The 115,343-nt window shown below is 47.3% G+C and carries 92 protein-coding genes, 1 tRNA gene and 2 pseudogenes (1 of these 95 only partly in view); 34 read left to right on the top strand and 61 right to left on the bottom strand.

Annotated features, from left to right (window positions below; translation table 11 throughout):
• The first annotated feature begins 360 nt into the window (after window positions 1-360).
• Together M988_RS02525 and M988_RS02520 are read left to right on the top strand one after the other, a co-directional pair.
• Entirely contained in the window at window positions 361-1,065 is a 705-nt protein-coding gene (locus M988_RS02525; protein ID WP_004097365.1) for an MgtC/SapB family protein, read from the top strand.
• A 100-nt stretch (window positions 1,066-1,165) separates the two neighbouring features.
• Window positions 1,166-2,053: a pirin family protein gene (locus M988_RS02520; protein WP_061059526.1), complete on the top strand. Its 888-nt coding sequence runs from the start codon at window positions 1,166-1,168 to the stop codon at window positions 2,051-2,053.
• Window positions 2,054-2,083: 30 nt separating this feature from the next.
• Here the strand turns inward: M988_RS02520 and M988_RS02515 are convergent, their stop codons facing one another.
• A complete protein-coding gene (locus M988_RS02515; RefSeq protein ID WP_064572733.1) occupies window positions 2,084-3,643 on the bottom strand; it encodes a methyl-accepting chemotaxis protein in 1,560 nt (519 codons plus the stop codon).
• A 301-nt stretch (window positions 3,644-3,944) separates the two neighbouring features.
• Here M988_RS02515 and M988_RS02510 point away from each other — a divergent pair, with 301 nt between their 5' ends.
• Window positions 3,945-5,444, top strand: a complete 1,500-nt coding sequence (locus tag M988_RS02510; RefSeq protein WP_064572731.1) for an aldehyde dehydrogenase family protein — start codon at window positions 3,945-3,947, stop codon at window positions 5,442-5,444.
• A gap of 76 nt (window positions 5,445-5,520) precedes the next feature.
• Here M988_RS02510 and tynA read toward each other — a convergent pair whose 3' ends face one another.
• The 8 genes from tynA to caiT form a co-directional block, all read right to left on the bottom strand.
• Window positions 5,521-7,788 (bottom strand): primary-amine oxidase, encoded by a 2,268-nt coding sequence (gene tynA / locus M988_RS02505; protein ID WP_423749965.1) that lies wholly within the window; start codon window positions 7,786-7,788, stop codon window positions 5,521-5,523.
• Window positions 7,789-8,212: 424 nt separating this feature from the next.
• Entirely contained in the window at window positions 8,213-9,124 is a 912-nt protein-coding gene (feaR, locus tag M988_RS02500) for a transcriptional regulator FeaR (RefSeq protein WP_061059523.1), read from the bottom strand.
• Between the two features lie 139 nt (window positions 9,125-9,263).
• On the bottom strand, window positions 9,264-10,364 hold the full coding sequence (locus M988_RS02495) for a DUF1615 domain-containing protein (protein WP_008815274.1): 1,101 nt from the start codon (window positions 10,362-10,364) through the stop codon (window positions 9,264-9,266).
• A gap of 448 nt (window positions 10,365-10,812) precedes the next feature.
• On the bottom strand, window positions 10,813-11,598 hold the full coding sequence (gene caiD / locus M988_RS02490) for a crotonobetainyl-CoA hydratase (protein WP_008815275.1): 786 nt from the start codon (window positions 11,596-11,598) through the stop codon (window positions 10,813-10,815).
• A 14-nt stretch (window positions 11,599-11,612) separates the two neighbouring features.
• Complete coding sequence (gene caiC, locus M988_RS02485) at window positions 11,613-13,199, bottom strand: crotonobetaine/carnitine-CoA ligase (RefSeq protein WP_064572727.1); 1,587 nt, start codon at window positions 13,197-13,199, stop codon at window positions 11,613-11,615.
• A gap of 28 nt (window positions 13,200-13,227) precedes the next feature.
• Entirely contained in the window at window positions 13,228-14,433 is a 1,206-nt protein-coding gene (caiB, locus tag M988_RS02480; protein WP_156518150.1) for an L-carnitine CoA-transferase, read from the bottom strand.
• Window positions 14,434-14,559: 126 nt separating this feature from the next.
• Window positions 14,560-15,702 carry a crotonobetainyl-CoA dehydrogenase gene (gene caiA / locus M988_RS02475; RefSeq protein WP_008815278.1) on the bottom strand — a complete coding sequence of 381 codons (1,143 nt, stop codon included), beginning with the start codon at window positions 15,700-15,702 and terminating at the stop codon, window positions 14,560-14,562.
• Window positions 15,703-15,753: 51 nt separating this feature from the next.
• On the bottom strand, window positions 15,754-17,277 hold the full coding sequence (gene caiT, locus M988_RS02470) for an L-carnitine/gamma-butyrobetaine antiporter (RefSeq protein WP_008815279.1): 1,524 nt from the start codon (window positions 17,275-17,277) through the stop codon (window positions 15,754-15,756).
• 709 nt (window positions 17,278-17,986) lie between these two features.
• Between caiT and M988_RS02465 the strand changes: the two genes are divergently transcribed.
• From M988_RS02465 to M988_RS02445, 5 genes are all read left to right on the top strand, one after another.
• Window positions 17,987-18,760 (top strand): electron transfer flavoprotein, encoded by a 774-nt coding sequence (locus M988_RS02465; RefSeq protein WP_064572722.1) that lies wholly within the window; start codon window positions 17,987-17,989, stop codon window positions 18,758-18,760.
• Between the two features lie 11 nt (window positions 18,761-18,771).
• Entirely contained in the window at window positions 18,772-19,719 is a 948-nt protein-coding gene (locus M988_RS02460; RefSeq protein ID WP_064572717.1) for an FAD-binding protein, read from the top strand.
• Between the two features lie 61 nt (window positions 19,720-19,780).
• Complete coding sequence (gene fixC / locus M988_RS02455) at window positions 19,781-21,073, top strand: FAD-dependent oxidoreductase FixC (protein ID WP_008815282.1); 1,293 nt, start codon at window positions 19,781-19,783, stop codon at window positions 21,071-21,073.
• The gene (locus M988_RS02450) at window positions 21,070-21,357 is read left to right on the top strand and encodes a ferredoxin family protein (protein ID WP_008815283.1); all 288 of its coding nucleotides are present in this window, start codon (window positions 21,070-21,072) and stop codon (window positions 21,355-21,357) included. Before fixC ends, M988_RS02450 begins: the two co-directional genes overlap by 4 nt.
• Before the next feature lie 109 nt (window positions 21,358-21,466).
• Window positions 21,467-22,783 (top strand): MFS transporter, encoded by a 1,317-nt coding sequence (locus M988_RS02445; protein WP_064572759.1) that lies wholly within the window; start codon window positions 21,467-21,469, stop codon window positions 22,781-22,783.
• A 65-nt stretch (window positions 22,784-22,848) separates the two neighbouring features.
• Here M988_RS02445 and aes read toward each other — a convergent pair whose 3' ends face one another.
• A complete protein-coding gene (gene aes, locus M988_RS02440) occupies window positions 22,849-23,823 on the bottom strand; it encodes an acetyl esterase (RefSeq protein WP_064572715.1) in 975 nt (324 codons plus the stop codon).
• 462 nt (window positions 23,824-24,285) lie between these two features.
• Here aes and caiF point away from each other — a divergent pair, with 462 nt between their 5' ends.
• On the top strand, window positions 24,286-24,690 hold the full coding sequence (gene caiF / locus M988_RS02435; protein ID WP_008815286.1) for a carnitine metabolism transcriptional regulator CaiF: 405 nt from the start codon (window positions 24,286-24,288) through the stop codon (window positions 24,688-24,690).
• A 145-nt stretch (window positions 24,691-24,835) separates the two neighbouring features.
• Here the strand turns inward: caiF and M988_RS02430 are convergent, their stop codons facing one another.
• From M988_RS02430 to M988_RS02420, 3 genes are all read right to left on the bottom strand, one after another.
• A complete protein-coding gene (locus M988_RS02430; protein WP_039184742.1) occupies window positions 24,836-25,957 on the bottom strand; it encodes a ribosomal protein uL16 3-hydroxylase in 1,122 nt (373 codons plus the stop codon).
• Between the two features lie 177 nt (window positions 25,958-26,134).
• Complete coding sequence (gene gss, locus M988_RS02425) at window positions 26,135-28,012, bottom strand: bifunctional glutathionylspermidine amidase/synthase (RefSeq protein WP_064572713.1); 1,878 nt, start codon at window positions 28,010-28,012, stop codon at window positions 26,135-26,137.
• Window positions 28,013-28,273: 261 nt separating this feature from the next.
• Window positions 28,274-29,194 (bottom strand): alpha/beta hydrolase, encoded by a 921-nt coding sequence (locus M988_RS02420; protein WP_064572711.1) that lies wholly within the window; start codon window positions 29,192-29,194, stop codon window positions 28,274-28,276.
• 47 nt (window positions 29,195-29,241) lie between these two features.
• Between M988_RS02420 and M988_RS23310 the strand changes: the two are divergent.
• Window positions 29,242-29,475: pseudogene (locus tag M988_RS23310) on the top strand (MipA/OmpV family protein); the annotation flags it as partial.
• Window positions 29,476-29,560: 85 nt separating this feature from the next.
• Here the strand turns inward: M988_RS23310 and torD are convergent.
• Genes torD through torC form a run of 3 tightly spaced genes read right to left on the bottom strand, consistent with a single transcriptional unit; the run spans window position 29,561 to window position 33,880 of the window.
• Window positions 29,561-30,202: a molecular chaperone TorD gene (gene torD, locus M988_RS02415; protein WP_064572709.1), complete on the bottom strand. Its 642-nt coding sequence runs from the start codon at window positions 30,200-30,202 to the stop codon at window positions 29,561-29,563.
• Window positions 30,189-32,699 (bottom strand): trimethylamine-N-oxide reductase TorA, encoded by a 2,511-nt coding sequence (torA, locus tag M988_RS02410; RefSeq protein ID WP_064572705.1) that lies wholly within the window; start codon window positions 32,697-32,699, stop codon window positions 30,189-30,191. The genes torD and torA overlap by 14 nt, the downstream gene beginning before the upstream one ends.
• 47 nt (window positions 32,700-32,746) lie before the next feature.
• Window positions 32,747-33,880: a pentaheme c-type cytochrome TorC gene (gene torC / locus M988_RS02405; protein WP_064572704.1), complete on the bottom strand. Its 1,134-nt coding sequence runs from the start codon at window positions 33,878-33,880 to the stop codon at window positions 32,747-32,749.
• A 190-nt stretch (window positions 33,881-34,070) separates the two neighbouring features.
• Between torC and pdxR the strand changes: the two genes are divergently transcribed.
• Window positions 34,071-35,546 (top strand): MocR-like pyridoxine biosynthesis transcription factor PdxR, encoded by a 1,476-nt coding sequence (gene pdxR, locus M988_RS02400; protein WP_064572699.1) that lies wholly within the window; start codon window positions 34,071-34,073, stop codon window positions 35,544-35,546.
• 725 nt (window positions 35,547-36,271) lie between these two features.
• Here pdxR and M988_RS02395 read toward each other — a convergent pair.
• From M988_RS02395 to M988_RS02340, 12 genes are all read right to left on the bottom strand, one after another.
• Window positions 36,272-36,547, bottom strand: a complete 276-nt coding sequence (locus M988_RS02395; protein WP_049617298.1) for a type II toxin-antitoxin system RelE/ParE family toxin — start codon at window positions 36,545-36,547, stop codon at window positions 36,272-36,274.
• Window positions 36,548-36,550: 3 nt separating this feature from the next.
• Entirely contained in the window at window positions 36,551-36,799 is a 249-nt protein-coding gene (locus M988_RS02390) for a CopG family ribbon-helix-helix protein (protein ID WP_064572698.1), read from the bottom strand.
• Window positions 36,800-36,895: 96 nt separating this feature from the next.
• Window positions 36,896-37,729 (bottom strand): DUF4942 domain-containing protein, encoded by an 834-nt coding sequence (locus tag M988_RS02385; RefSeq protein ID WP_064572695.1) that lies wholly within the window; start codon window positions 37,727-37,729, stop codon window positions 36,896-36,898.
• 113 nt (window positions 37,730-37,842) lie between these two features.
• Window positions 37,843-38,163 (bottom strand): TA system toxin CbtA family protein, encoded by a 321-nt coding sequence (locus M988_RS02380; protein ID WP_064572692.1) that lies wholly within the window; start codon window positions 38,161-38,163, stop codon window positions 37,843-37,845.
• A gap of 36 nt (window positions 38,164-38,199) precedes the next feature.
• Window positions 38,200-38,523, bottom strand: a complete 324-nt coding sequence (locus M988_RS02375; protein ID WP_064572690.1) for a type IV toxin-antitoxin system YeeU family antitoxin — start codon at window positions 38,521-38,523, stop codon at window positions 38,200-38,202.
• Between the two features lie 12 nt (window positions 38,524-38,535).
• On the bottom strand, window positions 38,536-39,006 hold the full coding sequence (radC, locus tag M988_RS02370; RefSeq protein WP_057068553.1) for a RadC family protein: 471 nt from the start codon (window positions 39,004-39,006) through the stop codon (window positions 38,536-38,538).
• 71 nt (window positions 39,007-39,077) lie between these two features.
• Window positions 39,078-39,899 carry a DUF932 domain-containing protein gene (locus M988_RS02365; RefSeq protein ID WP_064572686.1) on the bottom strand — a complete coding sequence of 274 codons (822 nt, stop codon included), beginning with the start codon at window positions 39,897-39,899 and terminating at the stop codon, window positions 39,078-39,080.
• 95 nt (window positions 39,900-39,994) lie between these two features.
• Window positions 39,995-40,462: a hypothetical protein gene (locus M988_RS02360; protein ID WP_211271665.1), complete on the bottom strand. Its 468-nt coding sequence runs from the start codon at window positions 40,460-40,462 to the stop codon at window positions 39,995-39,997.
• Window positions 40,463-40,506: 44 nt separating this feature from the next.
• Complete coding sequence (locus M988_RS02355; protein ID WP_064572684.1) at window positions 40,507-40,923, bottom strand: hypothetical protein; 417 nt, start codon at window positions 40,921-40,923, stop codon at window positions 40,507-40,509.
• A gap of 107 nt (window positions 40,924-41,030) precedes the next feature.
• Window positions 41,031-41,720: a helix-turn-helix transcriptional regulator gene (locus tag M988_RS02350; protein ID WP_064572682.1), complete on the bottom strand. Its 690-nt coding sequence runs from the start codon at window positions 41,718-41,720 to the stop codon at window positions 41,031-41,033.
• A gap of 211 nt (window positions 41,721-41,931) precedes the next feature.
• Entirely contained in the window at window positions 41,932-42,807 is an 876-nt protein-coding gene (locus M988_RS02345; protein WP_064572680.1) for a GTPase family protein, read from the bottom strand.
• 125 nt (window positions 42,808-42,932) lie between these two features.
• Window positions 42,933-43,883, bottom strand: a complete 951-nt coding sequence (locus M988_RS02340; RefSeq protein ID WP_064572678.1) for a hypothetical protein — start codon at window positions 43,881-43,883, stop codon at window positions 42,933-42,935.
• Window positions 43,884-44,530: 647 nt separating this feature from the next.
• On the opposite strand from M988_RS02340, the gene M988_RS02335 reads away from it, so the two are divergent.
• The 3 genes from M988_RS02335 to M988_RS02325 all read left to right on the top strand — a co-directional run bounded on the left by M988_RS02335 (window position 44,531) and on the right by M988_RS02325 (window position 46,475).
• A complete protein-coding gene (locus tag M988_RS02335; protein ID WP_033853003.1) occupies window positions 44,531-44,737 on the top strand; it encodes a helix-turn-helix transcriptional regulator in 207 nt (68 codons plus the stop codon).
• Window positions 44,738-44,833: 96 nt separating this feature from the next.
• The gene (locus M988_RS02330; RefSeq protein WP_064572675.1) at window positions 44,834-45,430 is read left to right on the top strand and encodes a hypothetical protein; all 597 of its coding nucleotides are present in this window, start codon (window positions 44,834-44,836) and stop codon (window positions 45,428-45,430) included.
• A 388-nt stretch (window positions 45,431-45,818) separates the two neighbouring features.
• Window positions 45,819-46,475 carry an inovirus Gp2 family protein gene (locus tag M988_RS02325; protein WP_080990571.1) on the top strand — a complete coding sequence of 219 codons (657 nt, stop codon included), beginning with the start codon at window positions 45,819-45,821 and terminating at the stop codon, window positions 46,473-46,475.
• 456 nt (window positions 46,476-46,931) lie between these two features.
• Here the strand turns inward: M988_RS02325 and M988_RS02320 are convergent, their stop codons facing one another.
• Together M988_RS02320 and M988_RS02315 are read right to left on the bottom strand one after the other, a co-directional pair.
• The gene (locus M988_RS02320) at window positions 46,932-47,240 is read right to left on the bottom strand and encodes a hypothetical protein (protein ID WP_049617288.1); all 309 of its coding nucleotides are present in this window, start codon (window positions 47,238-47,240) and stop codon (window positions 46,932-46,934) included.
• 76 nt (window positions 47,241-47,316) lie between these two features.
• Window positions 47,317-48,294 carry a toll/interleukin-1 receptor domain-containing protein gene (locus M988_RS02315; protein WP_064572673.1) on the bottom strand — a complete coding sequence of 326 codons (978 nt, stop codon included), beginning with the start codon at window positions 48,292-48,294 and terminating at the stop codon, window positions 47,317-47,319.
• Window positions 48,295-48,509: 215 nt separating this feature from the next.
• Between M988_RS02315 and M988_RS02310 the strand changes: the two genes are divergently transcribed.
• The 6 genes and pseudogenes from M988_RS02310 to M988_RS23230 all read left to right on the top strand — a co-directional run.
• Window positions 48,510-50,216 (top strand): class I SAM-dependent DNA methyltransferase, encoded by a 1,707-nt coding sequence (locus M988_RS02310; protein WP_064572672.1) that lies wholly within the window; start codon window positions 48,510-48,512, stop codon window positions 50,214-50,216.
• Window positions 50,206-51,540, top strand: a complete 1,335-nt coding sequence (locus M988_RS02305) for a restriction endonuclease subunit S (protein WP_064572671.1) — start codon at window positions 50,206-50,208, stop codon at window positions 51,538-51,540. Before M988_RS02310 ends, M988_RS02305 begins: the two co-directional genes overlap by 11 nt.
• A complete protein-coding gene (locus M988_RS02300) occupies window positions 51,533-52,729 on the top strand; it encodes a DUF4268 domain-containing protein (protein WP_064572670.1) in 1,197 nt (398 codons plus the stop codon). The genes M988_RS02305 and M988_RS02300 overlap by 8 nt, the downstream gene beginning before the upstream one ends.
• Window positions 52,730-52,744: 15 nt before the next feature.
• On the top strand, window positions 52,745-55,879 hold the full coding sequence (locus M988_RS02295; RefSeq protein ID WP_064572669.1) for a type I restriction endonuclease subunit R: 3,135 nt from the start codon (window positions 52,745-52,747) through the stop codon (window positions 55,877-55,879).
• Between the two features lie 45 nt (window positions 55,880-55,924).
• Window positions 55,925-58,381 (top strand): nuclease-related domain-containing DEAD/DEAH box helicase, encoded by a 2,457-nt coding sequence (locus M988_RS02290; RefSeq protein ID WP_064572668.1) that lies wholly within the window; start codon window positions 55,925-55,927, stop codon window positions 58,379-58,381.
• 50 nt (window positions 58,382-58,431) lie between these two features.
• Window positions 58,432-58,518: pseudogene (locus tag M988_RS23230) on the top strand (hypothetical protein); the annotation flags it as partial.
• 464 nt (window positions 58,519-58,982) lie between these two features.
• Here the strand turns inward: M988_RS23230 and M988_RS02285 are convergent.
• From M988_RS02285 to M988_RS02260, 6 genes are all read right to left on the bottom strand, one after another.
• On the bottom strand, window positions 58,983-60,731 hold the full coding sequence (locus M988_RS02285; RefSeq protein ID WP_064572667.1) for an ATP-binding protein: 1,749 nt from the start codon (window positions 60,729-60,731) through the stop codon (window positions 58,983-58,985).
• Entirely contained in the window at window positions 60,728-61,765 is a 1,038-nt protein-coding gene (locus tag M988_RS02280; protein ID WP_064572666.1) for an SIR2 family protein, read from the bottom strand. Before M988_RS02280 ends, M988_RS02285 begins: the two co-directional genes overlap by 4 nt.
• Window positions 61,766-61,946: 181 nt before the next feature.
• Entirely contained in the window at window positions 61,947-62,711 is a 765-nt protein-coding gene (locus tag M988_RS02275) for a hypothetical protein (RefSeq protein ID WP_156518149.1), read from the bottom strand.
• A gap of 115 nt (window positions 62,712-62,826) precedes the next feature.
• Window positions 62,827-63,702, bottom strand: a complete 876-nt coding sequence (locus M988_RS02270; protein WP_064572660.1) for a phosphorothioated DNA-binding restriction endonuclease — start codon at window positions 63,700-63,702, stop codon at window positions 62,827-62,829.
• 215 nt (window positions 63,703-63,917) lie between these two features.
• Window positions 63,918-65,183 carry a tyrosine-type recombinase/integrase gene (locus tag M988_RS02265; RefSeq protein ID WP_064572658.1) on the bottom strand — a complete coding sequence of 422 codons (1,266 nt, stop codon included), beginning with the start codon at window positions 65,181-65,183 and terminating at the stop codon, window positions 63,918-63,920.
• A gap of 186 nt (window positions 65,184-65,369) precedes the next feature.
• Window positions 65,370-65,454 (bottom strand) — tRNA-Leu (locus tag M988_RS02260).
• Window positions 65,455-65,777: 323 nt separating this feature from the next.
• Here M988_RS02260 and M988_RS02255 point away from each other — a divergent pair.
• A complete protein-coding gene (locus M988_RS02255; protein WP_064572653.1) occupies window positions 65,778-66,185 on the top strand; it encodes a DUF4440 domain-containing protein in 408 nt (135 codons plus the stop codon).
• 55 nt (window positions 66,186-66,240) lie between these two features.
• Here the strand turns inward: M988_RS02255 and M988_RS02250 are convergent, their stop codons facing one another.
• Window positions 66,241-67,161, bottom strand: coding sequence for a L,D-transpeptidase family protein (locus M988_RS02250; RefSeq protein WP_008815344.1), 921 nt, complete (start codon window positions 67,159-67,161; stop codon window positions 66,241-66,243).
• 326 nt (window positions 67,162-67,487) lie between these two features.
• Here M988_RS02250 and ampH point away from each other — a divergent pair, with 326 nt between their 5' ends.
• Window positions 67,488-68,639: a D-alanyl-D-alanine-carboxypeptidase/endopeptidase AmpH gene (ampH, locus tag M988_RS02245; protein ID WP_064572651.1), complete on the top strand. Its 1,152-nt coding sequence runs from the start codon at window positions 67,488-67,490 to the stop codon at window positions 68,637-68,639.
• A gap of 75 nt (window positions 68,640-68,714) precedes the next feature.
• Here ampH and lptG read toward each other — a convergent pair whose 3' ends face one another.
• Both lptG and lptF read right to left on the bottom strand, forming a co-directional pair.
• Complete coding sequence (lptG, locus tag M988_RS02240) at window positions 68,715-69,785, bottom strand: LPS export ABC transporter permease LptG (protein ID WP_004097246.1); 1,071 nt, start codon at window positions 69,783-69,785, stop codon at window positions 68,715-68,717.
• On the bottom strand, window positions 69,785-70,885 hold the full coding sequence (gene lptF, locus M988_RS02235) for an LPS export ABC transporter permease LptF (RefSeq protein WP_008815346.1): 1,101 nt from the start codon (window positions 70,883-70,885) through the stop codon (window positions 69,785-69,787). The genes lptG and lptF overlap by 1 nt, the downstream gene beginning before the upstream one ends.
• A gap of 675 nt (window positions 70,886-71,560) precedes the next feature.
• Here lptF and pepA point away from each other — a divergent pair.
• The 3 genes from pepA (at window position 71,561) to M988_RS02220 (ending at window position 76,534) form a co-directional block, all read left to right on the top strand.
• Complete coding sequence (gene pepA, locus M988_RS02230; RefSeq protein WP_004097244.1) at window positions 71,561-73,072, top strand: leucyl aminopeptidase; 1,512 nt, start codon at window positions 71,561-71,563, stop codon at window positions 73,070-73,072.
• Between the two features lie 128 nt (window positions 73,073-73,200).
• Window positions 73,201-73,650 (top strand): DNA polymerase III subunit chi, encoded by a 450-nt coding sequence (locus M988_RS02225; protein WP_004097243.1) that lies wholly within the window; start codon window positions 73,201-73,203, stop codon window positions 73,648-73,650.
• A gap of 28 nt (window positions 73,651-73,678) precedes the next feature.
• On the top strand, window positions 73,679-76,534 hold the full coding sequence (locus M988_RS02220; protein WP_039184703.1) for a valine--tRNA ligase: 2,856 nt from the start codon (window positions 73,679-73,681) through the stop codon (window positions 76,532-76,534).
• A gap of 88 nt (window positions 76,535-76,622) precedes the next feature.
• Here M988_RS02220 and M988_RS02215 read toward each other — a convergent pair whose 3' ends face one another.
• The 6 genes from M988_RS02215 to atoS all read right to left on the bottom strand — a co-directional run bounded on the left by M988_RS02215 (window position 76,623) and on the right by atoS (window position 83,969).
• Window positions 76,623-77,801 (bottom strand): acetyl-CoA C-acetyltransferase, encoded by a 1,179-nt coding sequence (locus tag M988_RS02215; RefSeq protein WP_004097240.1) that lies wholly within the window; start codon window positions 77,799-77,801, stop codon window positions 76,623-76,625.
• An 11-nt stretch (window positions 77,802-77,812) separates the two neighbouring features.
• Window positions 77,813-79,135 (bottom strand): TIGR00366 family protein, encoded by a 1,323-nt coding sequence (locus M988_RS02210; protein ID WP_008815349.1) that lies wholly within the window; start codon window positions 79,133-79,135, stop codon window positions 77,813-77,815.
• Window positions 79,132-79,797, bottom strand: coding sequence for a 3-oxoacid CoA-transferase subunit B (locus M988_RS02205; protein WP_039184697.1), 666 nt, complete (start codon window positions 79,795-79,797; stop codon window positions 79,132-79,134). The genes M988_RS02210 and M988_RS02205 overlap by 4 nt, the downstream gene beginning before the upstream one ends.
• A complete protein-coding gene (atoD, locus tag M988_RS02200) occupies window positions 79,794-80,459 on the bottom strand; it encodes an acetate CoA-transferase subunit alpha (protein WP_008815351.1) in 666 nt (221 codons plus the stop codon). Before atoD ends, M988_RS02205 begins: the two co-directional genes overlap by 4 nt.
• A 268-nt stretch (window positions 80,460-80,727) precedes the next feature.
• Entirely contained in the window at window positions 80,728-82,122 is a 1,395-nt protein-coding gene (atoC, locus tag M988_RS02195; RefSeq protein ID WP_064572650.1) for an acetoacetate metabolism transcriptional regulator AtoC, read from the bottom strand.
• Window positions 82,119-83,969, bottom strand: coding sequence for a two-component system sensor histidine kinase AtoS (atoS, locus tag M988_RS02190; RefSeq protein WP_223283568.1), 1,851 nt, complete (start codon window positions 83,967-83,969; stop codon window positions 82,119-82,121). Before atoS ends, atoC begins: the two co-directional genes overlap by 4 nt.
• 511 nt (window positions 83,970-84,480) lie before the next feature.
• On the opposite strand from atoS, the gene M988_RS02185 reads away from it, so the two are divergent.
• Window positions 84,481-84,984, top strand: a complete 504-nt coding sequence (locus M988_RS02185) for a GNAT family N-acetyltransferase (protein WP_008815354.1) — start codon at window positions 84,481-84,483, stop codon at window positions 84,982-84,984.
• Between the two features lie 38 nt (window positions 84,985-85,022).
• On the opposite strand, the gene M988_RS02180 is transcribed toward M988_RS02185, so the two are convergent.
• The 4 genes from M988_RS02180 to dokD are packed head-to-tail and all read right to left on the bottom strand — an operon-like array spanning window position 85,023 to window position 90,447.
• Window positions 85,023-86,420, bottom strand: a complete 1,398-nt coding sequence (locus tag M988_RS02180; protein WP_064572647.1) for an amino acid permease — start codon at window positions 86,418-86,420, stop codon at window positions 85,023-85,025.
• A 46-nt stretch (window positions 86,421-86,466) separates the two neighbouring features.
• A complete protein-coding gene (locus M988_RS02175) occupies window positions 86,467-87,570 on the bottom strand; it encodes an alanine/ornithine racemase family PLP-dependent enzyme (RefSeq protein WP_064572645.1) in 1,104 nt (367 codons plus the stop codon).
• Window position 87,571: 1 nt separating this feature from the next.
• The gene (locus M988_RS02170; RefSeq protein WP_008815357.1) at window positions 87,572-88,993 is read right to left on the bottom strand and encodes an APC family permease; all 1,422 of its coding nucleotides are present in this window, start codon (window positions 88,991-88,993) and stop codon (window positions 87,572-87,574) included.
• Between the two features lie 56 nt (window positions 88,994-89,049).
• Window positions 89,050-90,447 (bottom strand): ornithine/lysine decarboxylase DokD, encoded by a 1,398-nt coding sequence (dokD, locus tag M988_RS02165; RefSeq protein ID WP_008815358.1) that lies wholly within the window; start codon window positions 90,445-90,447, stop codon window positions 89,050-89,052.
• Between the two features lie 193 nt (window positions 90,448-90,640).
• Here dokD and M988_RS02160 point away from each other — a divergent pair, with 193 nt between their 5' ends.
• Entirely contained in the window at window positions 90,641-92,086 is a 1,446-nt protein-coding gene (locus tag M988_RS02160) for a sigma-54 interaction domain-containing protein (protein WP_064572643.1), read from the top strand.
• Between the two features lie 93 nt (window positions 92,087-92,179).
• On the opposite strand, the gene M988_RS02155 is transcribed toward M988_RS02160, so the two are convergent.
• Window positions 92,180-93,808: an ABC transporter substrate-binding protein gene (locus M988_RS02155; protein WP_064572642.1), complete on the bottom strand. Its 1,629-nt coding sequence runs from the start codon at window positions 93,806-93,808 to the stop codon at window positions 92,180-92,182.
• 242 nt (window positions 93,809-94,050) lie between these two features.
• The gene (rraB, locus tag M988_RS02150; protein ID WP_064572641.1) at window positions 94,051-94,482 is read right to left on the bottom strand and encodes a ribonuclease E inhibitor RraB; all 432 of its coding nucleotides are present in this window, start codon (window positions 94,480-94,482) and stop codon (window positions 94,051-94,053) included.
• 167 nt (window positions 94,483-94,649) lie between these two features.
• On the opposite strand from rraB, the gene argF reads away from it, so the two are divergent.
• Window positions 94,650-95,666: an ornithine carbamoyltransferase gene (gene argF / locus M988_RS02145; protein WP_071603086.1), complete on the top strand. Its 1,017-nt coding sequence runs from the start codon at window positions 94,650-94,652 to the stop codon at window positions 95,664-95,666.
• A 61-nt stretch (window positions 95,667-95,727) separates the two neighbouring features.
• On the opposite strand, the gene M988_RS02140 is transcribed toward argF, so the two are convergent.
• The gene (locus tag M988_RS02140) at window positions 95,728-96,651 is read right to left on the bottom strand and encodes a carbamate kinase (protein ID WP_064572636.1); all 924 of its coding nucleotides are present in this window, start codon (window positions 96,649-96,651) and stop codon (window positions 95,728-95,730) included.
• Window positions 96,652-97,086: 435 nt separating this feature from the next.
• Here M988_RS02140 and M988_RS02135 point away from each other — a divergent pair, with 435 nt between their 5' ends.
• The 5 genes from M988_RS02135 (at window position 97,087) to allS (ending at window position 103,106) form a co-directional block, all read left to right on the top strand.
• Window positions 97,087-98,310: an MFS transporter gene (locus tag M988_RS02135; protein ID WP_061059500.1), complete on the top strand. Its 1,224-nt coding sequence runs from the start codon at window positions 97,087-97,089 to the stop codon at window positions 98,308-98,310.
• Window positions 98,311-98,325: 15 nt separating this feature from the next.
• A complete protein-coding gene (gene fdrA / locus M988_RS02130; protein WP_064572634.1) occupies window positions 98,326-99,993 on the top strand; it encodes an acyl-CoA synthetase FdrA in 1,668 nt (555 codons plus the stop codon).
• Between the two features lie 10 nt (window positions 99,994-100,003).
• Window positions 100,004-101,266, top strand: a complete 1,263-nt coding sequence (locus tag M988_RS02125) for a YlbE family protein (RefSeq protein WP_061059498.1) — start codon at window positions 100,004-100,006, stop codon at window positions 101,264-101,266.
• A gap of 84 nt (window positions 101,267-101,350) precedes the next feature.
• Entirely contained in the window at window positions 101,351-102,184 is an 834-nt protein-coding gene (locus tag M988_RS02120; RefSeq protein WP_064572633.1) for an oxamate carbamoyltransferase subunit AllH family protein, read from the top strand.
• Window positions 102,177-103,106: an HTH-type transcriptional activator AllS gene (gene allS / locus M988_RS02115; protein ID WP_061059496.1), complete on the top strand. Its 930-nt coding sequence runs from the start codon at window positions 102,177-102,179 to the stop codon at window positions 103,104-103,106. The genes M988_RS02120 and allS overlap by 8 nt, the downstream gene beginning before the upstream one ends.
• 72 nt (window positions 103,107-103,178) lie before the next feature.
• Here the strand turns inward: allS and M988_RS02110 are convergent, their stop codons facing one another.
• From M988_RS02110 to M988_RS02095, 4 genes are all read right to left on the bottom strand, one after another.
• Window positions 103,179-103,646, bottom strand: coding sequence for a NanQ anomerase/TabA/YiaL family protein (locus M988_RS02110; RefSeq protein WP_061059495.1), 468 nt, complete (start codon window positions 103,644-103,646; stop codon window positions 103,179-103,181).
• Window positions 103,647-103,796: 150 nt separating this feature from the next.
• Window positions 103,797-105,446 carry an alpha,alpha-phosphotrehalase gene (treC, locus tag M988_RS02105; protein WP_064572629.1) on the bottom strand — a complete coding sequence of 550 codons (1,650 nt, stop codon included), beginning with the start codon at window positions 105,444-105,446 and terminating at the stop codon, window positions 103,797-103,799.
• A 57-nt stretch (window positions 105,447-105,503) separates the two neighbouring features.
• Window positions 105,504-106,919: a PTS trehalose transporter subunit IIBC gene (gene treB, locus M988_RS02100; RefSeq protein WP_004097204.1), complete on the bottom strand. Its 1,416-nt coding sequence runs from the start codon at window positions 106,917-106,919 to the stop codon at window positions 105,504-105,506.
• Window positions 106,920-107,145: 226 nt separating this feature from the next.
• Window positions 107,146-108,330 (bottom strand): MFS transporter, encoded by a 1,185-nt coding sequence (locus tag M988_RS02095; protein ID WP_064572628.1) that lies wholly within the window; start codon window positions 108,328-108,330, stop codon window positions 107,146-107,148.
• A 136-nt stretch (window positions 108,331-108,466) separates the two neighbouring features.
• Between M988_RS02095 and M988_RS02090 the strand changes: the two genes are divergently transcribed.
• On the top strand, window positions 108,467-109,177 hold the full coding sequence (locus M988_RS02090; RefSeq protein ID WP_064572626.1) for a MurR/RpiR family transcriptional regulator: 711 nt from the start codon (window positions 108,467-108,469) through the stop codon (window positions 109,175-109,177).
• Window positions 109,178-109,209: 32 nt separating this feature from the next.
• On the opposite strand, the gene M988_RS02085 is transcribed toward M988_RS02090, so the two are convergent.
• The 5 genes from M988_RS02085 to glpA form a co-directional block, all read right to left on the bottom strand.
• Window positions 109,210-110,589 carry a family 4 glycosyl hydrolase gene (locus tag M988_RS02085; RefSeq protein ID WP_064572621.1) on the bottom strand — a complete coding sequence of 460 codons (1,380 nt, stop codon included), beginning with the start codon at window positions 110,587-110,589 and terminating at the stop codon, window positions 109,210-109,212.
• Between the two features lie 13 nt (window positions 110,590-110,602).
• Window positions 110,603-112,174 carry a PTS transporter subunit EIIC gene (locus M988_RS02080; protein ID WP_020303508.1) on the bottom strand — a complete coding sequence of 524 codons (1,572 nt, stop codon included), beginning with the start codon at window positions 112,172-112,174 and terminating at the stop codon, window positions 110,603-110,605.
• Between the two features lie 594 nt (window positions 112,175-112,768).
• The gene (glpC, locus tag M988_RS02075; protein ID WP_008815368.1) at window positions 112,769-113,968 is read right to left on the bottom strand and encodes an anaerobic glycerol-3-phosphate dehydrogenase subunit GlpC; all 1,200 of its coding nucleotides are present in this window, start codon (window positions 113,966-113,968) and stop codon (window positions 112,769-112,771) included.
• Complete coding sequence (gene glpB / locus M988_RS02070; protein WP_008815369.1) at window positions 113,965-115,236, bottom strand: glycerol-3-phosphate dehydrogenase subunit GlpB; 1,272 nt, start codon at window positions 115,234-115,236, stop codon at window positions 113,965-113,967. Before glpB ends, glpC begins: the two co-directional genes overlap by 4 nt.
• Window positions 115,226-115,343 carry the final stretch of an anaerobic glycerol-3-phosphate dehydrogenase subunit A gene (gene glpA / locus M988_RS02065; RefSeq protein ID WP_064572619.1) on the bottom strand. Its footprint extends 1,538 nt past the window's final position, so 118 of the gene's 1,656 nt are visible here — the last part of the coding sequence; its start codon lies off the right edge, out of view — the gene reads right to left on this strand; its stop codon occupies window positions 115,226-115,228. The genes glpB and glpA overlap by 11 nt, the downstream gene beginning before the upstream one ends.

The following is a 115,343-nucleotide window of genomic DNA, read 5'->3' as shown; positions in this document are numbered from 1 at the left end:
CGTGTTCCTCTCAACTAATCGCATGATGTGATAATGTCCACCTCACATCCTGCATAGACAAAGGATGTGGTGTTATTTTTCTCTTAGAGTCTTCTCCGTAGAACATCACCGCAGCTTCATTGTTCAGGCTTACGCTTGCGTGCGTATCATGCCTCGTTGAATTAACACGCCTCAAAAAAACGTGTGGCCATTAATCAGATTTAATTCTGATGGGGCTCTACATCTTATTTTCTGCTTATTCGCAACGGCGATAGTGTTATTCATTCGCACCTGCTGCGAGTCGAGTTAAAACTCACTCCACCAGCAAAATAAAATTATTTCCGTTACTAACAAGCAGAGCTAAATTCTGAGGCTTTTAACATGAACTTCACTCTGCATTATGAAACATTCACTATTTTGCTGGTCGCTTTTTTATTAGGAGCCATTATTGGCTACGAGCGCCAGTATCGTCAGCGCACCGCGGGACTGCGTACCAATACGCTGGTTGCTACTAGCGCCGCCATTTTCGTGCATCTGGCAATGAGCATTGATGGCGCCGGTGGGGCCGTCCGCGTGATTTCCTACGTCGTCTCCGGCGTTGGTTTTCTGGGTGCCGGTACGATTATGAAAGAGGGGTTAAACATCCGCGGTCTTAATACCGCAGCAACCTTGTGGGGATCTGCCGCCGTCGGAGCCTGTGCAGGAGCGGGAATGATTGCCGATGCCTGCATGGCAACATTTTTTGTTGTGGCATCCAATACCCTGCTGCGCCCTATGGTCAATATGATCAACCGCCAGCCGCTTACCGATGAACACGGTGATGCAACCTATGAAATCTGCGTTATCGCCTTAGAAAACGATCAACGAGAAGCCCTCTCTCTGGTCAAGAAAACGCTAAAAGCCGAGAACTGCTTTATGTCACATTTGGACGTCGAGCCCTTCGGTGACGACGATGTCGAAATCACCGTTTCGCTGATCCCAGCCTCTGTTTCTGCCGACGATCTGGATAATCTGGTCAATGTGTTGCTGGATGAGCGTTTAATTAAACAGGCCTATTACAGCCGAATTGGCGGTAGCTCTAGCTAGATTATTTAATCAGATAACGCGCCACTGCAACTCGTCATCAAGTGGTATAGGATGAGATAGCTGTTACCCTATACCCTACTGATGATTTAAGAGGACGATTATGGATAGTAGTTTCAATTCTACGTCGCTTCAGCGCATCACGTCCCGCATCAAAGACGTGGGTGGAATCCCCGTATCACGAGCCATTCCAGTGAAAGAACGCCGCTTGATTGGCGCATGGTGCTTTCTCGATCACGCGGGTCCATCGGTGCTAAAAAATAGCACCGGCGGCTTTCGAGTCGCGCCACATCCTCACACCTGTTTGCAGACGTTCACTTGGATGCTGGAAGGTGAAGTACTGCATCGCGATAGCCTTGGCTACGAGCAAATCATTCGCCCCGGACAGGTCAATCTCATGACCGCAGGTCACGGCATCGCCCATACAGAAGAGTCAGTGCCAGGGTTCACTCGCCTGCACGCGGCTCAGCTATGGATTGCGTTACCCGAAGCGGTAAAAGATATGCCGCCGCGTTTTGACCATTATCCAACGTTACCCGTTTGGGACGCCGACGGTATCCGCCACACGCTGCTGGCCGGCGATTATGCGAGCTTTCATGCCCCTACGCTCTGTTTCTCTGAGCTGCTGGGCGTCGATCTTTATACTCCTGATGGTTCAAATACCCAGCTAAAACTCCAGCCTGATTTTGAGTACGGTCTGTTTGTATTGGAGGGCGAAATCAATATTGAAGGGGAACGTTTTGGTGAAAATGAACTGGCCTATATAGGCACGCAACATACGCGGCTAAATGTCACTCTTGCGCCTAAAACTCGCTTGCTATTCCTCGGAGGTGAACCATTGGGTGAGCAGGTATTAATGTGGTGGAATTTTGTTGGCCGTAGCAAAGAAGAATTACGTCAGTCAATTGCCGAATGGAATCAGGACACCGGACGTTTTGGCACCGTACAAGGCTTTGACGGCGAACGTACATTGTCACCTGAAATGCCGTAATGACCTCCCCTTTTAGGGGAGGTCGTCAACTTAGGTGCTGACCCTAAACGCCGCCATCGACATCATGAGCTGCTGCGACTGAGTCTCCAAAGAACGCGTGGCCGCAGCGGCCTCTTCTACCAATGCCGCATTTTGCTGAGCAACTTCATCCATCTGGGTGACAGCCAGATTTACCTGTTCGATCCCTCGGCTCTGTTCCTTAGAGGCACCAGAAATCTCTTTCATCAATCCGGTCACACGCATCACTTCACCAGAGATCTCATCCATGGTTTCACCAGCCTGATATGCCATTTTTGCACCTTCGCTGACGCGCGTTTGCGAGGTGGAAATGAGTGAGCGGATCTCTTTGGCCGCCTGACCACTGCGCTGTGCCAGATTGCGAACTTCACTGGCGACCACCGCAAAACCACGCCCCTGTTCGCCTGCGCGGGCAGCCTCAACCGCAGCATTCAACGCAAGAATATTCGTCTGAAAGGCAATGCCGTCGATGACTTCAAGAATATCGGCAATACGCCCCGAGCTCTCGGCGATCTCATCCATTTTTTCCATTACGTAACATACGGCTTCACTACCACGGTCTGCGGTGTCGGATACTTTACGTGCCAGCTGATGCGCCTGTTCTGCGTTATCCGCATTGAGCTTCACCGTTGCGGTAAGCTGTTCCATGCTAGCCGCGGTTTGTTCTAGCGATGCCGCTGACTCTTCCGTACGCTGCGACAAATTAAGATTACCCGCAGCCAATTCACGGCTACCTATATCAATTTGCTCGCTGGTCTCACGCACTTCACTCACAGACTTACGCAGCGACTGCTGCATGGTTTCAATCGCCTGTGTTAAACGGTTGAGCTCTTTGCTACTGGCTGGAAGCAAAGGCTGAGTTAAATCACCCGCCGCCACGACTTCTAGATGACCTATCGTCGCGTCCAAGGGTTTGAGCAGCATAAGGCGCAACACTAACCACGACGTCACCACCATCACCAGCGTGAGCAGTGCAACAACCAGAATCAGCAACCGCATCCGGCTTTCGCTAGTTTCTGAATCCTGCAGCCTTTGTTCCACTGCGCCCTGCGCATAAGTATTAAATTCGTTGATTGCGTGACTAAAACCGATACTCAGCGGCGTAAGCTTATTTTCCAATACTTCGTAATACTCATCGGTATATTGCTTATTCAGTGCCGCTAACATAGGTTCTATACCTTGCTTGATGTAGGACTGATAGGTGCTCAACACCCGTTGATCCAAATCGGTATTACGCTCAGTCTGCCTGCTGATCTCGGCGAAGCGCTGCATCTGCTGCTGCGAATCTTTTATATTCTGTACGATCTTACGGCTTAACGCCGCGCCTTCATCCAGCAATCCAATCTCTATCTTGCGCACGGCTAAGGACGCATTCGCACGAGCAATCAGCGTTTGTGTATTACTGCCATTCAAACTATTGAGCTCGGTGCCTTGTATCTGATTAAGCTCCACCAGCGCCGCACGATCTCTGTGGATCGTTATCAGTCCCAATGCGCTAACCACCAATAAAAGTAACGTAATCAACAACAACAAAACCAATAAACCCGTTCGCAACGAAATGTTCTTCAACACAGGGAGGATTCCTTGTCGGTAAGTCGTTCAATGATAAGAGTAGGGGTGGACGAATTATCGGCAATCAGTGGCAATACTTTAGGCAAGTGCGTGCCCTGCATGCGGTGAAGGAATGCGACGCTTTGATCGTGAAAGTTAAAATGGATTTATTGTTCTCGCTGTCATATCCCACCAAGCAAATGTCAGGCACAGCAAAAAGAGATGACTATCCTTGTTATAGACTCATGAGGTCATGACTGGGTTGTCGCTCAGCGATCAGACCCATCTCTCACCAAACTCCTTTTGACCGACGGGAGGGCTTATGCCCGATAATAAAGTAGCCATACTGGACAGCGTTTCGCGTTTCCTTGACCGTCAGCACGGACTCTATATCAATGGAAAGTGGCAAGAATCTACCGCCGATGAACGTTTAGCCATTTATAACCCTGCGGACGGAGCACAAATATCGTCCTCCGCCGATGCCAACGCTGAAGACGTCTCCCGCGCGGTCACCTCCGCTCATCAGGCCTTTCATTCTGGCGTTTGGGCTCAACGTTTACCCGCAGAGCGTGAACGTATTTTGCTGCGTTACGCCGATTTAGTCGAACAGCATGCCGAAGAGCTCGCCCAGCTCGAAACGCTGGAGCAAGGTAAATCCATCAATATTTCCCGCGCTTTTGAGGTCGGTTGTACTCTGAACTGGATGCGCTATACCGCAGGGCTAACAACTAAAATTACCGGTCAAACGATGGATGTCTCTATCCCTATGCCTGCCGGAGCGAAATACATGGCCTACACTCGCAAAGAGCCTATTGGCGTCGTTGCTGGTATTGTGCCGTGGAATTTTCCACTGATGATAGGTATCTGGAAAGTGATGCCTGCGCTGGCTGCAGGCTGCTCTATCGTGATTAAACCCTCTGAGACCACCCCGCTCACGCTGCTACGCATGGCTGAGCTAGCCAGCGAAGCCGGTATTCCTGATGGCGTATTTAATATCGTCACCGGCAAAGGTTCTGTATGCGGTAAAGCGTTGACGGAACACCCATTAGTCGCGAAGGTCAGTTTTACCGGCTCTACACCGGTTGGCAAAGGTATTGCCCGCGCCGCAGCCGATCGACTAACCCGCGTCACTCTAGAATTAGGCGGAAAAAACCCGGCTATCGTGCTGAAAGACGCGGATCAACAGCAGGTGATTGAGGGACTGATGGCGGGGAGCTTCCTCAATCAAGGACAGGTTTGCGCCGCCAGTTCTCGAATCTACATTGAAGAACCCATTTTCGACTCACTGGTTGCGGGTTTTGAACAAGCGGTAAAATCACTCTCCGTTGGCCCAGGAATGGATGCATTAACGCAGATCAATCCGCTAGTTTCACGTCAACATCGCGATAAGGTCGCCTCTTACCTGCAAGATGCCAAAGCCAAAAACGCCGAGCTAATCAGTGGCGCGGCTGGGCCAGACACACAAGGATTCTATATTCCACCGACGCTGGTGATTAATCCAGATGCTGCGCTAAATCTGGCGCGTGAAGAGGTTTTCGGCCCAGTAGTTAATCTTATTCGTGTCAAAAACGCCGAAGAGGCTCTGCATCAGGCCAACGACACCGACTACGGACTCACTGCCAGCCTATGGACCACCAGCCTGCAAACGGCCATGGCTTATACCCCGCGAATTCAGGCCGGTACTGTGTGGGTCAACAGCCATACTCTGATCGACGCAAACATGCCTTTTGGCGGCGTAAAACAGTCAGGAACCGGACGTGATTTTGGCACTGATTGGCTAGATGCCTATACCGAAACCAAAACGGTATGTGTTAGATATTGAGTTCTGCTGATACGTTTATCTTCGAAAGACAAAAAGGGGTTGCTAGATGCAACCCCTTAATTTTTGCGTTACTGACTTATTCCTTTTTTCCGCTCAAATCCAGCGTCGGAGTTTCGCTAAAGAAGTTCCACGGTTTCAGCAGAGCATGTACCCATTCGGTTGGCATAATGGGCCACTCTTCCGCACGGGCAACGTGCGTGGTACCCGTTGTGAGCCACACGACGTTATCGGTGTTTTCAATTGACTGATTATCAGAGGAATATTGCCCTAGCCCCGTGTCGTGAATAGAACGGTTCGGATACTTACCTTCCGGATAACGTTCATCCGCGTTGTAGCGCGTCACCCAAAGCTGTTTATCCATAAAGCTCAAACGATGGTAAATCCACTCATCTTTACCGAAGTTAGCGCCTTTAGCGATGGGATGAGTTCCTCCCGCATAAGGGATCAACTGGTAAGAAACAGGGTTTCCCATTTTGTTGGTTATGTTGGTATTGCTTAACAAACGGATGGTTGAAGGATCAAATTTCTGCGCCGCGTCTTTTTCGCTTTTCACATCGACCTGATCCACCTGCATGGTACTGGTACGCGGGCCGCTGCGATCGTTCGGTTTCACATCTGGATTGAGCTCAACCAAGCTGTTGTTCTCGCCATCAATGTCCATATCCAAGCGGAAGTTATAGATATGCTGATGCGTTGTGCCCACGATATTATGATCGATAAGCGTGCCATATTTGGTGTCATCTTTAGCGGTTGGATCCTGCATAGTGCGCGCTTTTACGCCCTTCACCGCTTCGATCCCCGTTGCCCCAGCATCAATGCCAATAGTGCCGTTCTGGTGGAATACCCAGTCAAAAATATAGTCGTAGTTACCCACCGTACTAATCCAACGTACCACCAGTTCACGGCGCTCAGCGCTGACGTTGGGTTGCCCCATCTCCTGATGCTTGTATTCTGGCCCCGCATAGCGTTCGAATATTGCCATTGCCCGCGGAATGGTCATCGGTTTACCGGTGTAATCAGCGATAGTTTGATCGATTAACACCGCGTTTGATGGCGCATCTTTGCCACGCGCAATCGGTGAGGTCAGAGTTCCCATACCATAATCGCCAGAGTCCAAATAGGCTTTGAAATACCAGCCAATATCCGGATCGCCATAAGGGACGATCATGCCTCCTAACGATCCCTCATACATGATCTTCCGTTTTTTACCCTGATCGTTGTAAGTCACGGTCGAAATGATCGGCCCAACGCGTGAATTCAAGCCAACGTGGAAATCCCAATTCTGCCAATGAATCGTGTTGCCGGTAATGGTGTAGTTTTTCCCTTCTGGCTCAACGATTTCTAGCGGCTTGATCTCTGGTGCTTTGCGATCGCGTCCATCAAACGGACGCGGCGCCATCGGCACGGGGATCACTGGCCCCTCTTCAATCTTAATGATCTTCTTCTGCTCAAGATCGACCACCGCGACCAGATTTTCAATCGGGTGAGCCCAGTAATTGCCATCGCCAACATCTAAATAGCTAACGACTTTCAACAAGCGCTGATCCTGCGTTAGGCCATCTTTGCCATCAAAATACCCCACGGTTAACGGCGTAGTGATCACCTTACTCGGGTCGTTAATCCCACGTTTTTTCAGCACTGCGGCAAAATCGGTGCTAGCGTTAATCACTGACTGAACGGTGGAGAAATCATCCAGCAGTACCATACCCTGCGCATCTTTTATGGGCGTCCACGACACCACTTTTTTATCTTTCAGATCGATAACGCTCTCCACCACGTGCTTACCATCCAACACGGTCACGTTCGCCTGACGCGGTTGCTCCACGGTTTTACCCGCTAACACAAACTGCCAAACTTCGTCTTTGGGTGGCTCGCGCAGTGAAATCTCAGTAAATCGGAAATTATCTCGATAGTTATCGGATGCTTTAATCACATCGACTGCAGTTTTAATTTCATTAGCGCTGAGAGGATTCAGTGGATGGGCGCGTTTTTCAATCGCGAAGGTTTGATCTAAACCAGACTGAAAAACCTCATTAATAAAGTCTTCCGACATATATGCCACTTTGTTGCGGAACACTATCGGCACCGCCAGTTTCAATGGTTTGCCGTTAACAATAGCTTCGTTGGTGTCTGGCTTGACCTTGATATAAGCACCGTCTTTGGAGAGGATAAACATACGTGCGTAGTCATCCCAATGTACGTCAGCACCAAATTCCTCTAATGTTTTTTCCATCGGAACCATATGGGCTGCGGCACCGTGAGCCTGTGCGGTCGTTTGCCAGCCAGCAGAGGTCAACACCCCTAATGCCAGCGCAATCGCAACCGGCAGTCGTTTCTTAGTCATCGTTTTTTTATGCAGTGCTGTTTTTGAAAACACGGTTTTGCGAAACATTATTTATTACCTCACCACTAGAAATTGGCATTCATGTCAGTGAATCAGTGCGCGGGATAATCTCGACCTGGTATAGCTGCATGCTTACGAAAGTCAGTTCCTCAATATCCCCGTCATACTTCTCGCTGTATTTCGTTGGCTGTACTCACACAGCTAATTCACCGATGTGTTGCCTCTGTACAACTCGAATTATCTTGGGGACAGGTTTTTGTTAGGGGCTTTAATATGTCTTATTGTTGGTCTGCCGCCACGCTCTGCTACGGTTTAATGAGTCAGTATCGGCTGACCCAGCTCAAACATAGCAATTCGTTGGAGGGATTAATTTGTTGTGTATGCCATCAGCTTTGCCACTGATGACAAACTCACAGAGATGAGACTAACGATACTGTTTGCGGTATTCGCCTGGCGTGACACCAAAGCGCATTTTGAAAGCGGTGGAGAAATGGCTGTGATCGGCAAAACCCCACGAATAGCCAATGTCCGACAATTTTTGTCTCACGGGCGCACTGCGTAACGCGTTAGCACACAGGTCTAGACGGCGATTTTTAATATACTGCGCCACCACCAGTCCTTTACGCGCAAACATGCGGTAGAGGCTACGCACCGAAACTCCCACCTCACTGGCAATCCACTCTGGGCGTAACGATTCGGACTGAATATGTTTATCAATAAAAGAGAGCGTGCGATGGAAAACTTTATCCTGCGGCGCATCATCATCACGGGCGATCAGCGCTGGACGCAATAGCGTAGCCACGGCATCTAAAACCGCTTCGCTCTCCTGCTGATCTAGCGTGCTATTACGCATACTTTCTTGCACCAACTGCTGGCTAAGCCGCACCATCGGCGCACCAGCCGCCAAGCGTTGTGCACAGCGGAGATCGGCAAACTGCAAATTACGTTCTAGGTAGCCGCGTGGCAGCAGTAGTGATATCTGGCTAGAGGTCTCACTGAAGGTAAAAGTGCTAGGTTTTGCAGCATCGATGAGCGTGATGTCTCCGGCGGAAAGTAGCGCTCGTTGCCCTTCCTGCTCCATTTCAGAATGGCCGCTGAGCTGAAATACCGTGTAAAAATAGGAGCCATCGCTCTGAGCGATTTCCTGCGGCGTGCGATACAGCTTGGTTTGCGCAATATCCACGACGCTCAGACGTAATGCTCCTGAGCGAAACTCTTGCACCGAGCCACTAAACCCTTCCCCCAACGTTTTTGCCGCAAAGCGTCCACAGGCCTGATTAATTTGGGCAAGCCAGACTTCGAAATCAGCGTCTTTAAGCTGGGAGGATGTGGTCATCGTCTTCTACCTCACACGAATAACGTGTTGCAATGCAGCGGAGGAAAGCACGTCCAGTAGCAGACGCCCGCCAACGATAACAAGTGATTAACACTTGAGCAACAAGAGACGTAGTAAGATGCGAAGCACCCCGCAATTATTAACGTGCTTTAGCCATGCACTTCTGCCAGCGGCCATCGACACGTTTAGCAAACCACGCCGTTGTCAGTTGGCGTGTTATTTTTGGGCTTTCAAGCGTAATCCCAGGCAATATTTCACGTGGCAGCTTTTTACCACCTGATTTTTCGGCTAACGCATACACCTGTTTATACAGCGACGTTTTTTCAAAATCGATGCTATCGCCTTTTTCTAGCGCTCGGCGAATAGTGGAATCACTCATATCAAGACGCTTGCCTAGCGAGCGCACAGCCAGTTCGGTAGAACCCGGTTTATCGGTGCCATAGTTAATTAAATCACCGTCCAACGCCAGTTTGATCCCTGTCAGTCGGCTAACAGCACGTTGAAACGCGGCATTACGGCTGGCATACCAGCCGGCATTAAAATCAGCAAAACGGTAAATTGGCTGAGGATAATTCGCCGGATAGCCAAGCAGATGCATCGTGCCAAAATACACACCACCGCGACGGCTAAAAACTTCACGGCGAATGGTTCCATCAACCTTGTATGGATAGCCTTTGGCGTGTGCTTCAGCAAACGCAATGCTGACCTGCATTGGCCCGCCAGTGCGTACTGGATTCAGGTTACCGAATAATTTTTGCCCCATCGGCACCATATTGATGAAATCATCAAAGATCGCACTCAACTCTTTTTCGCTACGCGCTTTATCCAAGCGTTCACTGTAGCTTTTGCCGTTAGGTGATTTAATCAGCAACGCGGTATGAACTAAAAAGTTGGGTATATGCATCTGATCTGCACGGCGATCGATCTCTTTCCACGCAATTTTACCTAACCCCGGTACCTGTGGATCGGCCTGAAACGTAGATTCTTGTTCAGTAACCGCAATCACCGCGCACAAGTTCTCAGGCGTTGGCGGAATATCCTGCGCGGTAAACGCGGCGGCAATATCCGTCGCCCACCCCTGACGATCGCGTACGTTGCTTGGGATCAAATCCACTAGCTGGGCTTTCACCTGCGCCGGACGCGGCGTTGGCGTCTGAGTCGTTTTTGTTGAACACCCAGCCAATACTAACAAAGTCAGTAAACCCAGCGGCCGTAATCCTAAAGCACGAAAATTTGCCATTTTTATCGAATAATCAGAGTGATTGAGATAAGGAACGGTAACGCAGATAGAAAGACGGGTCTAGGTTTTGCTGGTGCAGGCGCTTAATCTCAGTCGTCGTAAATTCGGTGGTTATAAATATAGAAACAAGCAGCAATCATTGATACCGTAAAAAATCTGCGAGCGATAGGTACTCACCGAGTCATTGTGGCGGTAATCCATTTGATTACCGCCACAATAATAAACACCAACAAATTATTTCTCACACGACGTTACGCATGAATCCACATTCTTCTTACACCTTGGACACCAAGTCTGGCACTGATTCAACATGCTATACAGCTGCCCGCGGATACACTGTCGACACCCCGGACAAGTGACATAACGTGAACCGAGCAGGCTTTGCATCCCCGCTTTGCGCGTCATTCCACCCTCTTTATTTTGGCTGTCCGGCTTTAATGTCATTAACCTAGCGTCCTTTCCATACAGGATCACGTTTTTCAGCAAACGCCTGCGGCCCTTCTAAAGCATCTTCAGAGTGCAGCACCGATGGATAATGTTTTAATTTGCCGCTGCGTGCGTGACGATAACCCTCTTCCACAGACAGCTCACTGGTTTCACGATAGATTTCTTTAATCGCGGCGACGGCCAGTGGCGCATTAGCCGCGATCTGCTCCGCTAATTCGCGAGCTTTTTCCATCAATTGCTCACTTTCAACCACCGCATTAACGACGCCCCAGCGCAGTGCTTCATCAGCATCCATGCTGCGTCCTGTCATCATCATTTCCATCGCTATCGCCGGCGGCAACAGCTTAGGCAAACGCAGCATTCCACCACTATCAGGAACAATGCCCAGTTTAGCCTCTGGCACTGAGAAGCTGGCGTGCTGCGCGCAAACAATCATGTCTGCCGCTAACGCCAGCTCAAATCCGCCACCAAAGGCATAGCCATTGACGGCGGCAATCACTGGCTTATCCAAGTTAAACAGTTCGGTAAGGCCAGCAAACCCGCCCGGACCAAAATCAGCGTCTGGTGCCTCGCCTTCTGCCGCCGCGTTAAGATCCCATCCCGCAGAGAAAAAGCGTTCGCCCGCGCCGGTAATAATCGCGACACGCAGCTCTGGATCATCACGAAAAGCAATGAAAGCCTCACCCATCGCAAAACTGGTTTTTGCATCAATGGCATTGGCTTTCGGTCTGTCTAACGTAATTTCTAAAATATAGCCATTACGCTTGATATGTAATGATTCACTCATACTAATACCTCTTATTAAGAAGAAACTTCAACCAGACTTTTTTTAATCACTTTTCCCGAGCAGCTTCTTGGTAAACTTTCCCTTATTTCAAAAAAAGAAGGGACTTTAAATTTCGCCATATTGTTTCCACAAAAAGTAAAGAACTCTTTCTCTGTCATAAATTCGCCATCATTCAAGACCACCACCGCTTTTATCGCTTCATCACGAATAGAGTCTTTTAAACCGATAACCGCAACGTCCATAATTTTTGGATGAGTAGAAATAATATTTTCCAATTCAACGCAGGAAATATTTTCTCCACTGCGTTTAATCATGTTGCAGCTGCGCTCGACAAAATAAAAGAAGCCTTCTTCGTCAACATAGCCATAATCACCGGTGCGTAACCATCCTTCTGCGGTAAGCGCTTTGGTACTTTCCTGCGGTAGTTTGTAATACTCTTTAAATAGCGTTTTGCCCGGAATACCTTTGACCCACATTTCACCGACTTTCCCCGTCGGCATTTCCAGCCCCTGCGCGTCCCTAATTTGAGCTTCATATCCCATGCCAACTCGACCAATAGAAGGCCAGCGTCGTTTATCACCAGGACGATCGCCAATGACGCCGACGATCGTTTCTGTCATGCCGTAAGACGAGAGTAATCGCACACCAAATCGCTGAATAAACGCCTCTTTTTCCTGTTCAGAGAGATTAAGGTAGAACAGCACTTCGCGCAGATTATGTTGTCGCTCCCACGGCATTATTGGCTGCATCATCAGGGTTTTCATCATCAACGGAATGCATTCGGTGACGGTAGCTCGGTATTGACATACCTGCCCCCAAAAAGCACGCGCACTGTATTTCTCTAACAGAACAAAAGTCGCCCCCACCGTAAACGTCGGCATCGCGGCAGTACACTGGCAATCAATATGAAAAGCAGGCATTGGCGTTAAATAAATATCATCGCTTCTTAATGCGCACTGCCACGCCGTGTAATAGCCAGCAAACAGCAAATTATGGTGGGTGATCACGACGCCTTTCGGGCTGGAGGTGGTGCCTGAAGTAAAGAGAATCTCCGCCGTATCCTCACTATTAATCTCAACCGAGGAGAGCAAGGTATTCGGCTGGCATTTTTTCATCTGCTGAAAATAGAGAACGTCGCTAGCCAATAACGCTTCAGCGCTGTTATCTATCAACATAATTTGGCGTAGAGAAGATGAACCCTGCTGCTTTAAATCAGCGTAAATAGAATAAAACTCAGCGGAAGTCACTACGAGCGTGGCTTCACACTGATTAATAATATAGGCGCTTTCATCACGTAGTAAGTTGGCATTGATAGGCACCACGATGGCACCTATTTTCGCTAAGCCGAACCAACAAAAAATAAATTCAGCACAGTTATTAAGATGCAAAGCGACTTTATTGCCTTTGGTTATACCTAGAGAATAAAATAGATTAGCCGTACGGTTAATTTCATTATTCAGTTCGGTATAACTGTACTGGGATGCTTCTCTTTGTTGATGCTCAGTAGCAAGCCGTTCAACAATTAGAGCCGTTTTATTACCGTATAACTCCGCTAAATCATCCCAGGCCTGCCGCAAATTTCGTTTGCCTATCATGTCCATCACATATCTACCCAAATAATTGCAGTGGCTAGTCGGCTTTAGCCAACCCTTTAGCCACCAGTGCTTCAATGTCGGCTTCAGAGTAGCCAATACTTGCAAGAATGGTCGCTGTATCCATACCGTGGGTTGGCATGCCGCGCCAAATTTGCCCCGGATTATTTTTAAATTTCGGCATGACATTCGGCCCTTTATAGGTGCGGCCGTCGATGGTATCCCACGTCGTGATGGATTCACGGGCAATATATTGCGGGTTACTCTCTAATTCTGGAATAGTGAGTACTTTGGCAGAAGCAATGTTGAGTTCAGCAAAGCGAGCCAGCGCTTCTTCGTATGGTTTACCAGCCAGATATTCATCCAATTTATCTTCGACTAACTCACCAAACGGACATTCAACACGGTGAATTAACTGGGTGCCTTCTGGGATCTCTGGCGTATCCAGCAGATTGGCAATCCCCATATCTTTAAACATTTCTTGAATTTGGTTCACGCCAACCAGTTCCATGACGATATAACCATCTTGGCATTTATACAGACCACAGCCCGCGTAGTAAGGATCTTTGCCTTTCGTCATGCGAGGGCAAACTTCACCACCGTTGAAGTAGTCCATCATGAAGTACTGCCCCATACGTAACATCACTTCATACATCGCCACGTCAATACTTTCACCAATGCCTGTCTTTTGCATTTTGTACAACGCAGCTAATGCAGAAGTGGTTACCGTTAGGCCAGAGAAATAATCTGCGGTATACGGAAATGCGGGCATAGGCTGATCTTTATCGCCGTTTTGGATCAGGTATCCGCTGAATGCTTGAGCAATCGTGTTATAGGCCGCTAAATTGGTATATTCCGGCGTACCGTACTGACCAAAACCGGAGAGATGCGCGATGATAAGCTTAGGATTATGTTCCCAAAGAATGTCATCCGTGATGCCACGCCGAGCGAAAGCAGGACCTTTGCTGGCTTCAATGAAAATATCAGTGGTTTCCATCAATTTCAGAAACGCTTCACGCCCTTCGTCTTTGAAAATATTCAGCGATAATGCGTGCAAATTACGGCGAGAAAGCTGCGGGTAATTCGGTTGAACACGGATCGTATCGCCGTAGGCGACGTTTTCAATCCAGAGAACTTCAGCGCCCCATTCCGCAAACATCTGCCCAGCAAAAGGCCCCGCAATTTCAATTCCGGAAAAGACCACGCGTAAACCAGACAACGGACCAAACGTAGGCATTGACATAAAATACTCCTTCACCATGAGAGAGGGTGTAGCCACGACGACACCGCCTTTTAACCTGAGATATCTGGGCATAGCGCACCGCGAAGCGGTACGCTCTCCCTAATATCAGACTGACTCTGCCGACTATTACCGATACTGCTTCAGCACCGCACGGCCCAGCGTTAGGATCTGCATTTCATCCGACCCTCCAGAAACACGATCCACACGAAGATCGCGCCAGAACCGTGTAATGCGATGATCGCCCGCGATCCCTACCCCACCGAGCACTTGCATCGCAGAATCCACCACTTCAAACGCAGCATTGGCGCAGAAGTATTTGCACATCGCCGCATCGCCGGAGGTCATCAAACCGTTATCACTTTTCCACGCTGCTTCAAACAGCATGTTTTTCATCGAGTTAAGTTTGATTGCCATATGAGCAAACTTTTCCTGAATCAGTTGGAAACGCCCGATAGCCTCACCAAACTGAACACGCTGGTTGGCATAGCGCGCTGCATCTTCAAAAGCACAGAACGCGGTGCCGTAGTTGGTCAGAGCAACAATGAAACGCTCATGATCAAACTCTTCTTTCACACGATTAAAGCCGTTGCCTTCACGGCCAAACATGTCTTTCTCTTCCAACTCGACATTGTCAAACAGGATCTCGCAGCAGCTGTCCATGCGCAGACCCAGCTTTTCCAACTTATTCACCTTCACGCCCGGCTTGCTCATATCCACAAACCATTCGGAAAAAACAGGCTTATCTGGTGACGCCGCATCGCGTGCCATCACTACGATATAAGGCGTGTAGGCACTGCTGGTGATAAAACACTTACTACCGTTGAGATACACTTTGCCGTTTTTACGGGTGTAGGAAGTTTGCATGCTGCCCACGTCAGAACCGGCTCCTGGCTCAGTGATCGCCGAGTTCCACATCTGCTTGCCGGTGCCACGGAAAGCCATAATCTTATCGATTTGCTCCTGTGTGCCTTCACGCAGCACCGTATTAAAACCACCCGGCAGTTGATATAACACATAGGTTGGTGCACCTAAGCGACCCAGCTCTGCCCATACCGCAGCCAATGTGACAAAGCCCGCATCCAAACCGCCATGCTCTTCAGGCAGCAGCAGACTATCGATCCCCATATCTGCCAATTCCTTCACGAAGCGCTCTGGATATTGGCTGTTACGATCGCACTCGGCAAAATAAGCCTCCCAGTTTTCTTGCGCCATCAGGTCGCGAATACCGGAAACGAATAACTCTTGTTCATCAGATAATGCAAAATTCATAAAGCAGGCCTCTTGGCGGTTAAGATTAAAAACGCTTCAATGTAATCGTGGTTAGTATTTCCAATGTGTAGCCTTGGCATCTTTCAAGAAAGATATAGTTATCAATATGTTGACAAAGAAAAGAGGACATCCACCGGCGATGATCGCGGTCTGAATCGGCTTAAGACCACCAAGCGCCAGTAAAATGATCCCGATGATCCCCACCAACACAGACCAACCCACACGTACCCAAATCGGCGGTTCGTCATAGCCGTTAGCCCCGCGGCAGGTAGACATCGCTAAGGTGTAAGAACAAGCATTGATGAGAGTGACGGTCGCAAGGAAGCACAGAATGAAAAACGCCCACATCGTCAGAGTGCTAAACGGTAACAGGGCCCAAGAATCGATAATGGCGCGCGCGACACCATGTTGTTCAATAATCTGAGGAATATTGATTTTGCCATTGTTGATCAGTGAGAGCGTGTTACTGCCCAGAATGGTCCACAGCAGCCAAGTCGAAGCGGTTAGGCCACCGACCATCCCCAAGCAAAGCTGACGAACGGTGCGTCCTTTGGAAATACGTGCCAGGAAAATACACATCTGGATGCCATAGACAATCCACCACGCCCAGTAGAACACGGTCCATGCCTGAGGGAATCCGCTCTTACCCACGGCATCGGTGTAGAACAACATACGGGTGAAGTTGTTCAGTAGCACGCCTACGGAATCGGTAAAATAGTTGATGGTGAAGCTGCTGGCGCCAATGATGAATACCCAAGCCAGTAAAATTAGGCTCAGATAGTTACGAACGTCGCTGGCAACCTTAACCCCACGCTGTAGGCCGAAAGCTACGCATACCGCGTTAAAAATGACCCAGCAGGAAATAATTAGCGCGTCCAGTTGCAAGGTGTGCGGAACGCCAAACAGATATTGAATACACTCGGTCACCAACGGCGTCGCTAAACCAAGGCTGGTGCCCATGGCCAAAATCAGCGCCACCAGATAGAGGTTATCGATAACCGTACCGATAATACCGTTGCAGCGTTTCTCACCAAACAGCGGAACGAGCGTACCGCTCGGGCGAACTACGTCGATTTTTTTTACAAACAGGAAATAACCAAAAGCGACGGCCAAGAAGCTGTAGGTTGCCCAAGGTAGAGGACCCCAGTGGAATAAGCTGTAGGCCAATCCTAAATCTTTTGCCGGGTTAGAGAACGGTGTCAGCCCAAACGGAGGTGAGGAAACGTAGTAGTAAATCTCGATAGATCCCCAGAACAGCACCGCCGCAGAGGTACAGGAGGCGAACATCATGAAGATCCAACTAACCGTACTAAATTCTGGCGCTTCTTCTCCCAAACGACGTTGGGCAAAAGGTCCAAAAATCAGCCAGAACCAGCCGATAAACATGACAACCATATACCACTCAAACGCCCATCCCCACTCAGTGGTGATGTAATTAAATACCGAGTTAATAACGATATTTGATGCGTTTAAATCGCGCATAGTTAAATAACAAAGCAATGCGACAATAATCAATGACGGGAAAAAAACCTTGGGTTCAATCCCTATTTTCCGTTTGCTCTTTTCTGTGCTCATTTACATTTTCCTTTATGGAAAGAAGCCCCTAATGGAAAGTACACACTTTCCATAACAACTTGGTATGCAATATCCAGAATAAAAATCAGCAGACTGCCCATGACATGACAAAAAACTGACACTCGTTTGCAGGCAAACTTAAAGTCATTATTTAAATAATGATGACGAGTTATTTCACTATTTCCATAAAAATGCCTGAATGTAGATAAATCGCGCTACTTAACGTTGAGATATAATGAGATTTGGCAAGTGATTAATCCGTGATCTTAATCAAACAATTTTCTGACTCAAAATTGAACACAACTTCCTATCTCACAAACAATCAAATTAAACTTAAAATTATCAATTAGTTAAACAAAAACATAAAAATAAACTCATAGAAAACCCCGGCCAAGACGTTCAATATTGGTGATCTAGGTATTATTTTGGTCTGGTGAATCATGGTATTTCTATTATCGTGATAGCGACTCATGGAAACAAATAACTAAACCATGTCGTTAATTTAAACTTAAGCAAGTGACTTTCTTTTATTAAATAGTCACCTTGCCATTATTTTTATTCCTACAATGTAGGCTTAACCCATCAACACAATTTAACGCGTATCTAAAAATAGAAGTTTTTTTAATGTTTTGAGCTTTAAATTATCGCTCAGAAATTATTACGCATAAGTATCACGCACATTGTATTGCCTATCGAAATCGGAGAAGTGATGAAAATTATCGCATGTTACAAACTCATCCCCGAGGAGCAAGATATCACTGTCAATGGTGATGGCTCTCTGAACCTCAGCAAAGCGGATGCCAAAATAAGCCAATTCGATCTCAACGCTATCGAAGCTGCGACTGCATTGAAGCAACAAAATAGCGATATCCAAATCATCGCGATGAGCGTAGGGGGTGAAGCACTCGCTAACGCTAAAGGGCGCAAAGATGTGCTATCTCGTGGCCCTGATGAGTTAGTCGTCGTTTCCGATGCTGGCTTAGAAAAAATGCTTCCTCACCAAACTGCCACAATGCTCGCTGCGGCAGCCAAGAAAACCGGTTTCGATGTGATCCTCTGTGGCGATGGTTCTGCCGACCTTTATGCCCAACAAGTTGGGCTGCTGCTTGGCGAAGCGCTCGGTGTTGCTGCTATTAACGGCGTCAGCCGTATTCTGTCGCTCTCCGAGACAAGCATTCAGATTGAACGCACATTAGAAGATGAAGTGGAAACCCTCACGATCCCGCTACCTGCGGTGCTCTCAGTGTCCACTGACATCAATACGCCTCAAATTCCATCGATGAAAGCCATTCTTGGCGCAGCCAAAAAGCCGGTCACCGCATGGCAGCCCGCCGATCTTGAGCTGGGTGAAATAGCCCCTTACACAACGCTGCTGAGCGTGCAGGCACCACAACAGAAAGCGCGTGGCCGCATCATTATCGAAGGCGACAGCGATGAACAAATCTCAGAATTCGCAGAACACCTGCGCAAAGTAATCAGCTAATTGGGGGCGTTATGAGCAAATTTTCAACTGTATGGGTGTTTAGCGACACCAAATCACATCTACCTGAGCTGATGAGTGGAGCACGTGAACTGGGTGAACTCATCCACGTTGTTAGTCAAAGCGATGAACAGTCTGCCCTTGCCTTCCGTTTGGGGGCTAACGCCGTGTATAGCCTCGGTGAACAACCCAATAACCGCATTATCGAAGACTATGCCGATACGTTGGTACAAGCCATTCGTAGCCAGAGCCATAGCTCACGCGCTTTATTGCTGCTGCCAGCCACTCGTCGTTGTAAAACGCTGGCCGCCCGCCTAGGCGCACGCTTAGCCGCCGGAGTCGTTAACGATGCTGCCGAACTGAGCTTGGAAGACGGCTGCCCTGTTGCCACGCATATGGTGTATGGCGGCTTGGCCTTCGGCAAAGAAAAAATTACAACCGACTACGCCGTTGTCACTCTGGCCAGCGGCGTATTTGCTCCTGCGCAGGAAGATAGCGCTCGTAGTGGAAACGCACAAACGCTGGAATTTATTGCTCCGGCTCACGCCATCATCTGTGAATCTCGACGAGTGAAACAGGGCGAAAGCGTCGATCTGGGTAAAGCCCGTTTGGTGGTCAGCGTAGGACGTGGTATCGGCTCACAGGAAAACATTGCTATTGCCGCCGCCTTAAGCAACGCGATTGGCGCTGAGCTTGGCTGTTCTCGCCCAGTCGCTGAGAACGAGAAGTGGATGGATCGCGAACGCTATGTCGGTATTTCAGGGATCATGATTAAACCCGATCTCTATCTGGCGCTCGGAATTTCCGGTCAGATCCAGCACATGGTCGGTGCCAATGGCGCACAGATCCTGATGGCAATCAACAAAGATAAAAACGCGCCAATCTTCCAATATGCCGACTACGGGATCGTCGGCGATCTGATGAAGATCGTTCCCGCATTGACCGAAAAATTAAAACGATAGAGCAAGACGAGGTAAGGCGAGTTGCAGGACTGGCCTGACTTGTCTGGCATACGGAGATCTTATGTCTGAAGATGTATTTGATGCCATTATCGTCGGCGCAGGCCTGTCTGGCTGCGTAGCGGCGCTAGTGTTGGCGCGGGAAGGCGCAAACGTATTAGTGATTGAACGCGGCAATCACGCCGGTGCTAAAAACGTGACTGGCGGCCGTCTGTATGCGCACAGTCTAGAACGTATTATTCCAGACTTCGCGACACAAGCTCCCGTTGAGCGTCGAATCACTCACGAAAAAATTTCATTTCTTACCGATGACAGCGCTGTCACTCTCGACTATCACCATGCTCGTGCGGCAGAACCTGCACAGGAATCTTATTCGGTGCTGCGCGGTAAATTTGACCCGTGGCTAATGGAACAAGCTGAAGCCGCTGGCGCCCAATTCGTCCCAGGGATCCGCGTAGACAAGCTGATCCAACGCGATGGAAAAGTGATTGGCGTTGAGGCTGATGGCGACATTCTCGAAGCCAACGCGGTCATTCTGGCGGAAGGTGTTAACGCGCTTCTGGCCGAACAATTGGGCATGGTGCAAAAACAAGTTTCGGCTAAACATGTGGCCGTAGGCGTTAAAGAGTTGATTGAGCTACCACGCGAACTCATAGAAGCGCGCTTTAGCTTAACCGATAACGAAGGTGCGGCATGGCTCTTTGCCGGAACGCCGTCTGACGGCCAGATGGGCGGCGGTTTTCTCTATACCAATGGAGATTCGCTCTCTTTAGGCATCGTGGTTGGGCTTCATCATATCGCTAGTGCAGGAAAATCCGTGCCGCAAATGTTAGAGGATTTCAAACAACACCCTGTTGTTCGTCCTTTAATTGCTGGAGGAAAAACTCTGGAATATGCCGCGCACGTCGTTCCTGAAGCAGGCATTAACATGCAGCCGAAATTAGTCGGCAACGGGGTGCTGATCGCTGGCGATGCCGCAGGTATGTGTATGAATCTTGGGTTCACCATTCGCGGCATGGATATGGCAATAGCTTCGGGAGAAGCAGCTGCTCGCGCAGTATTGGAAGCCAAAACCAACAACGACTTTAGCGAACGTGGATTGAGTGTCTATCTGAAGCTACTGGAAGAACTGCCGGTAATGAAGGATCTGCGCCACTACCGCAAAGTGCCAGCCATGTTGGAAAACCCACGCATGTTCACCCAATACCCGCAGATGGTGGCCAATATCATGGCGGATATGTTCACCGTCAATGGTCAGCCGCCGCAACCAATGCGCAAGATGATCATGCGTCACTGCAAAGAAATTGGTTATTTGAATCTGCTCAAAGATGGCATTAAAGGAGTGACAGCGCTATGACCGAACCTGTCAATGTTGACGTCAAATTAGGGATAAACAAGTTTCACGTCGATGAAGGGCATCCGCACATCATCATTCGCGAACACCCTGATATGGCGGCTTTTCACACCCTAACGCTGGCGTGTCCTGCGGGGCTATACAAGCTTCAGCCCGATGGGACTATCCGGTTCGACTACGCAGGCTGTCTCGAATGCGGCACCTGCCGGATCTTGTGTAAGGATTCCGTGTTAGACGAATGGAACTATCCACGTGGCAGCTTTGGCGTTGAATACCGCTACGGTTAAACCCCGAAATCCATGCTAGCCACGTGTTTTATCCCTCTTTTACCAACATTAGCCATTCAGCGGTAGTTACTGACGCTGAATGGCTAGCAGGCTGATTAGCAGCAACATTATGGAAAAATCCAAAAGGTTTGATGACATCAGTTTTACGCCGATACATCGTAAAATCATGCTTTGGGGAAGCGGTGGGCCCTTTCTTGATGGCTACGTGCTCGTCATTATTGGTATCGCGCTGGAACAACTCACGCCAGTATTGAAACTCGATGCTCAGTGGGTCGGACTTGTGGGGATCGCCACACTGGTTGGCCTGTTTATCGGCACGTCGCTGTTTGGCTATGTGGCGGATGTGCTTGGCCGTCGCCTGATGTTTATTATTGATATTATTGCCATTGGCGTGATTTCTGCCGCTACGATGTTTGTCACCTCTCCGCTTGAACTGGTGATATTACGTTTTCTCATTGGCATCGTGATCGGTGCAGATTACCCTATCGCCACCTCGATGATTGCAGAGTTCTCCACCACGCGTCAGCGCGCTTTTACCATGGGATTTATTGCTGCCATGTGGTACATCGGCGCCACCGCCGCGGATTTGGTCGGTTACCTGCTGTATGACGTAGCAAACGGCTGGCGCTGGATGCTCGGTAGCGCGGTTGTTCCCTGTATTATCATCCTGTTAGGGCGTTTTGAGCTGCCTGAATCACCGCGCTGGCTGATCCGCAAAGGGCGAGTCGAAGAGTGTCGTGCGCTGATGTTGAAATTGTTCGGCGAAAACGTTGTTTTCGATAATGAAGAAGCGCAGGAAACCCGCTATAGCCAGATTTTTACTCGCCGTCATCTGACATCAATCCTGTTTGTCGCCATTATTTGGACATGTCAGGTGATCCCGATGTTTGGTATTTATACCTTTGGTCCACAAATCATCAGTCTACTTGGTCTAAACGAAGGCAAAGAGGCCGTGCTTGGCAACGTAGTGATTAGCCTGTTTTTCCTGATTGGCTGTATACCCGCCATGTATTGGCTCAATAGCATCGGCCGTCGCCCATTGCTCATCGGCAGTTTTGCCATCATGACGCTGGCTTTAGCCGTGTTGGGCGTTGTGCCCGACCCAAGCATTACGCTTATCGTATCGGCATTTGCTCTCTACGCTTTTTTCTCGGGCGGGCCGGGGATTTTACAATGGCTTTATCCTAACGAACTGTTTCCAACGCATATCCGCGCATCCGCCGTTGGTGCCGCGATGTCACTCAGCCGGATTGGTACCGTAATTTCAACTTTTGCGTTACCGCTGTTTATGCAACAGCATGGAATTGCGATGACAATGCTGGCTGGTGCTGGGGTTTCTTTATTTGGCATGGTGATTTCGATATTTCTTGCACCAGAAACGCGTGGGCTATCGTTAGATAAAACTAGCCAGATGGAACTGTACTAATTCAACAGCCATTCAAAATCGCTTAAAACACGCGGGCAATCTCATCGACTGCCCGCAAAGTTGGGTTATAAGGCGAGTTGAAGCTGTTCACGGAAATAAATTGCCCCATCGCGTAAGGCTTGATCGGCACTTTCCATCATGCGCGAATAATGTAAAAACGCATGTAATGTGCCTGGATACATCTGATACCGGCAGGGCTGCTGATGTTCACTCAGCGTACGATAGAGTGCAATGCTGTCGTCAATCAGCGGATCAAACTCAGCGCTAGCAATAAAACAGGCTGGCATTTTCTGACTAAGATCGTTATTGAAAATACAATAGTATGGGGATTCTTTATCATCATCGCTGGCTAAATAAGCATTCTGGTACATTGCGATATCAGGTCCCGTCAGGCCGTCCCACTCTCCGCCATACAGGCGCCGACTGGCAGAATCTTGCAGACCATAAAGCCCGTAATAAAGGAGTATCCCCTGCACTTTTCCACAATCAATACCGCGATCGCGCAGCCATAATCCGCTAGCAATGGCCAGCATGGCTCCTGCGGAATCCCCCGCAAAACCAATAGATTGCATATTTAAGTGGTAATCAGCAGCGTGTTGATGGAAATGACGACAAATATCGACGGTTTCCTCTATTGCTTGCGGAAATTTTGATTCAGGTGAAAGCGTGTAATCTATGCCAATAACGTTGCAACCGCTGTAATGAGCCAGTAAACGCATAATGCGATCGTGGGTATCTAGATTACCGACAATAAATCCGCCACCATGTAAATAAAAAATGACCGCTGAAGTTTCGCTATTGGGATAGTATATTCTTGTCTCTATTTCTCCATACGCAGTCATAACCTTTTCATGAATAGTTTTCATCATCTGTGGACCATGACGATTCCAATATTTACGTTCCTCTATATAAGCTAATCTTATCGTTGAATTATCACTATCTGGCGATATCGGTATTGCATTCTCCTTTTGGACACACAACACCTCTCGCATCTCACTTGATATTTTTTCAAGCACATTAACTTTATTAACTGGTTTCATTACACCCTCTTTAGTAACTATTTCATTAATGAGTTAACAATCAAATATCGCCTCATCATTAAACAATAAAAAACATTACTAACCATATAGATACTCAAAAAACAGAGGCATACGTCTGTCATACAGTACTCTTGTTATGTCTATGATAGATATTCAGTTAATTGCTCTGATAATGGTTTCTCGCCACTGAAAAACACACGCAGTCATATTTAAAGAAACTGTAAAATGGTAATAATACACATCAAATAAACACTAGCATTACAATAAAACAACAATAGAAATAGTTACAAACCTTCGATGTAAAATCGATGAAATACATAGCGAATACACCATTAGACAGGTATATTCTGATCCATGTATGATTATTAATGTGAATATGATCGCATAGCTATAAATTCGTTCTTATATAGTGAAATATAGATAATGGTGTGCCAAATTTTGTTTTAATTAAAAGGTGAGTCTATGTGTAGAGAATACGTGCAAGAGCCTTTATATTTGTTGGTTGCACGCTGGGCGATGCAACAGCAACGCTGGATAAGCTCGCGTGAGATAGCCGATAAGTTTAATCTCACGCCTTGTAAAGCCATTAATCTGGTTTCCTATATTCTTTCTGCCGTTGACGAAATTGACTGCCAGACTAAAACGATCCCTAACCATTTAGAAGGCCGCGGCTGTCAGTGCCAACGAATGATCCAAGTCGATCACATTGATGATCAGATTACGGAGCGCATCAAAAACGCCATTAACACGGATGGAGACGATAATGACTCCACCAGCATGCCACGTATGACGATCCCGGTACCACCATCCGAGCTCAATCAAGAGCAAAAATGGAAATGGATGCTGTCTAAGGGGCAAAGAAAATAGCCTCTCAATGATTCATAAGAAAAATATTCATCGCTCATTTCAAATATGGGTGAAAACGGCGGTGACTAGCCACAAACCGATAGAAAAAAGGGATAACAATTGTCATCCCTTTAAGAATCATTACAACGATTAATGAAAACCGCGCTTACTCATCAAAGTACCAGTATCCCTGATTGACTAAATCAGTGAGTTCAGCAACAAAGGCGGGATTATTCAGTGCATCACCCAGCTCTTTTTTACCTACCGTAGTATAACGGCACAGCGCATCGGCGGCTTCAGGCTCAACGGCGTCCATTGGCTCGCTGTTAACAAAGAAACTATCACCAATATTCAGCACACGTAGACCGCTCAGGCGAGTTAAGACTTCATCGCCCAGCAACGCATCAAGGATTTCATCAGGTTCATAAGCCGGTTCAGCTGGCGCGATATCCAACTCATGACGCGGCGTAGTCGCAAAACGCCCCAGCCATTGTTTGAAATCCTCAGGCTGATTGAGCATCTCGATCATCATCCCGCGCAGGCGATCGACTTCATAATCTTCGATACGGCCTACATGTTCACGGCAGGTCAAATCAGGATCGCTGTAATGCTCACCGCCAAGATCGTTTTCCAGCGCATAGTCAGCAAAGCTGCTGATTAAATCTCTGCCGTTCGGCCCACGGAAACCAACGGAATAGTTCAACGCCGTTTCATGAGTAAAGCCGTCATGCGGGAATCCTGGTGGAATATACAAAATATCCCCTGGTTCAAGATCTTCATCAATGATTGGCTCGAACGGATCCACATGCAAGAGCGCTGGGTGTGGGCAGAACTGACGCATAGGTAATTTGTCACCCACGCGCCAGCGACGGCTGCCCATCCCTTGAATAATGAATACGTCGTACTGATCGATGTGAGGCCCCACGCCGCCGCCAGGAACAGAGAACGAAATCATTAGATCGTCTAAACGCCAGTCCGGCAATACGCGGAACGGACGCACCAGTTCTGCAGAAGGCGCATGCCAATGGTTAACCGCCTGAGCCAACAACGACCAGCCGCTTTCACCCAAACCATCAAAGTGCTCGAATGGCCCGTTGCTCGCCTGCCATTCGCCGTTTTTCTGGCTCACTAAACGGCTATCCACTTCCGGCTCCATCGCCAAGCCTGCCAACTCATCCGGCGTGATTGGATCAACGAAGTTCGGGAAGGCGTTTTTCAATACAACAGGTTTTTTTTGCCAGTATTTCTCTAAAAATTCAGGCCAATTAAGATTCAGTTGATAAGCCATACTTTCACACCAGTGAGCAGATAAATGGGCTCGATTATAAAGAGGCTAATAGCTTGGGTACCTTGTCATTGGTCAAGGATAATGTTGAATAATTAGCGAGGGATAAATCAGATGGGTGAAAAACAAAACGGCGTGCTGCACAATCTACACAGCACGCCGAATTAAAAGCGGCTTCCGTTAGAGGATAAAGTCCTTGTCATCAATAATCCGCAACGGATCGATATCACTCTCTTTCTTGATGACTAATCCCGTTTCTGAGCGCACGCATACACCACCGTAGTGGCCGCCGACCGTGAAGGTACATAGCTGAATATAGCGTCCCGCAACTTTTGGCAGACACCAAAGCTGTTGGTAGATATTTTTCTGTTCAGCGAACTTACCGGACGTTTCATCCAGCACTCGATCTTCATGGCTGATTAGACCGATGTTGTTACCACAGCGTCCAGCAATAGGTTTCACCGCGTAGCCGCTCTGCTCCAACTCTGCGTTCAGCTCAAAATCGGCGTCTAACAGATAACGATGATGCGGGAATAGCGACCACAGAACCGGCAAAATTGCCTTATTGCTTGGGATCACGGTCCACAACGGTTCAAAGACCATCACTTCAGGACGCAACAACACGTCAATCAGGCGCACTGCATTTTTAGGATGGCCAGTTCGGATCGGAAGCGCTGCGTGATCGGCCTCGCTCTCTTCACGCAATTGATCAAGAGCCGTTTCCCATGCCCATGTTTTCCACACACAGCTCACTGGGCGGTTTTCACCATCCACCAATTGACCTGACTCAGCCCAATGCAGCTCGTCTAAACCATGCAAAATCTTACTTTCAAAACCGGCTTTCGTTAACGCGCGCTGCATAAACTGCGCGTGGTAGCTCTCTTCTGCGTCATGATCCTGAAGAATATGCACGAATGGTGTTGCGTCACTGTGTTTCCACGTATTGGCTAACGCATCCAACAGATACTCGCCGGGATCGCTGCCTGCCACCTCACCCGCCTGCTGCGCCCACTTGTCTAAAATTAGCCCAGTTTCAGCATGGCATGAGGCTGAATCCGCATTATATTCATAGACTTTTAGCCCACGCTCATCCATGCAGAAGTCGAGGCGACCGGTGATCATATGATGACGACGGCGCTGCCAAGAAAGTCGCAGGCGCGGCCATAACGCTTCTGGAATATCAAACAGCGCCAACAAATTGTCATCCTTAAGCACCTTGTCGGTCGCGTGCAAATACATCAAATGCAGCTCGTTAGTGGCGTGGATCAACTCCTGCTCGGCGCTGCGAGAAACAGCGAAATAGCGATAGGGATCGGCATTTAGCGTATGTCCGCCATTGGCCTGAACGTAGGTATGCTCCAATGGATCCTGCTCGTTCAGCCAAGTTCCAGCAAACTGCCCGTGGTTTTCAACACGTTCACAGTGGATCGCCAAATACGGTGCAGGTGTCTGAGGCTGCGGCAAGCTATGGCGATCATCGGCGGTCTGGGTCATCCAGCCCAAAATTTCGGTATCGTCAAAGGTATCTTGGATAGCGTACTTTCCATCGCGGTAAGTCAGCGGCAACTCGCGTGTCCACTGCTGCCCTGCGGGCAACGGATGATGAATGACATTCTGCTCAACGACACGAATTTTGTTCTCTAATACCTGAGTGATAATCGCGACGTGACCCGTGTGTTCAAACTCACCGCCCTGCTGCCAAATGAGCAACGAACCGGCAACTGGCGGGCGCTCGCAGCCATTAGGAAACGCTTGTAGCGGTAAAATATTGTCATTCACCACTTGGCGCAGATAACGCAATGAGAAGATCTCATAGGCCATTCTGACATCGGTGAAAACCGTGCCATAGTTGAGATAAAGAAAGCGGCGAGCGAACTCAACGCACTGCCACTTATAACCCATATATTCTTTATCTAGATAGTGACGGAATGACGCATCATCCATCTGTTCCAGATCGTTAAGGGATTCATAATTCGAAGAGTAAATCGCCACGCCTCCAGGGGCATAGCCTAACAGCGTACCAAAAGGGGCATGTTTTTCTGTCGTGTTTACACACATAGCGGAAGCCTTACGCGAATATCACTGTCGCGACGACAGTTGGAGGAAAAATCCATCTTAAAACCACTGGCCATCATCACCATGATTTACAGCCCGTTGCAGGTGGACAACATATCAATACGTTGCCTGATTCCTTCAAAACCTGAATCAATATGATAGCACCGTTGAAGGTGTGGGAAAGATGAATTGGGCGACGCGATGGTGGTTCTGTTGTGATGCAAAGTGAACAGGCCGAGCTCGGCCTGTTCGCAGGGAGATAAATTATAATGGATAAGGTGAGCTAATTTTCGCCGCGATATCTCGCATAGCGTTGCGCGCAGTCGGGCTAATACCGCCAAGCTGGAAAAACCCGTGGATCACACCAAGATAACGCTGCGCACTACAGTTAACGCCCTGCTCCGTCATACGCGCAAACAACACTTCACCGTCATCACATAACGGATCGTATTCGGCCGTGAGAATATGCACCGGAGGTAAACCGAAAAAGTCATCGCGCCACAGCGGACTGACTTCTGGATGCATCAACTCAGTCTGCTGGAAATAGGCTTCAAAACCGCTGAGCAGCGTGTCACGGGTGAGTACATAATCATCACCATTGCGCTTATAACTTTCAGACGATGCTGTTGCATCAATCATCGGATAAATCAGAACCAGCCGCTGAGGTAACCACCGATTGGCATCACGCAGGCGCAGAGCGGTTATCAAAGCAAGATGACCGCCCGCGCTGTCACCTGCCAATGTGATCTGACTGCGTTCAATGTTCAGCTCATCGGCATATTGCCAGATAAGATCCGCAGCACGTTCCGCATCATCATGAGCGGCAGGATAAGTGTGCTCCGGCGCTAAACGATATTGTACGGCAATGACTCTACAACCACTGAGAAAGGCCAACTGCCTAAGCTGGTTGTCATGGGTCGCAAAACCTCCGCTGACAAAGCATCCACCGTGATAATAAATAACGGCAGGCAGCTTACCTTCAGCGTTGAGAGGAGAAAACACGCGCAGTGAAATCCCGCCCATTTCCCTATCTTCAACGGTGACTCGCTGTTCTATCTCCCCCGCTAAAACCGTGCTAGCGATATATCCGGCGCGACGTTCATCAAAGGTTTGATGGCGTGATGAGGGACGTCCCTTGGTAATAAAATCAGCGACTAACTCTGCAATTGCGGCTTCAAGCGCCATTGACTATGCTCCCTGAGTGAAGATTTTTTCTAAACAGCTTTACTCAATATTATTACGGCATATCCGACCATGAATCACATAATAGCGGATTAAAAAAATACCAACCAGAAGATAGCTGGAATCCGTTCTTAGGCCTCAGTGTTAGCTATAAATTATTACCCCAACTCACGTTGCTGAGTTCGGCTCGCTATACGATGCTAGATGACCAAATCAAGAATAGCCCAATGGTTGATAGTGCCTATGATTTTAGCCTCTTTACTGGCGTAAGCTGGAGCTTCTAAATAAATAGACAGAACACTGGTGATATACAAAGACGTCATGTTGTCTTATATCGTCAGTGCTCCGTTATTTTTCTAGTCTTTCAACCTAGCCCTCGTTGCTGTCTCTCATTGGAAAACTGTCAATTATCCATTCTATATCAAGCTGTATAAATCTCAGCAGAAGGCCTATTGCTGCAGCATAAAAGCCAAAATTATCACGCTGGTAGCTACGTTTAGAGAATAATGGTAGCCAAACTAAAAGATGTTGGTGCAAAAAATGATACTGCTGCGCCAACAATATTTCAGAGTGAGGGTCGCCTTCGATCAACGCAGCCATCAGTGCGAGTTGAATGGCGATATGATCGGTAGCTTCATTGTTTTCTGGGACGAGTGCCAACTCCACCAGCCATTGGTGCATGATTCTGCGTTCCTCGGAAGGCGTCGTATGTGGATAATGTCCGGCGTAGGGGGATACCCCTGTAGGTGACGGCAGCAAAAACAGCGACGCAAAATCAGCAGCTAACTCCTGCTGACGAGCTTTACGCTTAAGGGCCGCGCACAGTCGTCGCTGGAACTGCCGTGTAGGCAACAGCAGTTCAGGAATAAACTTCAAACCATTCATCAGCGCCAGATTGTTTTTGTCGCGCAATCCAGCCAGAGCCTCATCTGAAAGCTCTTGAAACAAAAGCAGCGAGAACCAACGATAAATTTGGGCTCGTTGCCGAGCCATATCATCAAATAGCTGCATGAGTTCCCCCGTTCTCTGAGATAACCTCCAGTGGTCCACCGAATCCGGTGACAGCAGGAAGCTCCTCGCGATACCGTTCCACCTGAACCAAAGCAGTATGCGCCGATGGCCCCTGAGCTAGCTGTGATGTGCCAATGTCTGCACTTAAAACGTTAGGATCGCCGTAGGTACATAATGTTCCTGCTTTACCACCCACCAACGGCGAATACCATGCACCTTCGTGAATACGCACAACTCCTGATGCATAATCGCTACTTATCACAACGCCGGCCAATACCTGCCCACGATCGTTGAATACTCTCGCTACATCGCCCGCTTTTAGCCCACGAGATTTTGCGTCTTTGGGGCTGATATAGAGCGGTTCACGCCCTGCTACAGAATACGTTTTACGAAAATCCTCGCTGGAACACAGCTGTGAGTGCAGCCGCTTATCGGGATGACATGATTGCAGATGCAGCGGGTATTTTTCAGCACCTTTGCCGCCATGGCTGCGCTCAAACGGCTCCATCCACACCGGATGCCCCGGACAATCTTCATAATGAAAATCGGCAATGGTTTTACTGTAAATTTCAATTAGCCCTGATGGTGTGCCTAATGGATTGAGATCGGGTTGTTCACGGAAATCACCGTGACGTACCCAAGGCTGTCCTGCGGGATATTCAATATAGCCCTCGCCATTCCAGAAAGTATCAAAATCTGGCATGGGGACACCGGTAGCCTCACCTTGCTTTACTCCCTCTTGGTAAATAGCCTTGATCCATTGCATTTCATCGCGCTTTTCGCTGTAAACATCATCCCGCCCGAAGCGCTGGCACAAACCACGAAACACATCGAAATCGTGACGAGCTTCGAACTGTGGTTTAACGATCTGGCGGATCGCCATCAACCCTTTATTAGAATGGGTGCCAAACTGTTCCACGTCATTGCGTTCATAGCGCGTCGTCACCGGCAATACAATATCGGCAAATCGACAAGAGGCGGTCCACTGATGATCCAGCACGACCACCGTTTCCAGCTTTTTCCAAGCTTCGATCATACGATTACGATCCTGCTGGGCATGAAATGGATTGGCCGCACTATAAATAGCCATTTTGATATCGGGGTACGTCAATGTTTCACCGTTAAACGCCACTTTTTTCCCCGGCGAAAGCAAACAGTCAATCAAACGTGAAACCGGAATGTGCTCTGAAGCGCCACGAAAATCGGCCGCGTGAATCGGCGGTGGAGGATTCGCAATACTCCCCAAACCAGATAAGACCGGCCCCAACGATGTTATCGTGCCACCGCCGTTGTAATGCCAGCCAAATCCCACCCCTCCACCAGGTAAGCCAATCTGCCCCACCATGCTGGCTAATACCACCAGCATCCATGGATACTGTTCACCGTGATGCATACGCTGTGCGCACCAGCCCCCCATAAACTGAGTACGGCCTTTGACCAATAAACGGGCAAACTCACGGATTTGGTCAGCGTCTAAGCCACAAATTTTCGCCGCCCACTCGGCATCTTTTGGCTGTTTATCACTCTCTCCCAACAAGTAGGGCAGGAACTGCTCAAAACCAACGCAATAATCTTTGATAAAAGCAGAGTCGTAAATTTTTTCCTGATATAGCGTATGCGCTATGCCAAGCATTAATGCGACATCAGTTTGCGGATTTAACGCCAACTGCTCACCGTTGAGATAATTTTGAGTTTTATTACGCACCGGATCGACGCTGATCACCCGCATTTTCCCCTGCGCAACTCGCTCTTTAATTTGCAGCCAATAACCAAAGGGATCGTGATCGGGTACCAGATACTCAATTTGCAGGTTTTTGATCGGATCACACCCCCACAGAACGATGGTGTTAGTGTTTTCAATCACCAAAGGTAGCGATGTTTGCTGCTCGTAAACCTCCAGTGAACCAATAACGTGCGGTAAGATCACCTGAGCCGCTGCCGCCGAGTAATCTCCAACGGTCGTCACATAACTTCCATGCAAACCCAGCCCGCGATCCATCGCACCACCTGCTTTATGTAATTTGCCAACCATTTGCCAATCGGCAAGGCCAGTAAAAACGCCGGATGAGCCGTAATGCTTTTGGACTCTCTCAAGCTCTTGGTAAACCAAATCGAGAGCCTGATCCCAACTTACCCGTACAAAGCGGTTATCCCCACGCTGGCTTCGATCAGACTTATCACGATGACGTAGCCAGTCGAGACGTACCATCGGATAGCGCGTACGCGATGGGTTATAGACAATTTCCCTTACCGCTTTGAGCATATCGCACGGAAATTTATCATGCTTGAATGGCCGAGTATCAATCCACTCGCCGTTACTCACCCTAGCTTCAAAGGCACCAAAATGTGAACCAGACTGTATCCAAAGATCCGGTTTTTCATCTGCAGCCCATACGCGGCTTAGCAGAGGCTGAGGGGAAAGGATATTTGCCGCGCCAACGGCCAATACCCCGGTAATAAATCGCCTGCGTGAAGGGCTGAAATCGTTAAAGTCCATCGTTATTTCCTCAATTGCTCATGGAGTTAGCTTTCTAATTGGTTGTTTTAATGGGGGCTACTTTCACTCGTGTCGCTGGCGTGCGTTTGCAAGTATTTCAATAAGGTGCGTTCTTCCTGCTGATTCAGACGATAGTAGGCCGACATCGCTTTTAGCCCAGCAATCCAGCCATTAGCGTTATAACGCGTTGTCGGGGGCACGCTATGACAAGCACTACAGGTTGATTGCAGCATTTGATCTGCGTATTGCCATACAGGCTCGATGCTGTCAGTAAAGCCATCATTCGACGTCCATACCGCTACGCTGATTTGTTGCCACTCTTGATGAGAAATAGGATCTACTTCAGTTTTGAGGATCTTTACCGCAGGCAGCAACGAAGGATCCAATACCGCAGCAAACACACGTTTTCCGAGATATTGAGTAATCACGCGTCCACGTCCGCTGCTCTCACGCCAGCCCACAATCTGAATCTGTACTTTGTTGCCTTGTTTTTGTAGAACGGCAACCTCCGTAGCAGGCATGAGTAGCGCTTTATCCGCAGAGCCATCGACGGTAGCACTAAGCGATTTTTCACTCAGGGCATACAACGTGGATGCGTTAGGTAGGCTTGAACTCTGCTGAACGAGCATTTTGTATTGATCGCGAAACCCGTTGCTTGTATTCGGTTTGTGATGGGCAATTCCTTTATGACAATCGATACAGTTGCTGTCTTTTAGGGCTGCGGGAGTCATTTGTGCGGCTGCATTGGCCGACTGTTTACTGTGATCCATCGCATCATAGGCATGACAGGATTTACAGGCCGCAGAACGGTTCTCACTCATACGCTTCCATTCGCGCTGCGCCAATTCAGCCCGCTTACTTTCGAACTTTTGCGGGGTATTAATCGATGGAGAGACAAACTCGTGATAAATATCGTTAATCGCTTCAGTTTTACGTACTAATGTTGGAATAATTCCTGGTGGAATATGGCAATCCTTACACTCAGCACGTACTCCAGAGGCGTTTTTAAAATGTATACTCGCCTTATACTCCTGCCCGACACTACTCATCGAATGGCAAGATAAACAAAATTCTGTCGTGCTGGTCTGATGTACTCCCTGCCAGCCTCCCCATACCAGCATCAGCATTGCTGCTGCTCCAGCAATAAAGAGCCAAAGCGTTTTCTTTCGTATCCATGACATTATGGTATTGCCTCAGTTTTCATTATTTATAGCGACTAAGCTAACGGAGAAAACATGCATTCAAATAGATACGGGCGGCGGCAAAAATAGGGCCAGATACCACATTATGAGTAGAGTCAAACTATGGGGTGGCAAAGCGAAGTAATGTACAGAGCTTGATTATGTAAAAAGAGACAAGGCTAATAATTTTATGCAGGAAATCGAACTTGATAGGCAATGCGATATACCACTGCAATTACAGATTTTTCAATACTACTATCAGGCGATAACGCATGGAGAATGTATTGCTGGTGATATGCTGCCATCAATTCGCGAATTATCCCGCAGATTAAAAATTGCGCGAATTACAGTGACATTGGCTTATGAGAAACTAGTCGCTAATGGCTATATAAAAAGCCGCCCCGGAGTGGGTTATCACGTCTGTTTTGCACGGCCGGTCAAACCCGTTGGTCGCAAGATTCCCTACTTTAAAGGCCCAGCGCCCACAAGTCTGGTGCCTGCTGAGGTTCCGGTAGATTTATATAGCCAGCCGGCCGCTGAGGTTTACTGTAAAATGGGCATTCCTGACCCTAATGCTTTTCCTTGGTCTAGTTGGCGAAAATGGAATAATGCACCATCAAATCTCAAAGAACAGTTAGTCACGCGCTACCACTCGCCACAAGGCCTACTTTCTCTACGCCAAGAGATTGTTCGCTATTTGCGCTTTTCTCGCGGCGTTGATACCCAATCTGAAAACATCATTATTACCAACGGAGTACAAGAGGGATTATCACTGCTCAGCCAACTCTTTGTGCTCAATAAATTAGCCACAAAAACAACTCCCTGCCACGTGGTGACGGAGTCTCCATGCTACTCCGGCGCTTGGCATATATTTAATTACCATGGAGCCAACATCACCGCTGTAAATGTCGATAAACACGGATTGTGTGTAGCTCAACTACCAGAACATCCAACACAACTCTGCTACGTGACTCCTTCTCATCAATATCCATTAGGCTGTCGCCTATCGCTTTCTCGGCGCAAAGCATTGTTGCTTTGGGCACAACGCGTCGGAGCTTATGTAATAGAAGACGATTATGACTCTGCATTTTCCTATGAAGAAAATCCGCTGCCTGCGCTCAAAACAATGGATACCCAAGATCGGGTCATTTATGCCGGAACCTTTTCAAAAACGCTAGGGCCAGGAATTCGATTAGGCTATTTAGTTTGCCCAGATGCGCTTCTACCCGCAGTAAAAAATATGAAGGGGCTTAGTAATAGCGGTAGCAACTGGCTATTACAGCAATTCCTAGCAGACTTTATGCACAGTCAGGTTTTTTATACCCATTTAAGTAAGTTAGCCTGCGAATACGAAGTACGGCAGCGAGTACTATTAAAAGGTCTACAACACTTATTTCCTCAAGGAAAAATATGGGGGCACTACGCTGGACTCCATCTAACGCTGATGACGTCGCTTTCCCCTGAAATCATTCAACAACTACGTGCTCGCTGCCTATTATCAGCGGTACGCTTTGACACGCTGCACGAACTAAAAAATGGGTCAGAAGACGTATGGGAAGGTCACAGTGCAGAAACAGCGATTTTTTTTGGTTTTGGAGGGCTGAACGCAACACAGTTGCAAAAAGTATTGATGGTTATCGAGCAAGAACTACCGTTTATCACATAAAGCGATTTACCATAAGCTTAGTGATTATCCTAAAGAAAATTTTATCGCTATCGCTTACCTAATACAATTACTTACAAAATCAGAAGCCCAATATTGGATTGTTTTTTGTATACCTTAGTCATTTTTCGCTGATATATACGTGTTTCAACGTAAATGTAATAAGTTTGTGATGATTGATTCAACTCAGTCAGGAACTATTATCATTTTGCGCATGGATATGGATATGATGTCGATTATCGCGGAATAACCTGTTTAAATATTGCTTTAGTAATTACAATCCACATAAATGATAATGAAATATTGAGCTAAATTGAATATTCACGACAATTATAAATCATGACAAATAATCTCTCTAATAAAATTAATTTCATTGGTTTTATTAGGATTTAATATTCACATGAGCAACAATGATCAACGTTTTATTTTTCTGGATTTTTTCATTATATAGACTACATGCTAGACTATCTTTGAATAAATAATATATAAAGATCAGGTTAAAAAACGGGAAATTCCTTGCAGGGAGCGGGGTTCAGGCACAAAAATCACTCGTTGACGTCAACTGATGTTCAGATGCGAAGGCCGGACTCGCACATGATGATTAATCCTTTGATTTAAAACAAATAAAAAATAACATTTAGATGATGTACCAACATCGATACCAACACATTTAATCGTTGATTTTGGGACTCGAATCGGGGCAAGGGTTACCTGGAAGATGACGAACTTCAGCGATCCTCTCGGGTATGCCAAAGGTCAACAATATAGATAGTGTCGCGCTGAATTTCATAGTGAACGTCATAATCATCAAACAAGATTTTTCTCACTTCTCGTGGTTCATATCTTATCTGAGAAACACCGATTCTTGGATGTTCCGCGAGCCCTGAGGTTCCTATGAGCAAACGCTCTAATACGTTGTCAGCGTGTTGCCGACTGTATTGACAGGCAAACCTATAAATACGCTCCAGATCATCCTGGGCCTTTTGGGTCCACTGTATTTCCATAGGTTACGATTTTTTCAGTTTGTTAGCGAAGTCAACTACATCCGCATGGCTAACCACTCTTCCCGCATCGACATCAGCAAGCCCTTTCAAAATCTGCTGATGCCGCCGCTCTCTCTCTTCAATCATGGCGGTCAGCGCTTCTTTAATCACCCAGCTTTTGGATCTATCCAGTTCAATAGCCAGGTTTTCAACCGCCACAGCAAGCTCTGAAGGGATCTGAGCACTGATCGTCTGTTTCGCGAGTTGTCTCATGACCGTCACCTTTTAATAAAAGTTAATAACACTTATTAAAATAGCACGTTTGTGTTCGCGTAACTACCTGCGGCGAAGACAACATCAGTCCCCCCATCATCTCGAAGCCAGCATTCCCGGAAAGTGTTTAGCAATGATGTCATTCATTCGCTCAATCAACTCCAGACGCTTGAAGACCAAATGCGCTGTGCCTTTTTGATAGTAACGAATGCTGAAGAACTCATCTTCGTAAACGCCCTTAGCCGGATTATCCCGGATATGCTCCATCAACCGGGTGGAGATATCACCCCGGTTGTCAGGGATGGGTTTTCCATCCAGCAGAAACAGCATTCGCTCCAAATCGGCCAGTTGATCCCTCCGCCAACCCCAGTTCAGACTAAATCCCCAGCGATTGTGACTTACCAGATTATTGATGATGATCTTCTTACCAAAGCTGCAGGGACTATTGGTTTTGTAATCCCATGACAGGCCTTTGAAGATGTTGATGATCCCGCGCTCAAATACATCCATTTTATTCAGGTGCAGTTGTTCAAAGGTACTGAGGATATTCTCCTCGCTGATTGCAGGAAGGTCGCCCTCCTCCAGGTTCTTGTGCCACTGGTCGCGAGCCTGTGCATCCATCAAGGCCATCATGCCGGACTTCAGCATCAAATCACGCCAGATACTGCGGTCAATATTGCGGGTGATTGCAGGCAGTGCTTTATCTACCTTCTCAGTCAGCCAACTATCGTAGCGGTGCCCTGGCTTCATCGCCCAGTCTTGCGCTGTACCCCCGCCAATTTCTGAGGTTAACCGTGAAATGGCATCAAGCTGCTCAATGAGTTGTTCTATCTGTTTCAGTGCGGTATCGCGGCCTGTGACCACACGTTCAATATTGGTCGAAAGGATGAGTTCATTGTGTTCCATTAATACATCGGGTTCTGTTTGCATCGTTAATCGTCCGTAAAAGCAAACACGCCTGCCGGGAGTGGCAGGCGCATTATGCGATGAATAAAAAAGGTGGGAAGTTCAGAAGTAAAAATCAGGAATGAAGCTCGAAGAATTTATGTATTCATCAGCCCGGTAGCTCGCCTGGCTCTGAGAATATCGGTGGCGGTCAGGAATGGCGTCTGCTCCTGCCATGTAAATCCTTTGCGGTCGATGCGTACCAGTTCATAACGTTCCACCAGAAAATTAACAGCATCGGCGAGCGTGATTCCTGCGTCGATATGCCCCTCAATGGCCGCGTCGTCATGAAATGGTGTGTCGTTAAGCGTCAGGCCGTAATGGTGCTCCAACAGATACGTTAAAAGTTGTTGCCAGACCTGCACGGGCGACAGGCGTGACGAAACCGGCACCGTGGCCGGTACAGATGAAATGCGCATGGGTAGAATCCTGAGAAAAGAAGAAGAGAGAAGGTGTTACGGGGTTGGATAAATAGAGATGTAAACGTAACCGCAGCTACCACGGGTGTCAGCTATGCAGGTTAAACCCGTAAGATGAATGTTCACCTGATGTTGCTGCTGTGGATTTAGCTCACCGAACCGCAGCATTGCTTCCAATTGACCTATAAACAGCGGGAAAGTCTGATCCAGTTTCTGCAGTTGCTCCGGGCTAAAGCTCCCCGTCAATCCAGCCCTGTCAGCTAGGTAATACAGCCGGTTGCCTTCCTGAACTAATCTTGCGCCAAATCGAGGGGTGATATCGCTTTGTAGACCCCATTCATGAGATGGTGTGATTGACATGAAAATCTCCGTTTAAAGCAAACCCTGCTCAGCAAAAGAAACCACTTCATTCCCAACAACCAGATGATCCAGCACTCGCACTTCTACCAGTGCTAAAGCTTTCACTATCCGCTGAGTGATGTGTTTATCCTGCTGACTGATTTCTGTCGTACCTGACGGGTGGTTATGCGCCAGAATTACCGCAGCGGCATTGTGTTTCAGAGCCAATTTAACCACTTCGCGGGGATGCACTTCGGTATGGCTGAGTGTGCCGGTAAACAGTGTTTCGCATCCCAGCAGGCAGTGCTGATTGTCGAGATACATCACGATAAAAACTTCACGCTCCTGATGAGCCATCTGTAATTGCAGCCAGGTTTTAGTGAAGCTAGTGGAAGTAAATGGCTCACTCGGTTGACGCTGATATTTCTCCAGCAATCGTAACGCCCGACGAATGATACGCTGCTCGTTTGCAGGAAATACCGGGGATAAATTGAATACAGACATATTTGTTCCTTAAAACAAAAAGCCTCGCCGGTTTATTGGCAAGGCCTGGGGGAAGGGATAATAAAAGAGGTTCATGAAGCAAGCTGCAGCATATTCTCAGCCATCACCCACAGAGCACGGTTGAGCTTTACATCACCGTCGATACCTTTAACAGCGCGTGTATGGGCGCGTTTACCTTTGGTGGTTCGTCCAGACAGACCGCCTTTAATCAGGTTTTCCTGAATGCGCTGATAAGTGGTCCACAGGTCGTTACTTTCATCCTGCCAGCGGCGCGGGGATAGGATTTGCGATTCCGTCACCGGTTGATGCTCTTCACCAAAGCGATAAGTTAATGCCGCTTTTGCCATCGCCTGCTGAGCAGGTGGCGGTAACATCAGCGACTGCATGGCATCGCGTTTCTCTTCTACGCGATCAAAAATCCCCAGCACTTCGTAAGCTCCTTCAATGACTTTCTCCACCACGTTGCCTTTATGTGGCACACGTACCTCTCCAAAACTCTCACCGCAAATTAGTCCATTCTGGCAAACCGATCTGAATAACCCCGGCAGCATCTGGTATGAGCTGGAGCCGTCGTGGCTATTAAGCAGTATGATTTCAGGCACCTGCTTGCCAGTGATCTGGCCTTCGCGACGCAGACGTAGCATGTGCTTAGTATGTTCGCGTTTGCTCTGGTCGCGCACACGGGTCTGGCAGGCAAAGAACGGCTGGAAACCTTCACGTTTCAGGTTATCGAGCAGGGTAATGGTCGGGATGTACGTATATCGCTCACTGCGTGATTGATGCTTTTCTTCGCTGAAGACGCTGGGCACATAATGGGCCAATTCGTCGCGGGTTAGCGGGCGGTCGCGGCGTACAAGATTGACCGCACCAAAGCGGCTGGCTAATCGGATCATTGCTATTCCTTATTTAGACATTAAAAACGAAAAGGCCATGCTTCCCGAAGGAGGCATGGCCTATAAGATGATGGTAGGGCTGTTAAGAAAGAATGTTAACCAGCGGTATTCCTGCAGCCGCTGAGGTCATCCAGCTCTTTTTCCGTATTCTTAATACCAGGAGTAAAACTTCCTACTTTTTTATCATTAACATAAACATCGAACGTTGCGGCGTGACCGAGGGCATCAATAAACTGAATCCAAGCGTTGTCTCCATTTCGCCAGCCCAGCGATGCAGGTAACGGGAACTGTTGATCATCGGTCACAACCGTTATTGTTGTTTTGTCATCGCGTGAGTCCACGCGAGTACCGTCAGGTAGGTCGATGAATACATTGTGCTGTAGGGTATTCTGCTCATCCGGGGTCATGGTGCAGTTAAGGTTAAAAACGACATTTTCCGGGTTGGTGATTAGATATTCTGTTATCCCCTGACCAAATCCACTGGACCACATATTCGGTATTGCCTGAGCCGTTGTTGCGGATGTCAGAATTGATACCATCAGAATTCCGTAAAATAACCGCATAATTTTCTCCTTAAATGAATTTCCTGAGCTATTTGGGAGGAATTCTATTTTGTAACGTATTCCAACGAGTCAACAGGCTGGTTATTGAAATACACCACAATCTTAGCCAGAACATTTGGATTGCTGGTTTTAACAAAACCGACCTTAAAGTTACCGCGACAATACTGCTCAAACGTCACTTTATTGTGATCGTCGGGCACAATGGTTCTGGCGATGCCTGATTCACGGTCAACGATACCCCAAATCCCGTTGGGGCAGTTCGCTTCAGGCTTAGGCTGATTTACTATCGCAACGCGTTTGCCTGGTGAGATGTCAACGATACGACAGGCTTTTGTAAGCACCATCCGTTGATTGCACCAGAAAAGCTTACCGGAACTGGATTCGCGAGTGATAGCCGGGATACCACCTTGAATAGAGCCCGACCAGCCATTCTCGATATTCGCATGAGCCTGATTCGCCATAAAACTTGAAGTGAAAGCTATTAGAGCGGATGCGCAATATATGGTACGGCACAAATTCGTATTAATATTTTGAAGGTAACTCATCTTTAATCTCTTGAAAGTTATGGTCAATGTAGTTCGGCTCTGAAGGTTGATATCACGTCATTGATGAACTGAAAGTGAGGTAACGCCTGAAGAAAATCTGGACAGGAGAGGATGTCGCGTACTGCGGTATCAAGGGTAAAGCTGTCGTTGTGGAGCGTGACAGCTCGGATTTCCGCGAGGGGAAATACTGCTATCCGGGCCTGATGCTCGCCTGTCAGATACCACTCACCATCACGTAAAACCAGACGGTAGGGAGCAAGACCCGTACAGCGACAACCGTTTCCCAGTAGCGTTATTTTCCTGTGTTCAGACACCGCATTCACCAGTTGGGCGAACACGCCAGAGTCTGGGGATGGCACCTGCGCAACTCCCGGCCAAATAAGGCAAGGAGCTTCCACTGGCCCGCTCAAAAGAGAACTGGCCAGATGGTTGTCCATATCAGGAAACAGCGCTTCAACCCCCGACTGGCGAGCAAACGTCATCACCGCCAGCTCTCTCTGTCGACCTCCGGACAGCAAGCGACACTGACCTTTGCGATACTCCAGATCCAGATACATCAGACGTTCCCGAAAGTCCCTGCGCAGGGTACGAACCGACACACCGAATTCAGTTGCCAGCTTTCGCAAATCCAGAGTTTCACCCGCCACCAGGCGGCTGATTATTAACGACAGCCTGACGGCAAGCCGGTCATGACGGCGTTCAGCCTGAGTCATGAGACAGGTTCTCCAGTAATATAATTAGCTGAAAATTAAAAAGTTATTTTAACGAAAGGGTGGGACAGGGAGTGGACACAAGAAGACGTATTTTTTACTGTTGCTGAAATCAACTGTGACGGGGCTTAAAGGGAAAACTGTCGAAATTCAGCAGATTATAAACATCAGAACGGACAGGGTGTGTCCTGAATATAATGGCAGGTAAGCCAGCTCAGAAGAAAATCCAGTCCCAAACGGCACGGGCAACGGATACTACGGCATCGCGGACAGTACGAATAATCGCTTTTAATGGTGCAGGAATAAATGATGCCGCTTCCGCAGAATCAAACACCTCTCCTACTGCGTTGCCAAAGCCCTCACGAGCCTGCTTTTTTATCGGTTCACCGCATAACCTCCCGTGCAGTTGTGTCGCCAATGGGCTGGTGGCTCGGTCTGGCAGGCAGCACATCATCGTTTCTACCATTGATGGCAGATTCCATTCTGTTCTCGCTGAGACAGCGCACACCGGATGGCTCAGTGAAAACAGCTGGCGAATGGAGTCCAGCTTGGTCACGATATTAGTCAACTGGTGCGGTGATGGTGCATTGCTGGTGGCGTTCCATTCATGACATGGCTCGATTTTGTCAGCCTGGTTAACGACAATCAGCACCCGTTGTTGGTAGCCAGTCATCACACGCCGGTAGAAACGTTCATCGATGGAGAAAGCACGATCATCGGCTTTAATAACCCACAGGATGAGATCCAGCTCAGGGAGAATACGGCGATACAGATTTTCATATTCTTTATCCCGTTGCTCACTCTCGCCTACACCGGGTAGGTCTACCAGTATCAGGCTATGCTCGCCACTACTCAGGCGCAGGCGTAGTACGTCACGGGTGCAGGCATCAATATCACTGACGGGAGTGACCTCACCCTGGAACAGCGCATTACACAGGCTACTTTTCCCGGCCCCTGTTTTGCCCATAATGCCGATGATCGGTTCGTAATGAGTGAGCTTTTGAATATGGTCAAGAATATGTTTTCCAATGGCATAGGGGAGCGATGCCAGCGGTTTCTCGATGGCCTGCAGACCTTCTGATTTTTTCATGAAACGACCTCAGACAGAAAAACAAAACCCCCGAGCCAGGAAGGCTTCGGGGGTGATTCACCGGGATAATATCTGTCTGAAATTATTTGGAATGATGTGTGTCCTGCACCATATCTGATTTACTACTATCTAGCCTTCAAAATGCCCACACGCAATAACTCATTATCGATAAGACATTTGAGTGCTTCATCCAGCGTTATGCTTTTACTTTCAGCAATCTGGCTCAACTTCTTTTGGTATAATTTATTTAATTTTAAAGGTGGGACTGTATCTTTTATCTTTTTCCTACGAGATTTTTGCTCCCAAGCTTTACCCAGTTCTTCGAGCAATATTTCTTTGTGATTTAATGAACTTGCACTTCCCAAACCATGAGAAATTAATTTCTCACCCTTCCTTCTTTTATTTTCCTTCAGATAACTCAGTTGCTCGTTACTCCAGCCTTTCCAGTTATCAAATATGGCAATAATGAAATGGTAACGTTGTTCACAGGAAATAGGCTTGGTATCAATAGAAATATATTTTTTCCTCATTTGCTCCCAAACCCACAAACATTGTTCTTCGTTATCCTTGTCCAGCCATGAAAATGCACTAGGGAACTGATTGCTGGCATTAGCCCAAGCTACCACCACTTCCGTAATCACTTGATCCGCCAGCCTTGGCGATCGATACATGTTCAAAATGACATCGATTATTTTTTCCATTACATCTGGAATGACATCCGTGTTTGTTATCCTTGAGAAGTCTAATCCATTAGCCTGATCACATTTTGGTAGAACCAAACTTATATCTAACTCCTCTAAGCCCAGGTCTAAATCCTGAATATTTATCTCGCTTTTATTATTCATTTCTCCCGTATTCTGAGGGGACATGACCACTTTAGGATCATGGACATGAAGCTTTGGCACATCGGGAGTAGTTCGGATGTTCGCACTAGCAAGTGCTACGGTTTTCTTTGTTAGTAAATGAAAGAGAAAGAAATGCCTTGCCCTGGGGTTTGTCCTTAACCACTTCAGGCGACTTGCCAGCCTCTGTGTCTTTTTTCGCATTTCCCGTTCATCGAATTCATCCCCCTCCACGATACATCTCCTACTCCAGAATGGTTGTTTTCCATCATTTCACTCAAGAGTAAAAGAACACAACCCAGATGTAAACCATACTTTTTTTGAAGAAAATAATGATATAAAAACAGTGTATTAATGTAGTAAAAGTGTAGTGCTAAATTTCAGATACAACATAAAATATCAATAAGTTAGGTATGGCACCTAGCCTTTTTCGCATCAAGGATACAGTATTCTACTTACAACCCATGAAAAAACTTACCCCATTGTGTTCTGCACAAAAATCGTAGCCAAATTCAGCAGTCACGTCCCTCTGCCATTAACTCGATTGACTGCTCAGTAACTACATGGAAAGAAGTGGATGCTTTATTCACTCCCGCAGTAAGCGACCTTATGACATTTAATGAAAAAATTTCCCTTAGCACAGTGCTCAATGGCAGCCAAGAAATTGGTATGGAGTGGCGTTCAGGGAACTCGGTAGCTGATAGCTGGCGGATTGTTATGAGGTAACACTAAGCAATTCAATTTGCCTGTAGGCCCGTAGTGGCATAGAGGTCAATGACCTTCAACTTTTTTTACAGATTACCGGGTTGGTATGCCGAAGCACGTGGTCGTTATCAAACATCACGAGTCCGGCTTACCTTTCTTAACCGGAGAATCGAACAATGAATACCCATCCATCTCTTTTAGAAGACCAGTTTGTCAATATGGCATTTATCACCAACCTGACTGGTTTAACGGACAAGTGGTTCTATAAGCTAATTAAAGATGATGTTTTCCCAAAACCAATAAAAATGGGTCGTAGCTCCCGCTGGTTAAAAAGTGAAGTTGAAACCTGGCTTCAGGAACGCATTAACCAGTCACGCAAATAGGCCTCTCCCCTAACTAAACCCGCAGCATGAAAATAATTATCCGGCTACCCGGAGATTTTCTGTTGCCTGTAATTTAAGCCAGAAGGAATATGAACCATGAAAGACTATAAACCGCGTTACGAAGAACTTCATAAATGCTACCAGACTTGGTTGACGGATTTTACGAAGCTGACTGTCCGGCAGGGAATGTGTCATCAAAACATATATCACTATCATAGCCTGACGGTTGGCTGTCTTAATTTTCCAGGGAAAGAACCTGTTATTGCTATTGTGCCTCACTGGCTACATCGGCTTATTTATGGAAAGGCAGCGGCAGCATCATTATCGATAGATGATGACCTGAGTGTAAGCTTATTAACGCAGGAACACCTGCTGGCCCACCATCCCATGCTTGAAGGCGTTCTGCTTTCCGAATGTGTCCGTTTAAAACAGCGTTCACTGGCAAATAAGCTCACCAGCCTGTTTCAGCAGTTTAGAGGGGCTGAACTTCGTCTAAAGCTTGTCTGGCTGTGCTGGTACGATTTGATGTTGGGGAATTGTCTTGCTGATTGGATTGAAAGTCTAAAGTTCAAAACAAGCGAGGAAGTAAATAACTGGGTTAATGACCGGCAGGCTGAGAACCATATGCTTACCAGCATGATAGATGAGTACGTCTGCTTTGCCTACCGCACTGTACTCGATCCGCTGATTTGAGCCGCTCGAAAAGCGACGCATACATAACCATTCCAGGGCAAATACATATTTTATGGAGCAGCTAACTTCGGAGTAATTATTTTCATTGAAACAATAAGTTAAGCCTTGCCCCAAAAGGTTCCGCTAAGCGGAGCTGATGTCGGATAGGTAGTATTTACCTATGGGGTAAGGCCCAGCAACCTCTCAATAGCCATATAATACAAACAATTAAATAACCCCCTGCAGGGCATAAGGCTGTAATAACCAGAGCCGTATGCTAAGTCACAAGCAACGCCTGACCAGTATCCCCGTCAGCGTTAATTCCTGAATCTCCCAATCACTATGCCTGTCTGTGTTTCAGGAAGGCACCTGTATGCCTGCTGTTTCCCGATAGGTGGAGGAATCCATTATGTTTTTGTTCGATGACATCATCCATCCAATGGTAGTGGACCAACGCCATGAACCTTTCAACGAGAAATATCTACAACGTATCGAAGGGGTACTTTGTAACGCACTGCAGGACCATCCACAAACCACGGTTATCAGGGTGGATTTACACTTACCGGAAGCCGGAGATGTGGGTGACAGCATTGTCAGTGATGCTGACTTAAGCCCGGGACTAATGTCCCGCTTTATCGACTCACTGAAAGCTCAGATAGTCGCTTACCGACAAAGAAAAGCCAGGGAAGGTAAACGCTGCCATCGCTCTTCAGTTCGCTACGTCTGGGTGCTGGAGCAACCAGAACTGGGCGGCAAGAAGCATTATCACATGGCCCTCTTCGTCAATACAGACACGTTCAATGCTCTGGGAAGCTACGACGAACAGGGGAAAGGTCTGGCCTCTCTTGTTCAAAACGCATGGCTAAGTGCAATGAAGAAGCGTGACTGGCCTGAATATCTGACGCTGGTGCACTTTGTTGATAACCCTCTGGCTTTCCTGGAGCTTAATAAACCGGAGTTTATGGACAAACTAAATGCACTGACTTTCCGTCTGAGCTACATGGCAAAGCATCGAACTAAACGCTATAGCAGTGCTGAACGCTCATTCGGCTGTAGTCAGGGCTGAGATTCCATACACTGTTTTTGCTGATGGCGATTTATTTACGCAACAACTTCATAGTGTGACAACCGCACCGCGATACCCTTCTCAATCCTTTTAATCTATACAACAGCATGGCGTCTGCCTGCCCTTCAGGGACGGCTTACGCCTGCCAACAGGAGTCCGATTATGTTACGAGGCTATTAACCACACAGGGCGCGCCTAACGACAGTTATATCTGTCTTCTCTGTGGCTATACGTTGCATGATTGTCCTTATGCGAAGCCAGACATCAGTGAAATGCAGCTGATTAATCGTCTGCACCATATCTATCTCAATGCTTAACAGAGACAATCGGCACTGTACGCAATCTGGCACTAATTATTAAGGATCAGTCGCTGCCCGGCCTACCACGCCAAATATTCAGAACTGAAGTAGAACTGAGATCAACTTTGCTGAATTAGTCTGTTCTATAATCGTCCGGTCACTGGGAATTACTATAATGCTTTCTGCATTCATCTATAGCTGAAAACATATCCCGCGCAGGACGCATCTGGTAAGTAATTGCCATTTGAAATCCCCCTTCCTGGAATCCGAGATGATCCAGACTGATGATTTCATCCGTTTTAGCCCAATACTTATCACCGTTCACCTCCAATACCTTCTCGCGATAAACCATAATTTTTTCTGGATAGTCTGGTCGCTCTCCTTCTTTTGAAAATATTTCGTAACGGACATATCCATTGCTTTCGTCTCCAAGTAATAGCACCTTGGCAAGGTTAAGTTGTACCATTTCTATATCCTTATCGTAATTTGTCAGTACCGGCTTCGTTCAAATTGGGCTAAGTAAACGATTCTGGGGCAATTAATCATCGAGACATACGTTGCTTGATTACTCCAAAGAACATTCCCCAGAGATGTTCTGACATCCCTTCGTTTGTCAGCAACTCTTCTCGTGAGGTGCCACTGCTAAATCCTCCCATCAGAGCACGGAAACCGAGAGATTGACCATTATCAGCAAGGCTCAGGCTTTCGTTAATGCTGTTTCGAACAACGTTATCCTGGCTATAACAGATATCCCCCATTCCATGATGTTGATTACCACGCCAGATGCCACATTGACCAACCTTGCTACCGTTGATATACACTGAGCAAGTGAATGAATTCGCATCAATTCGCTGGAAATCAACGTCTAACCCAGCATGACGATTTTTAAGTTCATCCAGCGAGTTTTCAAAATAACGAGCGACATACTCAAAACCCTCGTGGCGGGCGCGATCTTTATCCAGGTCGGTAAAGCTCTTGGGTAGAGAAAGATTGCTGGAACGCGGTGTAAAAACGGTATCTGCTGCCTGAAGCATCGGATTCACCGGAGCTGCAGCGTGCACACTCTGCTGCGGCTTTTTCGCTTTTATATTGTCAATAGCGCGGGAAACTGCATCGACGACCTGAACATAGCCTTCATCGTGGCTGGAAAATCGGGTAATCGGTTTACCATCGATTGTCGCCGCCATAATGCTGCCGAACGGCAACTGATGCCAGGCACAATCTCTTAAGATTACCGGAATGACCACCGCTTCACCCCGGTTGTGCCGCTCAAGCGCATTAGCCATTTCAACCTGATAGCAGTAATCAGAATTGATGAAATCACTACTGATCAGTAGCAAGATGATATCTGCTTGGGAAAAGTACAGATCAATCTGGCGCTCAAACTCTTGGCCTGGAACGATACGGCGATCGTGCCATGTGCTAATTTTACCTATCCGCTTCAGAGGGGACAGGTGCTTCTGAAGTTCATTGAGTAGTGCTTCATCTGCATGAGAATAGGAAAAAACGAGAGTGGTCATAGCGCGTAAGATGCTCCGGTAGGGAAATGAAAAACACCGTTATTTTGCACCTATTAAGTGTAAAAGAGTAATCCCCCCTTGCCGCAAGGTATTGATGCGGAAATCAGCCCTTCATCTTGGTATCGCTCTGACGTCAGGGTATGATCCCTAATAATTTCCCCGATTCTACGCAACCTGGGCACCGAACCAGGCATAGATGATTTTTTGAGGTTTTGATGGACAACGCTGAACAGCAATTTCTGAACGATCTGGATACTAAATTCTGGAAAGCCGCAGACAAGCTACGCGCCAATATGGACGCGGCCAACTACAAGCATGTGGTACTGGGTCTTATCTTTCTGAAGTATGTTTCAGATGCCTTTGACGCCCGTCAGAAGGAACTGAAAGGGCTGTTTGAAGATAAGTCCAACCTGGACAACATTTACGCGCTTTCTCGTGACGATTACGACACAGAAGAGGCTTACCAGCAGGCGATCGCAGAAGAACTGGAAGTCCAGGACTATTACACCGAGAAAAACGTCTTCTGGGTGCCAAAGCTGGCTCGCTGGGAAACGCTTAAAACCAACGCGGCTTTACCTGTAGGGACGGTTCTGGGGAAAGACGATAGCAGTAAAAATATCGTCATGACGTCAGTATCAAAGCTGATTGATATCGCTCTGGATACTATCGAAAACAGCAACCCGAAGTTGAAAAACATCCTTAACCGTATCGGACACTATCAGCTTGGTAACGACCTGTTAATCAGCTTAATTAACGTTTTCTCCGATACTAGTTTCAGCGAGCCTAAATACAATGGCGTGAAGCTCAATTTGAAGAGCAAAGATATTCTCGGTCACGTTTACGAGTATTTCCTCGGTCAGTTCGCGCTGGCGGAAGGCAAACAGGGCGGCCAGTATTACACGCCCAAAAGTATAGTGACACTGATTGTTGAAATGCTTCAGCCCTACAATGGCCGCGTTTATGACCCGGCAATGGGTTCCGGTGGATTCTTTGTTTCCAGCGATCGCTTTATTGAAGCGCATGCTGATGAAAAGCATTACAACGCGGCTGAGCAGAAACGCAATATCTCCGTTTACGGGCAGGAGTCGAACCCGACTACTTGGCGTCTGGCTGCGATGAACATGGTGATTCGTGGCATCGATTTTAACTTCGGTAAACAGAACGCCGATACGTTCCTGAACGACCAGCATCCGGATCTGCGTGCTGATTTTGTTATGGCTAACCCACCGTTCAATATGAAAGAGTGGTGGAATGCAAAGCTGGAAGATGATATCCGCTGGCAGTACGGCACACCACCGCAGGGTAATGCCAACTTTGCCTGGATGCAGCATATGATCCACCATCTGGCACCGAAAGGTTCAATGGCGCTACTGCTGGCGAACGGTTCAATGAGCTCCAATACCAACAGTGAAGGCGAAATTCGCCGGGCGATTATCGAGGCGGATCTGGTTGAGTGCATGGTGGCGCTGCCGGGACAACTGTTTACCAACACCCAAATCCCGGCCTGTATCTGGCTGTTGACCAAAGATAAATCTGGCGGTAACGGTAAGGCGCACCGTAAAGGCGAAGTGTTGTTCATCGACGCCCGCCAGATTGGCTTTATGAAAGATCGCGTGCTGCGTGATTTTTCGGCAGATGATATTAGAAAGATTGCCGATACTTTCCACGCCTGGCAGACGGATAAGAATTATGAAGATAAGGCTGGTTTTTGTTTTGCTGCCACACTGGACGATATAAAGAAAAACGATTTTATCTTGACCCCGGGGCGCTACATTAGTGAGGTTAATCAGGACGACGACAATGAGCAATTTGCCGAGAAGATGGCGCGATTGACCGCACAACTTAAAGACCAATTGGAAGAACGCGAAAAACTGGAAGTACAGATTAAGGTAAATCTGGCGGAGATGGGTTATGAATTCTGATTGGAAAATAGTTAAACTTGGAGATGTCTGCACTATTCGACGCGGTTCTTCTCCTAGACCAATTGTTGATTATATGGCCCCTAAGGGAATGCCATGGGTTAAAATATCTGATGCTACTGAGAGCAAGTCTAGATATATATCTAAAACGAAAGAATTTATAAAGCCAGAAGGTATTAGTCGTAGTGTTATTGTGAACAAAGGCGATTTAATTCTTTCCAATAGTGGAACGGCTGGATTACCAAAGTTTATGGAGATAACAGCATGTATCCATGATGGATGGCAAGTATTTACTGAGCTAGTTGATATTGATAAAGAGTTTCTTTATTACGTATTGTTAAATATAAGGAGCAGGCTTCTTCATAATGCTTATGACAGCACTATGAAAAACCTGACCTTAGATATGGTACGTGATGCACAGGTTAGGCTCCCACAAATTAAAGAACAAAAGAGAATCGCAGGTGTTTTGTCATCAATAGATGGAATGATTGAGTGTAATCAAAACGTCAATCAAACCCTCGAACAAATGGCACAGGCCCTGTTCAAAAGCTGGTTTGTTGATTTTGAACCGTTAAAAGCCAAAATCGCGGTGCTGGAAGCAGGTGGTTCGCAGGAAGATGCAACACTTGCTGCCATGACGGCAATTTCTGGAAAGGATGCTGATTCTTTGGCTATTTTTGAGCGAGAGTATCCTGAAAAATATACTGAACTCAGGGCTACGGCAGAGTTGTTCCCGCCGACTATGCAGGAAAGTGAATTAGGGGACATTCCGGCTGGATGGACTTCGCAACGAATGTCAAATATAGCAACCCTTCATTACGGAAAAGCATTAAAAAAAACAGAACGTATTGATGGGCCATATCCTGTCTATGGTTCGGGTGGGATTACCGGTTCTCATAACGCTTACCTTGTTGAAGGGCCTGGTATTATAGTGGGCAGAAAAGGCTCAATTGGTACAATTTATTGGGAAGATGGAAAATTCCATCCAATTGATACTGTCTATTACGTAGCCACTAAAGAAGAAATTCCATTAAGTTATTTATATTATTTAATGAAAACATTGAATCTGCCCAGCATGAACACCGACGCTGCTGTTCCTGGATTAAATAGAGATAATGTTTATCGTCTTGAAGTATTGAAACCAACTCAATCTATCTTGAATAAATTCGACAATCACATAGCAACCATCAGAAATAATATTCAAAAAAATAATACTACAATAGTATCCTTAGTGGGTTTACGCGACACCCTACTTCCCAAACTCCTCTCCGGCGAAATCAGCCTACCGGAAGCAGAGGAAGTAGCAAAGGAAACTGACTATGTTTAAAGTCGATCAGCCCAGCAATAGCCTGCAACCGCTTCAGGAAACTACCTTCACTAACGCGGTTTTCACCGAACGCTATCACTTGCAGGAATGGCTGGCGAAGCATCCGCAGGCATTGACTCGCAACAGTGATGATGAACTACTTATCATTCAGAAAGAGTTTGCCGGGTTTGACGATACCAAAGAACGGCTTGATCTACTGGCGATAGACAAGGACGGTAATCTGGTGATCATCGAGAACAAGCTCGATGATTCCGGACGCGATGTCGTCTGGCAGGCGCTGAAATATGCGGGTTACTGCGCCAATTTGCGCAAAGAACATATCGTTGAGATCTTTCAGCGTTACCTTGATCAGAACGAACCAGAAGAAACGCGTCCTGCGGCTGACGTGCTCGCTGAATTTCTTGAGTACGATAGCCTGGAAGAGGTGCAAATTAACCAAAATCGTTCACAGCGCATTATGATGGTCGCAGCAAATTTCCGCAAAGAAGCAACCAATACCGCACTCTGGTTAATGCAGTTCAATATTCGCGTACAGTGCTTTAAGGTCACTCCTTACCGTTATGGTAACGATGTGTTTATTGATATCAAGCAGGTTATCCCAACGCCGGAAGCGGAATCTTACATGATCGGTATGGCGCAGAAAGAGGCTGAGGAGCAGTCCACGACTGGAGAATCCAAAGCTCGCCACCATTTACGTAAGGCGTTCTGGACCCAGGCTCTGGAGAAATTCCGCGTTAGCTCATGTTCACTTTACAATAATATCAGCCCGTCCACCGACCACTGGTTAAGCGCAGGTTCTGGCATCAGTGGCGTTTCGTACAATCTTATCTTCAGCAAAAAAGAAATTAGGGTTGAGCTTTGGATTGCCAAACCGTCAGCACAAACTAATACATTTGCGTTTGACTGGCTTCATGAACGCAAATCCGCTATCGAAAATCGCTTTGGACATGAAATTGTTTGGCAGGCCTTACCGGATAAGAAATCCTGTCGTATTACTTACAGAAAACCCATCAACGGCATCGCAGATCAGGAAAAGTGGCCGGAGATGGTTGACTGGTTGGTAGAGCATATGACGGCATTTGAAAAAGCCTTTTCAATATGTCTACCGGAACTTAATCAGTTGATTAAGCGAACCTTTAACGGGCATGATGAAGCTGAAATTATCACTGAAGAAGCCGAACACGTTTAACACAGGACGTTACCGATGCTAACCGAAGACGACTTAGAACAGCTTTGCCTGGGCTGGTTTGCCGAACAAGGCTGGGAAATTCATCACGGGCCGGATATTGCCCCTGATGGTAGTAACCCGCAACGCGCCAGCTATCATGATGTGTTCCTGACGCCCGTGTTAACCTCCTGCCTGCAAAAAATCAACCCGCATCTGCCCGCAGACGTCTTCGAACAGGTTATCTCCCGTATTACTCGCGCTGAAAGCCCTGATCTGATTGCCAGTAACAAAGCCTTCCATCACTGGCTGCTGGAAGGGGTTCCGGTACAATACCGCCGCGACGAAGAACTTATCCACGATCACGCTCTGCTGGTGGATTTTAACCAGCCGCAAAACAACCGTTTTATGGTGGTCAATCAAATGACCATCAGCGGGACGAAACAGCCTCGTCGCCCGGATATCATCTGCTTTATTAACGGACTGCCGCTGGCGGTGGTGGAGCTGAAAAGCCCCATCGACGACAAAGTAGATATCTGGGATGCCTACCACCAGTTACAGACCTATAAAGATGAAATCCGCGATCTGTTTATCAGCAATGAAGCGCTGGTTGTCAGCGATGGCTATCTGGCACGTGTGGGTTCTCTGACGGCCACGGAAGAACGTTTTATGCCGTGGAAGACCATCAGTAATGAAAATGATAAGCCTCTGCTGGAATGGCAACTGGAAACTATGGTGCGGGGGTTCTTTAACCGGGAACTGCTGCTCGACTATATCCGCTACTTCGTCCTGTTCGAGAACAACGATGAAAGGCTAATTAAAAAAATAGCCGGTTATCACCAGTTCCACGCGGTGCGTGAAGCCGTGCAGGCGACGATCGTCGCTGCTACCGGTAAGCAACTGGCCCTGCACAGCAACATTCAGCCAGGCAGTAAGAAGGCGGGGGTGGTCTGGCATACGCAGGGTTCTGGTAAAAGCATCTCCATGTGTTGTTATGTCGGCAAACTGCTACAACAACCGGAGATGGGCAACCCAACGATTGTGGTCGTGACCGATCGTAACGATCTGGACGGCCAGCTTTACGGCACATTCTGCCAGGCGCAGGAACTGCTCAAACAGATGCCAGTGCAGGCGGAGGACCGCGAAACACTGCGGGAACTGCTTGCAACTCGCGATGCAGGCGGCATTATCTTCACTACCGTGCAAAAGTTCTCCCCGGAAGAAGGGGAAAACGCCCATCCGATACTCAATGGGCGCAGTAATATCGTGGTTATTTCCGATGAAGCACACCGCAGCCAGTACGGCATGAAGGCCAATCTGGATCGGGAAACCGGCGTCTATAAATACGGTTACGCTAAACATATGCGTGACGCGCTGCCCAACGCCTCGTTTCTGGGATTTACTGGAACACCGGTTTCGGCAGAGGATCGCGATACCCGCGCTGTATTTGGCGATTACGTCTCGATTTACGATATTCAGGATGCGGTGGACGATGGCGCAACAGTGCCTATTCACTACGAATCCCGGCTGGCGAAACTCGATCTCAATCATGAAGAACTGGCGGCGCTCTCCGATCAGGTTGATGAACTGATTGAAGATGATGAGTTGGACCTGCGTGAAAAAACCAAAGGTGAATGGAGCCGTCTGGAGAAACTGGTTGGGGCTAAACCTCGTCTCCAGCAGGTTGCCGCCGATCTGATTTCTCACTTTGAGAAGCGCAATACCGTAATGGACGGCAAGGCGATGATTGTCGCGATGAGCCGTGAAATCTGCGTCCATCTTTACGATGAAATTATCGCGCTGCGCCCGGAGTGGCACAATGACGATCCTGAAAAGGGGCAAATCAAAATCGTGATGACCGGTACGGCATCTGATAAGGCTATGCTGCAACCGCATATCTACAACAAACGAACTAAAAAACGGCTGGAGTCCCGCTTCAAGAATATGAACGATCCGCTGAAGCTGGTTATCGTGCGCGATATGTGGCTGACCGGCTTCGACGCCCCCTGCTGTAACACTATGTATATCGACAAGCCAATGCGCGGACATAACCTGATGCAGGCCATTGCCCGCGTCAACCGGGTATTTAAAGATAAACCCGGCGGGCTGGTGGTTGATTACATCGGAATCGCCAATGAACTGAAACTGGCACTGAAAACCTATACCGATGCAAACGGTAAAGGCGATGCGACCATTAATGCCGAAGAAGCGCTGGCAATTATGCTGGAAAAGCTGGACATCATCCACGGTATGTTTGCCAAAACAGCAACGTCAGCGGGTTTTGACTACACCGGCTTTGAAGCTCACGCACAAAAGCTGTTGGTGCCTGTTGCAAACTACGTGCTCGGCCTTGAAGACGGTAAGAAGCGTTTTCTCGATAACGTATTGGCAATTACTAAAGCCTGGTCGCTTTGCTGTACGCTGGATGCAGCACAGTCTTATAAACTGGAGATTGCTTTCTTGTCTGCGGTAAAAGCCGCTATCAGCAAATTTACCAGTGTGGACAAAAAAATAAGCCAGGCCGAGAAAAACTCCGCGCTGAAACAGATTCTGGATAATGCCGTAATTGCTAATGGCGTGGATGATATTTTCACACTGGCCGGGCTGGATAAACCCAATATTGGCTTACTTTCTGATGAGTTTTTGCAGGAAGTCCACGATATGCCGTATCGCAACCTGGCGGTAGAGTTGCTGGAAAAACTGATTAATGATGGTATCCAGTCCCGCAAAAAAAATAACGTGGTGCAGGAGAAGAAGTATTCGGAACGTCTTCAGGCGGTGTTAATTAAATATAACAACCGGGCTATTGAGACGGCACAGGTGATTGAAGAGCTGATCCAGATGGCGAAGGATTTTCAGTCCGCAATGGCGCGTGATGATGCGCTGGGCCTGAATCCTGACGAGATCGCCTTCTACGACGCACTGGCAGAAAACGAAAGCGCCGTCCGAGAGTTAGGGGATGAGGTACTTAAGAAACTGGCGATAGAAGTGACGCTGAAGCTGCGGCAATCCACTACCGTTGACTGGCAGGTACGGGAAAGCGTTCGTGCAAGGTTGCGTATCCTGGTTCGCCAGACTCTGCGTCGGTATAAGTACCCGCCAGATAAAACGCCGGGTGCGGTGGAGTTAATATTAAAACAAGCGGAAGTTATTTCGAATCATTGGACGATGTAACAAGTGAAAATTTCTGTCAGGAGCATGTTATAAGGAAATACTAGTATGGCCAAAATGATTCCGGCCTTCGGACCCATTGATAATGATAGTTATGGAGAAAAAACGGTCTATGCCCTGTTAAAAGAAGGGCTGTCCGATGATTTCACCGTGATTCATAGTCTCCCGTGGTTGAGTTCGGCGGCCCGGCATTTGGGTATGAAACTACCTCCAAGTGGAGAAATAGATTTTCTTGTTCTCCATCGTATTTATGGTGTTTTAGCGTTAGAGGTAAAAAGTGGGATATATCGCGTAGATGGCCCTATTTTTGTACATCTCAAAACAAATAATAATGTCGATGTCGTGAAGCAAACTCGTAACAATGTCCATGGATTAGCCCGTTGGTTAGGGGGAGCAACAACGTTGCGGTTGCGTATTGGGTATGGTTTTATTTTTCCTGATAGCCATTTCGATAATAAAGTTATAAATACAGCAATGGTTGATGCGTCTGTAAGACCATTTAGAAAAATATTCGTTGATAAAAGCCAACTCCCGGAAATTGCAAAGTACACTATTGAGATAATGCAATACTGGAAATCTGCATTAGGAAATAATGATTTAGGAAGTGAACGACTTCAATTAATAATAAAATCTATATGCCCGCAATTTGATGGTACGCCTGACTGGGGAACCCGAATTGTTTATGATAATCAACTCTGGTTAAGACTCACACATGAACAAATTAAGGTCATTGAACTCCTGTCAGAATATCAACGATTTGTTGTAACTGGATGGCCAGGAACAGGAAAGACTTTGATTGGGATTGAATTTGCCAGGCGATTGGTTAAAGAACAAAAAAAAGTTTTATTTATTACTTTCAATAACCGTCTTTCTGAATACATTCGACAACAAACTCCAGTTTCATTATGCGACGTTTTTACCTGGCACAAACTATGTCATCAGGCTCGTAATAGATTAGCCCTGCCTCCCGAGTCTCCAACAGGCTGGTTTGAATCAGGATGCTGCGAGGATTTGCTTAGTGCATTAAAGAAAAACAAACTAAAGGATTATGATGCTTTAATTATTGACGAAGCACAGGCGTTACATTCTTCGTGGTTGGAAACCTTATTTTGTTGGTTTGAAAATAAAAGAATTATTGCATTTTGTGATGAAACCCAAACGTTCTCTTTTGAAAAAGGGACGAATCACATTGATCTTCAACGGATAATTAATTCCCAATTTTCCTTCAGCTTAACTATTGTGTTAAGATGTCCTAAAGCCGTTACTGATTATTTAATGGCTATCAGGCCTTCATCATATCAAATTACGTCCCCCAGAAATAACGAACCCGATACGTTAAAAGAATTAGTTGTTATCGATCCACTTTCCACATTGCTTAATGAAATCTTACGACTGAAAGAAAGTTCTGTGCCATCTGATGAGATTACCGTCCTTGTCCCTACGGATTTAGTGAAAAACTTCCTCCAGAAAGACATGAAAACTTTTGATATAAATATTGAAACTGTATCTCGTTTTCGTGGTATGGAATCACCTGTTGTCATTACACTGGATTCCGAAAACATGGAGGATGCTCAATTATTTTGCGCTTATTCAAGAGCAACAACAGCCTTCATTGCAATTTATGATTCGGAGAAATTAGCATGGAGAGAAAATAATAATTTTCTGCATAAACTAATTAATAGAGAGGAAATCCAGAGAGCAATTAATGAAGCAAAACATAACTCATCCTCCAAAGTTCTTATGGCTGATTTTTTCAGCGAAGGGGATCTGAAACTAAACACTGTAAAATTAGCATGGTCAAAAAACCTTTCTTCTTGGCTTATTGAGTTTGATGAAGAAAATTCCTCAACGGAAACGTGGATTGATTTTTTATATTCTCATTATACTTGGCCAATTTTATATTGGTTTGGAACTTCACGAAGAGTTGTTTATTACATTACAAATCAACAATTCGAATTAAACACATTAGGCGCAGGGACAAATTTATCAATAAAAAATTGTGCCATGTGTGAAAAGATGATACCTTTTGATTCTGAGAATAATTGTTTGCTTTGCAATAAAAAAACTGAAGAGTCGTCACCAACCAGATATGAAATTAATAAAATTCGCGAGTTTGATTTAACAATCTCTCAGAATAATTTTAATTCAGCTGTTCAAAAAGAAAAGAGACGATTATTACCCATACCGTTAGCGGCAGCTATTGCCCGAAGAGTGGCATTTGAAAAGCCATATAGAAATAAAGTACTAAGCGAATCATTACCTGGCGGAAAGCTTCTCTACAGAAGTGCATTAGCTTTTATACAGGCTTGGGTTGCATTATTACCACCGAATAAAACACTAGTATTGGATGAGATAACAGATGCACTACGTAAACGCTATATTCATCTTGAGCAATTGGATCGCTCTGAATTAAGGAATGCTTTAGCCTGTGCACTGTCAACTTGCTACAATAAAAAGCATCTTATTAAAGTTGGAAAAGGGAAATATTCACCTATTGACGACTAAGAACTCTTATATAACCCTATTTAAGGTTAGGATGGATATGTTTATGAGGCTTTTTTCACGACGGTGTAGAGAATACAAAAGTTCTGAAGGTGCTTAAGCCACACATTTTCTTTGAAGATCAGTATGTGCATTTGATCGTGACTGTAAATTCCTTATGACAGTAACTCCTAACTTGCCTAATGTGAAACATCATGTATTGTCGCTGACAAACCACTTAGTCATTAAGACTGAATTGTATTAGCTCAAAATTGACTTGGCTGTTTTCACCGGTAGCACACAAGCAAACCTGACGGTCTGCTTCGAGCGAGGAGCGGAAATTGACATATCTGTTAAAGTGAATGGTTCGCTTTGCCGGGATAATTACATATGTATATCTGTCAATTCAGCCAGCGTCAGAAAGATAAAATCCAGCCCATTTTACATGTCTAGCATTATCGGTTAGCCAAGGTTTACCGCTATCTGTTCGAGTACATGGACCACTCGCTGGGCTGGTAGATTCAGGCCTACCAGATTCACTTTTCGACAATTAAAATTTTTCTCAAATAAAATAAATATGCTCTAAAAAGGGCTCGACGAGTATTTATACTCGTCGAGCCCTGCGTTATTTATTAATTCTTGACTGGCTTCTTAAACATTCAACAGCCGCCTCTAATAAGCCTAGATCAGGGTTAAGAGAACCCCATTCTCTCCAGAAATCTCGGGTGGCGCTGTCGGGTTTTACCTGCGGTTGGTCAAGTTTAATGCGTGTTGGTAGAAGAACCGCATCCCCAAGCAACAAAGCCTCACCTGTATCTAAAAGTGGAAGCATAGCTGTTAGACCTGCGAGGGAATCAGGCATAAGTCTCTTGATAACATTTTGATCGCTGTCATTTGTTAGCCTGAGAGCGAGGAAGTTGTTACATTGGGAAAGGATTGTTCGGCTTACATCTGATGGCCTCTGACTTACAACTAATAGTGAGAAACCATATTTACGCCCCTCTTTTGCAATGCGTTCAAAGGACCATAGCGCCTGTCTTTGAACTGAATCGGCGTCATCTTTTACAGGAAGATAAAGATGTGCTTCATCGCAAAGTAAAGTGATTGGCGTACGAGAATTTGCGTTCATCCAGAACTGAATATCATAGAGTAGGCGGGCTAACGTTCCTGTCACTACTGGCAGGACATCAGCAGGAACTTCAGAGAAATCGATAATTTTAATACCATTACCAGAATCAGCTCGAAGTAGTTTTATAATCTGTTTGGCAAGCCATCCATAATCGAGAGCTTCAGGAGGTGGGGAAAACATAAAACCATATCGGCGATCATCAAGTTTTGCTTCCAGCCTAGAAAGAAAACGTGTCAGCTTGTCTTCCCAGTCCCCTTTTACAGCAGCTCCGTTTTTCCCGACACCCTTCGTTATATTATCCTTGGTTAAAAGAGCAACTAAATCAGAAATAGCGTAAGGTATTGGTGAGTCTACAGTGAATGTCTCTTTGACTTTCGGCTTACCAGATAAGTCCAGAGTTGCGCCTTTGAGATCCCGAACATGAAGAGTGAAACGAGAGGCCTGGTTTGGTGCATTCTGATCGCTACGGTCAAGAATCATCGACAACATTTCATCTCGATTCAGTAACCAATACGGCAGAAATAGTGCATCATCTTTAGGTACAGTAAGGTCTCCTGGTCCGGCGATACGGAATCGTTGTGCGTAACCTCCTTTGGTTTTGTCAGCAAGTGTGGCGTACTCACCATGCATATCGAACACAACGATATTCGGATATTTAAGCTTAGCTGCTCGCTCTAGTATTAGGGCTACAGCCCAACTCTTACCTGAACCAGTACTTCCCAGGATGGCCGCATGCCTCTGGAAAAATCTATCCCCACTAGCAATAGCCTCAGCACTCCGATCCGCCACGAAAGTACCTAGTTTAAGGCGTTCTTCGTTGGGTAAACCGGCACCGAGTATGCCCATAAAACGCTGAAGATTAACACCTTCTATCACAAAGCATTCGCGATCGATCTGAGGAAAACTATCGGCACCTCGTTTGAAAATGTCCGTTTTATCTCCATCAACAGTTCTATAAGTGCCAATGACGAAAGCCTGCATATGGTCTGACGGTGATACGGTTAACATCCCTGACTCATCCTCTTCTGGGTCAGGTAGTTCTTCTCGTAGTGAGCGAGTAACGCGATCTGTCATTCCAATCAGGAATTCGGCCTGTGTTGCTCCTTTTATTGCTATAAGCTGTCCAATTCCAACACGTGTCAGCATTTCTGAGTTGGTGACATCAATAGCCACACGGCTGGTATCTACTCCAGCCACACGGCCTATTTGTTCGTTTTCTGTAAATTTAAGAGCAGGACTGGTCATGCAGATAAGACTCCTTCTACGAATCCTTTAAGATCCCAGTAATCAACACCAGGGTAAAATATCTCACTACCATCGACGATGAAGCGCGCACCGGCAGTTCCTGCATCGTTATGAAACTCCGCTGCAATTACATTCTTGTTTAACTTAGCTATTTCTTTAGCTTTTGCAGAAAGTGTATGCGTCAAAATGACAGTTCTGACTCCTGACCGAATACAAGGAGTCAGATGTGTTTCCAAATGATCATCATTAAAGCCATAACCGATGATTAAGAAACGACTGGCTTTATCAATTGCGTCATTAGCTTTTTCCCTGTGTTTGTCAAAGGGACTATCGTAGCCGCTCCTGAATTTATTCAAGCCAGGTGTAATAATTAGACGAGGAAGAGGAAGATCTCCTGTATATCGCACCGGGTTCCCTTTACGGTGATACCAGTCCAGACTGCCATGCGGCTTGAAAACGTTCACTTTTGGTGTGAACTTATATCGCACATGCTTACCAACAAGTTTGGCTCCGCGGCAAAAGCCCCAGTGGCTATCAAGAGGCACTAGACGAGCAGCAAAATACCCGCTGAACATCGTATCAACTCCTAATCCAGCTTCTTCACAGGCAAGCTCAACTAAGCGGTCATAGTTAGTTGTAACAATGGGTATGCCTTTATCTGGTTTTAATAAATGAGGAAGTAACATTGTAAGCCGAAGTGTTTTCTCGTTTTTAAACACCTCAGAGATAATAGCTGCTTCGGCTGCTGCTATGTATTCCCCGGTAGATTTGACAATGATTGCTTCAAGGGCTGGTGTCGGGGCTCGTTTGAGCAAGGCCGCTTCTAAACCATCAGTTCCGATCGAGGGGTGGATCTCATTCCAGAGTTTCAAGTCATCAGGGGAAAGATTGTCTGCGACATGGGCGATCAGATGGTCCCCGAGTTTTCCCATTCCAGGAACTCCTTCTGCGCAAGATAACCCTGAACCAACGATTAGAACTAGGCCATCACCTAGATGCTGTTGAAGTCGTTTTTTTAAATCATTCAGTTCCACTTGCTCTCTCCGTAGATGCAGCACTTAATTCGTGGGGGTAGGCAATTTACAAACAATAGGTAAATTAACTAAGCCTTATAATTTTCGGCCAACAAAAACGACTTTCTATTAACTAAGGTTCGATAATCAGATATAGGGCTCTCATTTTAACCTTTTGAAAAAGAGGGCTCTTATATCTCCATCACAACTTTGATTCGCAGTCCTTGCTTAACTGGAGATAGGTTTTGTAGCCTGGTTTGATCCATTTCGCCAAGAGCCAATCGTGTTGGAGGCTCCCATCCTTGGAAAAGAAATCTTTGCCTTGATTCAGGGGGAAAGAGAAGGTGTGCTTGTTCTTATCCGGCCCTGTATAAAGGCTAGCCACAATCTCAGCATTCTTCCCGTATTTCTTCTCCAAGGCTGCATTCAGGATATCTACAAAACCGACCTCGTAGATTCCAACACCGGCATCAGGTTCGAAGTTATGTAGGTTTTTCAACTCAAGACCATTCATCAGGTCATTCAGTCCCTTCAGGAGTACGGCATTCCCTACCATTGCCCATACGGTTTGTCCAAGTCTAACAGTCAGAGGTTCGTTTCGGTTCGCATCAGAGCTGAAGGTACAACGAGACTGCCAGCCTGCTTTGCCCTTGGTAACAAGCTTATTACCGCTACCGTCAACATCAGCAGAGACAATCATCAGAGGTGATGTATCGTAATTCCTGATCTCCATCATCAGGAACACCTCGTCTTGTCCTTCTTTGATATCTGGCTTAATGCGGAAGGGTTGTAACCGTGCCTGTATAACCGACATATTCTCTTCAGATGAGAACCAAGACCAGATCACTTCCTTTGCGTCCTTGAGAGTGATAAGCCCTGCACCAACGGCAACGATAAGGGCTAATGATGGGGTGACCTGCCCCAAAGAATTATTGCAACATAGACTAGTAATGACCGCTTCTGACACAGAACGGCCTGTCAGATTAGGTTTGGCTCTATGCAATAGATGTGTCAGGTCAAATCTGAGCTAATACGGCTGAATAGTTTGTATACCACATGCAAAATACCTGCCCTACCTCAGATCAATGCTCACCTCTAAACACCTCTTTCCTGTGCCATTCCACAAACTGCTCGCCCGGATAATTTTCTTTAACCGATGGCAACGCAATCGCCTTTCCCGCAAAATCCCAGAACAGCCGCTGTACCACCCCACCACCATTTACCGCGCCTGAAACTTTCACGCGCATATTTTCATCCAACCCAATCGAACCACGATCAAACGCTTTATGATGGATCGCACACAACGCCAGTCCATTAGATACTTCACAGGGGCCATTATGCTGCTTCCATCTGATATGGGCTGCTTCCAGAGCAATCGGCGCATTGTCGTGGCGCATGTTGAAGCCGCAGATCGCGCACTGATAATTGTAAGCACGTAGCACCATCTGGCGGAACTTCGGATCGCGTTGACGGAGAGAGGTCCGAATATCAAAACCCATCTCGTCAGCGATGTCTTCCTGAATACTGGCCGGGAAATGCGCCTCCAGAAGCTGCTGCGCCAGCGTATCAATTAACCTGTGATTTTTTGCCACCAACGCAAAATTATTGGCATCAAATCCACCCGCGACATTATATTCAATGAGCTCACGTCGGGGCGGCTGGCGGCTACCATTGGTTGAGCAAAGTTCCGCGTTTTGTAGTTCCCAGAAGCCATCGCCCTTCAGACGCCAGAACGGCATGTCCGGACGCTGGTCACGGCGCTGCGGTCCATAACGTTCCAGAAGGTCCAACAGGGGCTCGTAGATTTCAGAACCATAGTTAAACAGGCGATCATGACCCTGCCGATAGCGTGAGAGGACGTGCAGCAGCAATAATGGCTTATGTGGCGCACGCTGTTCGCCTTTGCGCCAGATAGTAATATTTGATATCGCTTGCTTTAGCGTTTTGTCAGAGGTCATTACGTTGAAAAATCCATGAGCACATATTTGCGATGATGCTCGCTACTTTATGTACGTTCAAGGCATTATTGCAGACATCTTTTTTTGTCTGTCGACTCTTTACCTGGCAGATGGAATTCTGATAACAACGGTAAAAAATACAACGACCAACCAGCCCGATAAGGGCTGGTTGGTCATTTTAATTAAACATCAGCCGAGAAATAAAGGCATTCAATTCACTCAACATTACCCCCATTGATCTTCCCAAAATCAAACGGACTCACCGCCTTCTCTCTATTAGCATCCAGAAAATCAGCCCACCACTGCAGCATCAGTTTGCGCTCATCAAGATGCTCGGCTTTGTGAATGTAAGCCGCACGCACAGAGTTACGCTCCATATGGCTCATCTGTCGTTCTACGGCATCCCTCGACCACAATCCTGACTCAATCAACGAACTACATGCCATGGTCCTGAAACCGTGGCCGCACACTTCAATTTGTGTGTCATATCCCATTACTCGCAATGACTTGTTAACTGTGTTTTCACTCATCGGTTTGCGAGGGTTATGATCGCCAATAAAGATCAGTTCATGATCACCGCTGAACGTTTTTATCTGCTCAAGAATCGCCAGAGCTTGTCGGGAAAGTGGTACCAGATGAGGTGTACGCATTTTTGAGCCACGCTGTGAGTGCTTTACTCCCTCAATAGCTTCTCGCTCCGCAGGAATCGTCCACATAGATGTTTCGAAATCGATCTCAGACCAGCGAGCAAAACGCAATTCACTGGAACGAATGAAGACAAGAAGAGTTAGCTCAACGGCAAGGCGAGTCAGCGGTCTACCGGTATAGCTGCCTATGCGCTGAAGCAGCTCGGGAGTCCGTTTCAATTCAAGTGCTGGTCGATGTTGCCGGTTACCTGAAGCAACGGCACCAACCATCTCCTGCGCGGGATTGTAGTCGAGCAAACCGCTCTGTACGGCATAACGCATTATTGCCGTGGTTCGCTGTTGCAGACGGGAAGCCACTTCAAGTCGTCCAGAAAGTTCTACGGCTTTTATAGGAGCTAGCAAATCCCGCGTTTTTAGCTCGGCAATGTTGCGTTTACCAATGGCAGGAAAGAGGTTGTCCTCCAGGCTTTTGAGCACTCGTCGGCTATGTTCTTCCGACCACTTTTTATTTGTGGCGTGCCACTCAACAGCAAGCTCCTCAAAGGTGCGCGCTTCTTCCTGTTCAACCTTATCATTTTTCTTTTTGTCTCCCGGGTCGATGCCGTTTGCCAACAGCTTGCGAGCATCATCACGACGAGCTCTGGCATCCGCAAGAGACACATCAGGATAAACGCCTAAAGCCAGCATCTTTTGCTTCCCGCCAAAGCGGTACTGCAAACGCCAGTATCTTGAACCATTTGGGTGGACGAGAAGATGCATACCGTTGCCATCGGTCAGCTTATATTGCTTATCCGTTGGCTTGGCTGTTCTGACTTTGATATCTGTTAGAGCCATGCTTATGCCCTCCCTGTTGGTACAAGCATTATCGAACCGGAGATACCATCATCTGTACCAACATGTGTTGGTAGATGTACGTTGAAGTCGGTTGACCTTGAGAGAGTTAATATAGCGAGAAAGGTAGGTAAATGCTGGATTTTAGACATAAAAAAAGACCTCAGTTGAGGTCTATTTACATACTTATGGTGCCGAAGGCCGGACTCGAACCGGCACGTCTTTCAACGGTTGATTTTGAATCAACTGCGTCTACCGATTTCGCCACTTCGGCACGAAGAGGTATGCGGAAAACGTGTGCATTATACCTAGCCACGAACCTCACGCAATACTTATCCTGCATTCAATTGTTTAAGTGACCAAAAAAACGGCGAAGATGCGAGAGAAAGCGCGTTATTGCATATTTTATCATCGATATGTCATCACCATTACGTTCTTGTGGCGTGTTTTGCACTCGTTCAAAGCCGATATCCGTTTTCTTAAATGTCAGCGTAAGGATAAATTATCGCTTTTTCTGGCGGATGGCGTGAGTTGCGATAAGCTCACTCCACATTAGCTTTAATTCATTGTGTAGTGCCCTCCTCATCGGGAAAATTTATGTCATCTAATAATCCTTATATTGTTGAAGTAATTGAGTCACATGAGTTGATTCAGCAGTGGTTTGCAAATACTCCTGTGGAGGCTGATGTCTGTGAGCGCTTGCTGTCGCACTTTAGTCCTAGCTTCACCATGGTTGGCGTCAGCGGCCACGCGTTAAGCTACTCCGCGCTGTGTGCATTCTTTCAGGCTAATGGCGGTGCTAAGCAGGGGCTTAAGATTGAAGTGTCGGCGATAGAAATTATCAGTGAATGGGAAAACGGTGCGGTGCTCAGCTATCAAGAGCAGCAGTCATTGCCAGATCAGGCGGCATCGCTGAGATACTCAACGGTGGTGTTTGAGAAAGATCTTCAGGGGAAAGTTCTGTGGCGGCATCTGCATGAAACTAAGGCCAATAGCGGGACTTAAGACGTAAAAAAGGCGGGAGATATCCCGCCTTTCGTTTTTAATCAACCGGCGTTAATTAGTTGATTTTGATTGGCATACCAGAGCGTGCTGCAATGGCATTATCAACTGCGCTAGTTTGAACGCTTGGATCTGCAATCACTTTATTAATCGCATCGGTTAATACCACTGGCACAGGCGCATCAGAATTGAACTGTTGCTCTGTCGTCGACAGCGGGTTGTGTACCTCGATGTAACGAGAACCATCGGGCTCAACGGTCGCTTTTACAGGCTCATTGATAAACTGTAAACGGGTTCCGACGGGCACGTTGTCAAACAGGTATTTGATATCGTCATCACGCAGACGCACACAGCCGTGGCTTACGCGCAGGCCGATACCAAAGTTGGCGTTAGTACCGTGAACGGCATACAAACGACCGATATATAGCGCATAAAGCCCCATTGGGTTGTCAGGGCCTGCTGGGAATACCTGTGGAAGAATCTCACCATTGGCAGCGTACTCTTCATGCATTTTTTTGGTCGGCGTCCACGTTGGGCCCGCTTTCTTACGTTGAACAGAGGTTACCCAGTTCATTGGCGTATCGCGACCTAGTTCACCAATCCCAATCGGCAGCACTACAACGGTTTTAGAGCCTTTTGGATAGTAATACAGACGCATCTCTGCACTGTTGATGATGATGCCTTCACGCGGAGCATTTGGCAGGATCAGCTGGTGCGGAATAGTCAGCGTCATACCCGGTTTCGGCAGATAGGTATCCACTCCTGGGTTAGCTTCCAGCATGTTACTCAGGCCCATCTGATACTGAGCGGCAAAGTGCTCCAGAGGCAGTTTGCTGTCATCTGGAACTTTTACTTGGATATTCTCACCGATCAAGCGGCTATTATTCGCAGGTAAAGGGTATACAACGGCAAATGCGGACTGCATACAAGCAGTTGCTGCCAGAAGCACCGTGAAGAGCGCACGGATACTCATTTTCATGTTTATATTCCTGTTGAGTGCTAGACCGCGCGCAGGCGGTTGTCAATGTTAGTCAGAGAAGACTGGATGCGCATTATATGTGCACAAACGCAAAAGAGGAAAACATTCGTGTGTATCTTCACAACAACGTATTTTTCCATCACTAAACCAAACTGTGCATATCTTAAGATTAGCGCTGCCCGTGAGCTAGATCACAACCATTTTTGTTTCGATATGTGGCGTTTGGTTTTATTTACAAAAAATCAATGAATTCTGCTCTGCGACCAAACTTGTTAGCATTAATATGTCCCCACTAAAAAATCTGACCAAACCTATTGCCTGAAAAAATGGATAAACGCGTGTTGAAATTTTTCCCTGCGACACTGCTGGCTGTCGCCTGTGCGCTAACACCAATTAGTGCCTTTGCCCAACAACCTGAGCCCTTAGCCTCGCAGGTTGTTGACGGTTACGCCGAGCACATTTTCTATAACAGCGGTGCTGCTGCGATGGCTTTAGTGGCCATTGATAACAATCAACAGGTGTTTAGAAGCTTTGGTGAAACCCGTCCTGGGAACGATATTCGTCCGCGTAAAGACTCGCTCATCCGTATCGCATCGCTCACTAAGCTGATGACCAGCGAAGTCCTCGTGAAACTGGCGGATGAAAGGAAAGTCAGTCTGTATGACCCCTTAAGGAAATATGCCCCCAAGGGTATGCGGGTGCCTTCCTATAGTGCCAATCAGCCTATCGTCCTAATGAATTTAGCATCTCATACCAGCGGACTCCCTCGTGAACAACCAGGAGGAGCCCCCCATCGCGATGTCTTTACGTGGCCAACCAAATCTGATCGTTGGCAATGGTTGAAAAGTGCCAAGATAACCGTGCCACCGGGCGTACGCGCATCATATTCCAATCTGGCTTTTGACCTGCTAGCGGACGCTCTCGCTCAAGCCACGGGAAAATCCTATCCGAGTTTATTGAAAGAGAAAGTCACTCAACCACTCGGTATGAAAGATACCACCTACACGCCGTCCCCAGAGCAATGCTCGCGGATGATCGTACCCGCTCGCGGCGCCAGCCCATGCCAAAATAGCCTTGCCGCCATCGGTAGCGGTGGGATTTATTCCACCCCGGAAGATATGCAGCGTTGGATGCAACAGTTTCTATCGTCAGCCACGCAGCCACGCAGCCCCTATGCACAGCAGTTGCTGAAAATGTATTACCAGCGAGAAAAACTGACGATGATTAAAGGTATGGATGTTCCTGGCAAAGCCGCAGCGTTAGGGCTCGGTTGGGTTTATATGGCACCGCAAAATGGTTTACCGGGAATAATTCAAAAAACCGGCGGCGGCGGCGGATTCATTACCTATATGGCGCTGATACCAGAGAAAAATGTCGGTGTGTTTGTTGTGGTGGCTCGTACCGAGCTCAGCAAGTTTACAAATATGAGCGATGGCGTTAATCAACTTGTGAGTGAATTAGCCCAGAAAAACCAGTGAACTGCGTCAGTTTCAACCAATAAAAAAACGGGCCTATCAGGGCCCGTTTTTTATCTCATACTGCATAGAAGAAGACTACGATTTTCTCAGCAGCATATAGACACTAATCAGCAAGAATAGCAGACTCGGTAGTATCGCACCCAACACAGGTGGAACGCTGTACACCAAGCTTAGTGGTCCAAATATCTCATCGAGCACGTAGAAAAAGAAGCCAAAGCTAATGCCGGTTAACACCCTTACGCCCATAGGCACACTACGTAGTGGACCAAAGATAAAGGAGAGTGCCATTAGCATCATTACAGCAACAGACAGCGGAGCGAAAATCTTGCTCCACATGTTTAGCTGATAACGCGAGGATTCCTGACCACTTTGCTTCAAATACTTCACGTAATGATACAGACCGCTGATAGAAAGAGAGTCAGGACTCATGGCAACGACGCCCAATTTGTCTGGGGTCAGATTGGTTTTCCAAACGCCGTTCAGCGTCTGTGAGCCTGTGATCCTTTTGCTGTCGGTTAGGTTAGATTCTTCAACCTGCGATAGCTTCCACTGGTGGCCTTCAAACGTTGCAGAGTTGGCATAGCGTAATTTTTGCAAGTGACGTTCATTGTCAAAGCTATAAATACTCACGCCCTGAATACTCTTCTCACCTGTAACACGCTGGATAAAGATAAAGTCAGTGCCATCTTTCGCCCACAACCCCGTTTGCGTAGAGAGCAATGATCCCCCATACATCTGCTGAGCACGATAGTTACGCGCAGCCTGCTCCCCTTGTGGAGCAACCCACTCACCAATCGCCATCGTCAGAATAACCAGCGGAATAGCGGTTTTCATCACTGAGGAGGCAATTTGCATGCGGGTATAGCCAGCCGCCTGCATAACCACCAGCTCACTACGTTGTGCAAGCATCCCGAGACCTAACAGCGCCCCGAGCAGAGCGGCCATGGGAAAGAAGACTTCAATATCCTTTGGCACGCTTAACAGAGTGTAAAGACCTGCGCCAGCGGCGGAGTAATCCCCCTGCCCAACCTTGCGCAGCTGATCGACGAATTTGATAATTCCCGATAACGACACCAGCATAAACAGCGTTGCCATGATGGTGCTGAAGATGGTACGCCCAATGTAACGGTCTAATACTCCTAGCATCAGGCGACTCCTTTACCAGTCATTCGCGCACGGATTCGACGCATCGGCAGCGTATCCCAAATGTTCAACGCAATCGCGAGCAGCAGATAGAAGCCGTTCACTACCCATACCCAGATAAAGGGATCAATCTTACCTTTGGCAGCGTTGGAGCGCAGAGAGCTTTGCAGCAGGAAGAAAATGAGATACAGCAGCATTGCAGGCAGCATACTCAACACTCGACCTTGTCGCGGGTTAACCACGCTCAAAGGCACGACCATCAACGCCATGACAAAGACAGAGAATACCAACGTGATACGCCAGTGGAACTCGGCGCGGAAGTCTTTTTCGTTGGAATCCCACAGCGCCTGCATTGGCGCCTGATCGGCATTGCTTGGATTTAAAACAACAGCCTGATGCCCAATAACCGCTTCATAGTTAACGAAATCGGTAATACGGAAGTCACGCAACAACGCGGTCCCTTCATAGCGAGTACCGGTATCGAGCACCACCTGTTGGGAACCATCAGGACGCCCTTCCATATGGCCAGTATCTGCCACCACGACCGATGGGCGTTGCGTTCCATTAGGACGCAATTGCGCTAAAAAGACGTTTTCGAACTTTTTGCCCTTAACATCGCCCACAAACAGTACATAGTTGCCATCCTTTGAAGGCTGGAACTGCCCTTCAACCATGGATGCTAAACCGGGGTTGGCCTTGGCCTCCGCCATCACTTCATCGGAGTGGAATGACGACCATGGGCTCACCCAAAACGCGTTAACCAATGCAAACGCGCCCGTAATAAAGGCAAGAATCATCGCGGTTTTAATCAGCACACCTTTGCCTAAGCCACAGGCATGCATAACCACGATTTCACTTTCAGTATAAAGTTTACCCAGCGTCATCAGTAGCCCAAGGAACAGGCTAAGAGGCAGAATAAGCTGGGCCATCTCAGGCACACCCAGCCCGAGGAGAGATAACACTAAGTTTGTCGGAATTTCGCCGTCAACTGCCGCACCGAGTATCCGCACCATCTTTTGACAAAAAAAGATCAGCAGCAGGATAAATAGGATAGCAATCTGACTCTTAAACGTTTCCCGTACCAGATATCTAATGATGATCACGCTTATTACGCCTGTGAAAACTTGTCTTTTTGCAGGAAAATAGATAATTTCTACGCTAACCCGCCATTTTTATGATGATTATGGCGGCGGTTACAATCAGAATAGCATTACAGCATGTGCCGCAAGTGTAACCTATAGGAACACACTTATAACTGACACTCTGTAGAGAGCGAATCGCCAACTACCTGTGATGTATACCCAAACTTGTTATCGTTGTCGCAAACAATGAACACAGCAACAACATAACGATAAGAAAGGTAAACTGATTGTACAGTAAAACAATTGTACCGTAATCGTTGGTAACGAAAACGAGAAAATAACTACCGATTGTACAACGCCCCTCTGCACAGCACATAAAGTGCCTAGCAGAATGAGAGAAAATCACGCTATTGCCGATAAAAATGTGGATAAAAACCGCCATCGTCGGTGAGAAACGTGAATTAGTGTTCCAGCCAGTTCAACGGCAAGGGCCGATATAATAGTGACTTAAGCGATATTTCTTGCAGTAAGAAATATCTCAACGCCCCAAATAATTGTAGCTGCATCAAGGTGACAAGCGAGAAACCCCAAAAACTCGGGTGAACAATCGCAGTTAAGAAGACACGGCTTCAAGTATGCAAGGTATTATAGCTTAGTCATCACCCGCACCGTTGTCTTTAAGATTCAGGAGAGTGCATGGAGTTCAGTGTAAAAAGCGGTAGCCCGGAAAAACAACGTAGCGCCTGTATTGTCGTCGGTGTTTTCGAACCGCGCCGACTGTCCCCAATCGCAGAACAGCTCGATAAAATCAGCGATGGCTACATCAGTGCCCTACTGCGCCGTGGCGAACTGGAAGGTAAAGTGGGTCAAACGTTATTGTTGCACCACGTACCTAACGTACTCTCAGAACGCATTTTGCTGATTGGCTGTGGCAAAGAACGCGAGCTGGACGAACGTCAGTATAAACAAGTCATCCAAAAAACGATTAATACGCTGAACGACACTGGTTCAATGGAAGCGGTTTGCTTCCTGACTGAGCTGCATGTCAAAGGCCGTAATACTTACTGGAAAGTACGTCAGGCGGTCGAAACAGCCAAAGAAACGCTTTATACCTTCGATCAGTTGAAGAGTAATAAAGCCGAGCCGCGTCGTCCACTGCGCAAAATGGTCTTCAACGTCCCAACCCGTCGTGAACTGACCAGCGGCGAACGAGCCATCCAGCACGGCTTAGCGATTGCCGCCGGTATTAAAGCCGCGAAAGATCTTGGCAATATGCCGCCGAATATCTGTAACGCAGGCTATCTGGCATCTCAGGCTCGCCAACTGGCAGATAGCTTCAGCCCCAACGTCAGCACCCGTGTTATCGGCGAGCAGCAGATGAAAGAGCTGGGCATGAATGCTTATCTGGCCGTTGGACAAGGTTCGCAAAATGAATCACTGATGTCTGTTATTGAGTATAAAGGCAGCAAGAACCCAGATGCCAAGCCTATCGTCTTGGTTGGTAAGGGATTAACCTTTGACTCCGGCGGTATTTCTATCAAACCAGCGGATAGCATGGATGAGATGAAATACGATATGTGCGGTGCAGCGTCTGTCTATGGCGTAATGCGTATGGCCGCTGAGCTGCAACTTCCGCTGAATATCGTTGGTGTGCTCGCAGGCTGTGAAAACATGCCGGGTGGGCGCGCATACCGTCCGGGTGACATATTAACCACGATGAACGGCCAAACCGTTGAAGTGCTTAATACCGATGCCGAAGGCCGTTTGGTGCTGTGTGACGTTCTGACCTACGTTGAACGCTTTGAACCCGATGTGGTGATTGACGTTGCGACGCTGACCGGCGCCTGCGTGATTGCTCTGGGTCATCATCTGACTGGGCTGATGGCCAACCATAACCCATTAGCATCAGAACTGATCAGTGCATCAGAACAGGCCGGTGACCGTGCGTGGCGTCTCCCCATGATGGATGAATTCCAAGAACAACTGGATTCTAACTTTGCCGATATGGCAAACATCGGTGGCCGACCAGGCGGTGCAATTACCGCCGCTTGCTTCCTGTCTCGATTCACCCGCAAATACAGTTGGGCACATCTGGATATCGCAGGTACGGCATGGCGTTCCGGTAAAGCCAAAGGTGCAACAGGCCGCCCTGTTGCCATGTTGTCTCAGTTCCTGCTCAATCGCGCAGGGCTGAATGGCGACGATTAAGGAAATTTAGTTAATAATGGAGACCCCAATTCGGCTTCCCCTCCACAGGGAATGGCCGGAAGGGGTCTTTAGTTGTTTTTATTTCACTACTTCATAAGTGCTGTATAAGCTTAAGGCTCAATCACATCATGAAACAGGCAACCTTCTATCTTCTAGAACATCATCAACCTGATGGTGAACTGGATGCCGTTGAGGCGCTGGCCTGTGACCTTGCTGCCGAACAATGGCGTTCAGGAAAACGAATTCTCATTGCCTGCCAAAGTCAGGAACAGGCGGTAAAACTGGATGAGGCGCTATGGGCTCGAGATCCCCATCAGTTCGTGCCACATAATCTCGCGGGTGAAGGTCCGCATTACGGCGCGCCCGTGGAATTATCATGGCCTGGAAAACGCGGCAATGCACCGCGCGAACTGATGATCTGCCTACAGACCGAGTTCGCGGATTTTGCCACCGCTTTCCATGAAGTGATAGACTTCGTTCCTTATGAAGACGCTTTAAAGCAGTTGGCGCGTGAGCGCTATAAAATCTACCGCAGCGTCGGCTTCCAATTGACCACGGCTACGCCGCCAACTCACTGATCGATCAAAATCAAAGAACAGACGAACCATGGAAAAGACATATAACCCGCAAGACATTGAGCAGCCGCTCTACGAGCACTGGGAACAGCAGGGCTACTTCAAGCCGAATGGCGACACCAGCAAAGAAAGCTTCTGTATTATGATCCCGCCGCCGAACGTCACCGGCAGCCTGCACATGGGTCACGCTTTCCAGCAGACCATCATGGATACCATGATCCGCTATCAACGCATGCAGGGTAAAAATACCCTGTGGCAGGTTGGTACTGACCACGCGGGTATCGCAACTCAAATGGTTGTCGAGCGTAAAATCGCAGCCGAAGAAGGCAAAACACGCCATGACTATGGTCGTGATGCCTTCATCGACAAAATTTGGCAATGGAAAGAAGAATCTGGCGGCACTATCACTCGCCAGATGCGTCGTTTGGGCAACTCCGTAGATTGGGAGCGCGAGCGCTTCACGATGGATGATGGGCTGTCTAACGCAGTTAAAGAAGTGTTTGTTCGTCTGTATAAAGAAGACCTGATTTACCGAGGCAAACGTCTGGTGAACTGGGATCCAAAACTGCGCACCGCAATCTCCGATCTGGAAGTTGAAAACCGCGAAACTAAAGGTTCCATGTGGCACCTGCGTTATCCGCTGGCTGACGGCGCAAAAACCGCCGATGGTAAAGACTATCTCGTTGTGGCAACCACTCGTCCTGAAACCCTGTTGGGTGATACCGGCGTGGCGGTAAACCCAGAAGATCCGCGTTATAAAGATTTGATCGGTAAATTCGTGGTACTGCCACTGGTTGGTCGTCGCATTCCTATCGTGGGCGATGAACACGCCGATATGGAAAAAGGCACCGGCTGTGTGAAAATCACCCCTGCCCATGACTTCAACGACTATGAAGTCGGTCGCCGCCATGCGCTGCCAATGATCAACATTCTGACCTTCGATGGCGACATTCGCGACGAAGCAGAAGTATTGGACACCAACGGCGAAGAAACCGACGTTTATAGCAACGAAATCCCAGAACAGTTCCGCGGCATGGAGCGTTTTGCCGCTCGCCGTGCCGTAGTAAAAGCCTGTGAAGATGCCGGCCTGCTGGTTGAAATCAAGCCTCACGATCTCACCGTTCCTTACGGCGACCGCGGTGGCGTGGTTATCGAGCCAATGCTAACCGACCAATGGTACGTGCGTACTGCGCCGCTGGCGAAAGTTGCGATCGAAGCCGTTGAGCAGGGCGAAATTCAGTTCGTACCTAAGCAATACGAGAACATGTACTACTCTTGGATGCGCGACATTCAGGACTGGTGTATTTCCCGCCAGCTGTGGTGGGGTCATCGCATCCCAGCGTGGTACGACAATGAAGGCAACGTATTTGTAGGCCGTGACGAAGAAGAAGTTCGCCGCGAAAACAACCTGAGCGCTGACGTAGAACTGAAACAGGACGATGACGTTCTGGATACGTGGTTCTCTTCCGGCCTGTGGACCTTCTCAACGCTGGGTTGGCCTGAACAGACTGAAGCGCTGAAAACGTTCCACCCAACCAACGTGTTGACCAGTGGCTTTGACATCATTTTCTTCTGGATCGCTCGCATGATCATGCTGACCATGCATTTCGTGAAAGATGAAAACGGCAAACCACAGGTTCCATTCAAAACCGTGTATGTGACCGGCCTTATCCGTGATGACGAAGGGCAGAAAATGTCCAAGTCCAAGGGTAACGTTATCGATCCGCTGGACATGATCGACGGTATTTCGCTTCCAGAGCTGTTAGAAAAACGTACTGGCAATATGATGCAGCCACAGTTGGCTGAGAAAATCGCTAAACGTACCGAAAAGCAGTTCCCAGAAGGTATTGAGCCACACGGCACCGACGCTCTGCGCTTCACTCTCGCAGCGCTGGCTTCAACCGGTCGCGACATTAACTGGGATATGAAGCGTCTGGAAGGTTATCGTAACTTCTGTAACAAGCTGTGGAATGCTAGCCGTTTCGTGCTGATGAACACCGAAGATCAGGATTGTGGCCTGAACGGTGGTGAAATGGTGCTGTCTCTGGCCGATCGCTGGATCCTCTCTGAGTTTAATCAGACAGTAAAAGCGTACCGTGAAGCGCTGGATAACTACCGCTTCGATCTGGCGGCTAATATTCTGTACGAATTCACATGGAACCAATTCTGCGACTGGTATTTGGAGCTGACTAAGCCAGTCATGAACGGGGGTTCTGAAGCTGAACTGCGAGGCACTCGTCACACGCTGGTGACCGTACTGGAAGCACTGTTGCGCTTAGCGCATCCAGTTATCCCATATATCACCGAAACAATCTGGCAGCGAGTGAAAGGCCTGAAGGGAATTACTGCCGACACCATCATGTTGCAGCCATTCCCTGAGTTCGACGCTTCTCAGGTTGACGAGAAAGCGTTGGCGGATCTGGAGTGGATTAAACAAGCCATCATCGCGGTACGTAATATTCGTGCTGAGATGAACATTGCGCCAAGCAAGCCACTAGAACTGCTTCTGCGTGAATGCAGCGCTGATGCACAACGCCGTGTACAGGAAAACCTGAGCTTCATCAAATCACTGGCGCGTTTGGAAAGCATCACCGTACTGCCTGCTGGCGATAAAGGTCCGGTATCTGTGACCAAGCTGGTTGACGGCGCAGAGCTGCTGATCCCGATGGCTGGCCTGATCGACAAAGATGCCGAGCTGGATCGTTTAGCTAAAGAAGTGGCTAAAATCGAAGCTGAGATTGGCCGTATCGAAGCAAAACTCTCTAACGAAGGTTTTGTCGCTCGAGCACCAGAGGCCGTTGTTGCTAAAGAGCGCGAGAAGATGAACGGTTATGCTGACGCGAAAGCGAAGCTGATCGAACAACAAGCGGTTATTGCCGCGCTGTAATTATTCGTCTTTTCATTAGCAACATATAAACAGGGAGCGATAATCGCTCCCTGTTTTCTTATCGGTAACTTGAGAAAATTTTTGTAGATTAAATGCGCTCAACCACCATTGCGATCCCCTGCCCACCGCCGATGCACAGCGTTGCTAAACCTAGCGTCTTATCTCTGGCGGCTAAAGCGTGTAGCAGAGTAACCAGAATACGCGCACCGCTCGCACCTATCGGATGACCTAACGCGATCGCGCCGCCGTTCACGTTCACTTTATCCTCATTCAACCCTAACGTTTTCCCTACTGCGCCAAACTGGGCTGCAAAGGCTTCATTAGCCTCAATAAGATCGATATCCGACAGACTCAAACCGCCATTTTTAAGTGCTAGCAGCGTTGCCGGAACCGGGCCCATTCCCATCAACGCAGGTGCAACACCGCCGCTGGCGTAGCTACGGATCCGCGCAAGCGGGGTTAACCCCTGTTCTTTTGCCATGCTTTCGGACATCACAACCAAAGCCGCGGCACCATCGTTGATACCTGACGCATTGCCTGCCGTTACCGTTCCTTCTGAGGTAAAGGCGGGTTTTAAGCTGGCTAATTTATCTAACGACGTCATACGCGGATGTTCATCTGTAGAAAAAATCTGATCGCCCTTTTTATTCTTAATCACTACCGGCGTAATTTCTTTTTCAAAGCACCCATTGGCAATCGCTAGAGAAGCTTTTTGTTGAGATGAAAACGCGATGCGATCCTGCTCTTCGCGGCTAATGCCATACTCTTTAGCCACATTCTCCGCGGTGATCCCCATGTGATAACCTTCCGTTGCACACATAAGCCCATCACGCAAAATCACATCATAAACTTGGCCATCACCTAACCGATATCCCCAGCGAGCTTGGCTCTCCAGCAGATAGGGAGCTCGGGTCATGTTCTCCATACCTCCGGCAATCACCGCTCTAGCATCGCCTGCGCGAATAGCCTGAGCAGCCAGCGCTACGCATTTTAAGCCAGAACCACACACTTTGTTGACGCTATAGGCAGGCACTTGATGCCCAATACCCGCCTTAAGCGCCGCCTGCCGCGCAGGATTTTGTCCTAATCCAGCCTGAAGCACATTGCCCATGATAACTTCATCAACCAAATTCACATCTAGACCGGCACGATTCAACGCTTCACGAATCACGATTTCACCAAGAGAAACGGCAGGAATAGAAGAGAGTGAGCCATTAAAGCTCCCTACAGCAGTACGAGTAGCACTGACAATAACGACGTTTTCCATAATGAGATTCCCTAGAAGAAGACCAAACCAATAATGAAAATGGGGCATGTTAGGAGCAGCACGGTGACGCAATAACCCATGATGTCGCGGACTCCCAAACCTGCGATAGCGAGTGCTGGCAATGCCCAGAATGGCTGCGCCATGTTCATCCACTGCTCACCATAGGCGATAGCCATGGTGGCCTTGCCTAAGTCAGCGCCTAGCGCTTGAGCGGCGGGAATAACAAACGGTCCTTGGATAACCCAATGCCCACCACCAGAAGGGACGGCAAAGTTGATCAGCGCAGAGCTGAAGAAAGTCATGACCGGGAAGGTGTCTTTGTTGGCGATTTCGATGAACCACTGGGTGATCATTCCACCTAACCCCGAGTGTTCCATCATCAACTGGATACCCGCATAGAAAGGGAATTGAACCAGAATACCCGCCGTGCTGCGCGCAGCGGCCGTCACCGCACGCATGTAGGCCATCGGCGTTTTATGCAGCAGCAAACCGGCGATCATGAACAGCAGGTTGACAATGTTTATTGTCAGATTGAAACCGTTGTTCCAGAAATACATCACCAAATAGCAGATGCCTAACGCGCTGATAATGAGCGTGATAATGCGGCTCTCTTCCATTTTTTCAGCTATCGTTGCATCCGCTGAAAGGGTCTTTTGGAAATCAGGTTCTTCAGCGAGTAAAGCGGGATCGATGGAAACCACAGATCCTGCTTTTGGCATCATCATTCTGGTAATAAACGGTAAAAGGACGATCAGCGTGCCGGTAATAAAAATATTGGCGCCAGACAACAAGGTATGGCTGACAGGGATAAGCCCCGCAATATGCTCAACGGGGTTACCTGGGGTCGCGGCCAACAAAGGCATTGAGCCAGAAAGGCCACCGCCCCAAGTCATAAAGCCGATATAGGCACAGGCAATCAGCAGCGGATAGTCAGAACCGGGTACGCGCCGAGCAACTTCTCGGGCAAACATGGCGCCGACAATCAACCCAAAACCCCAGTTAATCACGCAGGCCACCAAGCCAAAGAAAGTCACCAGCATGACGCCTTGAACCGGCGTTTTCGCCATGGATGCCACGGTTCTCAATAGGCGTTTAACCGGAGCAGAACTGGCTAGCGCATGGCCGGTAACAATAATGAGCGCCATCTGCATCCCAAAACCAAGCAGGTTCCAGAACCCATCTCCCCACATTTGCACCATCTGTATCGCAGAGTGCGGCGTACAAGAAAGACCAATGATGAACATAATCATGGTCAGCAACATGGCAAATATCAGAGGGTCAGGAAGATAGCGACTAACGACTGCCGACATCGCACGAGAAATGCGTCCAATCATAGTGCCCCCTCATTGATCTGAATGGGCATCTCTTTGAAATCGCTCGCCACGCTAAACCGCGCGCCGGTCTTCTCTACGATGGTCTCCAAAGAGACTCCAGGTGCATGTTCTTTGAGAATGAGTGCCCCTTCAGAGAAGGCAAATACCGCCAGCTCGGTCACGATCATATCGACGCAGTTTGTCGCCGTGAGCGGTAGCGTACACAGCGGTAATATTTTCGCCGAACCATCTTTAGCACAGTGCTCCATGGCAATAATCACGTGGCGAGCACCGGTCACCAAGTCCATTGCGCCCCCCATGCCTGGCACCATTTTTCCTGGCACCATCCAGTTAGCTAAATTTCCCTGCTGATCGACCTGCAAACCGCCGAGAATGCTGGCATCAACATGACCACCGCGAATTAATGCAAATGAAAAAGCGCTATCAAACATGGCGGCTCCAGCTCGCAAACCACAAGGTTTGCCTCCGGCGTCCACTAAGTTTGGGCAGGCTTCAGTCACTGGACCAAGACCTAAGAATCCATTCTCTGACTGCAGAGTGATTTCAATGCCATCAGGCAAGTAGTTCACTACCTGCGTTGGTAGCCCAATCCCCAGATTCACAACGTTGCCGTCTTTAAGTTCCAACGCAACACGGCGCGCAATTAACTCTTTCGCATTCATGAGCAAACCTCCGGTGAAACCACTACGTAATCAATCAATGCACCTGGCGTGATAACCTGATCGGGCAGGATAGAGCCGACATCAACCATCTGATCTGCTTGGGCAATAACCAGATCGGCCGCTAACGCAATGATGGGATTGAAATTTCGGGCAGTGAGTTGATAGGTCAGATTGCCGGAACAATCGGCGGTATGCGCATGTACGAGAGCCAAATCGGCACGCAGCGGAAGTTCTAATAAATATTCAACGCCGTTTTGGACGATCTTTTGCTTGCCTTCTTCGACCACGGTGCCAACGCCTGTTGGGGTCAGAAAACCGCCAAGCCCTGCACCACCACAGCGGATACGCTCAATCAACGTACCCTGTGGAACAAGCTCAACCAGCATTTCACCGGCAATCATCCGACGCCCCGTTTCAGGGTTAGTGCCGATGTGTGAAGCAATAACTTTTTTGACTCGACCACTGCTGATCAATGGGCCGACGCCGGTGTCTACAAACGCGGTATCGTTGCCAATAATAGTTAAGTCTTTTACACCAGATTCAAGTAAGGCTTCGATTAACAGTGGTGGCGTCCCAACCCCCATAAACCCGCCAAACATAATCGTCATCCCATCATGGAAATAAGGGATCACATCAGCGAGAGATATTTTTTTATTTTTCATTGCAGCTCCTTAGAGTTTGCCCTTACTGGGCTACACCAAGGCCATTGCAATGAGCAGGCCATTATTTATCAACCGTAGAAAATGAACATACGAATATCTATCCAAATGAATTTTAAGGATATATTTTCACGTAATTTAAATAGTAAGAAAATAAACAATGAACACAGGTGCAATTTCTTGCACCCATCGCTGCAAGAAACTTCACCTGAACATTAATTTATGTGATCACGATGACTAAAGGGAATGGTTGAAAATAACATTAAGATAGCTAATTAATACTGTATTCCTGGAGCTTATACATTAAAGCTCGGCGACTAATTCCCAGCGCTTTAGCCGTATCGATACGGTTGCCCTGATATATTGCCAGCACGCGCTCAATAATCTCTTTTTCATACTGTTTTAAGCTCTCTTTTAATTTTATTGGTTTATCGAGCAGCTCTGTCATTTTCGGATTATTTTCCACTACAGCTGTGTCTTGAATCATTTCCTGCTGAAATCCGATGGGTAGATCGTCAACGAAAATCATATACCCCGTACTCATAATCACAGCGTGTTCAACGGCATTAGCAAGCTCACGCACGTTGCCTAACCATGGATAATTTTCAAGCATACGAATAGCACTGACGTCAAATCCGATAATATCTTTATTATTTTCCGCACTAAATTTCTGCAAAAAATAGCGCGCCAGTAATAAAATATCTTCCGGTCTTTCACGTAGAGGCAATGAATATAAGTGCATCACATTAAGACGATAATAAAGATCGCGCCTAAACTCACCTTGCTCGATCATGTCGCTCAAATCACGATTGGTAGCCGCTACAATGCGCACATCGATTTTGATAGTTTGGCTGCCACCAACGCGCTCAAACTCCTGTTCTTGTAATACGCGCAACAGCTTCACCTGCAAATTAAGTGGCATCTCACCAATTTCATCCAGCAGCAGTGTTCCCTGATGGGCACGCTCAAATAGCCCCTGCCGTTGCATTTGCGCGCCGGTAAATGCGCCCTTCTCATGGCCAAACAATTCGCTCTCTAGCAACGATTCGGGCAATGCGCCGCAGTTAACCTTAATAAACGGTTGTTTAGAACGCGGGCTATTATAGTGAATCGCCTTCGCGATAAGCTCTTTGCCAGTACCACTTTCGCCAGTGACCAACACATTGGCGTGGCTCTGAGCCACTTTGGCAATGGTTCTACACAACTCCATCATTTTAGGGTTATTCGTCAGAATTTTGTCACAGTGATAACTATCTGACAGTTCACGGTGCAGAATATTGATTTCTTGCTTCATGTTGCGTAATTGCAGCGCACGATTAATTAAGAGTTTTAACTCATCCAGCTCAAACGGTTTGATCACATAATCGAAAGCGCCTAGGCGTAATGCCTCCACGGCCGTTTCAACGGCGGCATAAGCCGTCATTAAAATAATCGGCGTATCCAGCCATTTCTCTCGCATGCGCTGCAAAGCTTCAAGGCCATTCATCGTTGGCATGCGAATATCCATCAACACGACATCAGGCCTTTCTTGTTCAAAAATAGCCAGAGCATCCTGACCATTATCTGCACAGAAAACCTGATTACCTTCCTGTGAAAAAACCGTGTTCAACATCCTGAGAACGTTTTTTTCATCATCAACGATAAGAATACGGTAAGGCTGGCTCATAGCAAATTCCCATTATTTCTTTTCAGAGGTAAAATAATCATGACCTTTGTACCCTGGTGAATTTTACTTTCTATTATCACGTCACCAGAGTGGTCGTTAATAATGCGCTGCACAATCGATAGTCCTAATCCTGTACCCTGTGACTTGGTGGTAAAGAACGGCATGAATATTTTCTTCTGAACGTCATCACTCATGCCACCGCCGGTATCTTTGATTGTGATCTGTATCTTTTCCATCGTTAAGCGGGTCGTTTCTATAGAAATTTCACCTTTAGCGGGAATTGACTGCACGGCATTAATCAGCAAATTCAGGAATACTTGTTTCAAACCACTAGCGTCTACCTCAAGAGCGGGCAGGGTTTCATCCAGTGAAATAGAAAAGTCTATTCGGCTATTCACTCCATTGGTCTGAACTAACACTAACGTTTCTTTTATAATCTGATTAATGGAGACTTCTTGGAACAGTCTGGATTGTGGACGCGCAAAGTCTAAAAGCTGCTGAATAACTTTATTAATAGAGCGTACTTCGTGAATAATAATATCGATATATTCAATTCGCTGTGGATCACTCTCACCCTGTTTTAAATATTGGATAAACCCACTAATAGCGGTTAATGGATTTCGCACCTCATGTGCAACCCCAGCCATAAGCTCACCGAGCGTAGCCAATCGTTCAGCCTGAGCGATATGGCGCTGCATTTCTTTTTGCTCCGTAAGGTCGGTAAAAATCACCAAAGCACCAATAATTTCATCATCGGAGTTACGTAATTGGCTACTGCTGGCTTTGATTTGTAACACGCGTTCTTTTGCTGGATAACTGACCTCAACGCCAACGTGTTCCACACCGTGTTTTAGCGTATCAAGCAAGGGACTACGATATTCATCCTTTTCAAAGATAGCGGCGTAATCGTGATCGAAAAGCTCGACTAATGAATAACCCGTAATATTAACCGCAGCCGGATTACACATAATAATACGCCCGTTAACATCAACGCTAATCATCCCATCGGCGGCGCTTTCGATAATTAATTCATTCAAGGTTTTCGCTTCTTTCAGCGCGTAAGCCAAATGGTTAATTTTATCCGCAATACCTTCCATCTCCCCTTTAAGCGGTGGCATCTTCGTATTTAAATCAAAGGGAAGTTTACTCAATCGTTCTTTAATTAAATCCACATCTCTCGATAAACGTCGTGAAAATGAGAGGATCAAAAACAGGCTGCTAATAAGGCCAATACTTATCACGCTGATAATGCTGGCATCCATAGCCCAAGCCTGCTTATCAATATCGTTAGAAAACTCATTAGCCCAAATATAACCAATGACTTCACCCTTCCGGCGAATCGGGATCATGGCATTAAGAACATCTCCCCTGACCTGCGACCCCGACTTGATCTCAGCCTTACCGCTTTTCATCACCGTTCTTCCGGGATGATCCTGCGCAATCGAAACGCCCACTTTGCTGCCATACAGCGCCTGTGGCGCATAGGTGATGATGGCATCGACATCTCTATGGTAATAACCGGCTCCAACGTTTGGAAATGCACGCGTTATTTTTTCCGTTCTATCGGCCAACACCTTATTCAACGCAGCAATTCTTTCTTGCCGTGAGGCCGTTGCATAGAGCGTTAAATCATCACCTAAAGCGTCATCAAGTAGATGAGCGATAGAGTAAAGCTTATTCTGCTTCTCCTCTATCAATGCTGTTCTGCCATTCTTTTCAACAAAATACGACATCACTAAAATAGGAAGGAAAACCATAAAAACGGCCAAACAAATCATTCGGGCACGTAACGTTGCTGGGAATAATCGATTCCCTAGTGTGAAATATTGTCTCAACAGCCAATTCATAATGATATTTCGGTGTAGGCGCATAAAAAATTCATATTTATTAAAATTAAGTTAAGAAAATATTTATGATAATATATTCCGCTCTCGTATCATCAGAAATTCTTAATTATCATAGAAATTAAAAACTGTAGATAAATATACGCTTTTTTAAACAATAAGCTTTGAGCACACTCTCAAAGTCCGCAATGAATGAGGTTAATCAAATAGAAGGGAGATTTATCACTGGTGCAGAAACACATAGCACAAGAAGAACAATCACATTGATGATCAGATATTGCATCTTGACCTTGTGCAATGGTATACCCGTAATACTTGGCGTGGCAGAGGCATTAGCGGCGTTTGTGACTCAGACCAGCCTTATGCCTCATCCCGCGATGATAGCTGCAACTCGAATTATTTAGGGTATATTAGAATTATTGCTAATCTCCACTTATCCGAATCAGTAACGCTGCGCAACAAAACGACAAGCGGAGACAGAAACCACGGATTACATGCTATTACTGGAAAAACAATGACGACTGCAACCCATATTCACCTGCTAGTGCGCCCAATGACGCCCAGCGACAACTCCGACATTGCTCAAGTTATTCGTGAAGTCTCAGCAGAATGCGGGCTTACCGCAGACAAAGGTTATACCGTTTCAGACCCTAATCTCGATCACCTCTTTGACGTCTATAGCCAGCCACGCAGTGCCTATTGGGTTGTTGAACTAGATGGAAAAGTCGTTGGCGGCGGCGGCATAGCACCGCTTGAGGGGGCCGATATCACCTTATGCGAGTTGCAGAAAATGTATTTTTTGCCAGTGTTACGCGGCAAAGGGTTGGCCAAACAATTGGCACTTCAGGCGATGGATTTTGCCCGTGAGAACGGTTTTACCCAATGCTATCTGGAAACAACCGCCTCTCTCACCGCGGCTATCGCGCTATACGAAAAGCTTGGTTTTCAACATATCGACGAAGCGCTAGGCAGTACACGTCATGTGGATTGCGAAGTTAGGATGCTAAGAGATCTGTAATCTTCACTCTGTCTTCAGGCCGATACATTCGGCCTGTTTTAATTTAACGAACTGCATTCTAGCCGCTCACGCCAGCGATAAGACGCCAGTATGATGATGAGTAAAACCCCCTCAGCCACCAGCATACTCATCCCCTGCGGGCTAAACCACGTTCCCAGAATCACCGCCGCGTTTAAAACAATTGAAATCCACGCAATCCAAGGAAAGAACGGAGAGCGATATTTGATCGTCTCTTGTGGATAGAGCCCCGCGTTAACCTGCTTACGAAATCGATATTGGCACCAAGCAATAACCATCCACGCCAAGCAACCAACCTGTCCTGTGCTCGCAATAAGATAGAGATAGAGCGTTTGAGCCGAGATGTATTTTGTTAATAGTGAAACCAGCGCAATAGCCGCAGTAAATAAAATACCTTTAGCCGGAACGCCCTGCATATTCACGCTGGCAAAGACTTTTGGTGCGAAACCATCTTTTGCCATCGACCACAGCATCCGAGAGCTGGCATAAATGGCAGAGTTGGCGGCAGAAAGCGCAGCAGAAAGAATCACGATCAGCATGAGTGTTCCGGCGCTGGGTAAGCCGACTCGTTCAAAAACCCAGACAAACGGACTCACGCCGCGAATAGGATGGTTGTAAGGATAAACCAAAGCCAAAATAGAAATCGCCAGCACATAGAAGAGAATAATGCGTACACCAATCCCTTTAATGACTTTTGGTAAAACTTTTTGAGGGGATTCAGTTTCTCCAGCCGCATTTCCAACTAATTCCACTCCTTGAAAAGAATACACCACGATAGTCATGCAAATAAAAATGCTCCACACGCCGTGTGGAAACCATCCATCAGCGGTTTTTAGCGTTGGCTGCCACGGAGTTTGGTTATACATCTGGATGATCAGATAGAGGCCGATCAGGATAAAGAAAATAATCGCGAAAACCTTAATGGCAGAAAGCCAATATTCACACTCGCCAAACACATTAGCAGATAACAAATTCACAGCGGCTAATAACAATAAAATCCCTAGGCAGAAATAATAAACTGGGATATCTGGCATAAACTGATGAGCGATTAATCCTGCGGCAGTCAGATCGGCCGCCAGTGAAAATACCCAACTAAGCCAATAGAGCCAGCCAATGGCATAGCTCCAAATAGGATGGGGAAGAAACATCAATGCATAGTGTTGAAATGAGCCTGAGTGTGGAAACGCGCAGGAAAGCTCGCCAAGACACATCATGGTCATCATCATTACGCTACCAGCGATAAGATAGGCCAGCAGCGTTCCTAACGGGCCAACCGTATGTAATGGTTCAGCAATACCGATAAATAAACCCGTTCCAATGGTGCCCCCTAAAGACATCATCAGCAAATGACGTCTTTTGAGAGTACGCCGTAGTGTTGTTCCCTCTTGCGGGGGAGGCACTTCCTGCATACGGCTCATAGATTCCCCCTACCGGTGGGTTCTCCCACCGGCATTAGGTTAAGTATCAATATTTGAAACGTCGTTGCACACCACGCGTTTGGCACGCCATCAATAAACCGGTGTAATCCAGTTCAAAGCTGACGATATCCCCAACTTTCAGCGGTTGTTGGCTATCTTCAATATCAACGAGCGTATGATCGCTGGTTTGACCTAACACGCTGATAGCATCGTCTTGAGGTACACAGTTTTCAGCTGGCACATCCTGACGACCAAATGCCAACAACGCACGTTTGCGCGTGCCGTGATCGGTAAATGACTTTGGCTGCAGGAAAGCGTCAACGCCGAGCTCCCCGACGGGAACCGTCGGTTTACTATTAAGCTCAATAATTTCTGCATGCAGCATATACATATCAGAACATGCCTTGCCGACATCTTTGCCTGAATGGTGGAAAGCATCGAGATACTTCATATCCACATATTCGATGCCAAACTCATGCAATCCACCGATACGTAAATGATTTAATCCCGCAGGCCAGATACCTTTGTCCAACAAGTGATAGCTGGTGCAGTTTCCGGCGGAAAGATGATCAATTTTCACGCCTGAATCCGTTTCAATACGTTTAGCGATTTCAAGAAAGTCTTCGCCGTTTTTCACCGTCGGCAAGACGGTTCCATAACAGTTGAAATTAGTTCCGAGCCCGTACAGAGCCAGCCCTGGCAGCTCTTCAATCAGTTTTACTGTCGCCAGAATTTGCTCGTAGTGGGCAAACCAAATGCCCTCTCGTAAATCCCCCATATCAATCATTAACAAGACTTGATGAATTTTTCCCTGACGCTGGGCCTCATCTGAGAGCGCCTGCATAACCACCGGTTCGCTGTTCAGACTGATATCCGCGTAACGCACCACATCTTCAATTTCACTCAAGCATGGGCTACGTAATAGACAGGTCGTACAGCCCGTAGCGCGAATTTTCTTCAAATTATAGGTACGCGATTCTGCGATCACGTTAATTCCGCCGTCTAAAACGGCCTGTGCAGTTTCAATACAACCATCAAAAACTTTATTCACTGCCATAACCTCAATACCGTGTGCGGCTAACATCTCTTTTTCCACACGAGCATTTTCGGTCAGTTTCTTTAAATCGATTTCAAGCGTTGGCATGTACATATTATTTCACCTCACCAGCCAGCAATTTTGCATTGCGCTTTTGAGCACGGTGATAAATCACTTCCGCCACGATGACAGCTAAAAGTGCCCCGCCGATAATTTTTCCGGCATATTGGAAATAACTCCCCATATCGATCTGCGAAGGGGGAATAAACAACAGACATACGGCAAAAGCGATAGAAATAAAGCCCAGAGCCGGTAGCAACACGGGTAATACGCGGCCAGGAATTTTAAAACTGCGAGGCGTATCCGGTTGAGTGATACGCAGGCGATAAAATGCTGGGAACATCACCAGATAAGGAATGAAATAGGTGATAGTTGTTAACGCAGTCAGCATCCAATACGCAGCAGCAACGCTTGGAGAGACGAAAGTAGAAAAGCACAAAACAGTCACGATTAGAGCTTGCATCACCAGTGCAAAAGCCGGCGTTTGATATTTAGGGTGCAGTTTACCGATGCGCTCGCCGAGCAAATTATCTTCGCGTGAAGCTTCTTGCAGCATGTAAATTGGACCGACTAACCACGAGTTAATTTGCCCCAGCGCACCAAAAAACATACAGATGGCCATCACAGGCAATAACCACGGCATGTGCAATGTATCAGCCGCAGAACGCATCGCCTGCATCACGCCCGCTACGATATCGGTATTACCAGCCGGTAACAGCGTATTCAGCGCCCAAGTACCCACCATATAGATACCCACTATCACGACGGCAGAAACCGCCATGGCACGCGGGAAATCACGCTGAGGATTACGAGTGCGCCCAGCAATCATCGGAGCAACTTCTAGTCCAGCAAAGGCAAACATCATGCTAGATAAGAAAACAATGGTGTCCCAATGGCTAAGGTCAGGGATCCAGTTTGCCGCCGTTGCATAGTCGGTCTGCATTTCGTGTCCAGTACACAGCCAAACAACAGCCAGCAGGATCAAAATTGAGGAGGGAATAAATACGCCGCACCAAGCACTGACGCTATTAATTATTTTTGTCCACTGCATGCCACGAATATTCAACAGAGTCAGCAGCCAAAATATCACCATGGAGCCAACGCCGATAAATACCTTACTTTCAGCCAAACTGTCGCTGAACATATAGCCCAACGCCGTAAAACCAAATTGCAGCATCAAAGGAAAAAATAGAACGCAGGAAAACAAAAAGCACACCACCACGATCCATGCGATGCGCTTACCGAAGGCCTCTTTAATCCAAACGAAAATACCGCCGTCTTTTGGCCACCCGGTTGACAGCTCGCCACACACCATTGCTAATGGGAAAAACAGGCAAAAAGCAGCGATAACCCACAGCAACATGGCTGATGCCCCATAAGGCGCCACGTTGGGTATTTGTCGTAAACTCAGAATCGCAATGACGTTCATAAAAACGATGTCTTTGATTCCGAGCAGACTTGAGTTGCTATTACTCATGGTCATCTCCAGAGAAAACCAGAGGGCGACCGTCGCCCTCTGTAGCAAAGGGCAAATTAGAAAATGTCGTACTTGACCATATCTTCGTAGGTGTCTTCGCGCCGAATCAGTCGATCCTTGCCCTGATTGTCAATCATCACCACCGCAGTGCGTGGGCGGTTGTTGTAAACCGTCTGGCTTTCAATGGTGTAGGCTCCCGCATCAAGGAACACGACGACGTCACCAATTTGGGTATCATGCGGCAATAAGAACTCTTCCCCTTTGACGCCCATATGGAAGTAATCCCCACCGTCACACAGCGGACCCGCTAGCTTGATATACTGATCGTGCGGCTCAGTGATGCGAGAAGCGTTATAGACGTAGAAGAACCAGTCGAAATGTTGGCTGTCAGACAAAACGCTGTAGCCCGCATCCACGAATTTCCATTCAACGTGGCATTCAACATTGCCTTCAAGGTCATAGTTTGTTTTACGTTTTTCACAGGATACGTCGGTTAACAGCACGGCTGCAGACCCAGTGACTTTGCGCCCTGGTTCAATACAGATTTCAACGTCAGTACGCCATTTATGCACTTCGCGAATCACTGCATCAGCAAAGTCCTGAGCCGTGATCCCTGCATACATGTTGTCTTTTAACGGATCGCCATTCTCTTCATCATATTTGTAAGGTACTGGAATACCGCCACCCACGTTGATCAAATCAAATTTGATCCCCAGAACTTCTTCCAAACGGCGAGATTCATCTACCAACACCTTGGTCGCTTTCGCAAAAGGCTCTGATTCTGGAACCTGATCACCAACGTGCATGTGTAAGCCACGCAGTTTCACATAAGGCATTTGCAGAATACGACGGCAGGTTTCCTCTGCCTGCTCGAGATCCAGCCCCGATTTAGCATGAAACGCAGTGACTAACTCAGCGTGAGTGGCAGAGGGAACGTTTGGTTCTACGCGGACACAGACGTTGGCCGTTTTCTTCAAACGACGAGAAATTTCGTCGATATGGTCAAGCTCATACAGGCTATCGACGTTGATAAGATAGAGTTCATTATCAATAGCATACTCGAGATCTTCCGGCTTTTTTACCACTCCATTGAATACGATTTGGCTACCGGAAAAACCGATTTCTAGACACTTACGTACCTCATAAAGCGAGTTAGCCTCTGCACAGATGCCTGCATCTTTAATCGCTTTCAATACGCCCATCACCGAACATGTTTTTGAGGCAAAAAACGTTTTGGTATTGGCATGCGCAGAGAACGCCTGCTCAATTTCTTTGATGTTGCGCACAATCTCTGGCTCAGAAAACACATAAAACGGGGTACCGTATTTTTTTGCCAAGGCCTCGACGTCTACACCTTCAAAGCACAGTTTTCCATTATGGCTAGTGAAACGACGATCTTGCTCAATAACGTTTTGACGCAGTTGGTTATAGTTTTTAACGATGTTATCTGACATAAAATCCTCTGCTTATCGACGGCTTGATGTGTGATATACCCATACAGATAACATTGTTATTGCAACCACCATGCCAAAATTATTTTCCTTTAAAATCAATAAAATAATAAAACAGATAACAAAAAAATTTTGTCATATATTCGAAAAGTTACCTAAGTGACGAAAATCCGTCACTTTTTGAAAGGACACACATATGCCTCCACTCGATCCAGAATTGCAGCATGCACTTGAGATGTTTTCTCGCTTCTTCGATCTTATCCACCAGCCATTAGCGATTATTAATCGCGAGGGAAAATACGTTTATTACAATCAGGAAAGCGCAGATCTGGATGGCTATACCGTTGAGCAGGCGCTCGGTCACCACATGCTGGACGTGTACCCCAAGATGAAAGAGTCACAAAGCACTATGCTGCACTCTCTCAAACAGGGGGTGGAATATATCGGCCACTATCAGGTCTATTACAACGCTAAAGGGCAGGCCGTAGATTATCAGCACACCACAGCGCCGCTGTATGGCAGCAGTGGTGAAATGGTCGGCGTGATTGAGATTGGCAGAAACATGTCCAGCGTGCGCCGATTGCAAGAGCAGGTTGTCGAATTAAATCAATTACTCTACTCAAATCGAGCAGAAAACACGCACGACATCATTACGGAAAACGCCGCAATGCTTGCGTTGATAGACAAAGGTAAACGCCTTGCCGTCAACGATATTCCTGTCGTCATTGTGGGAGAGACCGGCACTGGCAAAGAGCTTTTTGCGCGCTTAATACATCGTTGCAGCAAGCGGGCGAAAAAGCCTTTCATCGCCCTAAACTGTGGCGCGCTACCTCCAACGTTGATAGAGAGCACCCTCTTTGGCACAGTCAAAGGGGCTTTTACCGGTGCAGAAAATAGCCAAGGTTATCTTGAGCTTGCTGACGGTGGAACCCTGTTCCTCGATGAACTGAATGCCATGCCAATAGAAATGCAAAGCAAGCTACTGCGCTTTCTACAGGACAAAAGCTTCTGGAAATTGGGGGGAAATCATGAGATTCATTCCAACGTGCGTATCGTGGCAGCAATGAATGAATCCCCTACCCAGTTAATCAAGCAAAATAGAATGCGCGCAGACCTGTTCTATCGTCTTGGAGTAGGGATGCTCGCGTTGCCACCGCTTGCCTCCCGACCAGAGGATATCCTGCTTTTGAGCCGCTACTTTATTGATAAATATCGCGATGACGTTGAGCATGACATTCAGGGAATAAGTGAGAAAGCCTGCAGTATTCTACTGAAGCGCTCATGGCCTGGTAACGTCCGTATGTTGGAAAATACCATCGTACGCAGCATGATTATGCAAGAACGCGACGGTCCGTTAGAAAACATTGCTTATGATGAGGAGTGTCCAGAGCTGTTCCCTGAAAGCAGCACGGCTCGCGAGATAGCAGCAGAGCAACCCCATACTCTTGAGTCATTTGCCAGCAACGGCGATCTCGTCAGTCAAGTGGCCCAGTTTGAACAACACCTGATTACCCGTGCGCTTAATCATGCCAATGGCAACGTCGCAGAAGCCGCCAAAAAACTGGGGCTATCCCGTACAACGCTGCATTATAAAATCAAAAAATATGCGATTCGATTAGGGGTATTATCTAACGGAGCCTAACCATTTTAGTCATAATCCACCGGCCAAAAGGTCGGTGGATTAATATGAGTGACGTTTACAGAATATCTTTGTCAGAATAAAAAACGCATTCAGTTAATGTTTTTTAATGTACATGTCCTTGGTATAGAAATATCCAAGATTGTTAGTGTGATACCCACCGACATACGGTTTTACTAGCTTAACGACCACATATTGGTAAACAGGAATAGCAGGTACATTTTGCGCGAGGACATCTTCTGCCTTCTGGTAAAACTGCCCTCTTTGTTCAAGACTTCCAGCCATTGCCGCTTGCTTCATTGCCTCATCAAAATCAGCGTTGCTAAAGCCGGTAGTATTCTGACTATCGCCGGTACGGAAATTATTTAAAAAGGTTGAAGCATCATCATAATCGGCAATCCATGCATAGCGTACCAAGTCATAAGTGCGGCTGTGCATGGTGTCTAACATGGTTTTCCATTCCTGATTTTGCAGTTTGGCTTCCACGCCTAAATTCTTTTTCCACATCGAACTTGCCGCAATAGCAATTCGCTGATGAGACTCCGAGGTATTGTAGAGTAAATCAAAACTCAATGGTTTCGCTTCGCTAAAACCAGCCTCTTTCAGCAATTTCTTCGCCTCGCTGATCCGCTGTTCATGCGTCCAGCTTGCGTAGTCTGGCTTCTTGAACGTCACACCACCGGTCGTATCCTGACTCGTCATCCATGCCGGCCGCTGTCCCTGGCCTAATACTTTCTCGGCAATAATATCTTTATCTAAACCAAGGTTTAATGCCAACCGCACCCGAGGATCATTAAATGGCGCTTTTGTTGTATTGAATTGGTAATAATACGTCGCCAGATTGGGTTCAACATGAACCTGCTCACCCAACTGCGCTTTTAGCGCTTTAAATTGAATCTGCGGAACCGGATAAGCAATATCGATTTCTCCGGCTTTATAACGATTTATATCCGCTGTTTCAGATGCAATAGGTAGATAAGTCACACGGTTAATCACCGTATGGGCATCATCCCAATAGTTTTTATTACGTTCTCCAACCACTTTTTCATTCACAACCCATTGCGAAAGGGTGTAAGCACCGCTGCTGACAAAATTTCCCGGCTGAGTCCATTTATCGCCATATTTCTCTACGGTTTTCTGGTTGATAGGCACTAATGAGTTATGCGCCAGCATCGAAAGAAAATAGGCCACCGGCTGATTCAGCGTTACCTGTACGGTTTTATCGTCCAGCGCTTTGATACCAAGCGTATCCGGTGATTGCTTGCCCGCCACGATTTCCCCTGCGTTAGTGACATGCATGTTATTAAGATAGCTACCATAAGGAGAAACCGTTTTAGGATCGACAAGCCTACGCCAGCTAAATACCACATCCTGCGCGGTAATAGGCTCGCCATTCGACCACTTAATATCAGGTCTTAAATGAAACGTCCAAACGCGGTTGTCTTTATTCTCCCAGCTTTCAGCCAATCGAGGCTCTATGCTGCCATCGTGTTTAATGCCGACCAGCCCATCAAAAAAATCGCTGATAATATTAAACTCAACGTCGCTCTCGACCTTATGCGGGTCAAGCGATGCGGGTTCACTGCCGTTATTTCTGACGAGTTCCTGCTTAGTCGCCAGTTCTGTTCCTGCGGGGATAACCGCCGCCAGCGCAGAGCTACACATTCCCATTAGCCCTAATGTAAGCCAGATATTGCGTTGTATTTTATGTTGGTTTGCAGCCATTACGTTCACCTTATGCAGTGATTTTTATAGGTATTATTTGTTTAATCTCTATGGCTTCGATTTACAATGAATTTAACTAACTATTTACATTAGATGTGACATACCGCATTTACATCACGCGCCTATTTATTCAACGCGTAATTCAATACTGATAAATATAAAAACTAACCAAAAAAATACGCAAAAAAAATCCGGTGCCATTACTGACACCGGATCCACTGTTCTCAATGAGAAGTTAAAGATTAATGGCGAATGCCGTTATCATCTTCATCAACGCCTTCCGCGTCGTCTTCATCATCTTCGTCGCCTTCTTCACCATTTGGATCTTCGAAGTAGGTGCCCCAGCCGTCATAATTCACATTCATTTTTTCGGCTAGGTTCATCAGCTGTTCAACCTGAGTGTCGATAACTTCCGCATTCAGACCGACTTCGCTGATCACATCACAGCACATCAACAATGTACCGTCTTCAACTTCCAGCTCTTCGGCATCCGTCACTTCGTAACCCAGCTTGAAAGCTTCAACCGCCGCTTTCTCTAACAGCTCGAAGTTATCCGCCGAAAGGTGGTGTTCAATGGTGTATAACGCGTCCGGATCGCTACCGTCATCCAGCAGTTCTTCAATGATCAGGCGAGTTTCTTCACGTTGTTCTTCTAATAGCTCAGGGTTTGCCATGTCTTTGTCCTCAATCTGTGTGCAATCGCGCTAGTTTCATTCTCCCACAGCCACGGCTGCGCCTCCATAAGAAACGTGAATATTTATCTGACTGGGGGTTGATTTTGAATTTTAATACACTTAATGTGAATATTAATTCATCAAGCACAATAAAAACACAACTGGGGATGGGCACTATGAGTCAGCTATATCAGCATCACTTTCTTAGACTATTAGATTTCACTCCTGCGGATATCGCATACCTACTCACTTTAGCCGCTGAGTTAAAGCAGGCTAAAAAGGCAGGCAATGAACCGCAGACGCTGAAAGGTAAGAATATCGCGCTCATCTTCGAAAAAGACTCCACCCGAACCCGTTGCTCTTTCGAAGTTGCCGCTTATGACCAAGGAGCCAACGTGACCTATTTAGGCTCCAACGGCAGCCAGATTGGCCATAAAGAATCCATTAAAGACAGCGCACGAGTTCTGGGCAGAATGTACGACGCTATTCAATACCGTGGGTGGGGGCAAGAGGTGGTCGAAACGCTGGCTCAGTATGCCGGAGTACCGATTTGGAACGGGCTTACCGACGAATTCCATCCAACCCAAATTTTGGCCGATCTGCTTACAATTCAGGAGCATATGCCAAACAAGCCACTATCGCAGGTAAAACTCGCGTATTTGGGCGATGCACGTAACAACATGGGTAATTCTCTGCTGGAGGGGGCCGCTCTGATGGGAATGGAGCTACGTTTAGTGGCCCCAAAAGCCTGCTGGCCGGAAGCGGAGCTGGTAGCTCAGTGCCAAGCTATTGCCGATAAAACTGGAGCCAAGCTCGTTCTTACTGAAGATCTCGCCGAAGGCGTGAAAGATGCCGATTTCCTGTATACCGACGTTTGGGTTTCTATGGGAGAACCGAAAGAAGTGTGGAAAGAACGTATCGCGCAGCTACTGCCGTATCAAGTCAACATGAACGTGATTAAACTAACAGGCAATCCACAGGTGAAATTCCTGCACTGCTTACCTGCATTTCATGACGATCAAACGGCCGTCGGCAAACAAATGGCGGAACAATACGGCTTACACGGCGGAATGGAGGTCACCGACGAAGTATTCGAATCTGAACATAGCATTGTGTTCGACGAAGCAGAAAATCGCATGCATACCATTAAAGCCGTAATGGTGGCGACGTTGGGTAAACTCTAATTACAACTCTACTCACCAACAAATCAGCGCGCCTGATATTCATCGGCGCGCTAATTTTATTTTAAATCGCGGTCACGACTTCAGGCCTAATACAAGTGCCTTTTTCTCGGCGTAAAATTGCTTCGGCATCGGATAACGCACCAATGAAGGCCGTTCCGCCGGTTTGTTCGACAAACTCAATGACGGCCTCCGCCTTTGGCCCCATGGCACCATCAGGTGCGGCAAAAGGACGCAATATTTCAGGCGTAACATCACGCAAAGCCCTAGCCTGCGGCGTCCCCCAATCCTGATAGACCGCATCTGCGTCGGTTAAAATCATTAAATATTCAGCTTGCAGCTCTTGGGCTAGTAAAGCAGCGGATAAATCCTTATCGATGACCGCTTCAACGCCACAATAACCATGTTGACTAGCAATCACCGGCATTCCACCGCCACCGGCACAAACTACAATATGATCGCTATCTAACAAGCACTTAATGGAGGTAAGCTCTACCACCCTCCTTGGCTTAGGCGAGGCCACAACTCGACGAAAATATTGGCCATCCGCTTTCATCGTCCAGCCATAACGCGCCTCTGGCTCGTGTTGCTGATCGGGGAGGTATACAGGGCCAATAAATTTACTCGGATGCTGGAACGCTGGATCATCTGCCTCCACTTGAATACGAGTCAAAAGGGTCACCACCTGTGGAATACTCTCTTTTTGCTCCAGTGTTTGAGCAATCATATACCCCAACATTCCCTGAGTTTCAGCCACGAGAATATCCAGCGGATACGCAGGCGTTTGCTGATCCAAGGCCCCTTGCAACGCAAGTAAGCCTACCTGTGGGCCATTACCATGCACAATCACCACTCGATAATTTTTGACCAGACCAGCAACTACCTCTGCCACCTGAGTAATATTTTTGTACTGATTTTGGGCCGAAAGAGTTTCTCCACGCTGCAAAATAGCGTTTCCTCCCAGCGCGATAACAACGGTTGGTTTCATTTTATTCCCCATAAAAAGCGTTAATTTGTTGGGGTAAAAATAAGTTTATTTAAAATATAAAATGTGATGGTTGCTACATTTAAAATACAGTCTATTATTTTTTTATAATCAGAATGCCACGCCGCCATTTAATTAAATAAAATTGAATAATAGATTTTTTAATTTTTTTTACTAATAAGCCTTCAAATAAGAAAACTTACCTTACAATAGATCAAATGTGATTTATCTCACCAGAATCCCCTTACGATTATTATAGCTTACCGTCATAGCGATTTGGCACGAACCATTTTTCATTATAGCTATGCCCAATAATTTCAATATTTGGGACGGTAGCATTTTTGACGTCCAGCACCACCGATTGAATCAGTGATAGGGATGAGCAGAACAGCTAACGCTCCAAATGCTAGAAGTGCTGGGTATTCAGGGGAGTATCTTATGTCACAATCGATAGAGCATGCGGGCTCACCGCAAAAAACAGGTATACCAGCTTGGTGGGTAACTGTATTTTTATTCTGGCTCGGCTGGATATTTATGTATGCAGACCGTACAGTATTGAACCCAGTGATGGGAGAACTACAGAAAGAGTTTGGATTAAATGGAACGCAATTAGGAATACTTAATTCAGTTTTTTATTTTTCCTATGCACTACTGCAAGTCCCAGCAGGAATTCTAGGCGATAAAATCGGTAAGAAAAAAGTATTAGTCCCTGGTTTTTTATTATTTGGCATTTTCACCGCCGTCACCGGATGGGCGAAAACTTGGACGACGCTACTATTTTCTCGCGTCGTTACTGGTGCTGGAGAAGGGACTTATTACGGCCCTCAATATGGTTTATCTTCTGAACAAATTCCTAAGAAATATCGTTCTCTGGGCAGCGCCATCATTAACAGCGGTATGGCATTCGGTATTGCTCTTGGACTGATGTCATCAAGCTGGCTTGTATACGATCAGGGCCACAGTTGGAGAATGCCGTTTTACGCGATGGCCGTGCCAAGCATCCTAACCGGCTTAGCTATTTGGTTTTTCGTTAAAGAAAAGAAACGCAGTGCTGTCACCGCCGATGGCGTCGCGGTTAAAAAAGGCAAATTCAGTGATTTACTGAAAAACCGCAACCTGCTGTTGGTCTATCTGATGGTGTTTTGTAGCCTGTTTGGCTTCTTCGTTATTCTGACATGGCTGCCCTATTACCTCCAAAGTGAACGCGGGATCCCTGGCAGTGAAACCGGCTTTATCTCGTCTTTGGTGGCATGGATTTCGATTCCTGGCGCCCTGATGTTCTCAACCATTTCAGACCGTTTAGGCAAGCGTAAACCACTCATTTTAATTCTGGTTCCACTCGCCATTCTGAGCATGCTCTCAATTGTTTGGATGCCCACCATGGGTGGCGTTATTACGGCGCTATGTATCTATGGTTTGGTTGGCAAGCTCGCACTCGACCCAGTTCTGGTGGCTTTAGTTGCCGATAGCGTAGACGAAAATAACTACAGCACCGCCTTCGGTTTATTCAACTTTATCGGCATGAGCTCCTCTATTTTGGCGCCGATCATCGCCGGTGCAGCTCGCGATCTCACCGGCAGTTTAGCCTCCAGTTTCTACGTATCAGCAGCCCTCTTGGTCATTGGCCTGTGCGGCATGTTGTTCCTGAAAGAAAAGAAATAATCCGAGGGAATTAAAATGATTTATGCATCTGTAAAAAAAGGCAGTTTTCAGGACTCCGTCAGTCTGATGCTGATATCACGTAAGCTCAGTGAATCACCTCAGGTCGATGAGGTTTCCGTCATGATGGGCACGCCAGCGAACAAATCACTGCTAGAGACGACGGGCTTCTGGCATGACAGTTTTGCCAGCGCCACACCAAACGATATCTGCGTAGCAATACGGACTCACGTAGAGGTTCCTGATATTGCCCAGCTCATCAGCCGACAGTTGGAAACTGAGTTGAGCGCTATCGCTCAAGGACAAGCCAGTGGGCAGCACTTGCAAAAGGTTCGTCGTTGGGAAACTGCGCTGCAAAAGCTTCCTGATGCCAATCTGTTACTCATCTCCGTCGCGGGGGAATACGCTAACGACCTAGCCCGTCAAGGGTTAGAAAACGGCAAAAACGTTATGTTGTTCTCCGATAACGTGCCGGTTGAACAAGAGCTCGCACTTAAGCAAACCGCTCGGGGAAAAGGGTTGCTGGTGATGGGGCCCGACTGCGGTACCGCCATGGTGGCAGGCGCACCTTTAGCCTTCGCTAACGTTCTGCCTAAAGGATCTATCGGGGTAATTGGCGCATCCGGCACGGGCATTCAAGAGCTCACGTCACAAATCGCATTGCTCGGTCATGGGGTAACACATGCACTGGGCCTTGGCGGCCGCGATCTCAGCGAAGCGATTGGCGGTATCAGTGCGCTAAGCGCGCTAGAGATCCTTGCAGGAGATGAACAGAGCAAAGTACTCGCCTTTGTATCCAAACCTCCAGCGGAAAGTGTGCGTAAGCAGGTAATTAACGCCATGCAAGCCGTGGCAAAGCCAGTAGTCGCGCTCTTTTTAGGTAGTAAACCTGAACATAAACACGAAGGGAATGTTTGGCTAGCCAGCTCATTAGCGGAAGCTGCTCACCTTGCCGTTATGCTGGCCAGCGTTGAGGAAATCGCCGCCGCCCAATCTAGCGTGGTAGGTAAGAAAATCCTTGGTCTCTATGCTGGTGGCACACTGGCGGCGGAAGCCGCGATGTTGTTGGCAGAGCAGATTAACGTCACTGCCGATAGCAAGCACGAGCGCGGCATTATGCTGCACGCCCAAGGACATACCCTCATCGACTTGGGTGATGATGCTTACACCGTTGGACGTCCACACCCAATGATCGACCCAACTAGCCGCTCGCTTGAGATCCAAAAGATTGCCCACCAGCCAGAAATTGGTGTGCTGATGGTCGACGTTGTGCTGGGCTATGGTGCATGCGCCGATCCTGCCAGCGCAGTTCTGGAAGCAGTAAACAAAGTACGCGCAGCACGCGGCGCTGAAAATCCATTAGTCGTCATCGCAACGGTTACCGGAACTCAGCAAGATCCTCAGCCGCGCGCTGAGCAGATCGACACGCTCATCAACGGCGATATTGTCGTGATGAACACGCTACAGGAAGCCGTGTTATTGGCTCACCATCTGATCGTCCGCGCACCAGAGACACCTCATTACTCCCGTGCTCCACTGCTGGATGGCGTCAAAGTCATCAACGCAGGCCTGCGCAGCTTTGCTCAGGATTTACAAAGCACCGGCTGCCCTGTGGTGCATTACCAATGGGCCCCCATCGCGGGCGGCAACGCTCATTTAGCCAGTTTGCTAAAACAACTACATTAAGAGGTCTGCTATGTACTCATCTATTACGCACGCCAATGAGGCGATCGTGGCACGCATTAAAGAAGCCCGCCCATTCTGGACCGGTGTTCATTTGGCAAAAGACGTTATTCCAGCTTTACGTCAGGGGAAAACCTTACTGCACGCCGGACCACCGATTGAATGGCAGGATATGACGGGGCCGATGCGTGGAGCATGCCTCGGTGCATGCCTCTATGAAGGCTGGGCTCAGAATGAACAACAGGCTCATGCCCTGCTTGAAGCAGGAGGGGTAACGTTTATCCCTTGCCATCATGTTAACGCCGTCGGCCCAATGGGAGGGATTACCTCCGCCAATATGCCAGTGCTTGAAGTAAAAAATCATACACATGGCAACAGTGCCTACTGTAATTTGAATGAAGGCATTGGCAAGGTGATGCGTTTCGGTGCCTATGGCGAAGACGTTCAACGCCGCCTGCGTTGGATGCGCGATACTTTAGCTCCGGTGTTGCAACAGGCGCTGAGTGAAACCGAAAACGGCATCGATCTCAGTGCGCTGATGGCGCAGGCCATCACGATGGGAGATGAATTCCATCAGCGTAACATTGCCGCCTCTGCGCTGCTGATGCGCACGCTGGCGCCTAAAATTGCGCTACAAAACGACGATAAAGCACGACTGGGTGAGGTCTTACAGTTCCTTAGCGTAACCGACCAGTTCTTCTTGAATCTCGCTATGGCTTATTGCAAAGCTGTGATGGATGCCGCCGCAGAAATCAAAGCGGGTTCCATTGTGACAGCGATGACGCGCAATGGCCGAGACTTCGGCATTCGCGTAAGTGGGCTGGGCGATCGTTGGTTTACGGCGCCGGTCAATACACCTCAAGGGCTGTTCTTCACCGGCTTTAGCCAAGACGACGCTAACCCGGATATCGGCGATAGCGCCATCACTGAAACCTTTGGCATCGGCGGTGCAGCGATGATTGCTGCACCAGGCGTCACGCGTTTTGTCGGCGCTGGTGGCATGGATGCAGCGCAAGAAACCTCTGAAGAAATGAGCGAGATCTATTTACAGCATAATCCGCTGCTGCAAATTCCATCATGGAATTTCCAAGGCGCGTGCTTAGGTCTAGATATTCGCCGCGTCGTCGAAACAGGGATCACTCCGCTCATCAATACCGGTATTGCCCATCGCGAAGCAGGCATTGGTCAGGTCGGTGCAGGTACCGTTCGGGCACCGTTACCTTGTTTTGAACAAGCGCTAGAAGCGCTGGCTGAAGCAATGAATATTCACGCATAGCCGTTCGCACCAAACGTTTCACACATAACTTAGGCGTCTGCCTAACCGCAGACGCTTTCCCTCAAACCAATAGGAGAACGGATAATGATTTGCTCTCCTTTAGCCGCCAGCGATTGCCTACCGCCAATAAGTGGCGTTTGGGTATGTGAAAATCGGTTTAATCACGCTATCAATCTACGTAATGCATCACATCAATTATTAACGCTACACCGCTATGGACAGGGTATCAGCCCGATGGGATGGCTGATACGCCGCGCTGACTTTGACCAGCTCGCCCATTTTTTGGAACCCGAAACCCGCCTGACAGCCATGAACGGTGGTTTGCATACTCCCTATTTTCAATTACTCAAACCACGGCGTACGCTCTGTTTACGCATGTCAGATACGCTACAGATAGCGCCGCAGCTTCTTGGGCAATATCTGGCGCGTTATGACAAGGAGACTGGACTGTGTGGGCCACTCAGTCAGACACCTCACTCACCGTCACCCTATCTCAAGATTTTCGAAACACAGCTTTCTCGCTGGGCACAAGGTCTCACCCCAGATTGGCGTTCTATGATTGGCTTAGGTCCTGGCTTAACCCCCAGCGGCGACGACATGTTGGTAGGTATGATGGCCGTTCTATACGCCACGTATCACACCGCTCAGTTGTCTTCGCTCCTTCCAACCGAAAGTCAGTTGACAGCATTAACCACAAGCGTCAGCGCCAGCTATCTTTACTATGCAAAACGCGGTTATTTCAGCACCACACTACACACGCTTCTACGTCGACTCGCATGTGGCTCACAGGGTATAGCACACTCACTTGAAAGCATGCTGCATCATGGACATACTTCGGGAGCAGACACCTTGTTGGGAATGGATCTCACTCTGCGCTGGCAACATGCTCATCAACGGAGGGGCGAATATAATGTTTGATCAAGAAACGCTCCGCACTTTTATTCGGGTGGCTGAAACACGTAGCTTCTCTAAAGCTGCGGAATGCCTACATAAAACACCTGCAGCCATCAGCTATCGCATTAAAACACTAGAGGAAAGTCTGGGAACACAGCTATTTCTGCGCACCACGCGAACCGTCAGTCTTACGCCTGCGGGAACGCATTTACTTGAACGTTGCCACCAATGGTTAAGTTGGATCGACGCGATGCCCGACGAACTAAGTCAGGTTAACGACGGCGTCGAACGACAGGTTAATATCGTGGTCAATAATCTGCTCTATAATGCGTCATCAGCGGCAAAACTGCTGACATGGCTAAATCAGCGTTTTCCTTTCACCCAATTCCAACTTTCGCGTCAGGTTTATATGGGCGTCTGGGATGCTATGCTCTACGATGATTTCCAGCTAGCCATTGGTGTAACAGGCTCTGAATCCCTCTCCAACTCAATACGCACCCTGCCATTTGGCGAAGTGAGCTGGGTCTTTGTACTCGCCCCCCACCATCCATTAGCAGCAAGCTCAAGCCCTTTAACGAATACACTCTTGCGCGCATATCCCGCCATTAATATCGAAGACACTTCGCGAAATTTAACGAAGCGAGTTGCTTGGTTGTTGCCGGGACAAAAAGAGATTAAGGTTCCAGATATGCAGACCAAACTCGAATGCCACCTTGATGGCCTTGGAGTGGGGTTTTTACCAAAAAATATTTGCCAACCGTTCATTGAACGGGGGCAATTGCTGACGCGAGATGTCGAAAACAAACGCCAACCCTCACCTTTATCTCTGGCATGGAGTAAAGACCGTAACGGTAAAGCGGTACAGGAAATTGTTTCATTATTTAAGTATGGGGATGAGCGAATACGTGGTTTTCTTGCCAATATCGACAAATACACACTGCTATAGTGACGTTTTTATAAAATTAATCATCGCAACCACTGCTCTGGTTGCGATGAATCACCAATCTGTTTAACCAAATCAGTTAACCAAAATCTTCACGACTGCCTTCTTGACTGGTGCATTGTCGCCTGATGAGCACATCGGCTTATGCAACTCTCCAGGATAGAACACCACAAAATCGCCTGGGTTCATGATAATACTTTTCTCTTCAAGCCCCTGCTGATCGAGCGGTAGAAACGCAATGTCGCTCCCCTCTAGCCATTCCCCCTGCCCCTCGGGAGCAGCCAAATTGCTAAAGGTCATTTTTTCCTGTCCGGCGAGCACAATCTGAATATCTAAATAGCGTCCATGATATTCCTGACGACGTTCTTCTGCCGGAGAGGTTGAATCATTAAAAACCATCACAAACTGGTTTTCACCATCAATATCAAATCGGCCTAACGCCGAATCGACGTTGATATTTTCCATAACATACTGAATAGCCTGCTTTAACTTTGCAGGTAGATAAGGCAGTAGTGCTAAATGGTTAACATTCCCGGTGATCATAAATTCCTCAATGTTATAATTAAATTATTTTGAAACATTGTTTTATTATATCTCTAGAGAAACCGCTGAAACGAGGTATTAACCACAATTTGGCTTATAGTTGTCCCCCCACAACCCCCCTTCACAGGGGGGACCAAGAAACTACTTTTATCACATCAACCAATAGATACTTTCATAGGGCTGCAATAGTGCTGGAATATCATCCTGTTGCGGATAATTGCCCATGAGCATACAGCCCTCCTTCGGCAGCGTCATCTCTAGGGTTAATGACTGCGACTGAGCACTGAGGTTGGCCAAAACATACAATGCACGCCCCTGATGGCTGCGGCGATAGCACCACAATGATGGATGCTCCGGCAGCAGATCTACATAGTCGCCATGTGTCAGCAAAGGCAATTGTTTGCGGAGCTCAATGAGTGCCTGATAGCAGTAATAAACTGAATTTTTATCCGCCATCGCGGCTTGCGCATTAATTTCGGCGAAGTTGCCTGCGGGCTCAATCCACGGAGTACCCTGAGTAAACCCGGCATTTTTATCCGCGCTCCACTGCATCGGCGTACGACTATTATCACGCGATTTAGTCGCTAAAATCGCCAGCAGTTCGGCGCTCTCACGCCCCTGCGCGCTCAGCTCACGGAACATATTCAGGCTTTCTACGTCTCGATACTGCTCAATACGCGTAAAGCCCGGATTGGTCATACCAATCTCTTCGCCCTGAAAAATATAGGGGGTTCCCTGCATACCATGTAAAACCATTGCCAACATTTTTGCAGCAGTCACGCGCAACTCGCCTTCGTCGCCAAAACGAGAAACAATACGCGGCTGATCGTGATTACACCAAAACAGCGCATTCCACGCTTTGTTGTGCATTCCCTGCTGCCAATAGGCAAAAATCTTCTTCAGCTCAATAAAATCTGGACGGGCTAGCGTCCATTTCTCCCCACCGGGATAATCAACTTTGAGATGGTGAAAATTAAAGGTCATCGATAGCTCGCTACCGTCTAGCGCCGCATAGCGCTGGCAGTGCTCAAGCTGAGTTGACGACATTTCACCGACCGTCATAAGCCCACGCGGTTTAAATACGTCGCGTCCAAACTCGCCAAGAAACTCGTGAATTCTTGGGCCATCGGTGTAAAAGCGTCGGCCATCACCCTGTAAATCGTCGGGGAAGTCTTGCTGCTTGGAAACCAGATTGATGACATCTAATCGCAGGCCATCCACGCCCTTGTCAGCCCAGAAATGACACACCGATTTCAGCGCTTCACGTACCGGTGGGTGCTCCCAATTCAAGTCCGCCTGCTCAGGAGCAAAAAGATGCAGATAATACTGATCTGCGCTTTCAGACCATTGCCAAGCATCCCCCCCAAATTTTGAGCGCCAGTTATTTGGCAGTGCATCCGCTTTACCATCGCGCCAGATATAAAAGTGATGCTTCTCGTTCGCTGGGTCTTGTGCCGCTACAAACCACGGATGCTGCGTTGAGGTATGGTTAAATACCATATCCATTACAATCCGCATTCCGCGTTGATGAGCCTGTTCCACCAAGCGTTCAAAGTCAGCCATCGTGCCGTAATCAGGGTTAATCGCGCAGTAATCCGCCACATCATAGCCATTATCAATCTGCGGCGACGGATATACCGGCGTCAGCCACAGTGCACTCACGCCGAGTTTTTCAAGATAGTCTAGACGACTGATAATGCCGTTAAGATCGCCGGTGCCGGTGCCTGTACTGTCTTGAAAGCTTTTTGGGTAGATTTGATAAATCACCCCGTTTTGCCACCACGGAAGTGTTTCACTCATCGTCATATTCCTATTATTCAACCCTTCGTATACGAAATACGAAGAGATAGCAGTTCGTTATACCGGCAGCTCGCCGCGTTTTTCTTTGCGCTTGTAAACCAAGATAGTCAGAACCAAAGGCACAACGACCGCAACCACCATCGCTACCGCATAGATGCCCCAGAAGCGCGGTTGGATAGACAGAATGCCAGGCAACCCCCCTACGCCAATCCCGTTAGCCATCACGCCAAACAGCCCGCAAATCAGACCTGCACAGGCCCCGCCGATCATCGCGCACAGCATTGGGAAACGATATTTAAGGTTGATACCGTACATGGCAGGTTCGGTCACACCGAGGTAAGCAGAGATAGCGGCTGGCACAGAGATTTCTCGTTCATTGGCTTTGCGACTAACAAAAATAATCGCTAATACTGCAGAAGCCTGCGCAATATTAGACAGTGCGATAATTGGCCACACCGGCGTTCCGCCCATGCTCTGCACCATCTGCATATCGATCGCCAACGTCGTTTGATGCACGCCGGTAACCACCAACGGCGCATATAAGAAACCAAACAGCGCAGCGCCGATTGGGGCAAAACTGCCCGTCATGACCGACTTCACGCACCACGCCACGCCGTCGCCAATCATGCGGCCAAACGGCCCGATCAGGGTATGAGCTAAGAATACCGCCAGCAGCAATGAAGTAACCGGAACCACCACCAGATAGAGGTAGTCGGGAATTAAACGTTTCAGTCGAGTTTCAATCCATCCCAGCGCTAAACCAGCCAGCATAGAGGGAATAACCTGCGCCTGATAACCCACTTTCTCAATGGTAAACCAGCCGAAATTCCACACGTCGGGCAACTGCTGGCCTAGCATGTAAGAGTTCATCAACTGTGGGGAAACCAAAGTGACCCCCAAAACGATACCAAGAATGGGCGTACCACCCATTTTCTTCACCGTCGACCAACAGACGCCCACCGGTAAATAGAAGAAAATAGCTTCGCCTAATAACCACAGGAAATCGTAAATCGTTTTCCATGCTGGGTGTAACGCCGTTAGCGGTTGCCCATCGACCAGCGGAATATCACCGATCACATTGCGGAATCCCAAAATCAAACCACCGCTAATCAGCGCTGGTAACAGTGGGAAAAAGATCTCGGCAAAGTGAGAGATCGCAATTTCCCACCAGCTCATATTCTGCCGGGCTGCTTTTTTTGCCTGTTCTTTGTCGCTCGCATCCACATGTGCGGTGCTGATCAACGCCTGATACCAATCACCGACGTCCATGCCGATAACGACCTGAAACTGCCCTGCATTGGTGAAACAACCTTTCACCATCGGCAGCTCTTCAATTTTTTTTGGCGAAGCTAACGCCGGATCGTTCAATACAAAGCGCAATCGGGTAAGGCAATGGCTGACAGTGGCGATATTTCCGCGCCCGCCCACCAACGTAATCAGCCGATCAACCTGATCTTGTTTTACCTTGCTCATAATGAGTACCTGTAGATTCGTTCTGGTTTAAGAGTAACGCGGATCTCAATCATTCGATCCATAAGCATCTGGCTGTTTAAAGCGTAGCCACTCTTCTCTTCCTATGGAACGGGAACGTTCCCGAAACTAGGCGGAGATCACAAGAATTGTGGTGAGGGAATAGGAAAGGGAGCAACAGAACGCAATCCACCGTTAAAGTCGAGCCAATCTACCGGCTAAATATTCTTCAGCCACACGTCGCTGAAGGTGACTGTGAATCTAGATATTTTGCTCCCCAGCATGCCAATAGCAGATAAAGTGCAAACGGCAATAAGAAGCTAAACCGTAGCGCGATAATTTCTACCAGCATAGCCTGCAGATAAGGCACAACGGCGCCGCCAACTCCTGCCATGATTAAAATACCTGCGGCCAAATTAGCTAGCTGGGGCACCGTCTTCATACTGTGGCTGAAAATAATAGGATACATAATGGAATTAGCGAAACCAATCAACAGTAATAAATATCCACCTATGGTGTTATTCAACACTATTGCTAAAAACACGAGTAAAGCAGAAGTGATAGTTACCGTAAAAAAGGCTTTTCGCAGGCTAACTTTATGGGCAAGAAAACCAAAGAGAAAACGGCCAATTAAAGCGCCTCCCCAGTAAAAAGAGATTAATGAAATAGCCACTTCCGTATCCCATTTACCTATTGAGGTGAGGTAGTTAATTGTATTGGTGCCTAAAGTGACTTCAACACCTACATAAGTAAATATAGCGCAGGCAGAAAAAACAAAACCTTTATTTTGCCAAAGTTGGACAAACTTCCGCTCTATTGATTTGGGTTGCATCACATCGGGAATTTTTATCAAGAAAGTGATCATTATCAGCATGCCAGAGAATATCGCCAGCCCCAGCCAAATCCATCTGATGGGTTCTTTGTGGCTGACATAATCAATGGGGGAATACTGTAGAGCAAAAGCAATACACAGTGGGGCTAATGTTGTTCCTAAAGAATTAACTGCCGATGCAAGACTCAGGTTGCCCACCCGCTTATGTTCTTTACTCAGTAGGGTGAGGTAAGGATTTGCGACCACTTGCAACGCCGCCACCCCCGTTGCAATCACAAAAACTGCACACATAGAAAGCGAAAGGAAATATTGACTTAATGCATAACTCAGCAAAAGGCATCCGCCCATCACCAGACTCAATGAAGCTCGTAAAACGTATCGATATCCCAGAGAAGCTATCAACGAAGAACAGGGTAAACAGGTCACAAAAGGAGCTACATAAAAAAGGACATTAATCAACATGGCCTGAGGCCACGTTAGGTTAAAGTAGTGATAGAAAAACAAGACTAGCGTGCTGTTAATGGCAGTGATCAGTCCCCATAAAAAAAATGTAGAGCCGAGTGTAGCCAAGTTTTTTTCCATGTGCTTATATTCCACTGATTTATTTTCGTTTAATGTTTTCACAACAAGCGCTAATATATACAAAATTTATCTATTGGGCATCCAGATATTCATATTTAGCTATGTTAATCTCTTTCCAACACAATAGGAGCATATAATGGATATAAAAAACATATTTCGCGACACAGTATTAAACAATACTGAAATTGGCGTACTTCAATATATCCAAGCTAACCCCGAAAAGTGTATTCAGGAAGGTATACGTAGCGTGGCCGAGAGATGCTACAGCAATCCTTCAACTCTCGTGCGTCTAGCCAAAAAACTTAAGTTCAATGGCTGGCTAGAAATGGTCTATTTCATAAAATTTAATATTACTTTGCCTAAACTCGATGTGACTAATGACGTTAACTTTATGAATATCCGACCGCAGGAAAAGTTAGAGTCTCTTTTGCAGAAGTTAGCAAAAGAAAGAGTCCTTATCCACGGCAGCGGTTTCTCCCAACTCATCGCCCAATATATCTACAATAAATTTCTGGTCACCGGAGTCAATGCCAGTTTGGCTCTATGGCCAGATTATGAAATTCTAGAACAAAAGAATACCAATAAATTTGATTCCGTCTGGATTATTTCAAAATCAGGCAGGAGTTCATCGGCACTCAGTTGGGTGAAGGCTCTAGAGCAAAAAAACATCGATCTTGTCTGCTTTACTGGCGACCACGAGAGTCCGTTGGCACAGGCCGCCGATATCTCATTTATTATCCACGACCCGCAAAAATATGATGATGATATCTACTGGTCAAATCCATTCTTTGGCTATTGTATTTTGGGGTTTGAGCATCTTCTCAAACTGTGGTTTAACCAAAGATAAGCAGGGCCCCCACAGAGTGCCCTGCTTCTTTTTTATTTCCAGTTTTGGAACTGTGGCCCCTGTAAATAGGCTGCCACTAATTTCTCAGCCAATGACCATGAACCCACTAGCGGGTGTGCCATTAACGCTCTGACCGCTAGCGTTCTGTCTTGATTTAAAATGGCTTCCACCGCGAGACGCTCATACTCTTTCACACAGGAAATCATATTTTTCTGTGCGGTTGGAACATGAATTGGCTTAACCGGTTTTAACCCTTCTTTACTAAGATCACAGCTAATTTCAATGACATCATCAGGCTGTAGGAAATCCAGCGTATCGTTGTTTGAAATGGAAACCACAATTCGTTTTGTGGTGTTACTGTTTACGGCTTCTAGAATATCTAATGCGACCCCCGCATAACCACCACTGTCCGGCTCTTCGATAAACTGTTGTAGTGTCAGAGGTTCCCTGGTGTGGAATTTCTCCTGCTGCGATTCATTTTGCATATAGCTATTTTCGCGGCGCAGATAATGTCTCATCCAGATATCAAAGGCTTCGGCAGGATTCGTTTTAACATCGATACGGCGCAGATCTTGACGCATTTCATGGTTGATACGGGCAATCTGTTCCCCTCTCGTTTCACCGGAGTCTTTAATTGCCTGCAAGGCTTCTTCTTTGTAATAGTAATAATATAAGTATTCATTCAGCAGTTGTTTATCACACAAACGAACCAGTTCTGGTGAAAAATACTGCATCGCCGTTTTGCTATACAGATCCGGAGAGCTAATCAGTCGGTCAGTAACATCTTCACCACGAACGGTGAAATGCGTGAACCAAGAGAAATGATTCAATCCGTAGCATTCAACCTGTAATTCACTTTCCTCACAGTCCAAAATAGCCGGAAGTTCACGAATAAGTTCTGAAGGAGCATCACAAATCCCATAAACGCGGCGTTTAAAACCGGATTTAATAATGGCCTCTGTCACCAGCCCAGAGGGATTAGTGAAGTTGAACAAAATCGCATCAGAAGCCGCGTGTTCTTCAATTAACCGGCAGTAATCTAAAATCGCAGGAATAGAGCGCATCGCCATCGCAAAACCGCCCGCGCCCGTAGTTTCCTGCCCTAATGTATTATGGTCAAGCGCAATACGCTCATCACGAATACGGCTTTCATCACCGCCTACTCGTAATGTGGTAATCACGTAGTTAGCCCCCTGCAACGCAGACACCGGATCGGTTGTTAAGCTAAATTCAATATCTGGTCGGATAGTTTCAAAAATATAACGGGCGATCTCACCAAAGATAGACAGATTATCTTCTGAACTATCGAGAAAAACGACTTTCTCCACCCCGATCCGATGCGCATTATAAGCCAAAGATTTTGCCAAAAATGCGGAACGTACACCACCACCACCTAATACAGTCAGTTTCATAAATACTCCACAATTAGTTATCCGCTAGCCAGGTATCAACTTTGGAACGCACCTGCCCAACTTTGACGCCATATATAACCTGAACTTCATTTCTGTTTCGCACCACGCCATTTGCACCGGTTGTTTTCAATACGGCATCATCTACGAGGTTTAAATCATGAATGGCTACACGTAGGCGAGTGAAACAATTATCGATAGAGATAATGTTTTGTTTTCCGCCTAGCCCTTTAATAATTTCACCAATTTGTGTCTCCTTACCGCTCTTACCTTGCTGTATTTTTTCTTGATAATCTTTCTTGTTATACAGTTTCACTTCGTCGTCATCTTCACGACCCGGCGTTTTAAGTTTTAATTTCACAACAATAGTGCGAAAGATAACGTAATACGCGATAAATTGGCCGATACCGATTAACACATAGAGTGGCCAGCGTGTTAATGAAACAGGCAATGGAAGGTTATAGGCAAGAAATTCAATTAACCCTGATGCGCCCCATGGCCTCACGCTTAACAAATCACAAATCGCCTGAGATGCAGCGGTTAATGTGGCGTGTATAAACCACAGAAGAGGAGAAATAAATAGGAATGTGAACTCAATAGGTTCAGTAATACCGGTTAAAATAGACGTAATGATAGCGGGCAGTAAAACGGCCTTGGCAAGCATTTTCTTTTCAGGCTTTGCAGTATGATAAAAAGCCAAAGCAGCACCGGACAAGCCAAAAATAGTCGTCATGCCTTGCTGAGAGAAACGTAGCGCATCGTTCATGACGGGTGTCAGGTCAGGATGGCGCATATAGGCAAGGAAGATAGCCTGTGTTCCAGATACCGTTTGACCATCTACCGTTAACGACCCACCAATTTGTGTAAGCTGGAAAGGAGACCAAACAAAATGGTGCAAGCCTGTTGGGATTAAAAACTTCTCAAAGAAACCATAAACAAAAACACCCGCAACGCCTGCGTTTTTCATAAAGCCAGTCATCGCCGTGATGCCGTGAGTCATTATTGGCCAGAACCACGTGAAGGCGATAGCATAAACAATCACCACCGGTGTCATCGCAATGAGAGTCAGCTTTGCACCGCCATACATAGAGAGCGCGCCGGGTAATTCTATTGATGAAACTTTATTATGTACCCAAGCAATAGTGCAGCCAAGAATAATACCGAGAAATATCCCCATGTCGACAACGACAAAACCCAATAATTGAGTTTGCCCCGTGCCATAATACTCACCATTTATTTTATCAGCTATCGCATTTGTATGCTCAAGCCAAGAATGATTAGCGCCAAGAAACATAATAAAGCACATAACAGAAACCAGCGCGACTTCTGTTTTCTTATCTTTGGCTAATCCATAACTAATACCCACACAGAAAAGCAAACCTAAATTACCAAAAAGAGGCCAAAAGGTGTCACCTAATAACTGGCCTAGTTGATGGAGAAAACTCGTTTCCGAAATAAGCGTTGGGTTAGTTAAGATTGAACTAAACGCCAGAATCAAACCAATTACTGGCAAAAATAACACTGCACCGATCATCGCTCTGGAGAATTGCTGCATACTCTCCAGAGTACGTTGCCGTATTCCAGACATAGTTGTTCCTTTATTATTAGTAGGGTTGAATTAATTATAATAAGTTCACTTCCAGTACAGACTTTATAGCAACTCTATTTTTTAAAAGGAACCTGTTGCAAAAAATAGGCACAAACAGCCTCGAAATGCACACCTGTTTCGGTTTTAAGGCAACGTAAATCACTTTATTGTGAAACGAAGATTTCGTTATTCCAGAGTTTATGTGACATACATTAAATATTTCGTCAGCCAGCAAAAACCCCGCCGACAGCTCTAGCATGCACTCTTTAAACACGATAAAGACAAAACAACATTGCTTTGTCTTTGTTTTTATCTTTTAAAAGTTTAAGTATTGGTAGGAAGAGCCACCGGTACAAGGATGTACCGGTGGAGTTCGGGGCGCCCAAGATGGGCGATACCAAACCGGAGCGGAAATCGCATCTCGAATAAAAGCGCGCGAGTTGAGAGCCCCACGCAATGGGGCACTCATCGGACGCCTTCGACGGAGGCTACATGTAAAAACGGTTATTAATAGGCGGTCGAAGCCTTACACCATAACCACATCAGCCATCAAAACATCACACCGCCATACCATAGCCGAGAACAGGTATAACCTTAAGCTATTGCCCTTGCCAGCAACGAAATAGGATGCTCACACTTCTTACTTGTCGACATCTCTATTTGCCATTTACAGGTTTCACAGTCAGTCACCACTAAATCGACACCGCTCTCTTCTATCTGGCGGAACAGCCCTGCGCCAATTCCCTGTGATGTCTCATAGTTTTCTTTTTTGAAACCATAGGTGCCTGCAATACCACAGCATTGAGAGTCGAGAACCGTTAGCTCAACACCGGGGATCATCTGCAACAAGGCCAACGTATATGGAGTCCAGCCCATTTTTTCCATGTGGCACGGCGTGTGATAGGCGATTTTCATCGGCGTGCTTTTGAGTTTCAGCTCACGCCCGCCGTCTAACAAGCGATAAAGATAGCGCGTTGCCAACTCTACGTGTTCGCGCACCTGAGTCGTATCTACATCCAGCACATGTGGGTATTCATCACGAATAGTGAATGCACAGGTAGAAGAGGTCGCCACCACTGGGATCCCTTTCCCGATCACGGCATCGGTCAATGATTCAGCATTAACACGTGCCTGTTTTTTTGCCTGTTCAATAAAACCATTAGCGATCAAAGGAACACCGCAGCATTTCTCACGCTTCAACAGCTGTACACCAATCCCCATCGCGTTAAATACGCTCACCAGATCTTTACCCAGTTGAGGATGGTTATAGTTAACAAAGCAGCCGTGGAAGAACGCGACCTGATCTGCAAATTTAGCCTGCTCTGCCGCCTGTTTCTTATACCAGTGGCGGAATGTACCCAGCGAGTATTTTGGCAGCTCACGACGGTGATCGATTTTCAGCGCCTTATCCAGCAACTTACGTACTGGTTTAAGGCCAGTAGTCATATTCACAATCGGGGCGAACGGCGTGGATAATGTCCCCATCAAATCGGTATGGCTCAGAATAGCATCACGCAGCGTGGGTTTATGTTGGCTGTAATTCGCTTTAGCACGCTGAATGATATCGCCGATTTTCACGTCTGACGGACAGGCGACCTCACAACGCTTACAGTTGGTACAATATTTCAGCGCATCATCATAAAGCAGGGGATCTTTTAAGCGCAGACGCTCGCCGTCTGGCCCCGCCTGTTTCGGCCCAGGGTAGTTCGGGTTAACCTTCGCGACCGGACAATAGGTCGTACACACGGTGCATTTAATGCAATTCTCGAAACTGTTATCTGCATGTAGGCTCATAGCGCGCCCTCCGCCTTAGCCAAAATTAGTTCTGCCGCATGCAAGGCCGTCAGCATTGACACACCAGCCCCACAGCCTTGTTGAATAGGATCATAGCCGCCTAAAACCGCGCCAATAACACGCAGATTATTCACAGGCTGGCCATCAATCGTTGGCCGTAGCTGTGAATCCGTTTTCACCCCAAACTGTAAATAAGGTTGAGGGGCAAACATATTCTCCTGACTCCAGTTTGCTCGGGCACTTTCGCTAATCACGTCTAAACCAAATACGGGTTCAGTAACACCGTTAAAATCCGCTTTTAAACCGTTGCTAAAGAAACTTCCGCTGGCAAGCACTACGTTGTGGGCGCGTAGAGGAATATCGGTATGGTTACGCGTATAAATTCTAACCTCTTTGCCCTCGTCCAGATCGGCTCTTAGCGCCGCATCACCAGGCATGATCACGCCGCCCAATGCCTGAAAACGACGGCGTAATAGGTGGTGCAAACGCATACCCAACACCGAAGGTGGTAAGGTGGGCAATAGTAGCAGCGGCGTTTTCACCCGTGAACGTAGATGCTCTAGCGCGTCAGCCTGCTCCATACCGACACAGGCAGGCATGATGATGGCGTCAACCTGCTGGGCTAAACGGTTTAGCTCTTCGATCAGAAGCTGTTGGTTATCAGGTAAATCCAGCACACGGGCAATATTCACCGCGCGAAATTCACTTGGGTTATTACGCAAGCGATCGAGCGCAGGCAGCGTCAGCTCAGCAATTTTAGTTTCAATGCCCTGCTCTGCTAAAGAGTTGGCCACCAAGTGTGGTTGGAAATCGAGGAATCCCTCAATGCCAGCCACCAATACACGTTTCCACGGCAGCGATTCCTCTAAAGCACTTACCGGAACCTCATTCGGGCTCAGCCAAGTAGTGCGTCGAGTCCCTAGCGGGGTCACACGCAAATGATTCTGTTGGCAGCTTCCCACCAGCGCCAGCCCACTGCGTTCTAACAAACGCTCTGACTCAGCCGCATAACGAACCACAGCATCGTGTCCCATCAAGCTATAAGGATGTTGAGGAGCCTGTGAAAACAGTGCCTCTAGCGCCGCAAACGGCTGTTCTACAGGGCTACCGTCAGGCAGTTGGCAGAGTAAATCTAAGGAGCCAGAGGAGAAATGCAGCGCACTTTGACCGGAGCTAACGATGGCACACTTTTGTCCCGCTTCAGCCAAACGAATGCCACACAACAACCCAGCTAAGCCACCACCGATCATTACCGTATCAAATTTCATTGTCATTCTCCTGAACACTCTGGTTCACCGTAGGTGCTTCCATGCCGCATAAACCTTGGTAAACCCAAGCTGTAAACTCGCTTTCACGTAGCGCATCGCCCCACGCT

Source organism: Hafnia paralvei ATCC 29927 (assembly GCF_001655005.1).
In the GTDB taxonomy this organism is placed as follows: domain Bacteria; phylum Pseudomonadota; class Gammaproteobacteria; order Enterobacterales; family Enterobacteriaceae; genus Hafnia; species Hafnia paralvei.
This window is presented reverse-complemented; position numbering and strand designations above follow the sequence as displayed.

Excerpts from the sequence above, each read along its gene's own strand:
- M988_RS02320 (WP_049617288.1), bottom strand. The coding sequence starts at position 47,240 with ATGGTACAACTTAACCTTGCCAAGGTGCTATTACTTGGAGACGAAAGC.
- caiA (WP_008815278.1), bottom strand. The coding sequence starts at position 15,702 with ATGAATTTTGCATTATCTGATGAACAAGAGTTATTCGTTTCCGGTATT.
- M988_RS02350 (WP_064572682.1), bottom strand. The coding sequence starts at position 41,720 with ATGACTCAGGCTGAACGCCGTCATGACCGGCTTGCCGTCAGGCTGTCG.
- fixC (WP_008815282.1), top strand. The coding sequence starts at position 19,781 with ATGTCTGAAGATGTATTTGATGCCATTATCGTCGGCGCAGGCCTGTCT.
- M988_RS02125 (WP_061059498.1), top strand. The coding sequence starts at position 100,004 with ATGTACTCATCTATTACGCACGCCAATGAGGCGATCGTGGCACGCATT.
- M988_RS02375 (WP_064572690.1), bottom strand. The coding sequence starts at position 38,523 with ATGTCAATCACACCATCTCATGAATGGGGTCTACAAAGCGATATCACC.
- M988_RS02140 (WP_064572636.1), bottom strand. The coding sequence starts at position 96,651 with ATGAAACCAACCGTTGTTATCGCGCTGGGAGGAAACGCTATTTTGCAG.
- M988_RS02285 (WP_064572667.1), bottom strand. The coding sequence starts at position 60,731 with ATGACCAGTCCTGCTCTTAAATTTACAGAAAACGAACAAATAGGCCGT.
- M988_RS02270 (WP_064572660.1), bottom strand. The coding sequence starts at position 63,702 with ATGACCTCTGACAAAACGCTAAAGCAAGCGATATCAAATATTACTATC.
- M988_RS02095 (WP_064572628.1), bottom strand. The coding sequence starts at position 108,330 with ATGGAAAAAAACTTGGCTACACTCGGCTCTACATTTTTTTTATGGGGA.
- M988_RS02395 (WP_049617298.1), bottom strand. The coding sequence starts at position 36,547 with ATGGAAATACAGTGGACCCAAAAGGCCCAGGATGATCTGGAGCGTATT.
- M988_RS02520 (WP_061059526.1), top strand. The coding sequence starts at position 1,166 with ATGGATAGTAGTTTCAATTCTACGTCGCTTCAGCGCATCACGTCCCGC.
- caiD (WP_008815275.1), bottom strand. The coding sequence starts at position 11,598 with ATGAGTGAATCATTACATATCAAGCGTAATGGCTATATTTTAGAAATT.
- M988_RS02385 (WP_064572695.1), bottom strand. The coding sequence starts at position 37,729 with ATGCAAACAGAACCCGATGTATTAATGGAACACAATGAACTCATCCTT.
- aes (WP_064572715.1), bottom strand. The coding sequence starts at position 23,823 with ATGAAACCAGTTAATAAAGTTAATGTGCTTGAAAAAATATCAAGTGAG.
- M988_RS02205 (WP_039184697.1), bottom strand. The coding sequence starts at position 79,797 with ATGAATGCGAAAGAGTTAATTGCGCGCCGTGTTGCGTTGGAACTTAAA.
- radC (WP_057068553.1), bottom strand. The coding sequence starts at position 39,006 with ATGTCTGTATTCAATTTATCCCCGGTATTTCCTGCAAACGAGCAGCGT.
- M988_RS02365 (WP_064572686.1), bottom strand. The coding sequence starts at position 39,899 with ATGATCCGATTAGCCAGCCGCTTTGGTGCGGTCAATCTTGTACGCCGC.
- M988_RS02155 (WP_064572642.1), bottom strand. The coding sequence starts at position 93,808 with ATGGCTGCAAACCAACATAAAATACAACGCAATATCTGGCTTACATTA.
- lptG (WP_004097246.1), bottom strand. The coding sequence starts at position 69,785 with ATGCTAGGAGTATTAGACCGTTACATTGGGCGTACCATCTTCAGCACC.
- M988_RS02460 (WP_064572717.1), top strand. The coding sequence starts at position 18,772 with ATGAGCAAATTTTCAACTGTATGGGTGTTTAGCGACACCAAATCACAT.
- M988_RS02310 (WP_064572672.1), top strand. The coding sequence starts at position 48,510 with ATGGACAACGCTGAACAGCAATTTCTGAACGATCTGGATACTAAATTC.
- M988_RS02120 (WP_064572633.1), top strand. The coding sequence starts at position 101,351 with ATGATTTGCTCTCCTTTAGCCGCCAGCGATTGCCTACCGCCAATAAGT.
- M988_RS02110 (WP_061059495.1), bottom strand. The coding sequence starts at position 103,646 with ATGATCACCGGGAATGTTAACCATTTAGCACTACTGCCTTATCTACCT.
- M988_RS02525 (WP_004097365.1), top strand. The coding sequence starts at position 361 with ATGAACTTCACTCTGCATTATGAAACATTCACTATTTTGCTGGTCGCT.
- M988_RS02180 (WP_064572647.1), bottom strand. The coding sequence starts at position 86,420 with ATGAGCCGTATGCAGGAAGTGCCTCCCCCGCAAGAGGGAACAACACTA.
- M988_RS02510 (WP_064572731.1), top strand. The coding sequence starts at position 3,945 with ATGCCCGATAATAAAGTAGCCATACTGGACAGCGTTTCGCGTTTCCTT.
- M988_RS02465 (WP_064572722.1), top strand. The coding sequence starts at position 17,987 with ATGAAAATTATCGCATGTTACAAACTCATCCCCGAGGAGCAAGATATC.
- pepA (WP_004097244.1), top strand. The coding sequence starts at position 71,561 with ATGGAGTTCAGTGTAAAAAGCGGTAGCCCGGAAAAACAACGTAGCGCC.
- M988_RS02380 (WP_064572692.1), bottom strand. The coding sequence starts at position 38,163 with ATGCGCATTTCATCTGTACCGGCCACGGTGCCGGTTTCGTCACGCCTG.
- glpB (WP_008815369.1), bottom strand. The coding sequence starts at position 115,236 with ATGAAATTTGATACGGTAATGATCGGTGGTGGCTTAGCTGGGTTGTTG.
- rraB (WP_064572641.1), bottom strand. The coding sequence starts at position 94,482 with ATGGCAAACCCTGAGCTATTAGAAGAACAACGTGAAGAAACTCGCCTG.
- M988_RS02420 (WP_064572711.1), bottom strand. The coding sequence starts at position 29,194 with ATGGCGCTTGAAGCCGCAATTGCAGAGTTAGTCGCTGATTTTATTACC.
- M988_RS02360 (WP_211271665.1), bottom strand. The coding sequence starts at position 40,462 with ATGCGGTTATTTTACGGAATTCTGATGGTATCAATTCTGACATCCGCA.
- M988_RS02250 (WP_008815344.1), bottom strand. The coding sequence starts at position 67,161 with ATGAAAATGAGTATCCGTGCGCTCTTCACGGTGCTTCTGGCAGCAACT.
- caiC (WP_064572727.1), bottom strand. The coding sequence starts at position 13,199 with ATGGACATGATAGGCAAACGAAATTTGCGGCAGGCCTGGGATGATTTA.
- allS (WP_061059496.1), top strand. The coding sequence starts at position 102,177 with ATGTTTGATCAAGAAACGCTCCGCACTTTTATTCGGGTGGCTGAAACA.
- gss (WP_064572713.1), bottom strand. The coding sequence starts at position 28,012 with ATGTGTGTAAACACGACAGAAAAACATGCCCCTTTTGGTACGCTGTTA.
- torA (WP_064572705.1), bottom strand. The coding sequence starts at position 32,699 with ATGGACTTTAACGATTTCAGCCCTTCACGCAGGCGATTTATTACCGGG.
- M988_RS02300 (WP_064572670.1), top strand. The coding sequence starts at position 51,533 with ATGTTTAAAGTCGATCAGCCCAGCAATAGCCTGCAACCGCTTCAGGAA.
- M988_RS02345 (WP_064572680.1), bottom strand. The coding sequence starts at position 42,807 with ATGAAAAAATCAGAAGGTCTGCAGGCCATCGAGAAACCGCTGGCATCG.
- M988_RS02175 (WP_064572645.1), bottom strand. The coding sequence starts at position 87,570 with ATGTACATGCCAACGCTTGAAATCGATTTAAAGAAACTGACCGAAAAT.
- M988_RS02355 (WP_064572684.1), bottom strand. The coding sequence starts at position 40,923 with ATGGCGAATCAGGCTCATGCGAATATCGAGAATGGCTGGTCGGGCTCT.
- M988_RS02215 (WP_004097240.1), bottom strand. The coding sequence starts at position 77,801 with ATGGAAAACGTCGTTATTGTCAGTGCTACTCGTACTGCTGTAGGGAGC.
- atoC (WP_064572650.1), bottom strand. The coding sequence starts at position 82,122 with ATGAGCCAGCCTTACCGTATTCTTATCGTTGATGATGAAAAAAACGTT.
- M988_RS02225 (WP_004097243.1), top strand. The coding sequence starts at position 73,201 with ATGAAACAGGCAACCTTCTATCTTCTAGAACATCATCAACCTGATGGT.
- M988_RS02080 (WP_020303508.1), bottom strand. The coding sequence starts at position 112,174 with ATGTCTGGAATACGGCAACGTACTCTGGAGAGTATGCAGCAATTCTCC.
- M988_RS02185 (WP_008815354.1), top strand. The coding sequence starts at position 84,481 with ATGACGACTGCAACCCATATTCACCTGCTAGTGCGCCCAATGACGCCC.
- M988_RS02255 (WP_064572653.1), top strand. The coding sequence starts at position 65,778 with ATGTCATCTAATAATCCTTATATTGTTGAAGTAATTGAGTCACATGAG.
- treC (WP_064572629.1), bottom strand. The coding sequence starts at position 105,446 with ATGAGTGAAACACTTCCGTGGTGGCAAAACGGGGTGATTTATCAAATC.
- ampH (WP_064572651.1), top strand. The coding sequence starts at position 67,488 with ATGGATAAACGCGTGTTGAAATTTTTCCCTGCGACACTGCTGGCTGTC.
- torC (WP_064572704.1), bottom strand. The coding sequence starts at position 33,880 with ATGTCATGGATACGAAAGAAAACGCTTTGGCTCTTTATTGCTGGAGCA.
- M988_RS02325 (WP_080990571.1), top strand. The coding sequence starts at position 45,819 with ATGTTTTTGTTCGATGACATCATCCATCCAATGGTAGTGGACCAACGC.
- M988_RS02295 (WP_064572669.1), top strand. The coding sequence starts at position 52,745 with ATGCTAACCGAAGACGACTTAGAACAGCTTTGCCTGGGCTGGTTTGCC.
- fdrA (WP_064572634.1), top strand. The coding sequence starts at position 98,326 with ATGATTTATGCATCTGTAAAAAAAGGCAGTTTTCAGGACTCCGTCAGT.
- M988_RS02265 (WP_064572658.1), bottom strand. The coding sequence starts at position 65,183 with ATGGCTCTAACAGATATCAAAGTCAGAACAGCCAAGCCAACGGATAAG.
- M988_RS02220 (WP_039184703.1), top strand. The coding sequence starts at position 73,679 with ATGGAAAAGACATATAACCCGCAAGACATTGAGCAGCCGCTCTACGAG.
- M988_RS02085 (WP_064572621.1), bottom strand. The coding sequence starts at position 110,589 with ATGAAACTGACTGTATTAGGTGGTGGTGGTGTACGTTCCGCATTTTTG.
- M988_RS02290 (WP_064572668.1), top strand. The coding sequence starts at position 55,925 with ATGGCCAAAATGATTCCGGCCTTCGGACCCATTGATAATGATAGTTAT.
- M988_RS02450 (WP_008815283.1), top strand. The coding sequence starts at position 21,070 with ATGACCGAACCTGTCAATGTTGACGTCAAATTAGGGATAAACAAGTTT.
- caiT (WP_008815279.1), bottom strand. The coding sequence starts at position 17,277 with ATGAGCACAGAAAAGAGCAAACGGAAAATAGGGATTGAACCCAAGGTT.
- tynA (WP_423749965.1), bottom strand. The coding sequence starts at position 7,788 with ATGACTAAGAAACGACTGCCGGTTGCGATTGCGCTGGCATTAGGGGTG.
- caiB (WP_156518150.1), bottom strand. The coding sequence starts at position 14,433 with ATGTCAATGCCTACGTTTGGTCCGTTGTCTGGTTTACGCGTGGTCTTT.
- M988_RS02315 (WP_064572673.1), bottom strand. The coding sequence starts at position 48,294 with ATGACCACTCTCGTTTTTTCCTATTCTCATGCAGATGAAGCACTACTC.
- atoS (WP_223283568.1), bottom strand. The coding sequence starts at position 83,969 with ATGAATTGGCTGTTGAGACAATATTTCACACTAGGGAATCGATTATTC.
- argF (WP_071603086.1), top strand. The coding sequence starts at position 94,650 with ATGGGCACTATGAGTCAGCTATATCAGCATCACTTTCTTAGACTATTA.
- M988_RS02305 (WP_064572671.1), top strand. The coding sequence starts at position 50,206 with ATGAATTCTGATTGGAAAATAGTTAAACTTGGAGATGTCTGCACTATT.
- glpC (WP_008815368.1), bottom strand. The coding sequence starts at position 113,968 with ATGAGCCTACATGCAGATAACAGTTTCGAGAATTGCATTAAATGCACC.
- feaR (WP_061059523.1), bottom strand. The coding sequence starts at position 9,124 with ATGACCACATCCTCCCAGCTTAAAGACGCTGATTTCGAAGTCTGGCTT.
- pdxR (WP_064572699.1), top strand. The coding sequence starts at position 34,071 with ATGCAGGAAATCGAACTTGATAGGCAATGCGATATACCACTGCAATTA.
- treB (WP_004097204.1), bottom strand. The coding sequence starts at position 106,919 with ATGAGCAAGGTAAAACAAGATCAGGTTGATCGGCTGATTACGTTGGTG.
- M988_RS02135 (WP_061059500.1), top strand. The coding sequence starts at position 97,087 with ATGTCACAATCGATAGAGCATGCGGGCTCACCGCAAAAAACAGGTATA.
- dokD (WP_008815358.1), bottom strand. The coding sequence starts at position 90,447 with ATGTCAGATAACATCGTTAAAAACTATAACCAACTGCGTCAAAACGTT.
- M988_RS02390 (WP_064572698.1), bottom strand. The coding sequence starts at position 36,799 with ATGAGACAACTCGCGAAACAGACGATCAGTGCTCAGATCCCTTCAGAG.
- M988_RS02430 (WP_039184742.1), bottom strand. The coding sequence starts at position 25,957 with ATGGCTTATCAACTGAATCTTAATTGGCCTGAATTTTTAGAGAAATAC.
- M988_RS02495 (WP_008815274.1), bottom strand. The coding sequence starts at position 10,364 with ATGGCAAATTTTCGTGCTTTAGGATTACGGCCGCTGGGTTTACTGACT.
- M988_RS02160 (WP_064572643.1), top strand. The coding sequence starts at position 90,641 with ATGCCTCCACTCGATCCAGAATTGCAGCATGCACTTGAGATGTTTTCT.
- M988_RS02170 (WP_008815357.1), bottom strand. The coding sequence starts at position 88,993 with ATGAGTAATAGCAACTCAAGTCTGCTCGGAATCAAAGACATCGTTTTT.
- caiF (WP_008815286.1), top strand. The coding sequence starts at position 24,286 with ATGTGTAGAGAATACGTGCAAGAGCCTTTATATTTGTTGGTTGCACGC.
- M988_RS02090 (WP_064572626.1), top strand. The coding sequence starts at position 108,467 with ATGGATATAAAAAACATATTTCGCGACACAGTATTAAACAATACTGAA.
- M988_RS02445 (WP_064572759.1), top strand. The coding sequence starts at position 21,467 with ATGGAAAAATCCAAAAGGTTTGATGACATCAGTTTTACGCCGATACAT.
- atoD (WP_008815351.1), bottom strand. The coding sequence starts at position 80,459 with ATGAAAAATAAAAAAATATCTCTCGCTGATGTGATCCCTTATTTCCAT.
- torD (WP_064572709.1), bottom strand. The coding sequence starts at position 30,202 with ATGCAGCTATTTGATGATATGGCTCGGCAACGAGCCCAAATTTATCGT.
- M988_RS02210 (WP_008815349.1), bottom strand. The coding sequence starts at position 79,135 with ATGATTGGACGCATTTCTCGTGCGATGTCGGCAGTCGTTAGTCGCTAT.
- M988_RS02330 (WP_064572675.1), top strand. The coding sequence starts at position 44,834 with ATGAAAGACTATAAACCGCGTTACGAAGAACTTCATAAATGCTACCAG.
- M988_RS02335 (WP_033853003.1), top strand. The coding sequence starts at position 44,531 with ATGAATACCCATCCATCTCTTTTAGAAGACCAGTTTGTCAATATGGCA.